We start from the raw sequence: 115,343 nt of genomic DNA, 5'->3' as shown, positions 1-115,343 counted from the left end.
TCCAGGGCTGCCAGAACGGTGCCACAGACAACAGCGATAGAAGAAGTGGTAAATGGAACGATGGTTAAGCGTGTTTGGAGGGAGTTAATGAGGCAGCTTCCTGCTCCATAGCCTACAGCAGAAAACCAGGCTAAACCAATGCCGGAGCTGCCACCGCAGATAGAGACCAGCAGCAGTAATTCAACGGGTGTGGTCTATGTATCAGGCTTCGGCTAGATAGAAAGCCGATTCCCCAACTAGGTAGAATACGATAAGGATATGTATGAGAACGGAAAGAAAATTGGAATTATGGGCTGACGCAGCGAATGCGCCGCATAAACAAAGAAATAATCGCAGGAGTATCAAGGAGCATTCCTATATGGAAAAGTGCTCAACAATTTTACGACTTATCTCAAACAGTCACTCCAATTTCGCATAAAGTTGCGAAATTCTCTTGAAAATAGCCAGATACTAGTAGTAAAATATAAGTTAAAGTGTCGTATTATACATTTTTGAGAAATGCCTTACAAAATACATTTGCTGCTTGAAAAAAGGAGAGAATGCATGGCTCTATCTTATAACCGTATGTGGAAATTGCTTGTAGACAAGAAAATGAGCAAAGCAGATTTGAGAAAGGCCGCAGATATTGCGCCGAATACGATGACAAAGTTAAGGCGAAATGAAGCGGTAAATCTCGCTATTTTAGGTCGTATATGTGAGACCCTCGATTGTGATTTTGGCGATATTATGGAATATGTAAAAGAACCAAAATAAAGCAATGCAATTAAGAAATTCGAACATCTTCAAGGGAGTAGTTATGTATGGTAGAGAGGCAACCGTCCTGGGATAAATATGAAGCAGTCATCCTATTAGAAGGGCTTCTTGCCTCTATGAAAGGCGAACTCACACGTTCGGACGCAATTAAGGCAGTATCTCGTGACTTGAGGGCAATGGCACTTCATCGAGGTATGGAAGTTGATGAAGTGTATCGCAATACAAATGGTATTTCATTTCAAATGAAAAGCATGGAGTCAGCGTATCTCGGTCGCACAGTTTTCAAACCAGCCACCAAACTTTTTGCAGATGTTGCAGGTTTGTATCACGAATCCTATGATGAGTACCAAAAATTACTGAAGGAGGCAAGGGCAATGATAAGCAATAGAAAAATCGTTGAAGACGACTTCATGCGGTATCTTGCTGAACGAGTGTCTCCTGCACAGCTTTCGGAGCTTTATAGATGTTATTCTGAAATAGAAACTTTTTGTCTGAGAATAAAAGTCCTACAGAATCCACTGTTCGAGACAACAGATTTTGAAACCATAAAAAAAGTGCAACGCACCATTGAACAGAACAAAATCTTCAGAATAACCCGTAGACGGCAAATAAATAAGATTGTTGATGCGGGTCGGTATTACTATAACTACATAAAAGAAGGCCTTTACGCTCGCATTACTGATGGAAAGGCCGTTGAAGATCGTAGCACCATCGATCATGAAATGTCGAATCAAAGCCCGTCCGATATAGAGATGGCCGAGGCAGAATCACCTACTACTGCATACACAAAAACCGAGCAAGACGAAAGGCTGTTGCAAAAACACCCTGCTGTATATAATCAAATTTATAATGTACTGAAAGCTTCTCACGAAAGTCAGAAAGTCACAATTCGAGAGATATGTGAGGCCATTAACCATACTGTTCGTCCCGCTGTTGTTGAGGAGATTCTCGATAATGTGAGCTGGGCATCAAATATTGGAGATTCCTACATCTTTTCAGAAAACACTCCTGCAATCGAATCAGATACCTCCAATACGGAGAGTTCACATAGTCAGGATACAACTTTTGAAATTGATTTTTATGCGGACTTTGACTTGGCATACACTAAGCCAGAGCGGTTCAGTTACTTTGGTGAGAGAAAAGCGTGTGGTGATTCGTGGACAGCTCTCTATGTTACTGTGATGGCTTCTGTGATGGAAGATTATCCGCACATATTCAAGCCAGGAATGTCTTTTGCGCAAAAATCTGGCCGAATCGAGCTTGCGAGTGATGATAATTACAGTTTTATGATTGCTCCTAAACCTATACCGGGAACCGCATATATGCTGGAAACCAATTTGAGTGCAAACGATATTGCGGCAAAAATTCGCTATGTCTTGGACTTGTGTAGTGTAGACTACGAAAATATTGTTATCACATATAGAAAAAAAGAGAAGGAAACTTTTGAACAAGTCAATCAAAGAAAGTCGTTTGAAAAGGCTGCGATTTGTGAGATAAATAGCAGAAGCTTCTCTCGCTATCTATCTGAAACACTGAATATGGCTGATGCCACCTGCCGGAGTTATGCTTCTGCGATAAACAATTGTGAAGCATTTGCCCAAGAACACCAGCTGGCCTCCTGGCAGCTTTACGCAACGGACAAACAAACGGCGCAGGAGACAATTCAGTTGCTCTTAAGCAATGCGGATTTTCTTTCCTATAATGCAAGGCAGCACAACCGTTTCCGTGCAGCTATACAGAAATTTCTCGGATTTATTGGCTCGGACCTGATTTGGACTGCACCTACAAAGGACGATTCGGAACCGGCAGAAACCTACAGAGATGAAGGCTATGAGGAGGTCCTTAGGCAATACTTTAAAAAGGGATTCCGCATGGATTCGCCACTTGAGATACGCAAATTCAAGAGATATTACACGGCAACCCATGATAGAGAGCTAACTGATCCTGATGATGACATTAGCAAAAAAATCAAGCAGCTCTGCATTATTTACGAGGGAAAAGCATTTCTCCCGGATGTCATGCTGAGCGAAGAACTAAAGGACGAATTGCTAAATTACATCGAGTCCGCTTTTGCGGACGGTAAAGTCGCTATCTACTATCAAGCGATTTTTTCCCAATTTTCCGATGCTTTCTTGGACTACCATATCCACGATGCCGATATGCTGAAGTCGTACCTGACTTTTATAGGAAACGGTAGATTCTTTATCAATAGGAGTTTTATATCAAAGACGCCAAATGTCAGTATGGACCCGTTACCTGAAGTTCGTTCTTGCTTGCAAGATTATGGCAAACCAGTGACCTATGATGAGCTTTTCACTGCTCTGCCTCATCTCCCGCAAAGTAAAATAAAGTTTATTCTTGCCAGCAATGTTGAATTCGTTAACAACGGCCACAGCGAATACTTTCACGAAAGTATTGTCCATTTGTCCGATGAAGAACTGGACGGAATTGCCCAAATTATCCAGAGAACCATTGACGAGAAGGAATTTATTGGCGGAAATGAGCTCTATGACGCAATCCGTGTGAAATACCCCTATATTATAGAGGAGAATCACACCCTCTCTGTGTATGGATTCCGGGATGCGCTAAAGGCAAAATTAGGCGATAAATTTTCCTTTAAGGGAAATATTATCAGCCGCTCAGGGCAGGAACTTTCAATGGCAGATGTGTTTGCAAAATATGCGAGAAGTCATGATACTTTCACGCTGTCCGAGCTTCAGAGTTTGGCAAGTAACCTCGCAACTCCCATATATTTTGAGGCGATTTACGAAAATAGCCTGCGAATCAGCCGAGATCAGTTTGTAACAAAAACTGCCGCTCATTTTCCCGTTGGAGCAATGGATGAGGCTTTGGATCGTATCTGCATGGGAAAGTATATTTCTCTGCTGGAAGCGACGAACTTCGGCGCATTCCCCTATGCCGGATTCCCTTGGAACATCTTTTTGTTAGAGCATTATGTGGCGAGCTACAGTCAAAAATATATGCTTCTGCACAGCAGCTTTAATGGGACCGAATGTGCTGGCGCAATCGTCAAGCGTTCTGCAGGCATTGACAGCTTCGATGACTTAATCGTTGACTTATTGGCAAACAATCAAATAGAGATGAAAAAAGCCCCCGTGCTTCAGTTTTTGAGTGATAAAGGGTATCTTGCCCGCCGTAGATACTCAGAAATAGAATCGCTTATTATCAAGGCGAACGCACAAAGGCAAAGGAAGGACACCGACTAATATGTACTCATACACTTGGGATGCCGAGACGGGTGGATTGCTGCTAAACAGTTCCCCACTTTCCTTTAGCAAGGAACCCCGTCCGGTGTATTATAAAGAACTGGATATTCTGGGATTTGACCGGTATTGGAATTATGCAAAGAATGACTCTTACCCATATATGTGGGCGGAGGCCAACAATTATTTCTACCGGGGCCGGCAGGTTGCCAAGACAAAAGGCGGGAGTCTTTACACGGCACCCGAAATCGTCATTTTGGATGACCCAGAACCAAATGGACAACCTCTCCGCTTTGTTGACATCCCTGCAATGGTTGAAAAGAACCGGGATCTGTTGGAGAAACTGGCCGCAGAAACAATTAAAAAAATATACAACACTTATGTAGACTACATGGATCGAGTCGATGTCTTCTATGTGGCGTTCAGTGGTGGTAAGGATAGTGTAGTAGCCCTCGATCTGGTGCAGCGGGCTTTGCCGCACAATAAGTTTGAAGTTCTCTTTGGCGACACCGATATGGAGTTTCCCACAACTAAAAGCCTTGTTACTCAAATTGAGAGCTTCTGCCAAGAGCGAGACATCGCTTTCTTCACTGCCAAGGCCACTATGTCGGCTTCGGATTCGTGGGATTTATTCGGCCCGCCAGCCCGCCGTTTAAGATGGTGCTGCACTGTGCATAAGACTGCTCCAGTCATAAATAAACTGTGCGAAATTCATAATATCAACCGGATTCATTCCATGATGATAACTGGTGTTCGTGGAGACGAGAGTGCATCCCGTGCAGAATATGATGAATTAAGCTTAGGAAAGAAAATGCCAGGACAGCATAGTTTTCATCCTCTGCTTGAATGGTCGTCCGCAGAAGTATTTCTCTATATCTATTCGCAAGAACTGCCATTGAATACGGCCTATAAATATGGTTTCAATCGTGTCGGATGCATCATGTGTCCGAATTCATCCGAAAAGCATGAGTACATTAAGAAGCAATGCTTCCCAGAGACGGTTGATTTCTTTTGCAATAAGATTATTGAAAACAGTCAAAAAGACTTATCCGGAGATAATGCAGCTCGTTTTCTTGAAAGTGGCGGATGGAAAACTCGGTTAAGTGGTAGAGAACTTAAATTTTCTCAGGAAGAGTTGTTTGAATTTGATGAAGAAAAAGGCCTTTTAAAGTTTACCGCTAAAAACCTCAGACCTGAATGGAAAATATGGTATAAGACTTTAGGAGACATCCATGAGTGTTCCGAAAGCGAATATCATCTTGAATACGATGGCGTTGTTCGGAAGTGCGTTTTGCATACCAATGGCGATAAAACTATCTTTGAAATCGAGACATCAGGAAGATCAAAGAACTCGATAGAGTTTGTTTATTACTTCAAAAGTATCCTTGCGAAAACACAGTATTGTATCCAATGCATGACTTGTGTTGCAGAGTGCCCAAGCAGGAATATTCAAATGAAGGACGGAGAACTAACCATTTTAGACACCTGTGTACGCTGTCGTGCTTGCTTGAAAATCTTAAGTGGTTGCCTTTATTATAATTCAGTGAAAGGAAGTAAAGCTATGAAGTCGTTAAAAGGAATCAATCGCTATTTGAGCGTTGGCGTCGATGCAATGTGGATTAAGGAATTTTTGAAAGACCAGTCATTTGAACCCGGAAATCGCAAAACAGATGTTATGTTTGGCATGATGAACGATGCGGGTATGACTGCCAGCAAAAAATTGACTGCTTTTGGAATGTTTATTCAGAACCAAGATATGGAAGCGGCATATACATGGGCGCTTATTCTGTGCAATCTTGCTTATACTCCCGCTTTTGGATGGTATATCCGAAACATTCCTTTTTCCCACAGATACATTGAATCGAATCTGCTGCTTGATATGGGAGAAGATAGCAGCAAGAAAGATGGCGGTAAAAAGGCCAGAGGAGAATTCTGGAATGGCTTCAAAACAATATTGGATACAAACGGAGCATTCAAAGAAATTGGTTTTGGTATCCCTGAAATCGAATCCAAGGAAAACAAAAACGGAGAAATTAAAAAAAGCATGATTTCTATCATGAGAATGCCCTGGCAAAATCCGAATCCGCTTGTCATCCTTTACAGCTTATACAAATTTGCCGAGGCTTGTGGCGATTATTACCAATTTACCCTGTCCCGGCTCTTGAATCACGATATTGATAGTGACGGTATCAGCCCTACTGAGATTTTTGGGCTGGATCGCAATCAGATGGAAAAGATTCTTAACGGCCTGACTATCAACTATCCAGACTTTATCAATGCCAGCTTTACACTTGATCTGGATAACATCACACTCAACAGCGAAAAGACATCCCAGGATGTGCTGAGTCTGTTCTAAGGAGGAAGAAGCAATGCCGATGTTGGAAAAATACCGTCATTATTTCGATATTGACCCAGATTATTTTCCTGCCGTAAATGAAGCGGTCATTACGAAGAATCCAGAAGTGTGGAAAAAATTCTTCCCCCACGAGACCTTTGTGAAACTTCTGAAGAATACAATCAGTGTCCTTGAGCGTAAGCAGAAACTCTGCCTGTGGGTGGAGGGAGCCTACGGTACAGGCAAATCTCACGCTGTCCATACTCTCAAGAAGTTACTGGACTCCAGTGAGGAAGAAACTCGTGAATACTTCCAAAGGCACAAGTTGGATAATGATCTATGCAACCGCTTCCAGGCTGTGAAATCCAGTGGTCGCATTTTAACCGTGCATCGCTACGGCTCTGCCACTATTCGCAGCGACCACAACCTTGTTTTTGCTGTCCAGGAGAGTATAGAAAAGGCACTTGTCGATGCCGGAATTGAAAACAAGGGTGGGAACGCGCTAAAAGAGGCCACTATCGCTTGGCTTTCTGACAAGGACAACAAAAATTATTTTAATGGCTTGATTACGGGTACATACTCTAACCTGTTTGGTGGAGATGACGCCGATACCGTAATTGAAAAGTTGCGCACATTTTCTGGCGATGCGCTGGCAAAGGTTATGGACAATATCTTTAAGGTGGCCGATGAGCGTCAGGTAAAAGCTCTCTCGTTGAGTGTAACCGATTTGAGCAACTGGATTCGTGAAGTGATTCAGGCAAACAGCTTGAAAGCTATTGTCTTTATGTGGGATGAGTTTACTGAATACTTTTACAACAATGCTCGCAATCTCACCGGATTCCAGGAGCTTTGCGAAATCAGCGAAACCGATCCTTTCTATTTCCTACTGGTTACCCATGTTACCCAAGGTTTGTTCCATGAGCGTGACCAAGATTTCATTAAGCTGAACGGACGCTTTGTTAGTCCGCATAGCTTAATCAGTCTGCCCGAAAATATCGCATTCCAGCTCATGGGCGCAGCTATGGAGAAAAACCCGGATGAAGCCGTACTCGAAGATTGGGAGCTTGCTCTCGGAGACCTTACCGCCAGAACACAGGAATCCCGCAAGCTGGTGAAGTCGGTAGCCCGCATTACCGACAAAGAGATGGTGGATATCCTCCCGATACACCCCTATGCTGCCCTGCTCTTGAAACATATTTCCTCTGCGTTTGATTCCAACCAGCGCAGTATGTTTGACTTTATCAAGAATGACCGTGGCGATGAAATCAAGGGCTTCCAATGGTTTATTGACAATTTCGGGCCGGAGGATGATAACCCGCTACTCTCTGTTGATATGCTTTGGGAATTCTTCTATGACAAAGGCAAGGAATATCTGGCACATGATATTCGCTCCATTCTCGACTACTATAACCGTGCCGGAAATCAGCGACTTGATTCTGACCAAAAACGAGTTTTGAAAACGGTTCTTCTGTTGCAGGCAATTTCCCAATACGCCGGCGACTCTGTTGAACTGTTTATTCCCAATGAAAAAAATCTCGACAATGCGTTTGAAGGGACCGATATGGAAGGCTCTGCAGCGAGATGTGCTGAGCAGCTTGTTCGAGAGAAAGTGCTGTTCTCCAAGTCCCTCGGCGGTGGAAAATCGCAGTATGCAGCCTACAACCATGAGGATGAAATTGATGTAACGCCTTTTGAAAAGCAAATTGACCAAAAAAGCACTTCTGCTTTTATTACGGAGGAACTCGCTGATAGGACTCGAATCGTTGACGCTATTACCCTTGGAGGTGCCCTGAAGCTTCGCTATGAGCTGCGCTTTGTTTCTGCTTCCGACTTCGATTCTACGATCAAGCAACTTCGCAACACGGAAGAAAAGTATGAAAACAAAATTGTTGCCGTAGTGTGTTTTGCAAAAGATGATGCCGAAAGCGTTGTCCTGGGTAAGAAAATCCATGATGCCCTTTCTACTGGAACCTACAACATGATTTTCATTGATGCCAGCCGAACCCCGTTCGGAGCGGATGGCTATGGCGTTTACCGTCACGATATGGCACTGTCTATGTCCCAGCAGGGCAAGGATAATACATTGGCAACTCAATACGCCAACAATGCGAAGGATTCTTTGAAAAAATGGAAAACCCGCATTGTTGCTGGTGAGTTTATGGTTCACACCGCCGATAAGCCGGATGGTGAGCGGGCCACTACGCTTGACGCTCTGTATGGGCTTCTCGCAGAAATCAACAAGAAAAAATTTGTGTCCTGTCTTGAGGGTTCTTACAATGTAATCGCCAATATGTATACACCAAGCAACCTGAAGCAAGGTGTTGAGTGTGCTTTCAACGAGAAAACTGCCGGAACTTTCCAGTCTGGCAATCCTACCACAAAGTTGGAAATCGCTCTTGATGGTGCATGGAAGGTGCCTGAATACTGGATTTCCAACCCTCATCTTTTGATTTCCAAAATCAAGTTGTGCGTTGATGGAATCATAAATGATGGCTTCCAAAACGGCGGTGGCCGTGTATCAATTAAGAAAATTTATGATGTTTTGAAGGCTGCACCCTACGGTTTTATGCCATGTAATCTGTCTGCATTTATTTTGGGCTTTGTACTTAAAGAGTACGCTTCCGGAACATATAGCTGGAGCGATACACTTACCAACGATGTTTTGAATGTCAACAAGCTCAAGGAAATGATTGATGAGGTCATTCGTCTCGAAATTACACCAAATCCTCGTTACAAGGACAAGTATATTGTTGCGATTACCCCGGCAGAGAAGGCTTTCAATGAAATTACTTCTGTAGCATTTGGTATTCCGCTCAATATGTGTACCTCTGTTCCGAACACAAGAGAACGCATCCGCAGTAAGATGAAGGAGTTCTCGTTCCCGATTTGGACCTTGAAGTACATTCTTGAGAAAGAGACGCTTCAAACAGAAACCGCTGTGCTGTCTGAAATCATCGATTCTTTCTGCGGGATTGCCAACAGTAATAACATGGGAGCCGGGACGACGGACAGCGATATTGCCACGGCAATCGGAAATCTTGCCCTCACCAATGGAAATGCTGCAAATGATTTGCAAAGCATTTTGACCAAAGAGAAGTGTACCCAAGGCATGGCTGCCTACCTTGAAATTTTTGAAAATGGTACTCTTGTCTCCCTTGCTCAAACGGTCGGCGATGGAGGTCAATACATCAATGTCCTTCGCAAAAAGTTTGATGCAGATGCAGCAAACTGGGTGTGGAATGTCGAAACCGCACAACAGAAAATCCGTGAGGTTATTCTGGAGTATCAAATTATTGTAGAAAGCAATAAGATTATCTCTAAAAGCATCTCTTATGATGCGACCATACGGGAATGGTGTGACAAGTGTGGATATATTCGCATCTCCTATGCGGCTGCAAAAAACTATCTCGATGAGTTGGGGTCATTCCTTGGGATGCTCTATACCCTGAAAAAAGCCGGGACTCTGTTGGATTCCCAGAAGCAAACCTTCTTGGAACTCGTTCAGACTAATGAAAGCACATTCCGCAATTTCTATAATAACCAGGTTGATTTGTTTAAGCGTGTATGCGGATACTATCTTGATGATCTGTCGGACGATGAAATTAAGGAAGTATTTGCCACAATGCCTGCCGGCTCGTTCACCTACGAAAAAGCGGACTATTTGAACCAGGTCGAGGCCAAAGTTGCCGCCTACAAAGAGGGACAGAAGAATACGCAGTTAAAGAAGCTGTGGAGAGAGAAAACCCGAACAGAGTCTCCCCGGGATTGGTCGAAAAAACATAAGATGCCCATTTTGTGTCTTGTTCCAGACAGCGAGGTAGCGAAAGCAAAAGCCGCATTCGGCGCTGTCAATCGTCCAAAGGCTGATGAGCAGTCAATTGACCGTGCAATGGAGTACTTTGATTCTGCAAAATTCTTTGATTTGCTGGATGATGCCGCAGCTTTGGATAAAGCGTTCCAGGGCAGCATTATTGGAAGTTATTCTGTCATGCTGACGGATATTCAGGAAGTGAAAGATTATCTTGACTCTCACATCACAGCAGAGCCGTTTGATTGGTTTGGCCTTCCTGAGATTGAAAAGAAGCTTCGTCAGATGGCGGAAGCAAAATACAATCAGGGCGGTTGTGACCGTGCCCTTGCCAAGATTGATGAAATGGATATTGCTGATGTGAAGAAGTATCTAAAGGACCTCATTCGGGATAACATGGTTGTTGGCATGGAGATCATCAAAGGGAATTAAGGAGGTGCAAAATGACCATTCAGGAAGTCATTAAAAAAATTGACCGTTATCTGAAGAAGGATAATGTCGAACCTCTTATTGTCGATGTTCAAAACAAGGTGGATTTGGACGCTATCATACTCCATTACAAATTGCCACAGAATGTCTTTTTGTGTGCTTCCGACACGGAGTTTTGTAAAGCAGACGAATTTCCTATAATCTCAAATATTCTTGAGCGTCTTGCCAATGAAAACAACAGTTTTTTCATCAGTGAAGTTTCGAGTTTCTTCATGTTGAAAGGCGAAAAGGCATTGGTGCAAGAATTAAAAGAACTTCTATCCATGAGTATTGCAGGTCATGCGGTTATTCTCACTTTTCAGTGCGCTGAATACCTGCGTATCCTTATCAATAATGACCGGCGTCTTGACGGAAAAGTTTGTATTTTGGGTGGCGAAAAATCTGTTCGGCCAAGACTTGTTTTTACTGAAGAAGGCATCAAACTTACGGATAAAAGTGCAACGGTAAAAGGGCTTCGAGGCATAGCAAAGGCAGTGGAATCAACTACTGCAGAAGTGCTATACATCGAAACCCACAAAAGCAAAGACAGTTATCCATTTTCTCTCTATACAATCTCAGACCTGAAGAATCCTTATGAGGTTTTGTGCCACCTGGATGGAATGACAGCTGGATTGGCAGAAGGTTATGGCAGCAAAGAAGAGTGGCAGTATGCCCTGACAGAATTTCAAGTACACCCTTCGTGGCAACAACTCATTTCTGCAAAAATAGGGAGTATTTACAATCTGGATATTGTTATCTCCACCTACCAGCAGAAGAGTGCAGACAAAAAGTGGCTTTGGTTGTACTTTATTGGGCTTAAACTGTTCCATGCGGGCAACGATTCGTACTTAAACAAGGTAGTAGAGGCAGCTTCTTCCCCTGTGGGGCTCGTACACAATTTGTATCGCACTATTTTAGAAGTCGAGCCAACAGATAGTATATTTGCGTCCATATACGATCGCAGAAAAGCACATTTGAATGCCATTGGCAACCCACTCGATGAAGTTAATAATTTCTGTAAGATTGTCCAAAGCAAGGGAAAGTATGCGCTCTACTATCTAACAGACAATACCATTCAGGAAAAAGAGCTTATTTTCAAGTTGCTGGATAGGTACAGTGAAGACTTTGAAAGAGCTGAACTTTTTAGTATATTGGGGCACGTCTATCCTGACCTTCGAGCTTACCTGACACCATACCGTTTCAAAAACGAATTGCTTGATAACTATTTCCAAGAGTATAAATATCAAAAGGTTGTCAACAAGATTTTTCCGAACTTTATGGAGGTCGTTGAAAAGCAGGCAGTCGATAGAGATTATAATATCATTCTTCAGCCCCGGAGTTCTGTAATTGAAGGAATTGATGTAACAAATGCTCAGACCTATTTCACTGATGCAATGGGTGTTGAATATCTTGGTTACATTCTGTCCAGATGTCACACCCTTGAATTGATGGCGAAAGTTACAGTGTGCAGATGTGAACTTCCCTCCATTACGAGCCGGAATAAAGAATTTTGGGATGTGTTATCCACAGAACAGTTCCCGATTATTACTGTTGATAAAATAGATAAAATCAAGCATCACGGTGAAGAAGGATATGATTATAGTCGTGAGGATAGAAAGCTCCCCATTCATTTGATTCGTGAACTGGAGCTGATTGATGAACTTCTAAAGAAAATCAAAACAAACCTCACAAACGGAGACTACCAAAAGGCCATCTTAATTGCAGACCATGGTTCCAGTAGACTTGCAGTCATTCATGAGACTGAAAATCTGTGGGAAATGGAATCAAACGGAAAGCACTCTGGAAGATGCTGCCCTAAAAGCGAGGTTGATGAAAGACCAGCTAGTGCTACTGATGCGGAAGATTTCTGGGCACTTGCTAATTATGACCGCTTCAAAGGAAGCCGGAAAGCCAATGTTGAGGCTCATGGTGGAGCAACATTGGAGGAAATTGCTGTTCCAATTATTGAGATTTCGTATCTTAACACCGCTATTGAAGTGAAAATAATGCCGATTGATTCTACGGCGCTGTTTATTGGTATCCCCGAAATCACTGTCAGCTTCCGCAAGAGAGCTGCAATTAAAGTATTCTCTACTGAAAAGTTAGTAGATGTCAGTGTTGTAATAGATGGTCATGTCTATGAAGCAAAGCCAATTGATGATAATTTCTATGTTGTAGAAGAGATGACCGAAATCCGCCGTGCCAAAACATACAGCGTAGATGTACTTGCTGGTGGAATGCCTGTGGCCACTGCCCTGCCTCTAAAAGTAAAGAAGGAAAGCGGCAGCGAAAAGAACATTCTGTAAGGAGGGATACTCGTGACAGAAAAACTTAGAGATTGTTTCGATGAAATGGTTGTCTACAAGGATTTGAAGAAAAGCAACTTCTTTTCTGCGTTGGGTTTGCCATCGTTTTTGAGAGACTGGCTGCTTAAAAAGTTTGCAGATGATGAAGGGAATCTGGATATAGACGAGCTCACGGATTTCATCCACACCTATCTTCCAAATAAAGAAGAATGGATCAGGATTAAAGATAGAATCATTAACGACAATGAGCGTGTCAAAATTCTCACGAAAATTTCTGTGGATATTAGCATCAAAACAGGAGAAATAACATTTTCGTTGCCTGACTTTGGGTTAACAAACAAGGAAACCATGATTGATGTGTCCGTATGGGACCAATACCGTGGAGAACTGGTCAGCGGACAGGAGGTTTGGGGTGTAGTCGAACTTGGCTATCGTCCTCCTGATGACACTGTGAAGCCTAAAATTCCAGGGAAAATTCGTCTTACGGGGTTTACAAATTTCTGCCCTTATACCATCGATCTTGATTACTATAAGGATGTGCGAAATGAATTTACAACTTCCGAATGGATAGATGTACTGTTGGGGGCAATTGACTACAATGCCGGTGGATACGAAAGTGAAGAACAAAAACTTTCGATGCTAACTCGCATTCTGCCTTTTGTAGAAAAGCGTCTTAATCTAATTGAGCTGGCTCCGAAAGGAACTGGTAAGTCCTATGTATTTGGTCATGTGAGTAAATATGGTCTTTTAACAGATGGCGGAAAGGTAACTCGGGCAAAAATGTTTTATGATACCGCTCGGAAGACTCCTGGCTTTGTCACCGGACATGACTTTATTGCAATCGATGAGGTAAAGTTGGTACAGTTCGGCGATGTAAATGAAATGCGATCCATTATGCAGGGATATATGGAGTATGGACAGTTTAACATTGGCGGTTACGAGGGGAAATCTGATGCGGGCATCATCTTCCTGGGTAACATCGCACAGAATAATATGGATGAGTGGCAGAATATGTTCTCCGAGCTGCCCTCACTATTTCAAGAAAGTGCATTGGTAGACCGAATCCATGGTTTCATCAAGGGTTGGGATATACCGAGAATGAATGATGATTTGAAACTGTCCGGCTGGGCGTTGAATTCAGAATACTTCTGCACCATTTTGCACGAGCTTCGCAATGATGTCAGCTACAGAGCTATCGTAGATCAAATCGTTGATGTTCCAGATAGGGCAGACACTCGTGACACAGAAGCCGTAAAGCGGATTGCTACAGCATATCTGAAGCTTTTGTTCCCGAATGTGCGTAGCGCACAGGATATTAACCCCAAGAGATTCCAACAGTATTGCCTCCGGCCTGCTGTTCGTATGCGGAAAATCATTAAACGGCAACTTGGGATTCTTGATGTAGAGTTCAAGGGTAAGGATGTGCCTTCCTTCTCGCTGAAGGAGATTTCATATGAGAACTGATTGCATTATTTGTGGACAAAGGGACCTCAGCAAAAATACCGTTGGCATCAACAAAAAACTTTTGGGTGAAGATATAGAGAATTTCTACTGTATGGATTGCCTTGCTGAGTATCTGGGATGTACTGTCGAGGAGCTCCTTGAGAAAATTGAGGAGTTCAAAGAAGAAGGATGTAAATTGTTTGAGTGAGGTGGGATTGTGAAGCGATTCATTTATGCTGACAATGCAGCTACAACACAATTGGATATGGATGCTTTTGAGGCAATGAAGCCATATCTTTTAGGAGAGTATGGTAATGCTTCACAACCTTACTCATTTGCGAGAACGGCGAAAAAAGCACTAAAGAACTCGAGAGAAACAATTGCTCAATGTATCGGCGCTGAACCCGAAGAAATATTTTTCACCTCGGGTGGTACAGAGAGCAACAACTGGGCCATAAAAGGAACCGCATTTTCGGGCTCTACCAAACACGCTTTCATAACTTCAGTCATTGAACATCACGCAATTCTGCGTCCGTGTACTGATATAGAAAGTATGGGGTATCCTGTATCCTATCTCCCTGTTGATTGTACTGGCACAGTGAATGTCGGAACTCTGTCAGAATATATCAATTCTGACACTCGATTGGTGTCCATCATGACAGCAAACAACGAGATTGGCTCTATTCAGGATATTTCTGCTTTAGCCACTGTTGCACATTCCTATGGTGCCATATTTCATACAGACGCTGTTCAGGCAGTTGGGCATATTGAAATAGATGTGAATTTGCTTGGTGTAGATATGCTTTCCGCTTCTGCTCATAAGTTTAATGGCCCAAAAGGGATAGGTTTCCTGTATGTTCGAAAAGGGACGCCATTGATGCCATACGCAAGCGGAGGTGGCCAGGAACACCACATGAGAGCCGGAACGGAGAATGTTGCATCTATAGTTGGTATGGCCACTGCACTAAAAAAGAATGTGGCTGCAATGAAAGATATAGCGTCACATTTAGCTTTGCTGGAAAACAGATTGCTTGTAGGGTTATCTAATGCAAATATACGATTCTCCCGAAATGGGAGCGAGGCACATATCCCCGGAAATCTAAGCCTTTCGTTCCCTGGCTATAGCGGTGAAGCCCTTTTGCATAGATTAGATTTAATGGGAATTTGTGTTTCTACCGGCTCTGCCTGTAATAGCCAAGAAACTCAGATATCTCATGTATTACAGGCTATTGGACTGAATGAGGAGAAGGCAAAAGGAACAATAAGGTTGTCGTTTGGAAAAAATAATTCCGAGAATGATATTGATGTAATCATTGATGTGCTGCGAAAAATATTGGAAAACTCAGTTACCAGATTCTAAAGTTGAAGAAAAGTTCACCTCCTTTTATGTAAAAAAGTTCGTTGTATTCATCTTTGCATAATGAGATTTAATTATGTGAATACAGCAAAAGAAATAGTTCGGAATGAAATCTTCAAGAACTAAAAGTATACCAGAGAAATAATAAGATTCTGTAGTTCGGAAACAGCTGACCTGGGAGGAAAAGCAGGAGATCGAGCGGATCTGCGATGAAAAATTGGAGAAGTACTATGGACGCTTAAATTGATGACCCAAGAACATGGAGCTATGAGGAATCACGCAGCTATGGAATATACAGAATTTCAGGGCAAGGACCAATATGCTCAGAAAGCAACTGCATTGTTTGCCGACTGGAAGCGGCAACACGGCCATATTTCCGAAAGCAGCGAGTACAGCACGGTCCCGATTGAGATTAACCACCGCTCAAATATATTCATTCGCGATGGAGTTATCTGCCCGGAGCAGTGATTTTCCCCGTCACAAAAAGTCCGCCCGCTTTTTCTACTGAAGGAGGCATATGGTGGTGACAAGGACTGGGATCTGGTACAAGATTATCTGATGAGCCGGGAGAAAATCACAAAGATGTGGAGCCGCATCTCACATTGGACTTGCGGATTAACGGCTACTACGGCAGATTGCATTGCGTCCTATATTCCAGACTTGCCAGTCGACAGCTTTGGAAACATATATTTGCGCCAGGCTGCAGCAGTCAACATCCGAAAAAGCGGTGGTGGGAAAAACTCATCCATGGATGTGATCCGCAGCTATGCAGCCTTTGATGCAAAGCGGCTTTTGGAGCAACTGCAACTTTATAATCCTACGGTGATCGTTTGCTGCTATACGGGTTCGGCTCTGGATATCATATGGAAAGAGGCAAACGGTAGTGTTGTGCGGACTCCGCACAACGAAAATCTCTACTATACCATTCGCCTGAACCATCGGCGGCGGTGCCTATCAGCAGATCACCCAGGAAGAGGCCAAAGAGATGATGGATATCCAGTAGGTTATCATCCTGGATGTACTGGAGCAGGACGAGTATGACAGTAGCCACATCCCCGGCGCCGTGCTGCTGCCGGTGGGCGCCATTAATCAGGATACCGCTGCCGAGGTGATCCCCGAGAAGGATTCCACGGTGCTGGTCTACTGTCGTAGCGGAAACCGCAGCAAAACCGCATCTTCCGCGCTGGCCGAACTGGGATACACCAACATCTACGAATTCGGCGGCATCAACACCTGGCCCTATGAGACGGAACCGTAAGGCCACTGTCCGACTCCAAGGAAAAATCCCGATATAGAAAGACGCCTTAAAAGGCTACACAGAACTCCCGAATAAATCGTATAGAATCTGCGCCGCATAAACAAAGAATACCCGCTGTGGCTTGGAAAGGAGGTCTCCTCATGGCAGACCGAAAAATTCGTGCCGGGTACTACCGCCGGTATGACGGGAAGGTGTTCTATCTGGTCACGACCGCCAAAGATCTGGAAACTGGTGAGGAGACAGTCATCCTGCGGCCATACGTCTACGGGGATGTGGCCCAGTACTATACCATGAGCAGAGAGGCCTTCTCCGGATATGTGGAGGTGGACGGCAAACGGAAGCTCAGATACAGGCGGCTTCTGAACATGATCATCAGCGAAGAGGTCATCGAAAATCTGGAAGAGGATGGCCTGCGGGGGCCGATCCGGAAAGAGAAGCGGGATCGGGACGTGGAGTATAGTTCCAGAGTGTATCAGAATGCCCCCACCTACTATGCGTACGCGAAAGATCTCTGCGAGAACTACCGCTTTGATCTGGGCAAGTACCGTTTTTGTATGAATGAGAATCGGTATGCTGCCATCAGCCGGGAGGATTTTGCCAAGCTGAAGGAAGATCTGATTTTCCTGAACAAGGCACTGAAAACAGTGCTGCGGGACTACAAGGATTATTTCCAGGAGAGATTTGTGCAGGGCCTGTCCATCCGAAAATATGCTGAGGCGCATCAGATAAACCGCGGAAGTGTGGATCATCAGCAGAAAAAATTTTTCAGCGTGCTGGCACAGCTGCTGAAAGAGCGGGACGAAGCGGAAGGAAAATGCCGTCTGCGTCCTCAAAACAATTGAATCTGTTTCCTCAGACCAAGAGCGTTTGCCTACGGGCAGGCGCTCTTATTTTATGTCAAAACTATGTCATACGGCTACAGTGCTTGGATGAGTAGTGAGGGGCTTTTTACGGACAGGTCCCGAAAAGCCCGGATCAGCAATATGAAAACCAGTGGAAAGCGGGAGGTGAGAGTCATGTGCAGGTAAAGATTTCTGCCAGGGAAGGCGGAAGAACAGAAAGGGAGTACCCGATTACTGCCGGACCTTTCCGGCGGCAATGCGGAAAGAAATTGATACATCAAACAGAAAAATTGTCAGGAGGTATTTTATGGGGTTTCAAAAGTGGCCGAAGCGGGAGCCGCTCAAAAACTTTTTTCCAGTTCCCAATGAAATTTTTATTCTGGGGCTGAGCCCTGGGGAGATCGCTGTCTACTGCTACCTGCTGCGTACAGAGGACCGGCAGACCTTCCAGTGCTACCCCAGCTACGAGGCCATCGGCAAAGCGGTGGGGGTGAGCAAGAACACCGTCGCCAAATATGTCCGCAGCCTGGAGGAGAAGGGGCTCATCCGTACCCAGCGCACAAAGGTGCTCAGCCGGGACGGTAAAACCCTCAACGGCAATCTCCTCTTCACCATCTGTCCCATCCAGGCTGCTGTCCAGGCCTTTTATGAGCGGCAGCTGAGGATGGCAGATCTGGAGATGGAGCGGTATCAGGCGCGGCAGCGAATGGATCATCTGCATAAGGAAGAAGGTGAAACGGTATGCTGAAAAATCTGATGGAAGAGGTGATCCGGCAGGACCTGCTGCTGTCGTCCATGCGCGCGGTGGATACCAGGCGGTACATCGTCAGCAGCTGGAACCGTACCCATCAGGAGCCCATCGATGAAAATGCTGTGGCACTTTTCCTCTGCGATGAGAACCAGGGAGGTCTCACCGATGAGCAGAAAGCCTTTGCCAGGGAGCGCCGGGGAGAGATGTCCGCCTGTTATGAGAGGGTGGTGTTCCGAATCCTGCTGTGGGGAGAGATGACCCGCTTGGGGGTAGTGTCCGGGTTGGATGAGTACTGCCGGCTGTTTCTGCCGCAGGGCGGGACCCTTCGACAAAGGGAGAATCGCCCCGCATAACGGCCTGTGAGGGGCTGTGTGCCCTCCTTGGGGGCGGGGCAGAGTCCCTGGTCCCGCCTGGGCTTTCCGGACGGATTTGGGCCAATTCTGGCCAGCAATTCAGGTTGAAGTGGTCGGAAAAACGAGAAGCAGGAGAAAGCCCTGACGCTGTTATGCGTCAGGGCGGGCACAACCTCCCGCGGTGCGGGCGGTTTTCGGGGATCGGGACTGACGCTTTTTCCCTGCTCCAAAGGGAGCCTTGACGCTGATATTGGGAAAAAGCCCCTAAATACGGCTGTTTGGCCGGGATGGGGCGACGCTGTTTTGAGAAAGGAGGAGTTTTGAAAGATGAAAGGAGAGAAGAACCGGCACACCGTCTGGCTGACGGATGCTGCCTGGGAACTGGTGGAGGAGCGGTATCAGAAGGACAACTGCTCCACCAAAAATGAATACATCGAAAAGGCCATCCGATTCTATTCCGGCTATCTGGACGCAGAGAGGGCGGACGAATATCTGCCCCGGGTACTGGCTCAGGTGCTGGAGGGAAAACTGGATGCCTTCGGGAAACGGATCGGCCGCCAGCTGTTCAAACAGGCGGTGGACGAAAACCTGATGGCAAATCTGGTAGCTTTCTATTTCGAGATGGACGAGGATATGCTGCAGAAACTGCGGGTCAAGTGCGTGAAAAATGTGAAGGAAACCAACGGGGAGATTGACTTCCTGGATGCGCTCCGGTATCAGAAGGGGGCGAGAGAATGAAGGGCCTGATTCAAAAGTCCGGCTACATCCAGCCGGGCAGCGGCGGCGAACAGTATGTACGGTACATCGCTACCCGGGATGGTGTGGAGCGGATCGAGCCCGGGGCGGGAAGCGGCTATCTGGAATACATGGCGGAGCGTCCCCGTTCCCATGGATTGTTTTCCGCGGATGGCACCGCGGACCTGGCGGAGATGATGAAAGAGATCAGCAGTCACAACGCTCCGGTGTGGACCTTCATCTACTCGCTGAGACGGGAGGACGCCGTCCGACTGGGATACGATACCGGCGAGAGCTGGCGCAGGCTGCTGCTGGCTCACCAGACAGAACTGGCGGCGGCGATGAAGATCTCACCCGGGGACTTCCGTTGGTGCGCCGCCTTCCATGACGAGAAGCACCACCCCCACATCCACATGATGGTCTGGTCCAGGGACCCGAAGCAGGGGTACCTGACCGGGAAGGGAATCGAGAAGATGCGCTCGGAGCTGTCAGAGGCCATCTTTCAGGACGAGCTGCTCTCCCTCTATCGGGAGAAGGACCTCTCCTATCAGCAGGTGCGGGATACAGCCATGGAGGCCATGAGCCGTCTCATCGGGGAGATGAAAACGGGGCTCTGCGACAGTCCGGTGATTGCGGAGCAGATGGACAGGCTGTCCCAAATGCTGGGGGATACCAAAGGGAAAAAGATCTATGGGTATCTGAAGAAACCGGTGAAGACACAGGTGGACGCCATCGTGGATGAGCTGGCAAAGCTGCCGGAGGTGGTGGCCTGCTATGAGGAGTGGAACCGGCTCCGGGACGAGGTGGAACGGTACTACAAGGATACACCTCGGGAGCACCAGCCCCTCTCCCGGCAGAAGGAGTTCCGTGCCGTCAAGAACTTGGTAATCCGGGAGGCGGAGAATCTGCGGTTGGAGGTGTTCACCTTCGAGGACGAAGACAGGACAGAGGAGATGGACGGGGAACAGGAAGCGGCACTCCGGGAGGAGGACTCCTGGCAGGAGATGTGGGAAGTCTACCGGAACGCCAGGGAAGTCCTGTCACGGTGGGACAGCGCAGAAACCGAAAAAGCAAAACAGGTGCGGGCATTGGAACAGATCTGGGAAGATGGCTTCCCGGCGGCTGCTCACCAGCTTGGAAAGTGCTGGCGGGACGGGCTGGGGGTGTTTCCAGACGATGAACAGGCGGAACTGTGGTTTCGCCGGGGTGCCGAAGCCGGTTATGATTTCTCCCAGTATGCTCTGGGAAGGCTGCTGGAAACGCAGAAGCGGATGGTGGAGGCAGTCACCTGGTACGAAAAAGCGGCAGCTCAGGGGAATCCGGCTGCCGCCTATCGGTTGGGAAAACTGTATCTTCAGGGAGAGCTGGTTTCCAAAGATGTGCCGAAAGCGCTGGGGTACCTGACCGTCTCTGCTAAACAGGGCAGCTCGTTCGCTCAGTACATTCTGGGCAAGCTGTATCTCATGGGAAAAGATGTGGAGCAAGACCGGGAAAAGGCATACCGCTGGTTTGAGATGGCGGCAGAACAGGGAAATCCGTATGCCCGGTTCTTCCTGGAACACGCCGGTGAATCCCAAAGCCCTCACCTTCTGCTGACCGCCACCAGGCTGCTCCATCAGCTGGGGCAGATCTTCCAGGACAACTCGGTACCCCCTGTCCCGCCGGGCAGCCAGCGGACCGACCGGAAGCTGCGCCAGAAAATCCGTCAGAAGAAGATCGCCCTGGGCCAAAAGCCGGACGATCCGGGAGAACAGGGTCCCGCTCAAACTCTGTAAGCAGTGCAGTAAATGAGCCGCATAAACAAAGAATAAGCCCTTCCCACTGGGAAGGCAGAAAGGAGTTCCATGAAGCGATCCAAATATCACTCTTTTGAGGAGCTGCCCCTGATGCTGACCGTGCAGGATGTGGCTGATGTGCTGGGCATCGGGCTGGCCCACGCCTACGAGGTGGCCCACCGGCAGGATTTCCCCACCATCACCCTGGGCAGCCGGATCATCGTCCCCCGTGATAAGTTCATGGCGTGGATCGATGAGCAGGCGGCTAAAAAGACTGAAATATTTTAGTGGCTATTTCAAAGATTCTGTGGTATTTGTTTGTGTTGCCAAAGGAGGGATGAACAATGGCAAAGAAACGAGCAAACGGCGAGGGCAGCATCCGCAGAAAGCCCAACGGCCGCTGGGAGGGCAGATACACTCAGGGCATCGATCCCAACACCGGCCGCGCCATTCAGAAAAGCGTGTCCGCCAGGACACAGGCCGAGTGCAAGGAAAAGCTGGCGAAAGCCATCCGGGACAACCGGGGCATCCCGGTGAACCACAACGAGGACTACACGGTAGCGGAGTGGTGCCGGCTGTGGTTTGAAACCTACAGCAAGCCGGTGATCCGGCCCAATACCGCAAAGACCTATGAGAACATGATCGAAAACCACATCGTACCGGCTATCGGAGGAGTAAAACTCAAACGGCTCACCGCCATCCAGATCCAGAAGATGTACAACGATTCCAAGACAAAAGGGCGGGTGCAGCGGTTCGAGAAAAAGACCGACACGGCCCTGTCTGGAAGCACAGTGCGGCGCATCCATATGGTGCTCTCCTCGGCGCTCAAGCAGGCGGTCAAGGAGCGAATCATTCCCTACAATCTCTGCGACAACTGCCGCATCCCGCCCAAGGAGAAAAAGGAGATGACCATCATCCCGCCGGAGAAACTGGGGGTATATCTCAGCGAGGCGGAGAAGTACGGTGTCCTGCCCATGTTCTACCTGGAACTGTCCAGCGGCCTGCGGCGGGGGGAATTGCTGGCGCTCCGGTGGGACGACCTGAATGTGAAAGATCGTATCCTCTCAGTGAGCAAGCAGGTTACCCGCATCGGCGGGGAGCTGGTGGTGACAGAGCCAAAAACCAAGAACTCCGTCCGCAAGGTGGCACTGTCCCAGCAGGCGGTGGCCTTGCTGGTGCGGGAGCATGAACAGCACCCCGACAATCCCATCCTGTTCCCGTCGCCCCGCACCGGCGGCTACTGGAGTCCGGACGCGGTGTCCAGGATCAACCGGAAACTGCTGGCGAAGGCGGGCATTGAGGAGCATGTTCGCTTCCACGATCTGCGTCACACCTTCGCCACCATGGCCCTCTCCAGCGGCGTGGATGTGAAGACGCTGTCCAGCATGCTTGGCCACTACAGCGCCGGATTTACCCTCGACACCTATACACACATCACCAATGATATGCAAAGAGGTGCAGCGGAGAAAATCGGCGGCTTCATGGAAACGGCCACGGCCAAGCCAGAACCGGAGCCTCCCGAACCTCCGGAGGAGAGCCGGTGCAAGGTGATACCGTTCGAGAGGGTGGGATAAGAAACAAGCATAGCGCCAAAGGAGGTATTACCATTCCTTGGCGCTATGCTTTGTTTTAGGGTTGAATATTCCAAAGTGTTTCTGCTATCTCATGTAGCCACTTAGCTCTGGCATCAATTTTTTCCTCTGTCCATTCGTCTTCCAATAAAACGGCATTTAAGGTAACCAGTCCCTTGGCGCAGGCTTCAAGCCCTGGCTTATTTGCACCTTTTCCAGACTTTTTTGTAGTCCAATCACTATCTCGTATTGACGCATTTAGCGCTTGAGGAATGATCGCAAGATTTCCTAATGTCAGTAGCTTTGAATCTCTTTGCTTTGCAATTTCATCTGAGGCGCAGGCGGACCAGTTGTTTCTCCATTTCTTTGGCATGAGATGTTCCAAGCTATACCCATCAAAACCAAGAAGCAAAGTTGCACTATTTGCAGGGCGGATATAGCTTTCGATGAGGTAAAGAATACCTCTGGTTTGCAGGTTGGTCAGCTTAGATTTTTGGAACCCGTCCAATAACTCCTCATTAGTAGGAATATATGTTGTTGCGTCATTTCCGCTGTGGAGCTTGGCTACCAAAGAGGCGGAATCCAAAACCTCATTACGAATCAGAGAAGTGAACAGGTTGTTATAGTTTTTTGTTAGTGAATGAACGACCATTCTGCGCATGATGTAGCTTTCCAGAATGCCATACATGGCATTTCGTTCATCCTCACTATACACATTCTTGGCAATATACAGTGTGTAGGGAATGAGCGTAGATGTCTTTAACCCAAAGATTATTATATTTAAACGCTCAATACCAAATGTGCCCGGAACACTTACCCCACAGGTGTCTGGATTAAATATGGTTCTAAAACAGAGGGCATAATCCTTCATTTGGCTAAGTATAACGCTTTTGTCTCCACCGCAATAATGGTCGATAAAATGTTGATAGGATTGTGCCAAACTATCAACTCTGGCATACATGATCTTATCGTCATTGCTGATATTGTATCGCTTGTCCTGAATAAAAATCTGGAAAAAAGAGTCAAAAAAGATGTCAATGATGGCACGCTTCATTCGACCAGTTTCAATCTCTGTATCCCAATAGGATTTTGCATCGTCATCTTTTTCAAAAACAGAGGCCCATTTTGCCTCATATTCGCTAATGGTATCTCTGCTGAAAAAGTAGTTTTTCAGCAGCTCCGAGGTTGTTAAATTAACGCCAAGAGAATTGATTGTGTTAAAAATTTGCTGTTCGTCTTCGTCTGCATTCAAATCAATTCGCACGAATTGGGCATTCATCATGACCATCATAATGTTGAGCTTATTCTCATCAATATGGTCAACAAAGTAATTATACGCTTCAATAATTCTGGACTGAGGCGCAGGGTTGTCTATTTTATCTGCGGATGTAGAAGCCATAACTCTTTCGAAAGCTTCAATATCATTTCTCCCGTGGCGCAAAGCAATTGACTGCCCCATAATTCTAAACTGGCAATCAAAAGTCGTAGATTGGCCGAGTTTCAAACACAGAACTTTCATAAAAAGAAGAAAGGTTGTCAGTCGTTGCTGCCCATCTACAATCGTTCTGCAGTCAGTAAAATTTTCGCCAGGATGTGGTCTGCGGCCTTCCTTCAGAATGATAGATCCAAAGAAGTGAGGCTTATTTGTCTTGACGATATACTCCATATCTTCAATCATCCGTGCCCAAAGATCCGCTTTCCAAACATAGGATCGCTGGAAGAAGGGTACTTCTATAAGCGTAGAGTTATTGAAAATATTTGTGATAATTGCTTTATGTGCATCCATAGCGAAACTCCTTGCAAAACAATCCTAATAGTCTATGCGAAAGACAATGCTGTACAGACTATCGGCATAATGTGACAATCTTGCCTTTATGCTATCATGTAACTAATATGAAAGCAATATGATGATCGATTGTTATACGCCTCAAAAGTACGATATTTAGCCGTTAGGGATGGGTTAGGGATTTGGCTGTTCCAGTCGCTCGTACCCCAACCACTTTTTCGTCTCAAAACCACCACGAAACAGCAATCGTCCAAACCGCAAAAAGTGAACTAAAAACGAAGAAAAACCGCCTATTTAGACGGTTTTTCTAAGAAAGGTGGTCCGAGTGACAGGATTCGAACCTGCGGCATCCTGCTCCCAAAGCAGGCGCGCTACCAACTGCGCTACACCCGGATATGAAGTTGTGGGGTGGCCTGGGCGTATTCTCCCAAAGCACGCGCGCTACCAACTGCGCTACACCCGGCAATATCATCTTTTCGCCTTTAAGGCGCTCAAATATTATACAATATTTAAAATTTCATGTCAACGAAACAAAATGTCCGTCCGCCGCGCTGGCAAGTTTTGCAGCGGCCTGTTTCCTGATAATTTGCAGGAGCCTCGGAAAAACTATTCTAGACCAAATTCTAAAACAGGAAGTGGGGCATTTTCATGAAACTGACTCCCAAGGACTATCAGGGTATGGCCGACAAGGCCGCCCCGTCCACCAAAAGTTATATTACCATCCCCAGCGCCTTCGTGATCGGCGGCGCCATCTGTATGCTGGGGCAGGCGATCCAGACCCTTTACATCACCATGGGTCTCGAGCGGGACATCGCTTCCTCCTCCACCTCGGTTACGCTCATCCTGCTCTCCGCCCTGCTCACCGGGCTGCAGGTCTATGATAAGATTGCCCGCTACGGCGGGGCCGGCACCCTGGTGCCGATCACCGGCTTTGCCAACGCCATGGTCTCCCCGGCGCTCGAATTCAAGAGCGAGGGCCTCGTGCTGGGGTTGGGCGTCAAGCTGTTCACCATCGCGGGACCGGTGATCGTCTATGGCACCGCGGCCGGGTTCGTATATGGATTAATCATCTTTTTCTTTAGGCTTTACTGAGCGGGAGGGGAAAACTATGCCTACTAAAATCGGGAAATACACCACCCGCCTGGACACCAGCCCGAGCCTGGTCTCCTTTGCATCGGTGGTTTCAAAAAAAGAAGGGGAGGGGCCTCTGGCGCCCTACTTTGACATGATCTGCGACGACACCTCGTTCGGCGAGCAGACCTGGGAGAAGGCCGAAAGCCGCATGCAGAAGGACGCCGTCTCCAAGGCGCTGCAAAAGGCCAACCTCTCTTCCTCCAACATCGACTACATCTTTGCCGGGGATCTGCTCAACCAGTGTATCAGCTCCTCCTACGGGCTGCGCGACCTCGGCGTCCCCTTCTTCGGACTATACGGGGCCTGTTCCACCATGGCCGAGAGCCTGTCGCTGGCGTCCCTCTTTGTCGAGGCGTCGCTTTGTAACACCGCCGTCGCGGTGACCTCTTCCCACTTCTGCTCGGCCGAGCGGCAGTTCCGCTTCCCGCTGGAATACGGCGGCTCGCGCGCGCCCACCTCCCAATGGACGGTGACCGGCTCGGGCGCGGCTGTGGTGGGCAAACAAGTCTCGCCGCCCTATGTCAAGCATGTCTGCGTGGGCACCATCGAGGACATGGGGATCAAGGACATCAACAATATGGGCGCCGCGATGGCGCCCGCTGCCGCCGCCACCCTCTCCCGCTTCTTCGAGGACACCGTCACCGGGCCGGACAACTACGACCTTGTGCTCACCGGGGATCTCGGGCAGGTCGGCTCCCAGCTCTTGGACGAGCTGTTGGAGCGCGAGGGATATACCCTGGGCAAGAAGCATAACGACTGTGGGCTGATGATCTACGACCGCGAGACCCAGGACGTGGCCGCCGGCGGCTCGGGCTGCGGATGCAGCGCCTCGGTGCTCTGCTCGTATATCTGCCAGGCGATCCAGGCCGGACGGCTGCGGGACGTACTCTTCGTCGCCACCGGAGCGCTGATGAGCACCACCAGCGTGCAGCAGGGGGAGTCCATCCCCGGGATTGCCCATCTGGTCCACCTCTCATCCACACCGCACAAAGGAGGAAAATAACCGTGGAAATCTTTCTGGAATATCTCAAGACCTTCTTGGTGGGCGGCGCCATCTGCGCCGTGGGGCAGGTGCTGATCGACTACACCAAGCTGACCCCGGCGCGGATCCTGGTGATCTTTGTGGTCGCAGGGGTGGTGCTCGGCGGGCTGGGGCTCTACCAGCCGCTGATCGACTTCGCGGGGGCGGGGGCTACCGTGCCGCTGACCGGCTTCGGCGCGCTGATCGCCAAAGGGACCATGGCCGCGGTGCGCACCGACGGGCTGATCGGCGCCATCTCGGGCGGGATCTGCGCGGCGGGCGCCGGGATCGGCGCCGCCATCATCTTCGGGCTGATCGTGGCGCTGATCTTTAAACCCGGCGACAAGATGTAAATGCGCTTGCACGGCAACCCGTACAAGCGCAAACAAAAAGCAGTCCCACTTCCACTCTCATGGATGGGGCTGCTGTTTTGACGAAAGTATTCTGCCGCTTTAGCCGACGGCATTCAGCTTGCGGGCGAGGCTGGACTTTCTTCTGGACGCGGTATTTGCATGAAGAACGCCTTTCGCGCAGGCCTGATCGATCGTTTTGATCGCGACGCGCACGACCTCCTGCTTGTCGGCAGCATTGTTTTCAACCGCAGCGTTCGCCTTCTTGATCGCGGTCTTGAGGTCGCTCTTTACCGCCTTGTTCGCCATCGTTTTCGTAGCGATAACCTTGACTCTCTTCTTCGCAGATTTCACGTTTGCCATTGTGCCACCTCCTTGCCTACATGACAGTACAAGTTATAATAGCATTTTTTATGGGAAATTGCAAGTGTTTTTTCATCTGTACAACAAATTCTCCGAAAGGAAGCACAGCCATGAATTTTCGCAGCGACCTCGCACTGGAGGAAACCGAGTCCCTCGGCCGTGACAACCTGCCGCAGGGGGTGAAGGTTGACGCGCTCCAATACGATAGTATAACCGTCAACATCGTCGATATTACCAGCGAGCAGGGGTCTAAGGCCCTCGGCAAGCCGGTGGGGCGGTACCTCACCGTCGAGCTTCCGCCCTTCTACTCCTCCAACCAGTCCACTGAAAAGGAGATCGAGGCCCTTGCCCGGGAAATCCAGAAGCTGGTCCCGGAGCAGGGGACGGTGCTGGTGGTGGGGCTGGGAAACATCCACATCACCCCGGACGCGCTCGGCCCGCGCACCTGCGACCTCTGCCTCGCCACCCGCCACATTTCGGGAGAGCTCGCCAAGTCCGCGGGGCTTGGAAACCTGCGTCCGGTCGCGGCGCTGGCCCCCGGCGTGCTGGGCCAGACCGGGATCGAGTCGGGGGAGATCATCCGCTCGATCGTTAAGGACCTGCGCCCCTGCGCGGTGATCGCGGTGGACGCCCTGGCCGCGCGCAGCCTGGAGCGCCTGGGGTGCACCATCCAGGTTTCCAACTCGGGAATTTCCCCCGGCTCGGGGGTGATGAACCGCCGCTTCGAGCTCTCCAAGGCGACCCTCGGGGTAGAGGTCGTCTCGATCGGCGTGCCCACCGTGGTGGACGCCGCCACCATGGTCTATGAGCTGGCGGGGCAGGAGCCCTCCCTGGCGCAGCAGGACAAGGCGCGCATGATGATGGTCACCCCCCGCGAGGTCGACCTGCTCATCGAGCGGGCGGCCAAGGTGCTGTCCCTGGCCATCAACCATGCGTTGCAGCCCCACATCTCGGTGGAGGACATCGGATACCTGGTCAGCTGACTGTTTCAAACATATCTCTTTTATGAAAACCTTCATGTATACTCCCGCCCGGGCGTGAATATACATGGATTGGTGCTCAACTAAAAAGATAAAGGTATGTTTGAAATTGAGAAGATATCGTAACCCCAAAAAGTTCATTCTGCTCTTTTTCACCATCGCGGTGGCTGCGCTCAGCTTTCCCCTGATCAAATCCGGACTGTATCATTCCATGCCGTTTATACAGTCGGTAGGGGAGCGTCTGGCGCTTTTTTCCGCGTTTTCGGATATGCCGGCCCAGAGCCTGGATCTGCTCGAGCAGCGCTTCAACTCGGAAATTTTTTACGGCGATGAGGAGATTGACGCGCCCGAGCCCAACCCAAACCCGGTTCCCTCCCCGCAGCCCAAGCCGCAGGAGGAGTCCTCCTCCGTCCCGGAACAGGGCGGGGAGGCCTCGAGCTCGGGGCCCGGCGAGGAGTGGGAGGCAGACGAAGGGGACGAGGAGACCCAAAGCAAGGAAGCCCCGCCCGAGATCCCGGCCCAGTACCGGGGCGACATGATCGAGGAGGATTTGTCCGGCTACGACTCGTCGAGCTATTATCATCTCGAACCGGGATACCTGCGCAACTACACCAAGCTGGATTTTGACGACATCGAAGAAATCCTCGAGGACGCCCCGGCCTTGGGGCTGGGCGGCAACGGCGAGCCCCAGGTGCTGATCATGCACACCCACGCCACCGAAGCCTTTGAGCGGTATGACAATATCTTCTACGACACGCGGAATACCTGGCGCAGCACCGACAATAATATGAACATGGTGGCGGTGGGGGAGGAGCTGGCAAAAACCCTGCGTGAAAACGGGGTCAACGTCCTGCACGACAGCACCCAGCACGACTACCCCTCCTACAACGGCTCCTATGAGCGCAGCGCCGAGACGGTCAAAGGGTACCTCGAGGAATATCCCTCGATCAAGATCGTGCTGGACGTCCACCGGGACGCCATCGACCGAAACGGCACCCTGGTGCGGCCCATCACCACCATCGACGGAAAAAAGGCCGCCCAGCTGATGATCATCGCGGGCAGCGACGACGGCACCATGAACATGCCCAACTGGCGGGACAATCTGCGCTTTGCCGCAGCCATCCAGCGCCAGGCGGAGGGCGACTTCGAGCATCTCATGCGGCCGATCTTCTTCTGCTACCGCAAATATAACCAGGACCTGACCCGGGGCTCGCTGCTGCTGGAATTCGGCTCGCACGGAAACACCCTGGAGGAGTGCCTCTACACCGCTCGTCTGGCCGGACAGTCGATCGCACAGGCGATCAAGGACCTGGAGGAATAGCCGAAAGGACGTAAAACCACAATATGAAGTTTAACGTACGGTCGTTTTTTATTGGATTTCTACTTTCTGTAATTTTCACCATCCTGATGCTGGGCCTGGCGTTCGTCAATTACCATGCCTACCAGACCGGGACGCCGGACTATGCGCCCATCGTTTCGTTGGAAGAAGCGCAGAGCGTCTATACAATCAGTATTGTTGGCAAGGAAATATACTTCGATCAGGGGCTGGTGCAGGATATGGAACCTACTTTGCAGAAGCTGTCCGTCTTCCTGCCGACGGATTTGCGGATGCTTGCCGCCGGATACCGCAGTCTGGGAGAGGCGGTAAGGGAATATCTGCCGCACTTATGGTGGAAATCGTGAGCGCCGCCAGGTACGGATCGTTTTGCGCGACTATTTTTGAAAACATTGCGGGCCTGTTGCCTGCAATGTTTTTTTTGTGGTATAATTTCTACAGTAGAATTAATTTTGACTTCATTTTAATAGACCGGAGGTACCCCGACCTATGCAGGACCACGCTCATATTCGCAACTTCTGCATCATCGCACACATCGACCACGGCAAGTCCACCCTGGCCGACCGCATCCTCGAGCTCACCCAGGCGGTCAGCGCCCGGGAGGCCCAGGACCAGCTGCTGGACAATATGGACCTCGAGCGCGAGCGCGGCATCACCATCAAGGCGCGGGCGGTCAGCCTGCGCTACCATGCCGACAACGGGGAGGACTACCTCTTCAACCTGATCGACACCCCCGGACACGTGGACTTCAACTACGAGGTTTCCCGGTCCCTTGCCGCCTGCGAGGGGGCGGTGCTGGTGGTGGATGCCTCACAGGGCATCGAGGCGCAGACGCTGGCCAACACCTATCTGGCGGTGGACCACGATTTGGAGATCGTCCCGGTGGTCAACAAGATCGACCTGCCCAGCGCCGACCCCGAACGCGTCTGCCACGAGATCGAGGACATCATCGGCATCCCGGCGATGGACGCGCCGCAGATTTCGGCCAAGACCGGGGTGAACATCCGCGCGGTGCTCGAACAGGTGGTGGCGCTGGTGCCCCCGCCGAAAGGGGAACGCGACAAGCCGCTGTGCGCCCTGATCTTCGACAGCTATTACGACTCCTATAAGGGGGTCATCGTCTATATCCGGGTGATGGACGGGGCGCTGCGCGCGGGGGAGCGGATCAAAATGATGGCGACCGGCGCCGAATTCGACGTGGTGGAGGTCGGCTTCATGGGCGCGACCTCGCTTCAGCCGCAGGACGAACTCTGCGCGGGGGAGGTCGGGTATCTGACCGCGAGCATCAAGACGGTGGCCGACACCCGGGTGGGCGACACGGTCACCCTCGCCCGGGACCCGGCCGCCCAGCCGCTGCCGGGCTACCGCAAGGTAAACCCCATGGTCTACTCGGGGATCTACCCGGTGGACGGGGCCCGCTACCCGGATTTACGGGACGCGCTCGAGAAGCTGCAGCTCAACGACGCTTCCCTCTCCTTTGAGCCCGAGACCTCGGCCGCGCTGGGCTTCGGCTTCCGCTGCGGCTTTCTGGGCCTGCTGCACATGGAAATCATCCAAGAAAGGATCGAGCGGGAGTTTTCCCTGGAGATCATCACCACCGCGCCGAGCGTGGTCTATCAGCTCACCCTCACCGGCGGGGAGGAGCTGCAGATCGACAACCCGACCAATTACCCCGATCCCGCCACCATTGAGAGCGCCCGGGAGCCGTTCGTCAAGTCGAGCATCCTCACGCCCACCCAGTATATCGGCACCATCATGGAGCTCTGCCAGGAGCGGCGGGGGGAATACAAGGATACCAAGTATCTCGACGATACCCGGGCCGAGCTGCACTACGAGCTGCCGCTCAACGAGATCATCTATGATTTCTTCGACGCGCTCAAGAGCCGCACCAAGGGCTATGCCTCCTTCGACTATGAGCTGTGCGGATACCGGGATTCCAAGCTGTGCAAGCTGGATATCCTGTTAAATAGCGAGGTCGTGGACGCTTTTTCGCTGATCGTCCATGCGGACAGGGCCTATCCGCGCGCGCGCCGGATGGCCGAAAAACTCAAGGAGACCATCCCGCGCCAGCTCTTCGAGATTCCCATCCAGGCCGCGGTGGGGGGTAAGGTGATCGCCCGCGAGACGGTCAAGGCCCTGCGCAAGGACGTGCTGGCCAAGTGTTACGGGGGAGACATCACCCGCAAAAAGAAGCTGCTCGAAAAGCAGAAGGAAGGAAAAAAGCGGATGCGCCAGTTCGGCTCGGTCGAAGTGCCGCAGGAGGCTTTCATGGCAGTCCTCAAACTGGACTGATGGCAGGGGACGGCCGCGCTGCAGAAGCATGGTACTATCACACAGGGAAAGAATTGCGGGCTGTAGGATCTACAGCCCGCAAGCTGAATCAGGACAGGGCCGGGCGCAAAGTGTTTTGCTCAAATAGTATAAATATTTAATTATAATACAAATAGTAAACAGCATGTTGGGAGGTGCCGTTATGCCGAAACCGGAAGGCCTTTATATCCATGTGCCCTTCTGCCGCAAGAAATGCGGATACTGTGACTTTTATTCCGTACCCGGGACGCAGGAGGACTACGACCGCTATACCGACCAGGTCTGCCAAATGCTTTTGGATTGCCCCTTTGGCAGCCGTGTCTTTGACACGGTGTATTTCGGCGGCGGCACGCCCTCGCTGCTGGGCGCGCGCAACATCGACCGGATCCTCCAGGCCGCCGCCTCCCGCCACACCCTGACCGGGAGGGAGATCACCCTGGAGGCCAATCCCAACACGGTGGACGGAGCGTTCTTTGGGGATATCCACCGCAGCGGCGTCAACCGGGTTTCGATGGGGCTGCAGGCGGCGCAGCCGCTGCTGCTGCACACCCTGGGGCGTTCCCACACGCCCGGGGACGTAACAAGGGCGGTCGAGCTGGCGCGGGGGGCGGGGATCGAAAACATCTCGCTCGACGTCATGCTCTCACTGCCCGGACAGACGCTGGAGGACATCCTGCAAACCCTGCAGTTTTGCATCGAGCTGGAGGTGCCGCACATCTCTGCCTACCTGCTCAAGATCGAGGAGGGGACGCCCTTTGACTGCCAGGACGTGCGCGGCCTCTGCCCAGACGAGGATCTGCAATCCGAGCATTACTACCGCATGGTTTGTTTTCTCGAGCACCACGGCCTGCTGCAATATGAAATTTCAAACTTCTCTAGGCCCGGCTTCGAGAGCCAGCACAATCTGGGCTACTGGAAGCTGGTGCCCTACCTTGGGCTGGGCCCGGCGGCGCACTCCTTCCTGGACGGGAAGCGGTTCCATTTCGAGCGCGACCTGCCTGCCTTCCTGGCGGCAAAGGACCCCTGGTCGCTGAGGCAGGACGACGGGCCGGGCGGGGATTTCACCGAGTTTGCCATGCTGCGCCTGCGGCTGCGCGAGGGGCTCAACCTCGACGAGGCGCAGGCCTATTACGGGGTGGACAAGGAGCAATTTCTCTTTCGGGCCCAACGGTTCATCCCGCTGGGACTGGTCCAGCAAAGCGGCTCAAGCCTGCGCCTGACCCCGCGCGGCTTCCTGCTCTCCAATCCGCTCATTGCCCGGCTGCTGGGCGACTGACCGTCCTTTTCAAAGAATAGTCCCATAAAGCGACACAGCAGAAGAAGCCACCAGCCTTTGATTTCCAAAAAATGTAATAACTTTGATAAAAACGAATTCCTCCCTCAGCCTCCTTCACCGCAAAGGCCGATGTTTGCGCAGGATCGGCAGGGGAGACCATCGCTTTCCATCGTACTTTGGTTTGTTTTGATGCCGTGGAAGTCAATCATCCATTTTTATAGCCGGCCATTCGTTTTGGAAAGCCTTGCGCACGGGGCGGGGGCGGGGTATAATAGAGGTATCGATTTTTGTCGCCAAAGGAGGAGATTTCCCCCGTGTCCAAGATAAATGTCTGTTTTTCTTACCCCTTTGTCAAGCCAAAGGAGCCGGCCAACCTTGTCATCTTCTGCGAGGGGAACGCCGCTGTCCCCGAGCGGGAGCTGCCGCGCTACCTCAAGCAGGCGATGGATTATGCGAAGGCTTACCAGGTTTATCTGGTGCCGGGGCGGTTTGTGCTCAAGGGCCGGCTCTGTATGACCCTGCTCTCTCCGGCGGGGAAGCCGGTGGCGCTGCAGAAGGCCTGTCACCTCAACCTCCTCCATCACGCCTCCCTCGAGCCGGGCAGCGCGATCGAAGTGTTCGATACCGAGCTGGGGGCCATCTGCCTCATCGCGGACGTGGACATTTACCACCCCGAGGTGCTGCGCTCGGCGGCCATGCTCGGGGCCGAGACGGCGATCGTATCCCAATATTTTGACCTATACGATGTGAATGTGACCCGGATCATGAGCGGCTGCTGGGACATGGCGCAGCAAAACCAGATGTATGTCCTCGGCGCCCACAACGCGGGCTGCTGTGTCTGCGCGCCCTGCGCGCTCACCGAGGACGAGAGCGGCTTCCTCTTAAAGCCGCAGGCCGAGTTCCCCGCCCTGGCGACGGTTTATCCCCACAAGCTGCAGAAGCTGAGGGAGCAGCAAAACCTGCTCTCGATGATCAACCCGGATTTCTGCGCCGCCAGCGCGTCCCTGCTCGACCGCTGAGCCCATCTTGAAAAGGAGATACGCGCATGCTGTCACTCAAGACCATTGCGGCATCCTACACGCTGTCGGCCAAGCTCGACCCGGAAAAATGCGAAAAGCTGATCGAAGCCCTCGGAATCCGCCGCAGCACCATCCTGGACTACGTCTATCCCAACAACATCAAGCTCTCCGCCGCCCATCTGCGGCTGACGCCATATAAGGACATCAAATCCTTCATCGAGGACTGCTGCCGGTTGATCGACATGGCCATCCAGTCCGGCTCCCAGCTTTTGCTGCTGCCCCACCTGCTGGGCCTGGTGCCGCTGAGCGTGGACAAGCCCTCGATGTCGCTGGCAACCTCCCTCATCGAGGACCTCTGCAAGGGGCAGACGCCGCCCGCTAACCTGCGCGCGCGGTTCGGGTCGGTCATGGACAAGCTCTCCGACTTTTTATTCGATTGCTACTACAACATTTTCCTGCTGCTCGCCCACAAATATAACATCTATATCGCCGCGGGGAGCACCTACGTCGCCACCTCGCAGGGAATTTTTTGCCGCTCCTATCTCTTTAGCCCGGACAGTGATGAGGCCTTTTTTCAGGATAAGATTACCCTCAGCCCGACCGAACGGGCCCTTGGCATCCAGCCGGGAAACGAACTGAAAATTTTCGATTCCAAAATCGGCAAGCTCGCCATCCTGGCCGACACCGACGGCTCGTTCTACGAGTGCTACAAGGCAGCCAAGGCCCTCGGCGCGCAGCTGGTGCTCACCCCGGCGCTGAGCAGCGAACAGTTTTCCCACAATCCGCGCTACAACGCTTCGCTGATGAATGCGCAGCATTATAACCTCTATACGGTGCGCTCCTCCTTCTATTCCACCGGCGAAACATTGCCCGCCTTCCGGGGGGCCAGCGGGATCTATGCGCCGCTTCTGATGACCCGGGATCTCAACGGGGTGGTGGTGCACAACCACGAGAGCGATGAAACCGGTGGGGTTCTCTCCTCCCGGATCGATCCGCCGCGGCTACTGGATAATATGGACGTCTATTCCCACCACCGCAACCCGCTCTTCTACGAACGGATGATGAAGGAGACCTATCCCGGCTTCTTTAAGGGCACTCTGCCCTCGCCCACGGTGGTGCCCTCCTATGTGCCGCAGGAGAAGCCGGAAGAGGCAGGGGCCGCGCCGCAGGAGACTGCAAACGAGCCCGAGGCTTCCGAGGAAAACGCCGCTCAGGTTTAAATTGAAGGCAGACAAAAGGGGTTCCCGGCCAATGAAAGGCCGGGAACCCCTTTTCCTGTCGCTTTTTATTCCAGGGTCAATAGCGCTTCAAAGCAGCAGAGCGTTTCCTTCTCTCCCCGCAGATACCAGCTTCCCTCAGGAGTTTTGCCGCGCAACAGGGAAATACGCTCGCCCTCGCGCACCTCGTTTTGGTAATGGAGGTAAAGCTCCTTCGCTTCCCGCTCCAGCTCCCCAAAGGGAAGGGCATCGCAGATTACATCCGCATAGCCGGCATTGTTCATATGCCGGTTGATGTCCAGATCGGAATAGCGAACCTCCCGCACGCCGGCAGGCTCCAGCCCCTCGGGGGGGAGGGGGCGGTACCGCGTCAGGGTGGTCGGTTCGAGGTCCTCGGTCATCGGCAGCACGCCGGTGAATTCCTTCGGACGCAGAATCCTCCTGCTCTGCGGGTCGACCAGCAGCCAGGTGGTATCCGCAACCGCAAGGCGTTCGCCAGCTTCCGAAAATATCTCGTTGGTACGGATAAACTGCGCCTTGATGGGCAGCTTGGGCGTGGTGAGCAGCCGCAGCCGCTCCCGACAGCGGGGGAGACGTTCGATCTTCAGGCAAAGTTTGGCCAGAAGAAATACCTGTCCCAGCTCGGCCAGCCGCTCATAGGGGAGGCCCAGCTCGTCGAGATGCTCTCCGCTGATTTCCTGCATATGCCGCAGAAGGTAGGAGAGCTTGATCCGGTTTAATATGTCGCATTCATAGCTCTGTACCTGGATGTTCTTTTCATATTGCTTGTTGTCATTGATCAGGGGCATGTTCTTATCCTTTTCTCCGTTTGTTCCATGTGAAACAGTCAGTAGGAAATCTTCTGTCCGCTCAGCCGCTCGGCGATGTCGCACAGATCCTGCTGGCTGAGGAAGTCCAGCTCGATCGAACCGTGCTCGCCCGCCGTATGGCGGATGGTCACCTTACGCCCGAGCTCCTGGCGCAGCGCAAGCTCCAGTTCCCGGTAGAAGCTCTCCTCGCCAAAGGCAGGCTCCTTCTTTTTTGGGGAGGTCTTCTGCCTTTTGCACTTCTTTGCCAGCTGCTCGAGCTCCCGCACGGTGATCCGGTCGGCCAGCACCTTTTGTACGTTTTCCTCGATCAATCCGCTGTCTTCCAGCGCCAGCAGGGCGCGGGCATGGCCCGCCGAAACCTGTCCCCGCCGCACCAGGTCGAGCACCGGGTCAGGGAGGTTTAAAAGCCGCAGGGCGTTGGCCACCGCCGGCCGGGACTTGCCGACCGAGCTGGCCACCTTCTCCTGGGTCATCCCGTAGCTCTCCATCAGCTGCCGGTAGCCCAAGGCCTCCTCGATCGGATTGAGGTCCTCGCGCTGGAGATTTTCGATGAGCGCCAGCTCCATCGCTTCAAGGTCGGTCATTTCCCGGACGACCACCGGCACCTCGGAGAGCCCGGCCATCCGCGAGGCACGCCAGCGGCGCTCCCCGGCGATCAGCTGATAGCGCCCGCTGGGGAGAGGGCGCACCAGCAACGGCTGGAGCACCCCATGTTCCCGGATGGAATCGGCCAGCTCGGCCAGCGACTCCTCGTCGAACTGCTTGCGGGGCTGGTCGCGGTTGGGTTCAATCTCGTTGATGGGCAGCGCCGCGGCGCTGCTGCCCGTGCTGTTATCCGCAAAGAGGGCGTCCAGGCCCTTGCCCAGCCCCCCCAGTCTTGCCTTCGCGATGACGTCCGCCTCCTATCACATATGATACATGCCGATGATTTCCTGCGCAAGCTCGTTATAGGCCTGGGCCCCCTTGGATACCCGGTCGAAATAGATGATCGGCTGGCCAAAGCTCGGCGCCTCGGAAAGGCGCACATTTCGGGGGATCACCGTCTTAAACACCTTGTTGGGAAAATATTTTTTGACCTCCGCCACCACCTGCAAGGTCAGATTGAGGCGGGAATCGTACATGGTGAGCAGCACCCCCAAAATCTCGATCGTGGGGTTATACAGCCGTTTGACCTGACGCACCGTGGTGATAAGCTGGGACAGCCCCTCAAGCGCATAATATTCGCACTGGATCGGTACCAGCAGGTAATCGCTGGCTGCCAGGGCGTTGAGGGTGATCAGCCCGAGGGAAGGGGGGCAGTCGATCAGCACAAAATCATAATTCAGCTTCAAAGGGGTCAGCAGCTTCTTGAGGCGCATGGTCCGGTCCTCGAGCTCGATGAGCTCGATCTCCGCCCCCGCCAGCTCGATGCTCGCGGGCAGGATATCCACATTCTTGAACTTGGTGTGGACCAGCGCCTTGGCCGCCGGCTGGGTGCCGATGATCAAATCATAGGTGGAGGCCTCGCAGGTCCGCTTGTTAATCCCAAATCCGCTGGTAGAATTCCCCTGCGGATCCATATCCACCATCAGAACGCGCTTCCCGGCAAAGCCGAGCGCCGCCGCTAGATTGACCGCGGTGGTCGTCTTTCCAACGCCGCCCTTCTGGTTGGCGATCGCAATAACCTTTCCCAACGCTTCTCCTCCTACGCCTTTACTCACACACAAGGAATTATAACATAAAACCGACGGTTTTCATAGCTGTTTCACATGAAACTAGGGCAAAAACCATCAAAAAACGGGCCAAAGGTCAAAAAACCTCGGACCCGCTTATCAAAATACCAAAAGGGCCGCGGCAAAACGGCCCTTTCGGTAATCAGCCAGGGAATGTGAGTTATGCTAAAACCGGTTCGGTTATAGCCAAGTTTCAGGCCGAGGTACGGCTGCGCTGGGCATGCTTTTTGGGGATGCGCACCGTCAGGTTGATATACTCGTCATCCTCGCTCTGCTGGGTTACAGCGGGAATCCCGGCGAGCTTCATCGTCTCGACCGCCTTGTTGATGGTGTTCAGAAAAATCCGCACATCCTTGAGGATAAAGATGCGGGTGGGCTTGGGGCCGTGGCTTTCGAGTAGGGAAGCGATATACCGCTCGGTCTGGGCCACGTTGAGCTGGCGCTGGGCAATTACTGCAATCACCTCGAGCTGCCGCCGCTCCCCGGAAATCTGGAGCAGGCAGCGCGCGTGCCGCTCGGTGAGGCCGTTTTCCTGAATTTTGCGCCGCACCAGCGGCGCAAAGCGCAGAAGCCGCAGCTTGTTGGCCACGGTGGACTGCGCCATCCCAAGCCGCTCGGCCAGCTGCGCCTGGGAGAGCCCATGCTCCTGCAGCAGGGAGGCCATCGCCTCGGCCTGCTCAAAAAAGTTGAGGTCGGCCCGTTGGAGGTTTTCGATCAGCGCCAGCGTCTTGCTGGCGTAGTCGTCCATCTCCTCCACAATGGCCGGGATCACGCTGTAGCCCAGCTTGCGGAAAGCGCGAAGCCGCCGTTCGCCGGCGATCAGCTGATATTCTCCCGGCGCCCGCTCCCGCACGCTGATCGGCTGGAGCAGGCCGTTTTGCGCGATGCTTTGGGCCAACTCGAGCAGCGCCTGCTCGCCAAACACCCGGCGGGGCTGGTCGGGGTTGGGAACGATGTGCTCCACTGGAAGAAGCACCACATTGTTGACCACCCTGCCGTCCGGAATCTGTTGCATCCGCCCGCCTCCAATCTGCCGGTTATAAGATATCATTCTCTTACAACAAAAAATCCTATTGCTTGTCCACAATAGGATTGTAACAGATTATTCCATTTATTTCCATTCTTTTTGATCGCAAAATTCTGCTTGTTGCGCTGCAATCTGTTTTTTCACAGCGGCTTTTTTGCAATTTTGGCGGCGGGCCGGGGATATTTTGCCGAAGTCTGCGATATTTTCTTGATCAGTATGATGTTTCGCTCGCTCCCGTCCGGCAGGGTGAAGTGCTCGATCCCCTCCAGCTTGCCGCCCAGCAGGCGGATCGCGTTTCCCGCCGCCCCGGCCTCCTCTTCTGCACCCTTGGACTTTAAAGCGGCGAATATGCCGCCCACTCTGACGAAGGGGAGGCAGTATTCGCAGAGGTTGCTGAGATTCGCTACCGCCCGCGCTGTGGCCAGGTCGAAGCGTTCACGCAGCTCAGGGTTCTGGCCGCCCTCCTCCGCCCGCGCATGGATACAGTCCGCCTGGAGTCCCAAGCGCTCGCAGAGCTGGTTTAAAAAGGTGATCCGCTTGCCCAAGCTGTCCAGCAAAGTGAGGGAAATGTCCTCCCGCGCCAGGCGCACCGGTACCCCGGGAAACCCCGCGCCGGTGCCGACGTCGATCAGGCTGCCGCCCTTAGGAAGGTTCGCCGCCTTTAAAAGCAGCAGGCTGTCCAGGAAATGCTTGCAGGCGATCTCCTGCGGCTCGGTGATGGCCGTAAGGTTGACCTTCTCATTGTACTCCACCAAAAACTCGGCGTACCGGTCCAGCCTGTCAATCGCGCCCTGCGGCAGCTCGATCCCATATTCCCGGCACCAGCCGAGCAGAAGTTCATTCGGAATCATCGCGGGATTCCCCCTTCCTACGTTTGCTCTCCAGATAGATAATTAAAATAGAGACGTCCGCCGGGCTGACCCCGGAAATACGGCTCGCCTGTCCCAGGCTGCGCGGCCGGATCTTTTGCAGCTTTTCGGCGGCCTCCAGCCGCAGGCCGGAAACCTCGCTGTAGTCGATCCCCTCGGGCAGCAGCCTGCTTTCCAACCGCCGGGCCTGCTCCACCTGGGCGAGCTGCTTTTTGATATACCCCTCGTATTTGATCTCGACCTCCACCTGCTCGATCACCGCGTCCGGCAGGGAAGGGGCTTCACCATCAAAGGGGAGAATATCCCGGTAGCTGATCTGCGGACGGCGCAGCAAGGCCGACATGGTGGTGCCGGTGGAAATCGGGGCTGTTTCATGTGAAACAAGCATCTCATTGAGGCGATCATCCGGCGCCAGTACCCGCCTTTTCAGGCGTTCCAGCTCCTGGTCGCGCGCGGCCACCTTCTCCAAAAACTCCCCGTAGCGCTCCGCACTGATCAGCCCAACCGCATGCCCGAGCGGGGTGAGCCGGATGTCCGCATTGTCCTGCCGCAGCAGCAGCCGGTACTCCGAGCGGGAGGTCATCATCCGGTAGGGGTCCTGGCAGCCCTTGGTCACCAGGTCGTCGATCAAGGTGCCGATATAGGAGGAGGCGCGTTCCAGCACGAGCGCTTCCTTTCCCTGCACCTGGCGCGCCGCATTGATCCCGGCGATCAGGCCCTGAGCGGCCGCCTCCTCGTAGCCCGAGGTGCCGTTAAACTGCCCCGCGCCGTAGAGCCCCCGCACCGGAAGAAACTCCAGGGTGGGCCGCAGCTGCAGCGGGTCCACGCAGTCGTACTCGATCGCGTAAGCGTCCCGCATAATTTCAACCTGTTCCAGCCCTTCAATGGTCCGATAGAGCGCGACCTGCACCTCCTCGGGCAGGGAAGAGGAGAGCCCCTGCAGGTACATCTCCTCGGTATCCTCGCCCATCGGCTCGACAAAGAACTGGTGGCGGGGCTTGTCTGAAAAACGGACCACCTTGTCCTCGATGCTCGGGCAGTACCGCGGCCCGATCCCCTCAATCTTTCCACCGTAGAGCGGAGAACGGTGGAGATTTTCTCGGATCACTTCGTGGGTTCTCCCGTTGGTGTACCCGATGTGGCAGAGCACCTTGTTGTGCAGCTCTCCCTTGGTGGTGAAGGAGAAGGGGACCACCGGTTCGTCGCCCGGCTGCTCCTGAAGCTGTGTAAAATCGATGCTCCTGCGATGCACCCGCGCGGGGGTCCCGGTCTTGAAGCGACGCAGCCGCAGCCCCAACCTTTCGAGCGAGGCGCTCAGGGTATTGCAGGGATGCATCCCGTCCGGGCCGCTGGCGGCGGTATACTCCCCCACAAAGATTTTTCCCCGCAGGTAGGTCCCCGAACAGACGATGGCCGCCTTCACCCGGTAGACGGCTCCCATCGCAGTCACCACTTCCTGCACCCGCCCATCTTCGGCACGGATATCCACAATCTCGGCCTGGCGCAGGTCCAAGCCCGGCTGGGATTCGACCGCCTGCTTCATATAGGCGTGATAGGCCCGCCGGTCGGACTGGACCCGCAGGCTGTGCACCGCCGGCCCCTTTCCGCGGTTGAGCATCCGGCTCTGCAAAAAGGTGGCGTCCGCCGCCTTTCCCATCTCGCCGCCCAACGCATCGATCTCCCGCACCAGATGGCCCTTGGCCGTCCCGCCGATTGAGGGATTACAGGGCATGTTGGCGATCGCGTCCAGCGACATGGTGAAGAGCACGGTGCTGGCGCCCAGCCGCGCGGCGGCAAGCGCGGCCTCCACCCCCGCGTGGCCCGCGCCGATCACCGCAACATCATAATTTCCCGCCTGATATTCCAAAACGATTCCTCCGTTTTACTTTCCCACACAGAATTTGGAGAACACCTCGTCCACCACCGCCTCGCTCGCCCGCTGGCCGGTGAGCACCAGCAGCTCGTCCAGCGCACAGTCCAGGCAGACGTTGATGGCATCGAAGGTCATCCCGTTTTCCAGCGCTTCCAGCGCCTCGGCCAGCTGGTCGTGCGCCGCCTGCGCGCAGAGAAGCTGCCGCTCGCTGATCAGGAGATCCTGTCCCGGTGTGAGCTGATCGAGCTCCATCACCCGCAGCACCGCCTCCTCGAGCTGCTGTACCCCATCCCCGCTCTGGGCGGACATCGCCACCGTCTCCCGCACATAGGGAAAAACTTCCTGCGGCGCAATGTTCTGCCCGGCGTCGGTCTTGTTGATGACCGCGATGGCCGGTTTTCCGGACAATTCTTCCAGTATTTTCCTATCTTCATCCTGTAGCCGGTCAGTGCTGTCCAGCACCACCAGGACCAGCTGGGCCGTTCTTGCCGTGCTGCGCGCGAGATCCACCCCCGCGGCCTCCACCGGGTCGTCGGTCTCCCGGATTCCGGCGGTGTCGGCCAGCTCGAGCAGGATGTCCCCGAGCATCACCCGGCTCTCCACCACATCCCGGGTGGTGCCGGGAATGGCGGTCACGATGCTCTTCTGCCGCCCGGAAAGGAGGTTCATCAAAGTGGACTTCCCTACATTCGGCTTGCCGACAATGGCGGTGACGATCCCGTCCCGGAAAAGCCGGCCTCTTTTATAGCCTTCCAAAAGGCCATGCAGCTCCTGTTGCTCCTGCCGCATCTGGGCGGCCAACCGCTCTCCAAAGACGGCGTCCTGCTCCTCGTCGGGATAGTCGATCCAGGCCGCAAGCGAAGCGCTCAGATGGACAAGATTCTGTGCGATCCGCTCAATCCTTTGCTGAAGCGCACCGTCGCGCGCCGCCAGCGCCGCCGCGGCCGACTGGCTCCCCTGTGCGGCGATCAATCCGGCAACCGCCTCCGCCTGGGTAAGGGAGAGCTTGCCGTTTAAAAAGGCACGCTTGGTAAACTCCCCCGGACCCGCGGGAGAAGCCCCCAGCTGAAAACAGCGGCTGAGGGTCCGTCTGAGCAGATAGGCACCGCCATGGCAGCAGACCTCGGCCACGTCCTCGCCGGTATAGCTCTTGGGCGCGCGGTAGACGAAAACCACCGCCTCGTCAAACTCCCCGTCCTGGTCGTAAACCCGGCCATACAGCCCGCTGTAACCCGGCAGGGAGGCGGGGGAGCGCTTCGGATCGGCCGGGCGGACGAGCCTCTGTGCAATATCCAGTGCGTGTGGGCCGGACAGGCGCACCATCCCGATCCCGGCGGGGGAGAGGGGGGTCGAAATCGCCGCAATGGTAGTCTGTGAATCCATGGTACACCTCCAATAAGAAAACGGAAGCTTCTCTTACAAGAAACTTCCGTTGCCAAAACTTGTTCCCTGCAGGGAAACTGATTATTCTGGTAAATCGATCTGGGAGTAGAGGGGCATCTGCGGCTCCTCCTCCACGGCCGGGGCCTGTACCTGCGGCTTCTCGGTCTTCGGTGCGGGCGGGGGATTGAGCCTTGCCAGCTCCTCTGCCGTGATCTGATCGTCGATCCGCGCTCCCGGTATCACCGGCTGCGCATTCCCTTGGCGCCCCTCGCGTTCCTGCCGCTCGCGTGGCTCCCGGTTTTCCCGCGGGCCGCGGGAGCGGCTGCGCTCCCCGCCGCGGCGGCTGCCGCCGGCAGAACGGCCCTCCTTCGGCGCATCGGTGCGCTTACGGGGGTTCTTCGAGGAGATGACCACCCGGCGGTTGGGCTCTTCGCCGATCGACGAGGAGGTAGCGCCCTCCACCTTGGAAACCGCCGCATGGATGATCCTGCGCTCATAGGGGTTCATCGGCTCGAGCTTGGTGGAGCGTCCGGTCTTGACCGCATTCCTGGCAAGCTTGGTGGCCAGACGCTCCAGCGTCTCGGCGCGCTTTTTCCGGTAATCACCCGAATCGATCGAGATGCGCATATAGTCGCCGCCCATCCGGTTGGCAACCAGGGAGGTCAAATACTGGACCGCATCCAGCGTCTCGCCGCGGCGGCCGATGATTACGCCCAAGCCGTCCCCTTCGAGGCGGATTTCAATGCTTTCCCTGGTCTGACGGGGGGTCACCACCGCGTTCTTCACGCCCATCTGCTCAAGGATTTCACCCACATACTGGGCGGCGACCTTCGCCTTTTCGCTGAGCTCCAGCTCCTCGAGGGGCTCCTCGGCCGCGGCAGGCTCCGCTTTGGGCGTGGGAGCCTCTTTTTGCTGCACGGGAGCCGCCTTCTTCGGCGGACGGGGCTGCGACTCCTTTTTCTCCCGCTTGGGCGCTTCCTTTTGGGGTGCCGGTTTCGGGCTCTCCTTCACCGGCTTTGCCGGCTCCTCGGCCTCGAGGCGGTAGACGCGCACCTTGGCAGGTATGTTGCGCAGGCCGAGAAATCCCTTTTTCGGCATCTGCAAAATTTCAAAGCTGGTCTCGTCACTGGTGGCGCCCATCTCTTCATAGGCGCGCTCGAGCGCTTCGTCCACCGTTTTGGCCGTCATAATGATCTCGTTTTGCACCGCTTTTCCACCTCTTTCTATTTCAGGTCCTCATCCGTGACTTCCACGTATTCCTCGCCGTACCGTTCGGCGTCGCGGCGCCTGGCCTCGGCCAGCTTGCGGCGGTTGATCTCCTTTTGAGAAAGGGCCTCTTCAACTTCCTTCTCCTCGACCTTGCCTTCCTTGAGCTTTTTCTTGGCCTCGATCTTCTGCTGACGGGCTTCCTCCCGCTTTCTCTCCGCCTCAGCGGCGGCCGCTTCGGCCATCTCCTTGGGGTTATAGAACTTGTTGAGCAGCACGGTCTGCACAAAGGAGAAGAGGTTGGTCAAAATCCAGTACATACCCACGCCCGCCGGAACCTGGAATGCGATGAACAGAGACATCAGCGGCATGGCCCACATCATGGCGTTGGTCATCCCGCTGCCCGCGGCGTTCTCGCCCATGGTGGCCTTGCTCTGCCGGATGGAGGCCATCGAAAGCATCACCGAGGTGACGCCCGACAGGATCGGGATAAGGATGAGCAGGTTTAACGTAAAGGTCGGCACCTGCGACAGGTCGATCCCGAGGAACACAAAGTTGAAGTCCTGGATCTTGCTGACAAAATCCGAACCCATCGAGGAGAAGGCGCCGGGGTTCTGCTGCACCGCGTTGATGACGCTGATTTCCGAGCTGTAGGGGTTGACCGTCAGCCCGAGGTTGTTAACGATATCGGTCGCCTGGGTGATCATCTCGCCCGAAAAGCGCATGATGTGCTTAAGGGGATGATAGATGACGTCGATCAAACCGAAGAGGATGGGGAACTGGATGAGCATGGGGAGGCACCCGGACATCGGGTTGAAGCCCTCTTCCTCATACAGCTTCATCATCTCTTCGTTCATTTTCTCTTTATTGTTTTTGTACTTGTTCTGGATCTCTTCCATCCGCGGACGGAAGGCGGCCTGCTTGGCCATCGATTTTTGCTGCTTGATCATCAGCGGGACCATGGCCAGCTTGGTGATCAAGGTGAAGAGGATCAGCGCAAGCCCGTAGATCGGCACGACCTTGTAGAGCAGCCACATGATCCAACCGAGCGGGTAGCCGAATATCGCATTGATAAAACTCATGTTGACCTCCGTCTTTGCCCGCCGCCCGGCACTCAGGCAGAAGACAAGTTTGGTATGGAGCAAAGCCAATGATAGCCGCCTATTGTTGCGGCTGTTTCTTCCTGTTTTTCTGCTCCTGCTTTGGCGGCACCGGATCATAGCCGCCTTTAAAGAGAGGATTGCAGCGCAGGATCCGTTTCATCGAAAGAAACCCGCCCCTGATTGCTCCGTATTCAGATACCGCTTGCAGAGCATATGAGGAACAGGTTGGATAGAACCTGCAGCAGGCAGGCTTATAAGGAGAAATGTGCTTTCGATAAAATTGGATGAGCGCCAGCAACAGCTTTTTCATAACGTTCTTTCATCCGCCATCCTTGCGGCGGCCTGCGGCAGCAGCTCGCCGAGCTGCCGTTTCATGACCGGGACGATCCTGGTCGATTTGCTGTACACCGTCTTGACCCGGCAGACAAAGACCACGTCCCAACCGGCCGGGATTTCACCGCACTCCCGCAACGCGGCGCGCACCACGCGGCGCGCACGGTTGCGGCTGACGGCCTTGCCGATCTTCTTCGAGGACACCACCCCGACCCGGGCGATGCCAAGGCGGTTTTTCATGGCATAGGTAACAAGCAGAGCGTGCACTCTGCTTTTCCCCTTTGCATAGATCCGCTTAAAATCCCGATTTTCACTCAGTGTTACGGTCTGCGGCATAGCAAAGCCCCTTATTTGCGCGCCGTTTTCGGCACGCCAGCTTGTCCCACAACGGGACCCCTTTTACTGCGCCATCCGTTTTTTTACGAAAGAACGCAATAAAATGAAAGACCACAATGTCTGTGGTCAGGTCATTAGTAGCTCAGACGGGCTCTTCCCTTTGAACGTCTGCGGGCGAGTACCTTGCGGCCGTTCTTGGTAGCCATTCTCTTGCGGAAGCCATGCTCTTTTTTACGATGGATCTTCTTGGGCTGATACGTTCTAAGCATCCTGTTCCCCTCCCTTCGAGGCAAAACCTTGCAAGGTAATATTATATCCGAACCATTCCCCTCTGTCAAGCCGTTTGCGCGGGATTTTTGGAAAAGTGCTTTAGTATAATAAAGTTTCTACATTATTTATATATATAGCAAATTACCCCGTTGAAAAACTTGAACGCCCGTCCCTTTTATGATAAAATAAAGAGGTTGAAAAACGGTTGACTTTTCTTTTTCCACCGTGATTTCACCCCTTTTTCGCAGTCTTTCCCCAACTTAAATTTTGTTTTTCATCCTTTGGAGGGTCATATTAGAATGGAATCCTTTCACGAAGTTTTCGAGCTGGTCAGCGAATACTGCAAGGGCGAGATCAGCGAGGTTGCCCACAAGGTCTGGATCAAGGACATTGAGCCGCTCAAGCTCGAAGGGTCCACCGCATATCTCGGTGTCAAGACCGATTTCAAAAAGAAAATTCTCGAAGAGCGGTATCTGGGGCTTCTGGCCACCGCCTTTGAAAATGTGCTTGGCTTTGAAGTAAAGGTTGAGATCGTCTGCCAGCCCGATCTTTCTCCCGCCCCCGAGCCGGAGGCGCCCTTCCTGTCCAAGCCCTCCGGGAATGGGGACTATGAGTACACCTTCTCCACCTTCATCATCGGCCCGTCCAACAAATTCGCCCACGCGGCCTCCCTGGCGGTGGCGGCCAACCCGGCGAGCACCTATAATCCCCTGTTCATTTACGGCGCCTCGGGGCTTGGCAAAACCCATCTGCTCTACGCCATCTGCAATGAAATTCAAAAGAATTCCCCCCAGAAAAAAATCATCTACGCCAAGGGTGAGGAATTCACCAACGAGCTGATCAACGCCATCGCCACCCAAACGACCAAGGAGTTCCATGACAAGTACCGGATGGCCGACGTGCTTCTGGTGGACGATATCCAATTTATCGGCGGCAAGGAAAGCACCCAGGAGGAATTCTTCCATACCTTCAATACCCTCTACCAAGCCGGCAAGCAGATCGTCCTGACCTCGGACCGGCCGCCCAAGGAGATCAAAACCCTGGAAGACCGGCTGCGCACCCGCTTTGAATGGGGGCTTTTGGCGGATATCCAGCCGCCCGATTTCGAGACGCGCATCGCCATCATCCGGCGCAAGGCACAACTGCTGGGCTCCACCATGCCGGACGAGGTGGCCGAATACATAGCAAACCGCCTCAAGAACAATATCCGCCAGCTCGAGGGCGCGGTCAAAAAGATCATCGCCTATGAGGAGCTGGCCCATACCCCGCCCTCCATCCTGATCGCCCAGAACGCCATCCGGGACATCCTCAACGACAACCAGCCCATCCCGGTCACCGTCGAGCGGATCATCTCGGAGGTCAGCCGCACCTATTCGGTCTCCGCGCAGGACATCCGCTCCAACAAGCGCTCAGCTCAAATATCCAGTGCAAGGCAGATCGCCATTTACATCGTGCGGGAGATCACTCAGATGTCGATGTCGGCCATCGGGGAGGAATTCGGCGGGCGGGACCACTCCACCATCGTTTACGCCATCCAGCAGGTGGAAAAAAACATGCAGCACGATTCAGTCTATAAGGAAACCATTGAGGACATCATCAAAAACATCCGCAACAATTGAGTTTCCACTATTTTTGTTTTTCACCTTTCCACCATCAGGTTCTTTTGTGAAGAATTTACTGCTCTTTTTTGGTTTTGCCCATTCTTTTCCACAAATTATCCCTCTTTAAAGGCTCTTTTCCACTGCCCTGTCAATTTTTAAAATCTCTTTCAACCTCTAAACAAATTATCCCTTCCCGTTTCAAGATACTCTTATTGCCTCAAAACGGCACATTCAAGCCATTTCAGGGCTCTCATCCACTTTTGCGCGGCCCCTACTATTACTACTAAAATATATTCTTTTCTTTTCTCGCGGTTTTCCCCGCTTCCTTTGCTGTTAAAAACTTCGGTCTCTCTTTGAGGGAACAGAAAGAAGGTAACATATGAAAGTCATCTGCAATAAAGATAAGCTCTGTGACGCGGTCACCAACGTCTCACGGGCGGTATCCTCCAAATCGACCATCCTGGCGCTGGAAGGCATCCTGCTGCAGGCCAAGGGGGATTCCCTCTCCCTGACCGGGTACGACCTGGAGCTTGGGATCACCACCACCATCGATGCCAAGGTCGAGAGCGAGGGTGAAATCATCCTCTCGGCGCGGCTGCTTTCGGACATGATCCGCCGCATGCCCTACGAGGTGATCGAGATCTCCAGCGACGAAAAGCTGTTGACCCAGATCGTCAGCGGCGCGGCCGAATACACCATTTTGGGGCTGGATCCGCAGGAGTTTCCCGAGCTGCCCACCGTCAGCGGCGAGCCGCTGCTTGAAATGGAGGCGGGCGCGCTCAAGTCGATGATCGACCAGACCCTCTTTGCGGTGGCGGTCAGCGACGCCAAGCCGGTTCACAAGGGCTCCCTTTTTGATATCAAGGAGAGCGTGCTCACCGTCGTCTCGGTCGACGGCTACCGCCTTGCCCTGCGCCGGGAGCCGGTCAAGGTCGGGGAGGATGTCAGCTTCGTGGTGCCGGGCAAGACCCTGTCCGAGGTTTCCAAGCTCCTGGGCGATCCGGAAAAGCAGATCTCTCTCACCATTTCCAAAAAGCATATTATCTTCCATATTGAAGGGTATTTTGTCATCTCCCGGCTGCTGGAAGGAGAGTTTCTCGATTATAAGGCGGCCATCCCGGCCGACCAGACCACCGAGATTCTGATTTCCACCAGGGCCTTTATCGACAGCATCGAGCGCATCTCGCTGCTGATCTCGGATAAGCTGCGCTCTCCGCTCAAGGTAAGCTTCCTCGACGAGGTGATTAAATCCTCCTGCTCCACCACCATCGGCAAGGCGCACGATGAAATTGCCTGTAAAAAGACCGGCGACGACGTGGATATGGGTTTTAACAGCAAATATCTGCTGGATGCGCTGCGCGCTTGCAGCAGCGACGAGGTCCTGCTCCAGGTCAACGGCCCGCTCTCCCCGATGAAGGTGGTGCCCAAAGAATCGGACGGCTTCCTCTTCCTGGTGCTGCCGGTCAGGCTGAAGAGCGAATAAAGGAGACCATATGCAAAAAATCAAGGTGCCCATCCGAACCGAATACATTAAAATGGATTCCCTTTTAAAATTTGCCGGGGTGGCGGATACCGGCGGGATGGCCAAGGAAATCATCGAGCAGGGAGAAGTAACCCTTGATGGGGAGACCGTCGTCCAGCGGGGCAAAAAGGTGCGCCCCGGCATGACGGTCCAGGTGGGGCTGGATGTGCTCATCGAGGTCACCTCGGCGTGAGGATCAAGAGGATCGCGCTGCAAAACTTCCGCAACATCGAGCAACTCGAGCTTCGGCCCGGCGAGGGGATCAACCTCATTCACGGCGAGAACGCCCAAGGAAAGACCAATCTGATCGAGGCGGTTTGGCTGTTCAGCGGAATGAAGAGCTTTCGCGGCGCGCGGGAGAGCGAGATGGTCCGCTTCGGACAGGAGAATGCGCGCCTTACGGTCGAGTTTTTCAGCGAAGGGCGCGATCAGAGCGCAAGCCTTACGTTGGGCGGAAAACGGGGCGTATGGGTCAACGAGATCAAACGGGATGCGGTGTCCGACCTGTGCGGTGTCCTGCCTGCGGTGGTATTTTCTCCGGTCCATCTCTCCTTGGTCAAGGACGGACCGTCCGAGCGGCGGCGCTTTCTTGATACGGCGATCGGCCAACTGCTGCCCTCCTATAACAGCGCGCTTTCCTATTATCAAAAGGCTCTGTTTCAGCGTAATGCGCTGCTGCGGGACGTGCAGTACCACAGCGAGCTGCTGGATACCCTGGAAATCTGGGATCAGAACCTGGTGCGCGCAGGCGCGCAGGTCATGCTTTTGCGCCAGCGGTATATCGCGCGGATCGGGCAGGCTGCCAAAGAGGTATACGAGGGGATTTCCAAGGGCCGCGAGGAAATGAACGTTTTCTACCAGTGCTCGGTCGAAGGATACGACCCTGACTGGGACTTGCCGAAGCTGCGCGGGGAGCTTGAAAAGGCTCTGCGCGCGCACCGCGCGGAGGACATTCGCCAGGGGGTCACCTCGGTGGGGATTCACCGGGACGACCTGGCGATCACGTTGGGAGGGCTCAGCGCCCGGCTTTACGGCTCCCAGGGCCAGCAGCGCAGCTGTGTGCTGGCATTAAAATTGGCAGAATGTGGCATAATAGAGGAAAGTATGGGAAAGGTACCGGTCATCCTGCTCGACGATGTGATGAGCGAGCTGGACCACAGCCGCCGGGATTACCTGCTCAATCGGATCGGCGAGCGCCAGGTGTTTATCACCTGCTGCGAGGAGGATATTTTCCATGTCCTGCAAAGCGGGCGCTCTTTCCTGATCGAAAACGGCGCCATCAAAGGCGGGGAGGCATAGCATATGTACCTTCATCTGGGGCAGGAGATTGTGATCCGGCTCTGCGATATCATCGGCATCTTTGACATTGAAAACTCCACCGTCAAAAAATCCTCAAAGGATTTCTTAACCACCGCGCAGCAGCAGGGAAGGGTGGTCAACGTATCCAGCGAGCTGCCCAAATCTTTTGTGGTCTGCCAGGAGGACGAGGAGACGGTTGTGTATATTTCTCAGATTTCAAGCGCGACTCTGCGCAAGCGGACCGGTTTTTTAAAGGACTTTTCCTGTTTCTAAACTGTTAAGACCTTTACCCTGGCTGAATATCAACATCTCGGGAAAGAGATTTTGTATCCTAGAAAAGAGACGGAGGAACGAAACGTGGCGAATACTCCCAACAACGAAGAATACGGCGGCGGACAAATCCAGGTCCTGGAGGGGCTGGAGGCGGTCAGAAAACGCCCGGGCATGTACATCGGCTCGACCGGGCCGAGAGGGCTGCATCACCTGGTCTACGAGGTGGTGGACAACTCGATCGACGAGGCGCTCGCCGGCTACTGTACCCACATCGAGGTGGACATTCTGCCGGGGAACATCATCAAGGTCTCGGATGACGGGCGGGGCATCCCGGTCGGCATCCAGCCGAAGCTCGGCATTCCAGCGGTGACGGTCGTTTTCACCGTGCTGCACGCGGGCGGCAAGTTCGGCGGCGGCGGATACAAGGTATCGGGCGGCCTGCACGGCGTTGGCGCCTCGGTGGTCAACGCCCTGTCCGAGTGGCTGGAGGTCGAGGTCTGCGACGGGAAGCATCGCTACTACCAGCGCTTCGAGCGGGGTAAGGCGGTGGACGACCTGAAAATTGTGGGAGACACCGACAAGACCGGAACCAACGTCGCCTTCAAGGCGGACAGCGAAATCTTCGAGACCACCGACTATGAATTCGACGTGCTCGAGACCCGTCTGCGGGAGCAGGCCTTCTTAAACGCGGGGATCAGGATCACCCTGACCGATCAGCGCCAGAGCGAGCCGGTGCGGGAGAGCATGCAGTACGAGGGCGGTATTAAGAGTTTTGTCGAGCATATTCATAAGCGCCGCAGCCTCGAGGTACTGCACGATGAGGTGATATACTTCGGCGTGGAGAAGGAGGATTGCACCGCCGAGGTGGCGCTGCAATACAACGACAGCTACAATGAAAATATCCTCTCGTTCGCCAACAACATCCACACTCCCGAGGGAGGCACCCATGAGGACGGCTTCAAGCGGTCCCTCACCCGGGTCTTCAACGACTATGCCAGAAAGAACAACATCCTCAAGGAGAAGGACAAGAACCTCTCGGGCGAGGATGTGCGCGAGGGGCTGACCGCCATCATCTCGGTCAAGCTCACGGATGCGCAGTTCGAGGGCCAAACCAAGAGTAAGCTCGGCAACACCGAGATGCGCGGGGTGGTAGACTCGATGGTCTACGACAAGCTCTCCACCTTCTTTGAGGAGAACCCGGCGGTGGCCAGGACCATCCTCGACAAGGCCCTCACCGCCTCGCGGGCGCGCGAGGCCGCCAAGAAGGCGCGCGAGGCGACCCGGCGCAAGTCGGCGCTCGACGGGATGAGCCTGCCGGGGAAGCTCTCCGACTGCTCGGAAAAGAATCCTGAGAGCACCGAGCTTTTCATTGTGGAGGGAGATTCGGCCGGAGGCAGCGCGAAGGAAGGGCGGGACAGCAAGATCCAGGCCATCCTTCCGCTCTGGGGCAAGATGCTCAACGTGGAGCGCGCGCGCATTGACAAGGTCTACGGCAACGACAAGCTCATGCCGGTGGTCACCGCGCTCGGCTGCGGGATCGGGGACGAATTCGATCTCACCAAGCTGCGCTACGGCAAGGTGGTCATCATGGCGGATGCCGATGTCGACGGCTCGCACATCCGCACCCTGCTGCTGACCTTCTTCTTCCGCTACATGCGCCCGCTGATCGAGGGGGGGCACGTCTATATCGCGCAGCCCCCGCTCTATAAGGTTTCGCGCGGCAAGAAAATCCGCTACGCCTTCGACGAGGACCAGCGCGACGAATACGTCAGGGAGCTGTATCCCGACCGGACCGATGCGACCAACGTGCCGATCCAGCGGTACAAGGGCCTTGGTGAAATGAACCCCCAGCAGCTGTGGGAGACCACCATGGATCCCAGCAACCGCACCATGCTCAAGGTGGAGATGGAGGACGCCATGGCGGCCGACGAGATCTTCACCATCCTGATGGGGGACAAGGTGCAGCCCAGGCGCGAATTTATCGAGACCAACGCCAAGTATGTCGTCAATCTCGATATCTGACCCGGACAGGAGGAGGATGCCGGATGGACGATCAAAAGAAGAATCCCGCACCGCAAAACGACTACGCAAACGACGCGCCGCTCCAAAAGCCGAAGAAGCTGCCCTGGACGGGGGACCTGTCTTTACGGTTTCCTCTGGAGGAGGGCCAGCTGATCGGGTGGCTGAACCTGTCCGACCGGCACAACGGCTCCTATAACCGGCATGTCATTTTCATCTGCCTGCTGGTGCTGCTGGCGGTTAACTACGCGTTGACCATCCCGCGCGCGGAGAGCAAGCTCGGCCCGGTGCTGATGACGATTCTCTGCGCGGTGATGATCGGGATGATCGGCTACAACACCGCGACCGGAAACCGGCGCGCCGCGCGGCAGATATTGGCCGACGGGACCGCGTTCGGCTTCACCTTCCAGGAGGAGGGCTTCGTCATCGATTTCCCCAACGAGACCCGGCGGGTGGAGTGGCACGAAAAGGTGACCGTCCACGAATTTGAGGACTTTTATTCCATCCGCTACCGGGACAGCCGGGCCTTTGCGGTGCCCAAGGAGACGCTCAGCGAGGAACAGCAGGTGCAGATCGGCACCCTTCTGCGCGAGCGGCTTGGGAAGGATTACAAGTATTGCGCATAAAGTCAGCCTGCGAAAGGAATGAATCCAGAAAATGAGCAACGAGATAAACGACAACGAGCTCTCCCGCGATCCAATGGAGGAAGAAGGCGGGGATGGCGGGGACGGCGGCACCAAGGTCATTCCCGTAGAAATCCGCAAGGAGATGAAAAAGTCCTTCATCGACTATTCGATGTCGGTCATCACCTCCCGCGCCCTGCCGGATGTGCGCGATGGGCTCAAGCCGGTGCACCGGCGCATCCTCTACACCATGTACGACGAGGGGATCACCCCGGAGAAGGCCTACCGCAAGTCGGCTTACACCGTGGGCGCCGTGCTCGGTAGCTATCACCCTCACGGCGACGCTTCCGTTTACGACGCGCTGGTGCGCCTGGCGCAGACCTTCTCGATGCGCTATCCGCTGGTGGACGGCCAGGGTAACTTCGGCTCGATGGACGGGGACCCGCCGGCTGCCCAGCGTTATACCGAGGCCAAGATGAGCAAGGTCGCGGTGCATATGCTGACCGACATCGAAAAGGATACGGTGGACTTCGTGCCCAACTACGACGACTCGACCACCGAGCCGTCGGTGCTGCCGGCGCGCTTCCCGAACCTGCTGGTCAACGGCTCGGCGGGCATCGCGGTCGGTATGGCCACCAACATCCCGCCCCACAACCTGGGCGAGGTGATCGACGCCACCATCCACCTGATCGACAACCCGGACGCCGAGCTTGCCGAGCTCATGGAGTTCGTCCAGGGCCCGGACTTTCCGACCGGCGGCCAGATCATGGGGCGCAGCGGGATCCGCGCGGCCTATGCGACCGGGCGGGGGAAGATCATCCTGCGCGGCAAGGCCGACATTGAGGAGATGAAAAACGGCAAGCAGCGCATCGTGATCACCGAGACCCCCTATATGGTCACCCGAAATAGGATCGTCACCGCCATCGCCGATCTGGTCAAGGACAAGCGGGTGGAGAACATCACCGCGCTGCGGGACGAGAGCAACCTCAACGGCACCAAGATCGTGGTCGAGCTGCGGCGGGATGCCAACGCACAGGTGATCTTAAACCAGCTCTATACCTTCACCCCGCTGCAGGATACGGTGGGGGTCATCATGCTCGCCCTGGTGGACGGGCAGCCGAGGATCCTGACCCTCAAGGCCATGCTCACCGAGTACTTAAAGCATCAAAAAGAGGTCATCATCCGGCGCACGCGGTTCGACCTCAGGAAGGCGCAGGACCGCGCCCACATCCTCGAAGGCCTCAAGAAGGCGATCGACTTTATCGACGAGGTGATCCGCATCATCCGCGGCGCGCCCGATATCCCCGGCGCCAAGGCCGCGCTGATCGAGCGCTTTGCGTTTTCCGATCTGCAGGCGGCCGCCATCGTGGCGATGCGCGTCGGGCAGCTTTCCGGACTGGAGCGCAAGAAGATCGAGGACGAGCTGGGAAACCTGCAAATCCTGATCCAGGAGTTGACCGAAATCCTTGGGGACGAGGGAAAGGTCTACGACATCATCCGCAAGGAGCTGCTGGAGGTCAAAAACAAATTCAACAATCCCCGCCGCAGCGAGATCCTCGCGATCAGCGGGGAGATGGACATCGAGGACCTCATCCCGGTCGAGGACTGCGTGATCACCCTGACCCACTACGGTTACATCAAGCGCCAGGTGATGGACGTTTACCGCACCCAGCGCCGCGGCGGCCGCGGGGTGTCCGGGATGACGCGGCGGGAGGAGGACTTCGTGGAGGAGCTGTTTATCTGCTCCACCCATGACTATATCATGTTCTTCACCAGCAAGGGCCGGGTCTTCCGCCTCAAGGGCTATGAGATCGCCGAGGGTTCCCGTGCCAGCCGGGGCACCAATATTGTCAATCTCCTCCAGCTCGACGAGGGGGAAAAGGTGTCGGCAATGATCCAGGTGGACGACATCGAGCAGGACAAGTATTTGACTATGGTGACCAAGCGGGGGATCATCAAGCGCACGGCGCTCAGCGCGTTCAAGAACGTGCGCAAGATCGGGCTGATCGCCATCAGCCTGGATGAGGACGACGAGCTGGCTTGGGTGCGCCTGACCGGCGGCGAGGACGAGCTGGTGGTGGCGACCCGCAAGGGAATGGCCATCCGCTTTAATGAAAGCGACGCCCGCCCGCTCGGACGTACCGCGCGCGGCGTAAAGGCCTTAAACCTCGGAGACGAGGACGAGGTCGTGGGGATGGAGCAGGTGCGCGAGGATGCGACGCTGCTGACCATTGCGGAAAACGGGCTCGGGCGGCGCACGCCGATCGAGGATTACCGGCTGCAGAGCCGCGGCGGCAAGGGCATCACCAACTACAAGGCCGAGAAGAAGGAGACCGCGGTCGCGGGGATTAAGATGGTGGACGAGGACGACGATTTGATCCTGATCACCGACGACGGGGTTATCATCCGGGTACCGGTGGAGCAGATCACGGTGCAGTCGCGGTACGGCGGCGGTGTAAAGACGATGCGGATCGGTCCGGACTCCAAGGTGGTCTCCCTGGCGCGCGCCCCGCACGAGGAAGAAGATGAGGGTGGCGAAGAAGAGACTGGCGAGCCGCAGGGCGAAGAACCCGGCGGAGAGCCGCAAAGCCCCCAGGAGGGTGCGGACGGCACAGGCGGCGAGCCGCCGCTCCCGATTCGCGAAACGCCTAACGTACAAGAATAGACATGCTCAGCCCGCGTCCTGAATGCGAGCGGCGAAAAACGAACAAAAAACGCAGCGGGAAATTCCCGCTGCGTTTTTGCGCAGTCCGAATTCTAGGGTTCCAAGGGGTCAATGACCCTTTGGCGGGGCGTGGGGCAGCGCCCCACGGTCTTAAAGCGCAGCGAAGCGCGGGGCGGCGAGCCGCCGCTCCCAATTCGCGTAAGTACTTTTGTGCTCCCGGAAACGCTCAGCCCGCGTTTTCAAAGACTTCTAAGCGCGGGGAGGGGGAATCGAGCCTCCAGTGGCCATGTCCCAAGCAGAGCTTGGGACAGTGGGGAAACTCCAAGAGGGGGTTCCCCTCGTTTCCGGAAAAGATCACTCTGCCGGTGGCAGGTATTCCAATATATCCGAAACTGCGCAGCCAAGGACCCGGCAGAGGCGCGCAAGGATGGCGAGGTCTATCCGTTGAAGGCTTCCCGCTGGAACTATAAAAAAATTTTTCAAAAAACCCTTGACAAAACTAAAATCTAATTGTACTATTGTATTACGCTATTAATACAATAGTACAAAGGAGGCGGACCTATGAATTGGGAACTAAAGTCCGACCGACCCATCTACGTACAGCTTATCGAGCAGATTCAGCTCAGGATCGTGTCGGGCCTGTATCCGGCAGGGTCGCGATTGCCGGCCGTGCGGGATATGGCGGCCGAGGCGTCGGTCAACCCGAACACCATGCAGAAATCATTGGCAGAGCTGGAGCGCAGCGGCTTGGTTTACACCCAGCGCACCAGCGGAAGATTCGTTACGGAGGACAGGGCTATGATACAATCTGTAAAAGAGTTGCTGGCTAGGGATCAGCTCAAGGAGTTTTTCATCAAGATGGGCCAGATCGGCTTCACGAGGGAGGAAACCATCACCCTGGTGGAGCAGGCGAGGGAAGGAGAGGATAGACATGACACCGATCTTGCAGTGTAAGGTACTCGGCAAACGCTACGGCGCGAAGGAAGCGCTTTCCTCGGTGGACCTTCAGCTCGGGCGGGGGCGGATCGTCGGCCTGCTCGGGCCGAACGGAAGCGGCAAAACAACCATGATCAAGCTCGCCAGCGGGATCTTGACCCCGACGAGCGGCGAAATTTTAATCGATGGGAAGGCCCCGGGCATCGAAAGCAAAAGCCTGGTCAGCTACCTGCCCGAACGCACCTATCTGGCTGATTGGATGCGGGTGAGCGACCTGCTGGGCTTCTTCGGGGATTTTTATCAGAACTTTAATCAGGAAAAGGCCAAGGAGATGCTCGAAAGGCTGGATATCAATCCCAACGACCGGCTCAAGACCATGAGCAAGGGCACCAAGGAAAAGGTCCAGCTCATCCTGGTGATGAGCCGGGAAGCCGGACTCTACCTGCTCGACGAGCCGATCGGCGGCGTGGACCCGGCGGCGCGGGACTACATCCTCAACACCATCATCACCAACTACAGCGAGAACGCCACGGTGATCATCTCCACCCACCTGATCGCGGACGTGGAGCGGGTGCTGGACGATGTGATCTTTATTGCAAGCGGCAAGATCGTGATGACCTCGTCGGTGGATGAGATCCGCGAGGAGCAGGGCAAGAGCGTCGACGAGCTCTTCCGGGAGGTGTTCAAATGTTAGGCAAGCTGCTAAAATATGAAACCAAGGCCACGGCGCGCATCTTCCTGCCGCTCTACGGCGCGCTGGTGCTGCTGGCGGTCATCAACCGCTTTTTCATGGCCATCCGCCCGGAGGGCCACTCCAACCTGGCTTTCAGCATGACGTTGGGAACCACGGCGACCGTCTATGGAATTTTGATCTTCGCGATCTTCATCCTGACCTTCTTCGTAATGATCCAGCGCTTCTATAAAAATTTGCTGGGGGACGAGGGGTATCTGATGTTTACCCTGCCGGTGCAGCCCTGGAAGCACATCGTCTCCAAGATGGTCGTATCCGCCCTCTGGATGGTCGCGAGCGTGATCGTGACGATGATCACCGTCTTCATCATGGCGCTGGATTGGGAGGACCTGCGGATGTTCGCCGAAATTCCCCGGGCGCTGGCCGTGCTTTATCAGCAGATGGGGGTACACGGCTACCTGTACATCCTGGAGTTCTGCACCCTGTGCGCGGCGGGGCTCGCGATGGGAATCCTCAACATCTACTTTTCGATCAGCGTGGGCCAGCTCTTTAACAAGCACCGGGTGCTGGCGGCCTTCGGGGCGTTCATCGCCACCGACATCGTGACCAACATCATCACCACCATCGGCATCTGGCTGATCGGGCACGTTCTGGACGGGATGCCCATCCAGGTCGGGATGATCGGATCTGCCCACCTGATCATGTGTACGCTGATCCTTTACTGCCTCTTCTACGGCGCGGCCTATTTTGTCGGGACCAATTACATCCTCTCCCGCAGGCTGAACCTGGAATAGGCCCTTAAATCTGATTGCTTCTAAAACCCATAAACCAAACCGGAAAGGGGCGCCGCGAATTTTCGCGGCGCCCCTTTCTATGTATTATTTTTAGTTGATCTTCTCGCCGTGGCCGAAGGCCCCGGAGACGAAGCAGTTGCGGATGGCGATCAGGTTGCCCACGCTCATCGAATATTCGATGAGGGATTCCTCGTAGTCGAGACGGTCGGCCTCGGTGGTGTACTTCTGGGGCTCGCCCTTGACCATCGCCTCGAAGATGCGCTGGCCGTCGAAGTAGGTGGTCATAAACCCGGTCAGGAAGCTGTCGCCCGCGCCCATGGTGTCGGTGACCTTACCCTCGAGGTTATAGGGGGGCTTGATGAAGAACTTGTGGCCGTTGTAGATAAAGGCGCCCCGCTTGCCGATGGTGCACATCGCCAGGCGGCAGCCGAGCTCGTCGACACACTTTTTGAGATAGCCCTTGATTTCCTCGTCCGGGAGCTTCTTGCCCGAGAAGAACGCGACGTCGATGTTCGGGCAGACGCGCTCGAAGTCCTTTTCCTCCCAACCGTCCGAGAAGTCGTAGACGATGGGCACGCCGGTGGACTTGATCTTGCAAAGTTGGTCCTCGATGAAGCTGTAGCAGCTGGAATGCACCACGTCGAAGCCCTTGATGTATTCAAGCATTTCATCGGTGATCTGCAGGGGGTTCGACTTGCAGAGCCCCAGGTCGTTGTCGTCCCCGATCACCCGGTCGCCCTCAACCAGGTTGGTGCTGCAGCGACCGGTCTCGCCGTGCATGGTCGGGCACATCGAGAAATCGACGCCCATGTCGGTCAGGGCGCGGCGCAGCACGTCGGCCTGGCGGTCGTCGGCCAGGACGCCCAGATAAGCCGACTGGTGGCCCAGCTGGCGGCTGAAAGCGGCGATGTTCACGCAGTTACCGCCGGGATACATGGTGTTCTGATGGATGTAGCAATCCACTACGTTGTCGCCAACGCCGATTACCTTTATCATGGGAGACCCCCTGCCGCTGCCGCTGCGGCGTTGTTTGCGCCGGACCGTCATGCGGCTGTATTTTAACGATCCTACTACCCTCTATTCTACCCGGTAGCGGGGAATTTTTCAAGTCCCCGCCTCCCTACTCAGCAGCTCGGCCAACCGCGGGGGAAGGGAATGCCGCCCGCCTGGCCGCCACATCCCGGAGCCCGCGGCCGCCGGGGGCCAGGCCTCCTCGGGAAGGAGCAGAAGCGCCGCGAAGAGGTCGGCCTCCCGCTCGTACCGCCCGGGCACGCAGCAGGTGCACTCGCGCAGGAAATAGGAGTTGTGGCGCGGATGCAGGCGCAGATGCCCCAGCTCGTGCGCGCAGGTGGCCTCCAGCTCTTCCTCCAGCCGTTCGTTGAGAAAGATCTGCGCCTCTTCCCCATAGCGCAGCGAGAAGCCCGCCACCCGCCCGGGCAGGGGGTAGCAAATTACCCGCACGCCCAGTGCATCGCAGAGCTCGAAGGGGTCGCGGGTGCCATATTCGTTTACCAAGGAGCGCACCTCGTCCTTGATCCAGTCGCCGATCATGCTGTCACTTCCTGTTGTCGTCCTTTCGTTTTTCCCGCCGCCGCTCAAAGGCAAGCCTTGCCCCGAAGCGGATCGCCTGGGTAATCTCCTCGATGTCCCCCTCGTCCAGCGTTTCGCCGCAGAACATCAGGGTGTCCGCGCCCCGCAGCTCGTCGTGCAGGCGGGAGAGGATGTCGTCCAGCTCGTGCAGCGGCCCGTAGTCCTTTCCCAGGAAATAATCCGCGCTCACCCCCAGAAGTTGGCAGAGCTGCGCCAGCCGCTCGGGGGTGGGGCGGCGCCGGTCCTGCTCATACATCCCCACAGCGCTGGGGCTCACCCCCAGCCGCGCGGCCAGTTCGGCCTGGGACAGCCCCTCGCGCCTGCGCAGGACCTTCAGTTTTTCTCCCAGCGTCAAGCCGGACACCTCCTTGGACCAATGATCTCTTTGTGAATATGATAACACAAATTGTGTGAAATAACAACTATATTTGGTAATTATTCCTTGACAACACACAATACGTGTGATATAATCATAATTGCAGGAGATGATCCTGCTTTTTCATTCCATTATATAGAACATACGTTCTTTTGTCAAGAGGAGGGGTTTGTCAAGATCAATCAGAAGAAAAACAGCAAACCGGGCAGCGCCGCCTATCCGCCCGCGCGGGAGCTGCCACACGTTTTGGGCGGAGAAAAGGAGGGGCAAATGGAACGGTTGGCGGATGAATACCGCCTGGGCGCGGACCGGCTCTCCGAGCGGCTGGTCCTCCTGCGCCGGGAGCTGCGCACCGCGCGGGGAGAGACGGCCTTCCTGCTCGAGCGCAGGATCGAAACCATGCGCCGGGAGCTGGGGGACCTGCGCAGGATCGGAGGGTACCTGGCGGGCTATTACCGGCAGGCGGACGGCAGCGGCAGGCGGGAGGTGTAGGCATGCCGCTCAATCTTTGGAGCAAAAAGCAGATCAAGGTGGACAACTTCGACCTGTTTTCCCTGCGCCGCTTTAACCAGGAGGGGGAGGACAACCGCGCGGCGCGCCAGAAGTATAAAACCCTGCTTTCTCTGATCCTGCGCGACTATGTCACCGAGCGGCAGCGGCAGGTGGTGCTCTGCTATTACCTGGACGGGATGAAGGTCAAGGAGATCGCCAGGATGCTGGGGGTCAGTCCCCCCAGTGTCTCCCGCACCCTGGCGCGGGCGCGGGGCAAGATGCAGCAGGTGGCGAAGGGGCTGATGGATTCGGGAATTCTTAACTGAAAACAGGCGCATCGGTGGAAAACGGGGAGCGGCGAAGCCGCTCCCCGTTTTAATGTTACCGTAATTCGTTACCGCACCCGGCAGCCGGAATAGTAATGCCGCAGGATGTCGCGGTAGCTGTCACCGTCCTCGGCCATCTCCTGCGCGCCCATCTGGCTCATGCCCACGCCGTGACCGTTGCCGTAGCAGGTGAACTCGAACACCTTGTCCGAGCTGTCGTAATACACCTCGAAGGCGGTGGACGGGATCTTCATGCTCAGCAGGGTTTCACGCACCCAACGCCCGGTCTTCTTCTTTCCGCAGACCTTGAGGGTGTCGACGTAGAGGTCGTTGTCGCACATCTTGAAATCGTCGAACCACTCGTCCTCGTCGTCCATCTTCTTGGTGCTGATCCCCTGCTTGTCCAACAGCTCCCTCATGGTGGTGCGCTTGATCCGCACGATCTTCTCGGGCACGTCCTCGTCGCTGTCCACGCTCTTGAGGTATTCCACCTCCGAGCCCCAGACGTCCTCGGCGTTGTTGGTCGCCCCCGCCGAGGAGGCGAAGTAGACCGCGTTGATCGGCTTGCCGTCGTAGAGGATCTGCTCCCCGATGACCTCCTCGACCGCATTCTTGATCTTGGAGGGGATGCTGGCGTTCTTGTCCAGCGTCACCGACGCTTTCTGCCCGCGGGAGCCGTAGTAGTTGATGTAGGTGAAGGCCGCGACCGCCTGGGCCTTGAGCGCCTCGGTGTCGAAGCTCTTGCCCATCTCGGCCAGGACGATCCGCCCGATCACCTCTTCGGCCGGGGCCTTGTAGTCCTTGCCGTTCACCTGCACGGTGATGTCGTCGTCCGCATCGTAGGTGTAGACGTCGAAATCGTCCCACCACTTGTCTTCATCGTCATCCTCATCATCCTCGTTGTCGTCCCACCAGTTGTCCTCGTCCTCGTCGTCCTCATCCTCCGACGACGAGCTCTTGCCGGCGCTGGTGCCCTTCACGTTGAGACGCGGGGTCACGCCGCTGCTGCTGGATTCGTCCTCATCATCCTTGGAGGAGGACGAATTGCTGAGCTTAAGGTCGGGGGTCGAGGAACTCTGTGCCTTGGACGAACTGCTGGCCTTGGAGGAGCTGCTCACCGCCGAGGAGGAGCTCTGTGCCTTGGAGGAACTGCTCACCGCCGAGGAGGAGCTTTCTGCCTTGGAGGAGCTGCTGGCGGCCGAGGAGGAGCTCTCTTCCTTGGAGGAACTCGACTCCTCCTTGGAGGAGCTGGATTCCTCCTCCTCATCCTTGGACGAGGAGCTCGGGTCCTGCGCGGCCACCGGCCCGGCGGGCCCGGCCGCGCCGCCCTCGGTGCCGCTGATCACCCCGCCGCTGGTGGGGGTGGTGCGGGATTTGCTGTTCGAGGGAGCCCAGGCGCCCATCCCCTCATATTTGGCGGGCTTCTGGCTCTTGGTGACTTCGTAGTACACGTCGGGCATCAACGGCTCGGGATTGACCTCGATCTTGGAGGTGTCCACCTCGCTGTCCTCGTCGTCGCGCACCTTGCGTCCGACCACCACGAAGCGGGCCTCCCAGAATTCGTAGGAACAGGTGGAAAGGGTCAAGAGCTTGTCGCCCTCTTCAATATCCACCCCGGTGTTGATCATCGAGCGCATTTGGATCTGGTCGACGAAGTCCATGAATTCCTCGTCGCTCGCCGCGTTGACGAACTGCTCATAGCGGAATTTCGGCCCGTGGTCCTGCTCGGTGCTGGCCAGGAAGACCGCCGCCACCTTATAATCGGCGTTTTCGTAAACGTTGTCGAAGTGGATGATGGGATGCTCCTTGAGGTACTCCACATCCTTATAGCCCAGCAGCTCGCCGAACATCTGGCCGTCCTTCATGTTGTGGCCGTAGATGATCGCGTTGTCGCTCTGCGGATCGAGCTCGACCTCATAGTCGAGGAAGGGCACGCCGTGCTGGTTGTCCTTGCGCTCGAAGTCGCGGCGCAGGTAATAGTCGTTGTCGGCGGCCTGGACCACCGGGTAGTTGACCTGGGTGCCGTCGATCGAAAGCCATCCTTTAAAATCGCGGTTCTGCTCCCAGTAGGCGGCGAATTTCGGCTGGTACTCCTCGGGATAGCCGTCCACGTCGCCGGGGTCCTTGCCGCTGTCGATCAGGTCGGCCAGGGACTGGTAGAGGCTCTTGGTGGCAAAGCGCTCGTAGTAGTAGCTGCCGATATAGATGCTCGAGCCCACGAACACTCCCAAAAAGACGATCACGAGCAGCTTGCGGATCACGTCGAAGGCGCCGTCCCCCTTGCAGGGGAGGATGACATGGTACCAGCGGCGCCGTCCCGGTCCTGCCGCCTTTCTGGCGCCCTTGGCGCGCCGCCCCGCCTCGGGGATGACGGCCGCGGCGGCTCCTGCCGCCTCGTCGCAGAGCTCGGCCTTGCCCTTGAGCGCCGCGCCCAGCGGGACCGCCCCGGGATAGGGCTCGGGGTCGTAGTCGAGGATCAGGCGCACCAGGTTGAGCGCGTGCATGGCCGCCTGCTCCTGCAGCTCGGCCGGGCTGCGCTCAGGCGAAAGGCTCAGCTTGCGCACTACCACGCTGTCCTTGTTGCAGACCGCGATGTAGACGAGCCCGACCGGGCGCTCCCCATCGGCCTGCGGGCCCATCACCCCGGTGACCGCCACGCCGATGTCGGCGCTGCCCGCGTCCATCGCGCCGCAGGCCATATGTACCGCCACCTGGTCGCTGACCGCGCCGAACTTCTTGATCAGCTTTTCCGGGACTTTAAGCACCTCGTGCTTGACCCGGTTGGCATAGGCCGAAACGCCGAACTCGAAGACCGCGCCGGCACCCGGCACCATATTCAGCTTCTGGGTCAGCGGCGTGCCCGAGCAGGCCTCGGCCACCGCAATGTGAAGCCCCTTCTGCTTTAAGTGGGTGACGACCGCCTGCTGCAGAGAGGAGATGTCGATCCCGTAGACATAGTCGCCCAGACGGTTCACGACCTCCTTGAGCAGCGGGGTGCACATGTTGGCCGCCTGGGCCTTGGTATTGGCCCGCGCCGAAACGTGCACCAGCACCTCGCCGCAGCACTGGTAAACCACCGCCACGGGATTGCGGCTGCCCATCAGGTCGCCGAGCATCTGCTCCACCTGGTGGTCGGGCAGCCCGAAGATGCGCGCCGTGCGGCTGACCACCACCGCCTGGGTGAAGCCCGCGAGATAGGCGTAGACGTAGTCGAGAAACATCGGGACGATCTCGTCCGGAGGTCCGGGCAGCATGATGATACACTGGTCCCCCGCCGAGATGGCGCACCCTGGCGCCAGGCCGGTGTTGTTGGGGAAGACAACGCTCCCCTGGGGCAGATTGGCCTGCTCCTGCGCCTCGGGCGGCATGGGACACCCCGCCGCCTCGTAGTAGGCGCGCACCCGCGCGAAGGATTCCGGGTGCAGCTCGAGCGGGATCCCCAGCCCCTTACAGATGGTTTTCTTGGTAAAATCGGTGGGCTCCATACCGAGCCCGCCGGTCGTGATGATCACGTCGCTGCGCCGCAGCGCCTCGGCCATCGCCTGCTGCAGCCCCTGCTTGCTCGCGCCAACCGCGCTTTGATAACGCACCTCGATCCCGAGCAGCGAGAGCTCCCGGGACAGCATCTGCGAATCCGCGTTGACGATGTCGCGCAGCATGGGGCCTGTGCCCACACCGATAATTTCAGCGATCATTGCGCCATGCACCTCCTCGTGAATGTGGAGTAACTTCCCTTAAACTTTTTTATCTATCTGTCTGTGCCATGGTGTCTTATAGTTCCCGTATCCAGACCGTTTCGGTGGCGGCGAAGGCCTCCTCGACGAGCGCCCCGCCCTGCAGCGCCTGCTCGGCCTGCTCGACCATCTCCAGCTTCGGCCTCGTGCGCGGATGCCGCGGGGTGAAGACGGTGCAGCAGTCCTCGTACGGCAAAATCGAGGTCTCGAAGGTGTCGATTTTGCGGGCGATGGCGACGATCTCGTTTTTGTCCATCCCGATGACCGGCCGGAAGATGGGCAGGTCGGTCACGGCGCCGGTGCAGGCCATGGCGAGCATGGTCTGGCTGGCCACCTGCCCCAGGCTCTCGCCGGTGACCAGGGCCGAGAGGCCGCCCTCCTTGGCGATCCGGTCGGACAGGCGCATCATATACCGGCGCATGATGATGGTGAACAGGTCCTCGGGGCAGTTTTTGCGGATCTCCTCCTGGATTTTGGTGAAGGGCACCACATAGCACTTGATCCGCCCGCAGTAGGGCACCAGCTTTTGCAGCAGGGCCATCACCTTTTCCCGGGCCCGCTCGCTGGTGTAGGGCGGGCTTTCAAAGTGGATGGCCGAAAGCTCCAAGCCCCGCTTGGCCATCATGTAGCCAGCGACCGGGGAATCGATCCCGCCCGAGATGAGCAGCCCGGCACGCCCCGAGCTCCCGACCGGGATCCCTCCCGCCCCCGGCAGCTGTCCGGCGTGCAGGTAGGCCCCCCGCTCGCGGATTTCCGCGATCACCACCACGTCGGGGTTCTGCACATCCACCCGAAGATGCGGGAAGCTCTCCAGCAGAAAGCCGCCCAGCTCCCGGCAGATTTCAGGCGAGCGCATGGGGAAGCTTTTGTCCGAGCGCTTGGCCTCGACCTTGAAGGTCTTGACCGCGCGCAGGGCGGGGGCCAGATACTCCCGCGCCGCTTCGCAGATGGCTCCGTAGTCCTTTTCGACGACGCAGGCGCGGCAGTAGGCCGCCACGCCGAACACCCTGCCCGCTACCTCGAAGGCCTCGTCCATGTCGATCCCGTCGTCCTCGGGGGTGACGTAGATGGTGGACTGGGCCTTGAAATAGGAAAAGGGCCCGAGCGCGCGCAGCCGCCGCTTGGCGTTTTTGATCAGCAGGTCCTCGAACGAGGACCGGTTCTGTCCCTTGAGGGCGATCTCGCCCTCCTTGAGCAGCAATATTTCTTTCAAAGGGGTTCCTCCTGCCCGGTTGATTTCATAAATCGACTGGCGCCGTCAGGCCCGCGCCAGGGAGCTTGCCCCCTCGCAGAGGGCGGCAATGGTCAAGTCGAGGTCCTCCTCGGTGATGTCGGGAGAAAAGCTCAGGCGCAGCGCGCTGTCGACGAGGCGGTCGGGCAGCCCCATGGCGGCGAGCACATGGCTTTTGGCCCCCTTGGTGCAGGCCGAGGCGCTCGAAACGTAGATTCCGCGCCCCTCCAAAAAATGGAGCATGGTCTCGCTGCGGATTCCCGGCACCGAGAGGTTTACAATATTAGGTGCGCATTTTAAGGGGGAATTGCTGCAAAGCTGCGGGGTTTCCGCGATTTTTTTCAGCAAATGATCATGCAGGCGTTCCATCTGCGCCAGGCGGGCGGAAAATTCCTGCCGCGCCAGCTCGCAGGCCAGCCCCATCCCGGCGATATAGGCGGTGTTCTCAGTCCCCGGGCGAAGGCCGCCCTGCTGCTTGCCGCCGTAAAGCAGGGGCAGCAGGCGCACCCCCTTCTTTACCACCAGCGCCCCGATTCCCTTGGGAGCGAAGAGCTTGTGGCCGCTGAAGCTCATCAAATCCACCGGCAGCTTCTTAAAGGAAAAGGGTACCTTGCCCAGCGCCTGCACCCCGTCGCAGTGGAAGAGCAGCTGGGGGTTTTTGGCCTTGCAGCGGCCCGCGATGTCCGCAACGTCGCACAGCGCCCCGGTCTCGTTGTTGACCAGCATGCAGGATGCGAGCACGGTCCCTTCGTCCACCGCTTCGGCGAAGGCCTCGGGGTCCACCGTGCCGTCGGAACGGGGCGGTATTTTGACGATATCAAAGCCGTCGGCGGCGAGCGAGTCCAGCGCAGAGAGGACCGAGGCGTGCTCAATTTGTGAGGTGACGATCCGACGCCCCCGCCGCGCCTTGGCGCGCGCGGCGCCGATCAGGGCGAGGTTGTTCGCCTCGGTCGCGCCGGAGGTGAAATAGACCTCCTCCTCCCTGCAGCCGGCGAGGGAGGCAACCTGCCGCCGCGCCGCCGCCACCCGCCGCTCGGCGCGCAGGCCCATATTGTGCAGCGAGGAAGGGTTGCCGTATTCCTCGCAGAGCATTTCATGGATCAGGCTTGCGACCCGCCCATCGGTGCAAGTGGTCGCGGCGTTGTCCAGATAGATGGTGCGGGCCGCCTCTTTTGGGGCCGCGCGGGAGGGCTGCATGGCGAACAACTCCTTTGATATTACAGAAAGGCAATTTTAATATTAAAATTACTTTTAGTTAATTTATGCTATACTATCCTATTATAATCGTGCTTATTATACCGCATCCCGGTGGATTTTTCAAACCTCGACCCGATAATATTTACATAAATTTTGTTTTTGGGGGGAATCCTAACCACATCCAGATGAACCGGCTCATACGGCCGGTGGGACATTGGTTGAAAGGACGGACCTTTATGAGCGAGCTTTCCAAAAGAAACAGTGTGCGGCTGGCGTCGTTTATTTCGGCGGCCGCGGTGGTTCTGGTCGCCTTTGCGGCCAACGCCAGCTACGAGCGCGACCTCTACCGCCGCCAGTTGGAATACACCTATATGCGTTCCCTGCAGGACGCGGCAGACTTCGTATCGAACATTTCGGTCTCTTTAGACAAGGGGATGTATGCCGGGACCCCGGCGCAGATGACGGGACTTTCCGCCACGCTGTGGAAGGATTCCAGCGCGGCCAAGGCCTCCCTCTCCTCGCTGCCGGTCTCGCAGTTTGAGCTGGGCAACACCTACAAGTTCCTCGCCCAGGTGGGGGACTACTCGATGGCCCTGACCCGCAAGGTGCAGCAGAACCAGCAGATCACCGATGAGGAAAAGGAAAATTTCAAAAAGCTGCGGGACTACGCCTACACGCTGAATGACCAGCTCGCCGGGATCGAGCGGCAGCTGCGCCAGGGCCAGCTGACGCTCGAGCAGATCCAGGCCGAGGCGCAGCAGGTGGGCAACGGGGCGGATCAGCCCGCCGAGGGCGAGGACGATCCGGCGGCGCAGGTGGAGACCGCCGGCTTTAAGGAGATGTCCGACGAGTTTTCCGGGTACCCGAAGCTGATCTACGACGGGCCTTTCTCCGACCATATCCTCGAGCGGGAGCCCGAGCTGACAAAGCATAAGGCGATGGTCACCCGCGAGCAGGCCCGCTCCCTGGCGGCCAAGGCGGCCGGGGTCGCGGCAGATACGCTGGAGGACATGGCGGACGAGGCTTCCAAGATGCCCTGCTACAACTTCCAGTCGGGCCAGAAGTCGGTCTCGGTCACCAAGAACGGCGGGCTGCTCAACTATATGGTGGACGGGCGGATCCCAGGGGAAGTGAAGATCGAAGACGATAAGGCCCTGCAAAGCGCGGCGGCCTACCTCGACAAGCTGGGGCTGAAGTCACTTCGCAAGACCTATTATGAGAAGTCCAACAACATCATGACCATCAATTTTGCCTATTACCAAGACGGCGTGACCTGCTACACCGACCTCGTCAAGGTGGGGGTGGCGCTGGACGACGGCTCGGTGGTCTCCTTCGACGCGCGCGGCTATATCACCAACCACCGCGAGCGGGAACTGGGAACCCCGAAGCTCAGCGCCGAGGAGGCGCAGAAGTCGGTCAGCCAGAACCTCACCGTGCGCCAGAACAAGCTGGCGCTGATCCCCACCTCGGGGCTCCATGAGGTGCTGGCCTACGAGTTTTACGGCACCGGGAGCGGTGGGGACGAGATGCTCGTCTACGTCAATGCCGACACCGGCGCCGAGGAACAGATCCTCAAGCTGATCAAAAGCGATACCGGCACCCTGACCAAATAGCGGGGCCGCGAGAAGATTAGGGGCCGCGGTGGGAATCTTATCCCACCGCGGCCCTTGACGCTGTGCGGGTTTGCGGGAGGGGGAATTTGCGGGCTTTTGTTGACTATTGTGGGAAACGCACCTATAATAATAGGTATTGACCGGGCGCTAGCCCGGGCCCGAAGCGGGAAAAATACGCCGCGCTGCGGGCTTGCTTTGTGATCGCCGGCCTGCGCCCGGTGAGAAATGGAGGTTTGCATGAAGCACATCGGTACCCTGCTCTTTAGCCTTGCGCTCGCCCTTGCGCTCACCCTCGGCGCCGGCGCCGAGGCGGCGCCGGAGGAAAACAGCGTCACCCCGGACATGGCGGCGCCTGGGGACTACGCGGTCTATGAGGCCCCGCCCACCGGCCTTGGGGAGCTCTATGGGCTCGATGAGGGCTTCAGCGAGCCGATCCTGGCGAAGGTGGTTTCGATCGTGGAGGACGACGGGATCGCCGCCGACCTCTTCCCGCAGAAGAGCGAAGAGACCCGGGTGTTCGAGGCCAGGCTCCTGCGTGGGCCGTATGCCGGCACCAGTGTGCTCTGCACCCAAACGATGGGCCCGACGACCGCCCGGTTCCTGCGTCCGGTGGCGGTGGAGGACCGGGTCTTTTTGACCCTTTACCGGGACGACGCGGGCGCGATCCGGGCGAGCTTCAGCGACTTTTACCGCACGCCGGTGCTGCTGATCGCGGGCGTGCTGGCCGCGGCGGCGTTGATCGTGGTCTGCAAGCGAAAAGCCGGGCTTAAGCTGGTCTTTGCGGTGGGGCTCTCGCTGTGTACGGTGCTCTTCGTTCTGGTGCCGCTGTTGCTGGGCGGTATGCAGCCGCTGCTGGCTGGGGCGCTTTGCTGTGCGCTGATCCTGATTTTGTGTGTCTGGATCCTCTATGGGATCAAATATCATACCCTGGCTGCGCTCCTGGGCGCGCTTTGCGCGCTGCTTGCGGCGGGCGCGCTGGTGGGCCTTACCGACTGGCTGCTGCGCCTGTCGGGGATCGCAAGCCTCGATATGCTGCGCCGCTACTACAGCGGTGGGGCGGCAATCGACCTTGGCGGGGCGCTCTGCACGCTGGTCATGCTCTCCTCGGTCGGGGCCATTCTGGTGGTCTGCCGCACCGCCGCGCTGGGGGCCGAGCCGCGGGAAGGGCAGCCGCGCGACTTTAAGAGCGTGTTCGGCGCCGGGATGCGCGCCGGAGGCGGCGCCATCTCCCCGGTGGTGACCACCCTCGCCTTCTCCTCGATCGGCTGGGCGGCCGGGTTCATCCTGCTGCTGCGCATGGGCGGCATGCCCTATGAGCGGATCATCAGCGACGAAAGGGTTTCCACCGAGCTGCTGCGCCTCTTCGCGGGGCTGTGCGGGCTGCTGCTGTGCGTGCCGCTGACCAGCTTCTTCGCCGCGCTCCTTATGCGCGTGCGCCAAAAGGAGGACGGCTCGCTGTGCGAGTTCAGGGTCAAGGAAGCCCTGATCGAGCGAGAACATCAGATTTTCGGCAGGATCGCCGAGCGGCTGGACCGCTCCGCAAAAGCGATGACCAAGGCCGCTACGCCGGAGCCCCGCGCCGCACAAGCGCAGAATGAGGGAGCGAATGAGCCCGCAGGGGAGGAAGAGCCGGCGGCTGCCGCGGCCGGAGACGGACAGTCGGATGGTGCGCATGAGCAGGCGCCGCAGGAGGCGGCTATGCAGGAGGGCGGCGCGCGGCCAAACGAAGGGAAGGGCGAAAAGCCCGCCAAGCGGCATAAAAAATAGGATTTTTCTGAGGTATATCCCGCCCAGGACCGGGGTATACCTCGGTTTTGTTTTGCAATTGCCCATAAAATGTGTATAATAGTACTGTTGCGCCTGTTTGGACAGGGCCGAGAAAAGAGACGAGAGCATGTACCGGATCATCGACGCACATACGCATATCTACCCCGACAAGATCGCGCAAAAAGCCCTGCGCCAGATCGCGACCTTCTATCGGATGGACGACCGCATCGCCCAGCCCGGGGAGGCCGGCACGGTGGGCTACCTGCTGCGGCTGCAGGAGGAGCTCGGGATCGAGCGTTCACTGGTCTGTTCGGCGGCCTATGAGCCGCGGCTGGTGCCGGCGCTCAACCGCTTCCTCACCGAGAGCTGCAAGGCGGCGGGGGAGCGCTTTTGGGGCTTTTGCGCCATCCATGCCGGGTGCAAGGACATCCCCGCCATACTGGCGCAGTGCCAAAAGGATGGGCTGCATGGGGTGAAGATCCACCCCGACTACCAGAAGTTCAATATGGACGATCCCCGGCTCGACCCGCTTTATGAGTACTGCACCGGGCATCATTTCCCGGTGCTGATCCACTGCGGGGACGAGCGGCTGGACCACTCTTCCCCTGCGCGGCTGCAGCGGGTGCTGGACCGGTTTCCCCGCTGCCCCATCATCGCGGCCCACCTGGGCGGCTACCGGCGCTGGGACGAATCCATCATGCTGCGTCCGAGCGAGGGGCTCTGCTTCGACACCAGCTCCGCCCTCTTCGCGCTGCCGCGGGAGCGTGTGATCGCCTTTTTTGAGCGCTTCGGCTACGAGCGGTTCCTCTTTGGCAGCGACTATCCGCTCTTCGACCCGCGCGAGGAGCTGCGGCGCTTTCTGGCGCTGGGGCTTTCCGAGGGTCAAAACCGGCTGATCCTCGGGGAAAACTTTCTGCGGCTCTTCGGCGCAGGTGGGCAAAACCCACAACCGGCCCCCGCGCGGATTGGATAACCTACACGAATTGTAAATTTTGGCGCCTCATTTTCTTTATTTTTTTTAAGGTTTGGTAACAAATCACTGGAAAGCATTTGCTATCATTTGTATGGTTGGTTTATGGATTTGGTAGAATCCATTATAAAATATACAGACTGTATATTTGTAGGAGGTAAAACAAGAATGCTAGAGGTCAAAAACCTCACCAAGGCATATGGCGAGAAGCGTGCTGTCGACGACATCACCTTCACCGTCAACCGCGGTGAAATCCTCGGATTCCTGGGCCCGAACGGCGCGGGGAAATCCACGACCATGAACATCATCACCGGGTACCTCTCCTCGAGCGAGGGGACGGTCACGGTGGACGGGCATGACATACTGGGCGACCCGATCAAGGCCAAGGCCAAGATCGGCTACCTGCCCGAGCATCCGCCGCTCTATCTGGACATGACAGTGCGGGAATACCTGGATTTCATGTTCGACCTCAAGAAGTGCAAGCTCCCCAAGAAGGCGCACATCGCCGAAATCTGCGAGCTGGTCAAGATCACCGACGTGTACCAGAGGATCATCAAGAACCTCTCCAAGGGCTACCGTCAGCGCGTGGGCCTGGCGCAGGCACTGCTCGGAAACCCCGACCTGCTGATCCTGGACGAGCCCACCGTGGGGCTCGACCCCAAGCAGATCATCGAGATCCGCGGGCTGATCAAGAAGCTGGGGGAGAAGCACACCGTCATCCTTTCCTCCCACATCCTGCCCGAGGTGCAGGCGGTCTGCGAGCGGGTCATCGTGATCAATAAGGGCAAGCTGGTCGCGGACGACACCCCGGACAACCTCTCCCATGCCATGAGCACCGACCACAAGCTCACCGTGCGCGTAGACGGGCCGGAGGACGGCGTTTACCAGCTGCTGCGCGGCCTGCCCTCGATGGTCGAGGTGCAGAAGCTCGGCGTGCGCGAGGGCAGCGCCTATGAATATTCCCTCGAGGCCGAGCCCGAGGCCGACGTGCGCCGCGAGATGTTTAAGAGGCTCGCGGACCGCGGCTGGCCGATCCTGGCGCTGCGCTCGAGCGAGCTGTCGCTCGAGGACATCTTCCTCTCGCTGACCTCGGACGACAAGCCGGGTATCGCGCTGCAGGACGAGGCGGGGCAGGAGGAGCTCTCTAAGAGCGCGCACGAGCTGGCGGACTCCCTCGACGGGGACGCGGGCGCAGAAGAAAACGGAGGTGAAGCGTAATGTTCGCAATTTTCCGCCGGGAGCTGAGAAGCTATTTCACCTCCCCGATCGCTTATATCTACATCGCGGTGTTCTACGCGCTGGCGAGCTTTTACTTCTTCGGCACCGCGCTGCTCTCCAACAGCACCAACCTTTCCTACGTGTTCAGCTACCTGTTCACCATTTCGATGTTCCTGATCCCGATCCTCACCATGCGCCTGCTCAGTGAGGACAAGAAATACAAGACCGACCAAGCGCTGCTCACCGCGCCCATCAGCCTGCTTTCGCTGGTGCTGGGCAAGTACCTGGCGGCCCTGTTCGTCTACTTCATCGGGATCGCCATCACCCTGGTCTTCGGGGTCATCATCGCGGCCTTCACCCCGCCGGATTGGGCGGTCATCTTCGGGCACTTCATCGGCCTGCTGCTGCTGGGCGCCGCGCTGATCGCCATCGGCACCTTCATCTCCTCGCTGACCGAGAACCAGGTCATCGCGGCGGTGGGCGGCTTTGCGGTGGGGTTTGCCCTGATGCTCGTCGAGGCGCTGACCTCGGTGGTGCAAAGCCCGCTGCTGCAGAGCGTTATCTCGGGGATATCCTTCACCAGCCGTTACCAGAGCTTTACGGTCGGGGTGCTCAATTTTGCCGATGTCATCTTCTTTTTGAGTGTGTGCGTCGTGTTTATCTTTTTCACGGTGCGCGTGTTTGAAAAAAGAAGATGGAGCTGAGGAAGGGGTGGATGAATATGGATATGAAAAAAGCATTTACGTCCAAGCGCTTTAAATACGGAACCGTCTCTACCCTGATCTCGGTGATTTTCCTGGCGGCCGTCATTATCGTCAACGTGCTGGCCTCGGTGCTGGTGGACAAGTTCCCGATGAACATCGACCTGACCCAAAACCACGCCTTCGAGCTCTCCGAGGCGAGCGCCAATTTTGTCAAGGAGATCGAGAAGCCGATCACCATCACCGTGCTGGCCAACGAGAAGCAGCTTGAGAGCGGGGGGGACATCTATTCCTCCCAGGTCAAGAACGTGATCGACCAGTACGCCAAGTACAACAAGAACATCACGATCAAGTATGTGGACATCGTGTCCGACCCGACCTTCGCGGCCAGCTATCCGGACCTGACGCTCAACTACAACGACATCGTGGTGGATTGCGGCGGAAAAACCCGCAAGATCTCGATGTACGACATGTTCAACATCAACTATAACCAGTATACCGGCCAGCAAACCATCCAGTCCTCCAAGGCCGAGCAGATGATGACCTCGGCCATCATGGGGGTCACCAGCGATGCGCTGGTAAGGGTGAGCATCCTCACCGGCCACGACGAGACCGAGCTGCCGGCCCTGCAGGAGCTGCTGGAGCAGAACAACTTCGAGGTCGTCACCCAGAACCTCTCCACCGAGGACGTGGACCCGACGGCCGACGTCGCCTTCCTGCTGGCGCCCGGCCGCGACCCGGACGCCGAGATGCTCGACAAGCTGGATAAGTGGCTGGAAAATAACCAGGAGTACGGAAAATCCCTGATCTACGCCGCCGACGCCCAGAAGCCGGTGGAGACCCCGAACCTCGACGCGTTCCTCGCGGACTGGGGCATTGGGGCCGGCATGGGCGCAGTGCTCGAGACCGACCAGAACAAGGTCTTCAATTACAACCCCTTCTTCTGCACCGTGGAATATGTCGCGGACGAATACCAGGACGACATCACGGGCGGCGTCAAGGTGTCCATGCCCTTCGGCCGTCCACTCGAGGCGCTGTACGAGACCCAGAGCGGGCGCAAGGTGACCACCCTGCTGCAATACTCCGAGAGCGCCTGCGTGCGCCCGGTGGACGCGGCCGAGGACTGGCAGCCCGCGCAGGGCGACCTCGGCGCGGTTCCCGCGCTGCTGCGCTCGACCTATACCCGCTATGAGGGGAACGAGCCGCTTTCCTCCAACGTCTTTGCCTTCTCGGCGGTTTCGGCGTTCGAGAGCGTGGTCTTAAACAGCAAATCGGTCGCCAATGCCGAATACGCCATGAACATGCTCAACACCTTAACCGAGCGCTCCGACGTGATCACTGTGGCGCCCAAGGAGCTGGGCGGCAGCGAGCTTGGGATCAATCAGCTGCAGGCCAATATCATCTCGGCGGTGCTCGTCTACGTCATTCCGATCCTGATCATCGTCGCCGGCCTCGTCATCTGGCTGCGCCGCCGCCATAAATAACGGAGGGGCCCATGAAAAAACAAATTATCATTCTCGTTGTCTGTATCGTATTCGCCGCCGTGCTCGGCGGGGCGCTCTACTTCCTCATGCAGTATGAGCCCGAGGGGGAGGAGAGCTCCTCGAGCGAGTCCACCGCGGTGGCCCTCGTGGAAAAAACCGAATACGATGTGGACACCGTCACCATCGAAAACGGGGAGGGCAGCTTCACCATCAAAAACCTCGGGGACAGCCAGTACGAAATCCCCGAGGTCCAGGAAGCCCCCCTTAACACCCTGGCGGGCACCGCCCTGAAGCGGATGGCCACCTTGAGCGCCACTTCCACCGTCAGCGAGTCGCCCGAGGACCTCGGCACCTACGGGCTGCAAAGCCCCTCGGCCACGGTCAGCGCCAAGTACACCGACGGCAGCAGCTTCACCCTGCTGCTGGGCGACGACGCGCCGGGGAACAACGGCACCTACGGCAAGACCCCGGACAACGACACCGTTTACCTGTTTTCCACCTCCGAGGTGCAGAACTTCAAGAAGAGCGTCTTCGAGTTCGTGGACAAGACGGTGACCAACCAGCCGGACGAAAACTACCAGCAGACCGGCAACATCGTCTATCCCGACAAGGTGACGCTGGGAGGGAGCTTTCGCAGCGAGCCGGTGGTCATGCAGATTGTCGACGCTGAGGAGGGGGCCGAGAGCGAGCTGGCCAATTACGGCCTGACCATGTACACCATGACCTCGCCCAAGGTGCGCCCGGTCGATTCGGACAAGGGGACCGACGCGCTCACCAACCTGATGACCATCACCGCCGACGCCATCGTGGCCTATGAGCCGACGCCTGAGCAGATGAAGGAGTACGGCCTCGACGAACCCTACTCCACCGCCGAATTCACCTATAAGGATTTGGAGGAGAGCGAGCACAAGGTGAACCTGCGCCTGAGCGCGCCGGACGCCGAGGGGAACGCCTACCTGCTCAAGGAGGGCACCCCGCTCGTCTACAAGATTGCGGTTTCCGGCCTGCCGTGGTATGAGATGAGCTATGGCGATTTCATCTCGACGCTGCTGTTCACCCCCTTCATCGACGACATCAAAACCCTCACCGTCTCCACCCCGACGAGCTCCTACGTCTACGAGATGAGCGGCGAGGGGGATGAGCTCAAGGTCACCTGCAACGGGCAGGAGGTGGACACCAAGCTCTTCCGCTCCCTCTATCAGACCCTGATCGGGATCCCGGCGGAGGAGTACACCGAGGAGAAGCCGGCACAGGATGCGGCCATCCTGCTGGCCATCGAATACGCCTACCGCGACGCCAGCCGGGAGCACAACACCGTGCAGCTGATCGCGGGCCCGACCCGCAAGGCCTTCCTCTTCAACGACGGGGACGGAGAATTCTTCACCAAGGCGGGCTATGCGGACACCATCCTGCAAAACTGCCAGAACCTGCTCGAGGGGAAGGACATTAAACCGCTTTACTAAGGAATCTGTTTTTCGGGGCGGCCTGTCAAGTCTTTTGACAGGCCGCCTCAGTTTGTCGACAGAGGAAAGGCGGGAGAACCCCTCTTGGGGTTCTCCCCTCAAACCGTCCACTGGACGCTTTGATTCCCCTCTCCTACGCTTTTTACGATTTATGAGGGCTCCTTGCCCTCAAACTCCCCGCCAGAGGGGTACGGCGCCATTGGCGCCGTTTGCCCCCTTGGCGCCGTTTGCCCCCTTGGGAGCCCTGTTTCTTGTTGAAAGTGCGCACCTTTCTGCAGGCGGCCTATCAAGTCTTTTGATAGGCCGCCCTTTGTGTTATAATAACAGGGTGTTACAAGGATAAGGTTTTCCACCGAGGTGGAACCGGAAAGAGGACATGTTCATGGATTTGATCGCACAGCTGTCTAGAGAGCTGCACCTGCGCGCACCCCAGGTCGAGGCCGCCGTCGGCCTGATCGATGCGGGGAACACCATCCCCTTCATCGCCCGCTACCGCAAGGAGGCCACCGGCTCGCTGGACGACGGGGCCCTGCGCGACCTGTACGAGCGGCTGCGCTATCTGCGGACACTGAGCGCACGCGCACAGGAGGTGCGCGAGAAAATCGAGGAGCAGGGCAAGCTGACCGGGGAGCTTTCGGCCGCCATCTCGGCGGCCGCGACCCTGGCCGAGCTCGATGATATTTACCGCCCCTACCGCCCCAAGCGCAAGACCCGCGCTTCGGTCGCTAGAGAGCGGGGGCTGGAACCCTTGGCGGACTTTTTGCAGGCGCAGCGCCCCGGCTGCCGGGACCCGAAGCAGGAGGCGCTGCGGTATGTGGACCCCGGGCGCGATCTGCCCGACGCCGGGGCGGCGCTGGCGGGGGCGATGGACATCCTCGCCGAGCAGGTGTCGGACGACGCGGCGGTGCGCGGCAGGCTGCGCCGGCTGCTGCAAACGAGAGGCAAGCTGCGCAGCGTGGGGGACAAAGAAAAGGAGAGCGTCTACGCCCTCTACTACGATTTCTGCGAGCCGATCCAGAAGCTGCCCTCCCACCGGGTGCTGGCGATTGACCGCGGGGAGAGGGAGGGTTTCCTAAAGGTCTCGCTTGAGCTCGAGGAAGAGCCGGCGCTGGACGTCCTCTACCGCGCGCTGATCAAGGGGCGTTCCCCCTGCGAGGAGTACTGCCGCGCCGCGGCGCAGGACGGCTACCGGCGGCTGCTCTTCCCCTCCCTGGAGCGGGAGGCACGCGCCCTGCTCACCGGGCAGGCGGCGGCTGAGGCGATCAAGGTATTTTCCAAGAATTTGCGCCAGCTGCTGCTGGGACCGCCCTTAAAGGGGAAGGTGGTGCTGGGGTTGGACCCGGCCTACCGTACGGGATGCAAGATCGCGGTGGTGGACGCCACCGGCAAGGTTCTGGATACGGCGGTGGTCTATCCCACCCCGCCGCAGAATAAAAAAGAAGAAGCGGCCAACATTCTAAAAGGGCTGATCGCGCGCCACGGGGTGCAGGTAATCTCGATCGGCAACGGTACCGCCACCGGCGAGGCCGAACAGTTTATCAGCGGGCTGATCGCCTCCCTGCCCGAACGTGCGCTCTCCTATGCGGTGGTCAGCGAGGCGGGCGCCTCGGTCTATTCCGCTTCCAAGCTCGCGGCCGAGGAATTCCCCCAGTACGACGTGTCGCTGCGCAGCGCCGTTTCGATCGCAAGGCGGTTACAGGACCCGCTGGCCGAGCTGGTCAAGATCGACCCCAAGGCCATCGGGGTGGGGCAGTACCAGCACGACATGCCGCAGCGTGAGCTCGCCGAGAGCCTGCACGGCGTGGTCGAGGACTGCGTCAACAGCGTGGGGGTGGACCTCAACACCGCCTCGCACTCCCTTCTGGGCTACGTCGCCGGGATCGGCGGAGCGCTTGCCAAAAACATTGTTTCCTACCGGGAGGAAAACGGCGGGTTTCACTCCCGGCGGCAGCTGCTCGCGGTGCCAAAGCTCGGGAAGAAGGCCTTCGAGCAGTGCGCGGGCTTTCTGCGCATCCCGGGGGGCGAGAACGTTTTGGACAACACCGCCGTCCACCCCGAGAGCTACGAGGCGGCGAAGGGGCTTTTGACCCTGTGCGGCTGCGGGGAGGACGACCTGCGCGCCGGGGGGCTTCCGGACCTTGCCGGGCGGGTGGAGCGCCTCGGAAGCGAAGAGCTCTGCCGCCGCCTTGGGGTGGGGGAGCCCACCCTGCGCGACATTGTGTCCGAGCTGCAAAAGCCGGGGCGGGACCTGCGCGAGAGCCTGCCGCCGCCGCTGCTTCGCACCGGTGTGATGGACATGAAGGACCTTTCCCCCGGCATGGTCCTCACCGGGACGGTGCGCAATGTCATCGACTTCGGCGCCTTTGTGGACATCGGGGTGCACCAGGATGGGCTGGTGCATGTCTCGCAGCTGAGCGAGCGGTACGTGCGGCACCCGCTGGACGTGGTGAGCGTCGGGGACGTGGTCAAGGTGCGGGTGCTCGAGGTGGACCAAAAGCGCGGGCGGATCAGCCTGACCATGAAACAGGTCGAAGAATAACCGGGTGAAAAGGAGGAAAAGCGGATGGAAAAGAAGATCGGTCGGCGCGCGCTGCTGCTGTGGCGGGTGCGCCTGTGCCTGTGCGCGCTGCCCTGCCCCTTCCTGGTCGCCCTCTTTTTCCCCGGCGCAAAGATATGGAGCGCGGCGCTCACCGTTTTGTGGGTGAGCGTCTTTCTGGGGCTGTTTTTGCTCTATTACCCCATCAAGTACCAGCGGTTGGGTTACCGGGTCCATGGGGGCAGCCTGGCGGTGCACTGCGGGGTGTTCTATAACCGGCTCAAGGCAATCGATCTTGGGAATGTCCAGCATGTCTCCTCGGTCGCCGGGCCGCTGCAGCGCCTGCTCGGGCTCGCCTCGGTCTATGTGGCCGGGGCGGGCGGGGTGATCGTCCTGCCCTGCCTGGAGGCGGCAAACGCGCGCGCCCTCTGCGAGCGGCTGCTGGAGGGGGAGAGGGGGGAGCGCCGGTGAGCGATACCCGCCACAGGCCCCACCCCTATATGGTGATCCACAACCTGCGCCGCTTCCTCGCGCTGCTGGTCATCCCGCTGGTGCGCGGCTTCGCCACCGCACTGGGCGGCGGCTTTGCCGCCTGGCTCGCCGGCGCCTGGGCGGACATCCTGGTCCTCTCGCTGATCCTGGGGCTCTCAACGCTGCAGTGGGTTTTCTGCTTTTATTCGTGTGATAAGAAGGGGCTCTACTTTGCACGCGGGGTGCTTTTTCGCAAGCGGATGTTCATCCCGATGGAAAAGATCTCCACCCTGTCGGTGGTCCGCCCGTTCTATCTGCGGTGGCTGCATGTGGTGCGGCTGCGCGCGGACACCCTGGCCGGACCGAGCGACCAGGAGGACTTCTCCCTCTTTGTGGGCCAGGGCGAGGCCGAGCGGATCCTCGGCGTGCGCAAAAAGGAGCTGGAGGAAGGCAGGCTCACCCGCCAGTACCGGCCCCGCAGCCTCTATGTGGCGGCGCTGGCCGCCTTTTCGTCGAGCTCGTTTGCCGGGGTGTTCTTCCTCTCCACCCTGATTTCCCAGACCGGACAGCTGTTGGGCAACGAATTTAGCGACCGGCTCTACGGTACCTTCGAGCACATCACCCAGCTGCTGGCCTTCGGCCTGCCGCCCGCGGCGGCGGCGCTGGGCTATCTGCTGCTCTTCGGCTGGCTGATCGCGTTCACCATCAACTTTATCCGGCATAAGAATTTTTGCCTGCGCCGCCGGGCGGACTGCGTGCAGGTCAGCGGCGGGATCTTCACCAACCGGGATTACTCGGTCTCGGTGGACCAGATCAACTACCTGGACATCCGCCAGAGTGTGCTCAGCTTCCTGCTGCGCTTTTGCTCGGTGCACATCAGCGCGGTGGGCTACGCCAAGCGCAAGGAGGATGTTTCGAGCGTTGTCCCCGCCGTGCGCACCCGGGACGTGGGCAAGACGCTGGGGATGTTCTTTCCCGAGTTCGTCGCACAGCCGCGCCAGGTCTGGCACAATCCCGGCGCCCTCTTCAAATTTATCGGCGACCCCTCCTGGGGCTGCGTGCTGATCCCGGGAGCGACATTGCTGCTGCGGTGGATCTTTCCGGATTGGGGTTCCTTCATCGGCTGGGTCGGATTCATGCTCTGCTTCCCGGCCTATTGGTTTTTGATCGTGCGCCTGATCGACTACTTTTCCGCCGGCATCGCCAGGGATGGGGAGCACTACACCCTGCACTACTCCGAGGGGTATTACCTGCATACCGTGGTCATCCCCCGCAGCCGGATCGCCTACGTCTGCCTGCGCCAAAGCCCCATCCAGTCGCTGGACAAAAAGTGCGACCTGCTGATCTACTCCTATTCCGAAAAGAAGCACCGGCACCATATCCGCAACCTGGACCGGCAGGCGGCGATCGAGCTGTTCGATTTGAGTCCGGAAAACTGAGGCTGAAAAAATTGCCCACCCAGAAAACTGCGGCCCAAAACGGGATTCGCAAGGGGCCTTGCCCCTTGCGTGGAGGTTTGGAGGCAAAGCCTCCGAGGTCTTTTGCTTTCAAAAAAGGGGAAAGGGTGAATCGCGCGCAGCGCGAGGGGGAAAACCCCGAGATGGGTTTTCCCCACTCTTCATATAATTTTTCAGTATTTTTTTAAAAAAGGTATTGTGTATTGCAAAGTAGTGTGCTATGATAGGGACACAGAAGGTTCCACGTCTCCCCGGGAGACGCTAACCCATGGCAGAATGGAGGGAGCTGTTTGAACACCCAGTTTCGCAAGGGCGTGATCGAGATGTGCATCCTGGCGCTGATTGACCGGCGGGACATGTACGGCTATGAAATTGTGCAGTCCATCGCCCGGTACACCGAGATCGGCGAGGGAACGGTCTATCCGATCCTGCGCAGGCTGACGAGCGAAAATTATTTTCGCACCTATCTGCGGGAGAGCTCGAGCGGGCCCGCCAGAAAGTATTATGCCATCACCGACCAAGGGCGAGAGTTTTTGCAGGCGCTGAAAAAGGATTGGTTCGAGTTTTCAGAGATCGTGGGAATATTATTGAGGGGTGAAGATTTATGAACAGAGCGGAATATATCAGCCAGCTGGAGTTTTCCCTGAAGGGGAAGCTGCCGCCGCGTGAGATAAACGAGATCCTTCGCGACTATTCCGAGTACTTCGAGGCCGGAAAGAGCGAAGGGAAGACGGAGGAGGAGATTTCGGTCAACCTGGGGATCCCCTCCATGGTGGCCGAGCAGATCCTCAGTGAAAACGAGGAGGAGGCGCCGCAGGAGCGGCATGGCCTGCGCTATTACTGGAACCGGCTGATCGAGAAGATCAAGTCCTTTTTGGAGAAGCCTATGGAGCCGGACGGGTACGCCGCACCACAGCCGGCGCCCGAAGGGGAAGAGCCCCCGAAAAAAGTGGAGAAGGCGAGCGCACAGCGCGCCTCGGACATCAGTATTATCAAGACCCTGCTGATCATCCTGCTCTGCCTTTTGGCCCTGCCGGTGTGCGCCCTGCTCATCCCCGCCGGGCTCGCCCTGATCGCCGGGCTTGTCGCCGCAGTGCTCGGGATTGGGGTGGCGCTGGTGATGGTGTTCGGCGCGCTGGTGTTCGGCGCGGTGGCCGCGGCGTTCATGCTGGCCTCCCTGGCGGTGGGCACGGTTTCCCTTCCCGGCAGCTTCGTGGCGCTGGGGGTCTTCGGGATCCTGCTTTGCCTGGCGGGGGCGGTGCTTTCGATCTGCCTCATCATCTACCTGATCCGCTGGATCGTGCGGCTGGTGCGCAGCTGCTTCGGGCGGCAAAGGAACCCGAACTCCGCGCGCAATCCCGCTTATCAGGCCCGCAACAGCGCCGCGCGCAAAGAGGGCGGCGGCTACGGCTACGGCGGCCTACCCTATGGGGAGGAGCCCTCGGTGCAGGGGGACGAGGAGGACTATGAAGAGGAGGAACAGGCCGATGCTTAAAAAGGTAACAATTATATCCGTCTTTGTCCTGATCGCCAGCATGTTGGTCTGTGTGGTGGCGGCCCCGCTGGCCGTCAAGGATTTCCTGACGAACGGGGACAAGATATTCAGCCAATTTTTCAATGCCAGCGAGGTTTATTCCTTCGAGGAGGCCGATGCGATCCGGGTCGACTTCCCGGGCGACTACTATCAAATTCTCGTCGAGCAGTCGGAGGACGACAACAGCTACCTGCGTGTTGAGGGCGTGATGGCGAAGGAGTACACCATCACGCCCCGCGAGGAGACCATCGGCAGCTCGCAGGTGGTCACGGTGCGCATCGGGGACGACTCCTTCTTTGACCCGGACACCTCCTCCTACCTGCTGCGGCGCAGCCTGCGCAGAATGGCGCAGACCACCGTTATTTTGCGGGTGCCCGAGCGCGTGGCGGTCGAGACCACCGGGAGGCCCTACTATGTCTACTACAATGACAGCGTACGGTTTGCCAACCGCTCCTACTACGACGACCGGGAGTGGGAGGAGAACACCGAATATGAGTCCGGGGGCGACCGCTCCGAGAGCCGCCAGGCGCTCTATCAGAAGTACGACGCCGGAATCGCCGCCTTCGGCTCCGAGCTGGAGACGGCCAGCGCGCGGATGATGACCCAGGTGGACGTTTACCCGACCGAGAACTTCTACCAGGAGGTCGACGGGATCGTGGAGCGGTACCAGCAGAAGCTGCGCGGGCAGCTCTTCCCGCTGCATTCCGAAATATTCGACATAGACACCCTGTCCTCCCTGCTGAACAACTATCTGGAGCTGGTTGGGCAGGAGGAAAAGTACCGCACGGTGATCGACCTCGACCGGGGCGACGAGAGCACCGAGGAGCAGTATGACAAGGTCAGCGAGCTGGCCGGGAACGCCAGGGAGCGCTTCGAGGAGATGTACGAGCGCTATCTCGACGACGCGGCGCCCGCCGAGGAGGGCGAGGACTTCGCTTCCTCCGAGGCCGAGCCGGCCGGCATGATCGTGCAGAGCGAGGCGGCCGAGGCCTCCTCCGGGGAGATGATCCCCCTCTCCTCCTCGAGCATCCCCGGTTGACACAATTCAAAAGGGCGGGACCGAAGGATATCCCTTCGGTCCCGCCCCTTTTTTTGAATCCAATTATTCGCGCGGCGCTTGCGGCCGCTCGGCGGACGCCTGCCGCTCCTCGCGGGGCGGGCGCTCCCTGCGGGGCCTGCCGCCCCTGGGCGGCCTCTCCCGCGCCTCGCCCTCCCGGACGGGCTTGTCCTCTCCGGCGGGCTTATCCTCCCGGGGAGCTTTGTCCTCCCTCTGCCTGCCCTCGCGGGGCGGGCGGCCTTCCTTTTGCTCTTTCTCCTTTGGCCGCTCCTTGCCTTCATTCCCCGGCCGGGGGCCGAGCACCCGCACATCCTTGCGGTTAAAGGGCACCGGCACATGGTCGGCGTTTTTGTCCAGCATCACCTTGAGCTCGCCGGTCAGAAGGCTCACCTCGCTGACCACGCCGCGTCCGTCCTTGGTGGAAACCACGCTCCCCACCTTCGGGGTGATCCTCAATAGGTCCTCATAGGCCTCCTGCTCGTATTTGAGGCAGCACATCAGCCGCCCGCAGGTGCCGGAAATCTTGGTGGGGTTTAAGGAAAGGCCCTGCTCCTTGGCCATCTTGATCGAGACCGGCTGGAACTCGCCCAAAAAGCTGTTGCAGCAGAACGGCCGCCCGCAGATCCCCAGACCCCCGAGCATCTTGGCCTCGTCCCGCACGCCGATCTGCCGCAGCTCGATCCGGGTGCGGAAGACCGAGGCCAGGTCCTTGACCAGCTCCCGGAAGTCGACCCGCCCGTCGGCGGTGAAATAGAAAAGGATTTTGTTGTTGTCGAAGGTGTACTCCACGTCCACCAGCTTCATGTCGAGCTTGTGCTTCTGGATTTTCTCCAGCGCGACCTTGGCCGCCTTCTCTTCGTTTTGGCGGTTCTGCTCAACCCGCTTGAGATCCTCCTCGTTGGCCGCGCGGATCAGCGGCTTTAGGGGCTTGACGATCTTCTCGTCCGGGATCTCCCGGATGCTCATCGCCACCTGGCCGCACTCCACCCCGCGGGCGGTCTCCACGATCACGTAGCCGCCCAGCGGCACGTCGTAGTGCAGCGGATCGAAATAATATACCTTGCCGACGCTTTTAAAGCGTACGCCGATTACCTTTGCCATCTTGTTCTCCTAACTTTACTACCGGTGCCCTCAGCCGAGGACCGCTCCGGTGAGCCGCGCGCCCAGCCGGGTGAGGGTGAGCGGGAGGTTGAGGTTAAACTGCCCCGTGCGGCTCATGTCATCTATTATATCAAGGATTTTGATCCCCTGCAATGCCGTAAGACGCTGGGAAAGAGCGGACAGCTCTTCATCCTGCGGCTGGTATTTTTGCTCCACGAGCTGGGAAAAGATCACCCGCAGATCGCAAAGCAGCTCGCGGTAGCCGGCGCGGTCCCGCTCATAGCGCTGCAAAAGCCGCAGCACCTGGTAGCGCTCATGCCCGATGAGGGCTTTGGAAAGCGCGAGCGCGTCGGCCATCACCCTGGCTTCGGGCGTGTCGGAGAGGAGCTGCGCCGTGCGCCCGATGTTCCCGCCGCAGAGCCGCGCCATACGAAGCGCTTCCTGAGCGCCCACACCGCCCTCCAGCAGCTCCTGGACCCGTCCCGCACATTCCTCGGGCGATGGGAGCTCCATGCGCAGCAGCAGGCAGCGCGAAAGGATGGTGGGCAGCAGGTTCTCCCGGTTGTCCACCGTGATGATGAACATCAGGTATTCGGGCGGCTCCTCGATCACCTTGAGCAGGGTGTTGAGGGTGCGCGCCTGGGCGATGTCCTGGATGTCCCGCAGGATGACCACCCGCCGCCGGCCCTGGTTGGGCGGGGTGGCGACCGACTGGTTGATGGTGCGCAGGCTCTTGATGGTCAGCGTCCCCTGCCCGCCGCTCTTCGCGAAGACCTCGACGTCCGGGTGCTGCCCCTCGAGCGCCATTTTGCAGTCGGGACATTCCCCGCAGCCCGCGCCGCTGCGGCGGCAGACCGCCATGGCCGAAATCAGCCGTGCCAGGGTGAAGCGGCCGCTGCCGCGTTCCCCCTCCAGGATGATGGCATGCGGCAAGCGCCCGTCCGCGCCGAGCCGGACGAGCGCCGCCTTGTTTTGTTCATTGGAAAGGAGGGCGTCAAGCAGCATGGGTTACAGCTTTTCGAACTGCTCGACGTTGATGACGAAGATGGTCGCGCCGCCGACGGTGACTTCCACCGGGTAGGAGGCGTACATCCCCACGCCGTAGGAGGCGGAGGAGGGGATCATCTGGGTGCGCTTCTTGGAGTGCTTGCCGATGATCTCGATGACCTCCTGCACCTTTTCATCGTCGGTACCGATGATGAAGGTGGTGTTGCCCGAGAGCAGGAAGCCGCCGGTGGTGGCCAGCTTGGTGACCGAAAACTTCGCCTTGGTGAGCGCGGAGGATACCTTTGCGCTGTCGTCGTTGGAAACGATCGCGAATATCAGTTTCATAACAAAACCTCCCGTTTGTCGAAAATCAAGTCCGTACAAAGAGGCAATCCCCTCTGTATGGCTTTATTTTACCACATTGACCGCCGTTATGCCATAGCTTTTTAGCAGGAAAATCGCCTCGTCATCCAAAATTTCCCCGGGCATGACGACCGGGATGCCCGGCGGGCAGGGGGTGACCATCGCCGCGGCCACCCGCCCGGCGGCGCTTTCAGGCGGCAGCGCTTCGCTCTCCTTCAGCATGGCCTCCCGGATGGAGAGGCGGCGCGGCGGCGCATGGAAGGCCAAAGGCGCCTCTTCGGCCTCCCCGTCCTCCCCGGCGGGCAGCGCGCCGAGCAGGCATTGCAGCCGCTGCCAGTCCTCCCCGGCGGTGTCGGCCCCGGCCAGCAGCACCGCGCCGAGGGGGGAACAGAGCTCGGGCTCGATCTTCTGAGCGTAGAGCAGGCCGAGCATCTCCCCCGCCGCCATCCCGAGCGGGCGCAGCGGCAGGGTCAGGCGCAGCGGGTCGCACCCCGCTCCCCCGATAAACGGGACCCCGCGCGCCGCGCCCGTTTGCATTAGATCCGCGAGCCGCCCGGCCGCCGCTTGCAGCCGCCGGGGGAGCTCCCCTTCCAGCTGGCCGCAGCATAGGTCCATCGAGAGCAGGATCAGATAGCTCGGCGAGGTCGAGCCGAACCAGGACATGCGCACCTTTGCCTGACGAAAGAAGCGCTCCTCCCGCAGGTGGAGCAGTGCCGCCCCGGTCAGGGCGGGGAGCATCTTGTGTAAGCTGTCGCAGCAAAGGTCCGCCCCCTGCGCAATGGGGTGGAGGGCCTGTCCCATAAAGGGCAGGTGCGCGCCGTGCGCGCCGTCCACCAGCAATGGCTTCTGATGGCGGTGGCAGACCTCTGCAATCCCCGCAATGTCCGCCAGGAACCCGTAATAGGTCGGGGAGGTGATGTAGACGGCCTGCACCTGCGGGTGCGCGCAAAGCCCCGCCTCGACCTGCGCCGGGGTGAGAGGCAGCGGGATGCCGTACCGGGTATGGTCTGGGAAGAGCCAGTGCGGCCCGATCCCCAAAAGCCCCATGGCGCTGACCGCGCTGGTGTGCACCCCCCGCTCGCAGAGGAGCTCCCCGCCCGCGGCGGCGAGGGAGAGCATGGTCTGGATGCAAAGGGTGCTCCCCCCGGCCGAGAGGAGGCTGTGCGCCGTACCGTAGAGGCGGGAAAAGCGCTCCTCCAGCTCGCGCAGCGCCCCGTCGGCTTCATAGAGGCTGTCGGTCAGGGGGACCTCGGTGAAGTCGTAGGGCGCGCAGCGCTCCAGCGGGGCGGGGAGCACCCCCTTGTGCCCCGGCATGTGAAAACGGGAGCGCCCGGTGGCCATCTGCTCACCGAGCGCCTGATAAAGGGGAGTATTCATAGCGGTCAGTCCTTTTTTTCTGTCAGCTTGTTTTTGAGCTTCACCGCGGCGCTGCGCGCCTCGATGGCCTTATCCACCATCGCCTTGACGGCAGGATGGTACACATAGTCGAATTCGCCAGCCAGCTCGTCGAGCTGGCCGTTAAAGCCCCGCTTGAAGCGGTAGAGCCCGTAGAGATGGTCCTCCTCGTCCAGCACGCCGGACACCCCCTGGAAGTCGTAGACCGTGCAGCCGGTCTCGATCGCCCAGCGGATCATCTCCCACTGGATGAGGTAGTTTGGCATCACATTGCGGTAGACGTTGTCCGACGCGCCGTAGACGTAGCAGGTCTTGCCGGCATAGTTGGTGGTGATCGCCCCGGAAATCGGCTGTCCCTCATAGAAGGCCATGTAGAGGCGCACGTTTTCCCCCAGCGCGTCGAGCATCCGTTCAAAGTATTCCTTCGGGCGGGTGGAAAAGCCGTCCCGCTCGCCGGTGGTGCGCATGATCCGCATAAAGTCGTCCATCAGCGCCGGAAGCTCTTCCTTTTCGACCACCCGGATCACGACCCCCTTCTTCCGGGCCAGGCGCACGTTGTAGCGGGTCTTCTGGGTCAGGTTCATGAAGAGCTCCTCTTCGCTGCGCCCCTGCAGATAGAGCCGGTAGTTGAAGCGGCACTGGATGGTCTCGAAGCCGGTGGGCCCGGCCAGGCGGGAAAAGCCCAGCTCCCGCATGGCCGAGAGGAATCCTTCGTCCGAAGCGAGGACGTCCGGGTCCCATTTAAAGGTGTGGGCGTGGTAGCGCCCGGCCAGCGCGTCGGCCCCTTCCTTGAGGTCGCGCAGCGTTTCGGTATCGTGGGGATCGCACACCGGGCCGCGCGGGGCGTAGAGAAAGCTGGTGTGCAGCGCCGGAATCTGCTGCACCAGCACCCCGCAGGCGCCTTTGACCGAACCGTCGGGCGCGCGGGAGACGATCCCCTCCCATCCCCAGTTGTTTTTGACCAGCCGCCAGCGGGGGGACTGGGTAAAGCCGCCCTGGGAATGGCGGCTGACAAATTCCTCGAATTCGGGGTACTGCTCGGCTTTGATGATTTCCAACTTGTCGTCTCCTTTATCGGTGGGCGTCAGGCGCCGCTGAATGTTCGATCAGGCCCAGGTTTCGCCGCAAAACCGCCTGGCCCTTGTAGGCGTAGGCGCGGTCGGCGATCATCGCGTCAAGGTTAGTATCGCGCACCACGGCGCAGATATTCCGGTAGAAATCCGGGATGCCGCTGTAGGCCTTCCCCCGGTTCATCGGGCAGCAGTCGGTGCAGATGTCGCACCCCCAGGCCATCCCGCCCGCCGAGATTTGCGCCCTCTCTTCGGGGTCCGTGAGCTTCTTTTTCTGGGTCAGGTGGGAGCGGCAGCGCCCGCGCACAAGGCCCCGATCATTCAGCGCCCCGGTGGGGCAGGCGGCAAGGCAGCGCCCGCAGCGCAGGCAGCCGCCCTCCTTCGGGCGGGACGGGGGAAAGCGCACTGTGGAGACGATCGCTCCGATAAAAATATATGACCCGTAGGTTTCGTTTATGAGCTGGCCGTGCAGCCCGCGCACCCCCAGCCCCGCCCGCCTGCCGGCCTCGACCTCGTCGATGGGGGAGGCGTCCACCAGTGCCAGGAACTGCTCCCCGGGGAAGGCCTCGCGCAGCCGCAGAGATACCCTTTCGAGCAGCGCGCCGCTCACCGTGTGGTAGTCCTGCACCATCGCGTAGCGGGAAACGTTGCGGTGGGGGAAGCGCCCCACATAGTAGGGGACGGCCGCCATCACCAGGGAGCGGGCCCCCGGCGGCAGCCGCTTGCGGGAGGGCAGGCGGCAAAGGGCGGGGTCGAAGTCGCACGTCCCGTACTCGCTGAGCCCCGCCTCCTGGAACAGGGCGCGCAGCAGTTCTCCGGTCGGCTCCATCGGCACTCCACCCCTTTTCACACACTCTGACTTCTTATTAATTTACCATGTTTTGCGCGCTTATTCAACCGCCCCGCCCCGCCTGCGGGTTTCGGACAAAAAGAAGGGTGCAAAAATTCATGGGTTTGTCAATGTTTTGACAACCTCACGTCTTGTAAATTGGGCCCCCGCATATTATAATAGCCTTGTACAATGGATTTCCCGCGTCGGTCGGGTAGGACATTTGTTGAAAGGAGCCAGAAGGAATATGAACTATTCTCACGAAGTTGAGAGCATGTGCACTCTCACCAAGGGCCCGCACCACGGACCCGCTCCCATCCCCGAAGAGGGCAGATGGGTCAAGGCATACCAGATCAGCGACATTTCCGGCCTCTCGCACGGCATCGGCTGGTGCGCACCGCAGCAGGGCGCTTGCAAGCTGACCCTGAACGTGAAAAACGGCATCATCGAGGAGGCGCTCGTCGAGACCCTCGGCTGCTCGGGCATGACCCATTCGGCGGCGATGGCGGGCGAGATCCTCCCCGGCAAGACCCTGCTCGAGGCGCTCAATACCGACCTGGTCTGCGACGCGATCAACGTTGCCATGCGCGAGATCTTCAAGCAGCTCGTTTACGGGCGCAGCCAGACCGCCTTCTCCGAGGACGGCCTTCCCATCGGCGCCTCGCTCGAGGACCTGGGCAAGGGCCTGCGCTCCCAGGTGGGCACCATCTTCTCCACCGGGCTCAAGGGCGTGCGCTACCTGGAGCTGGCCGAGGGCTACATCCTGAGCGTGGCGGTGGACGAGAACGGCGAGGCCATCGGCTACAAGTTCGTAAAAGTCGGAAAGATGTTGGAGGATATGAGACACGGCGTTGACCCGAAGACTGCGTTCGAGAAGAACGTCGGTACATACGGCCGTTACGAGAATGCTCCTAAGTACATCGACCCGCGTGAAGAATAAGAGAAAGGGAGGGATTTCGCAATGGCACAGTTTGAAGGTAAAGAGAGAAGAATGCCTAAAATCGAGGCATGCTTAAAAGAATACGGCCTGGAGTCGCTCGAGGCGGCGCGGGACCTCTGCAAATCCAAGGGGATCGACGTGGAGACCATCGTCAAGGGCGTGCAGCCCATCGCGTTTGAGAACGCGGTCTGGGCCTATACCCTGGGCACCGCGGTCGCCCTCAAGAAGGGGGCCTCGAAAGCCGCCGACGCCGCCGAGGCGATCGGAATCGGCCTGCAGGCGTTCTGTATCCCCGGCTCGGTCGCCGAGCAGCGGGACGTGGGCAAGGGCCACGGGAACCTGGGCGCCATGCTGCTCAGAGATGAGACCAAGTGCTTCTGCTTCCTGGCCGGGCACGAGTCCTTCGCCGCGGCCGAGGGTGCGATCGGCATCGCCCGCAACGCGAACAAGGCCCGCAAGGAGCCGCTGCGCGTCATCTTAAACGGTCTGGGCAAGGACGCCGCTTACATCATCTCCCGCATCAACGGCTTCACCTATGTCGAGACCGACTACGACTTCAAGACCGGCGAGATCAAGATCGTGCGCGAGGTCGCGTTCTCGGACGGCGAGAAGGCCAAGGTGCGCGTCTACGGCGCGAACGACGTGCTCGAGGGCGTGGCGATCATGAAGCTCGAGAAAGTCGACGTTTCGATCACCGGCAACTCCACCAACCCGACCCGCTTCCAGCACCTGGTCGCGGGCACCTATAAGAAGTGGTCCTACGAGAACGGCGTCAAGTACTTCTCGGTGGCCTCGGGCGGCGGCACCGGGCGCACCCTGCACCCGGACAACATGGGCGCCGGCCCGGCTTCCTACGGCCTGACCGACTCGATGGGCCGCATGCACGGCGACGCGCAGTTTGCCGGCTCCTCCTCCGTCCCGGCGCACGTCGAGATGATGGGCCTGATCGGGATGGGCAACAACCCGATGGTCGGCGCCACCGTCGCCTGCGCGGTTGCGGTCGAAGAGGCCTGCAAATAAGAAAATAGCGTATTTATGGAAAACCCGGCGGGCCGCAGATTGATCTGCGGCCCGCCGGGTTCTTTCGTGCGGGAGGGCTTGCGGGCCCGCCGGTGTGCGCACCGCGGCCTCAGCGCAGGAAGACGCGCAGCTGCGGGGCCTTGCCCGCCTCGAACTGCCAAACGCCGGTGTCCCAGCCGGGAAAAGGTACGCCGCTCTCAAAGTCGGAGAGGGAAGCGAGGCGGTAGTTCCCGCTTGGGGTCACGCCACCCGACCCCTCTGCGTAAAGGGGCCCGGCCAGCCAGTAGCAGCCGTCCATGGTGTAGGAAAGGCCCGTGTTCAGGCGGGCCACGATGCCGCCGGTAAAACGGGTGCTCTGAAGCGTGGCAAGGGAATAGCAGTTGCGGATGGTATTTGTGCCGCCCCAAAATGCCCCGGCAATTCCGCCGGAGGCAACGGAGCTCGAAATGTTGCCCCGGCCGCAGCAGTTCTCGATCGTCGAGTCATAGAGTGTGCTTACTACGGGACCGCCCATCGGGTCGCTTGTGCTGCCCGTGATGTTCACATCGGCGTAGCAGCAGGCGATGTGCGAGTTGATGGCCGTCCCCACCACGCCCCCGATGTCGCTGTCGGTGAGGATCTCCCCGCTGACCACCCCGAGATTTTCGATGGTGCTGCTTTGAATTGCCCCAAACAACCCGGCGGTGTTCTCATCCAGGGTCAGATGAAAGGACATATTTTGCACCAGATGCCCGTTCCCGTCGTAGTGGCCGATGAAGATGCCGGGGTAGTCGGGATAGGTCGTGTAGCCGATCGGCCTCCAGTTGCCGTTGGCGGGGTCCCCGTCGCTGTCGTAACCACGAAGGTCGATGTCGCAGGTCTGGAGGAAATACTGCCCCTGCTGGAGGTGCCGGCCATTGTTCAGGTGCTGGAGCTGCTGCGGCGTGCTCACCAAAAAGGGGTTCCTTTCGGTGCCGTCGCCGTAGTAGAAGGGTTGTTCGTAGGTTGACAGCCCGGTGCAGCCGCAGCCGCCCGAAAGGGTGATTTTCTGCTCCCGCATGCCGGGGGTATCCAGTCCCTGACGGCGCGGGTCCACGCTGGCGCTCACCCGCAGCCAGAGGACGGTCCCGGGAATCGAGGGGTCGAAGCCGTAGGCCTCCAGGAACACCGGAGAGGCGGTGACGCCCTCCTTCCTGTCCAGCAGGTTTTCGGGCAGCGCGTCGGCGGCCGAGGAGCCGAGATAGAGCTCGAAGGTGTAGTCCGCCCGGCTGTCCGGGGTGAAGGGCACGCTGATCCCCCAGCCGGCGCCGTTTGGATTGCGCTCAAAGGCGGCTCCCTGCGCGTTGGCGCTCAACGCGAGCGCACAGGCCAACAGGACCATAGCGGGGAGCGCGGTGCGAAGTTTTTTCATCTGTTCTGTCCTCCTTCGGAAATAGGTACGGAAAAAACCGTTAGTAACCTTGTCTGCCGGTCAACGGGGAGGGAGCAGCCCCGGCAGAAATGTGGTTTTCTCTTGCAGAAAGCGGAAAAACAGGATATAATTAGGAAAAATAAACGGGTAGAAAGAAGCCCGTTCTAATTGAAACGTGGTTTTTCACATGGAAATGACCGCCAGACAAGGTTACTACGGGTCTTTTTTTGATTCGCCGCGTGCGTGTCCTGCCTGGAAAAACGGTATGCAGCAGAAGCCGCGGCTGAGAAAAAGCCTTTTAAAAAAGTGGATTAGGACGTGGGAAACCGGGGTAAACTTTCTGTAAAGGATGGGCAATACCACTTGATTTTTCGGGATGTTATGGTAAAATGACTGTAGTATTTTTAATGGAGGTGTATCACCAATGGCATATAAAATTTCTGACGAGTGCATCAGCTGCGGCGCCTGCGAGCCCGAGTGCCCGGTTAACGCGATTTCCGAGGGCGATGGCAAGTATGTGATCGATGCGGAGACCTGCATTTCCTGCGGCGCTTGCGCCGGGGTCTGCCCGGTCGGCGCTCCGAAAGAGGACTAATCCTGTCCCGGACAAGCTGAATAATGAACAAAAAAGGAACGCTGCAAGGCTTTGCAGCGTTCCTTTTTTGCTCTTTTGCGCGGGGGAATAAAAATGGGGCCTGCCTGTAGGGCGGTGCGCGGAACCTGCCCTCGCGCCCCTGGGCAGATTGTATGGATTTTTTGTCGGGGAAATGGTGAAAATGTGTGAGAATGTCATTGACAAAACAGTATTGACTGAGTAATAATATTATACAGCTTATAATATAGATAAAATGATAGGATCAAGAAGGGGGCGGGATTTTGCAGCTAATAGGGTCCATGATGCTGGAGGCCTGCGTGCTGGCGATTCTGGCGCGGCAGGACAGCTACGGCTATGAGCTGACCAACGGGATCAAGGCGCTGATGGAGATTTCCGAATCGACGCTCTATCCGATCCTGCGGCGCCTGCGCCGGGAGGGGCTGCTGGAGACCTATGACATGGCCTGCCAGGGGCGAAACCGGCGCTATTACCGGCTGACCGAGGCGGGGCGAAGCCGCAACGAACTGTATTTAAGCAAGTGGCGGTATTACCGCACGCTGCTCGACCAGATTCTCGAAGGGCAGCCGGCCGTGGTCATCGGCAGACAGGATACCGAAAAGTGAAGTTTTTAAATTGTTCACGGTTCCATCACGAATTTCCCATATTCGTTTTTTATTGTTAGAAGGCCCGCCTTTTTATATGCACAGGGCCTTTACCGGGTGGAATGACGGCAAAGACGCAGTTTTCGCAACAGATTATGAATTTAGCTAAAAGGGGTACATAACGGTGAAAAAGAACAAGAAAAAGATTTTGATTGTCCTTGGCTGCGCCGCAGTGGTGATCCTCGCGGCAATCGGCGTGGGGATGATGGGAAGCAAGGCCCCGGCCGTGCCGGCGCAGGCCGAGGCCGAGGATGAGATCCGCGTCAGCGCGCTGAACCCGCAGGTGGGCGATCTGGAGGTCACCACCGAATTTATCGGGAAGGTCCAGCCCGACGAGTCGGTCAACATCTTCCCCAAGATGGCCGGCACGGTGCTGACCACCTACTTCAAGGTGGGCGACACCGTCAGAAAGGGCGACCTGCTCTACGAGATCGACCCGTCCGATGTGCAGACCCAGGTGCAGACCGCCCAGGCGGCCTATAATCTGCAGGTCGCCCAGGCCGAGAGCACCAAGGGCAGCGGGATCGCCAGCCAGAAGCTGCAGAGCTCCTCGAGCTTCTCCCAGGCCAAGAACGGCTATAAGACGGCGCTGGACAACCTGGATACCTACAATGAGGACACCAGCCTCGACAAGCTGGAGGATGATATGGACGATCTGCAGGACGAGGTCGACGAGATGGAGGATTACGTCGCCCGGCTGCAGGCGGCCGTCAAGCAGGCGGCGACCGTGGGCAGCAGCAAGGAGCTGCAGAGCCTCAAGGAACAGCTCGCCTCGGCCCAGACCGACTACGCCAAGCTGAAATCCACCTATGAGACGGTCAAGGCCCAGTGGCGGGCGACCAAGGATGGGGACGACCCGACGCTCAAGAACCTGCGCACCGCCCTGCGCAACGCGGCCACCGCCATGGAGACCGCCGAGGAATCGGCGCGCATCACCGAGGAGCTGGCCATTCCCGAGACCGAGAACATCGTGGACGCCACTTTGGCCAGCGCCAAGGCGGGGCTGGATGCGGCCATGAAGCAGATGGAGTATACCAAGGTGACCTCCCCCATCGACGGGGTGATCGAGCTGAAAAGCGTGGAGGACCACGGACAGACCGCCCCCACCAGCCCGGCCTACGTGGTTTCCAACAAGGAGATCATGGTGGTCAAGTTCGGCGTGCCCGCCAGCGCCCTGGAGCACATGGCGGTCGGCGACCAGGTAACGATTGAGAACGGCGGCAGGACCTATACCGGCTCGGTGGTCGAGGTGGGCTCCCGCCTCGACGAGCAGAGCGGCCTGTTCCCCTGCAAGGCGCGTATCGATGCCGACCCGGGCGAGCTCTACAGCGGCATTTCGGTCAAGGTGACCGCGCCCACCGCCAAGGCCAAGGAGGCGGTGCTCCTGCCGGTGGACTGCATCTATCACGACGGCGGGGAGACCTTCGTCTATGTGCTGACCGCCGAAGGGACCGCCAGGAAGACCCCGGTGGAGACCGGGATCACCAACGACGAAACCATTGAGGTGCTCTCGGGGATCAGCACCGAGGACCTGGTGATCGACAGCTGGAATGCCACTCTGGTCGACGGGACCAAGGTGAAACAAGTCGGGTCCGAGGGCGCAGACAGCCCCCAGGGGCCGGCGGCCCCGCAGGGGGAGGCCCAGAGCGAAGCCGGGGAGAGCTCCTCCCAGGCCGGGGAAGCCCCGGGTCAGGAGGGTTAACCTCGTATGCGTAATTTGACAAAGATTGCATTAAAACGTCCTGTTTCAATTTTGGTTTGTATCATCACCCTGGTGGTGTTCGGCGTATCCTCCTTGATCGGCACGCCGCTCGAGCTGACGCCGAACATGGAGATGCCGATGTTCATCGTCACCACCATCTACCCCGGCGCGGGCCCGGAGGAGGTCCAGGACCTGGTGACCAAGGAGCTGGAAAGCTCGGTCTCCACCCTGTCAGGGCTCAAGAACGTCGATTCCCGCTCAATGGAGAATATGTCCCTGCTGATCCTGGAGATGGAGTACGGCACCGATATGGACGTGGCCCACACCGACCTGCAGAAGAAGCTGGACATGGCGGAAAACGGCCTGCCCGACGAGGTGACCACCGCCCCGACCATCATCGAGATGACCATGGATTCCATGCCGGTCATCCAGCTGGCGGTCGAGCAGACGGGGGACGTCGACCTGCTCAACTACCTGAACGACAACATCGTGCCCGACTTTGAGAAGATCACCGGCGTGGCCGAGGTAAACGTCTACGGCGGGCAGGAGAGCTACGTGCAGGTCCGGCTCGACGAGCAGAAGCTGCGGCAGTACGGACTGGATATGTCCACGGTTTGCAGCATGGTGGCCAGCTCCGACTTCTCGCTGCCGGTCGGCTCGGCCGACCAGGGCAGCCTGTCGCTGAGCCTGCGCGGCGGGGTGAGCTATCCGAGCCCCGAGGCGCTCGCAAAGCTGCCTCTGACCCTGAAAAGCGGGGACATCATCCACCTTTCGGACATCGCCACCGTCAGCCAGACGCAGAAGAAGTCGGACAGCGTCAGCCGCTACAACGGCCGGGATGCGGTGAGCATGAGCCTGACCAAGCGCGCGAGCGCGTCCACCAACGCGGTCACCGGCGCGGTGATCCGCCAGGTTGAGCAGATCAACCAGAAGGACAAGGCGATCCAGCTCGACGTCATCTTCAACCAGAGCGACGAGATCTGGAACTCCCTGTGGGGGGTCATCGAGTCGATGATCCTGGCCATCGCGATCTCGATGGTGGTGCTCTACCTCTTCCTGGGCGACATCAAGGCGTCGCTGATCGTCGGCACCTCGATGCCGACCTCGGTGCTGGTCACCCTGATCATCATGTCCTTCTCGGGCATGACCTTCAACATGCTCTCCCTGGGAGGGCTCACCATCGGCGTCGGCATGATGGTGGACAACGCGATCGTCGTGCTGGACAGCTGCTTTAAAAAGCGCGACGAGCACCGCACCTTCAAGGACGCGGCGCTCGAGGGCGCGGGGATCGTGGCCAGCGCGGTCACGGCCTCCACCCTGACCACCGTCGTGGTCTTCCTGCCCATCGCGCTCATGCAGGGCATGTCCGGCCAGCTCTTCAAGGACGTCGGTTTCACCATCGTCTTTGCGCTGACCGCCTCGCTGATTTCGGCGCTGACTTTGGTGCCGCTGCTCTTCTTAAAGTTTAAACCTGTGGAAAAGAAGGACGCACTGGTCAACCGCGCGCTACGCAAGGTTGAGCAGAAGTACGCCGTCCTCATCAAGAAATCCCTCGGGCACAAGAAGCTGGTCGTGCTCGTGGCGGTCGTGCTGCTGGTGGTCTCCTTCATGCTGGTGCCCTTTATCGGTGTGGAGCTCATGCCCAGCACCGACAGCGGTCAGATCAGTATCAGCATCTCCACCCGTCCCGGCCTCAAGCTCGAGGAGACCAGCAAGATTATCAGCCGGGTCGAGGGCCTCATCGGGCAGTACCCCGACGTGGACCGGTATATGGTCTCCGGTTCGGACGGCGGCGGCGAAGGCGCGGCCTCCTTCTCGATTTATCTGAAGGACGAGCGCAAGATGTCCACCTATGACATCGTCGACGAGCTGCGCCAAGAAACCAAGGACTATCTCAACTGCGACGTGCAGGTCTCGGCCGCCAGCATGATGTCCATGGGCGGGACCGACACGGTGGTGGTCAACCTGATCGGCAACGACCGCGACAAGCTTCAGGATGCGGCCGGCCAGGTCAAGGAGCTGATGTACCAGAACCCGGGCGTTGTGACCGTCACCTCCAGCCTCTCGGACGGCAGCCCGCAGGCCGAGATCGTGGTCGATCCGGTCAAATCCGGCGCGGTCGGCCTCACCCCGGTCCAGGTCATGGGAACCCTAAACAGCATGATCAGCGGCAAGAACGTCACCAACATCCGCATGGGCGACCACGACTATGACATCTGGGTCGAGTTCCCCGAGGACACCTACCAGACGGTCGGGGACCTTGGGGCGATCAACCTGACTGCCCCTTCGGGCGCGCAGGTGCCGCTGCTGGACATCGCCACCATCGAGTATTCCAACAGCCCGCAGATGATCACCCGGCACAACAACCAGTACACCGTGTCGATCACCGCGCAGACCACCACCAAGAACGCGGCCAAGATCAACAACGAGGTGACCACCGCGGCCATGGGCATGCAGCTGCCCGAGGGCGTGGACCACTACATGGGCGGCCAGAACGAGCAGATGGCCGAGGAGTTTTCAGCCATCTTCGCGGCGCTCGGCACGGCGATCTTCCTGGTCTTCGTGGTCATGGCGATCCAGTTCGAGTCGATGCGCTTCTCTCTGATGGTTATGATTTCGGTGCCCTTCTCGCTGATCGGCGCCTTCCTGGGATTGCTGCTGACCCGGACCACCATCAGCATGACCAGCCTGATGGGCTTCATCATGCTCGTGGGCATCGTGGTCAACAACGCCATCGTGCTCATCGATTATACCAACCAGCTGCGCGAGGGCGGCATGAAGGTGCGCAACGCCCTGATCAAGGCGGGACGCTCCCGTCTGCGCCCGATCCTGATGACCACCCTGACCACCGTGCTCGGCATGGTGCCGCTGGCGGTCGGACTCGGGAGCAACGGCGAGATGATGCGCGGCATGGCGATGGTGGTCATCGGGGGCCTGAGCGCCTCGACCATCCTCACGCTGGTGCTGATCCCGACCTTCTACCTGATCCTGTCCAAGCGGGACGAGAAGAACCCGAACCTGCGCGGGGACGACGACTTCGACCCCGAAAAACCCAAGATCGAGTATCACCAGGAGCTGCCCGACGACCTCAACCAGTCGGACGACTTCCCGGAGATCCAGCCGATCTGACGGGCAAACAGATAAAAGAGGCCCGGCGCAGAATCTCTGCGCCGGGCTTTTTACAGGTTTTCTTCGATGAAGTGCTCCGGGTACTGCTCCCAGTATTTTCGGTAGACCCGCCCCTCCCGCCCGTCCAGGTTGAGCTGGTACATCCGGAAGGTCACGGGGAAGTTTTTGGGCTGCCACTGCTCCACATAGGAATAGCGGTAGGTCATGCCGAGCTTTCGCATGATGGCGCCGCTGCGGGGATTGTTGACGTCGTGGGTCGCCGTGATGTAGGGGAGGTCCGTGCACTTTAGCATCTCCACCACCGCGCGGCAGGCCTCGGTCATGATCCCGCGGTGCCAGTAGTCCTTATGCAGCCCGTAACCGAGGTCGTGGCTGTCCTGCCCGCTCACATGCAGGTAGCCGACCGGCGCGCCCTCCTCCCGCAGGCAGACGGCGTAGTGCCAGCCGTCCGGGTTGCCCAGGTAATGCTCTTTTAGGTATGCTTTTGCCTGCGGGAGACTTGCGAGCGGGAACATCGGCAAAAACCGGTTGACCTGCACGTCGCTCAAAATCTCGAACAGGGCCTGCGCGTCGTCTTCATGGAATTCGCGCAGCAGCAGGCGCTGTGTTTTTAAAACAGGGAATCTTTCCATTTGTAAGTTCCTTTCCATGGTGCCGCGCCCATTTTACTCTGTTGCGGGGAAAATGGCAATGCCCCCGCATTCGGCACAAGGGGCTTGCGCTGTCCGGATTTTTTTTGTATAATAGAAAGGTATCAGCCGGTATGGCGGAATTGGCAGACGCACGGGACTCAAAATCCCGCGGTAGCGATACCGTGTCGGTTCGACCCCGACTACCGGCACCAGCGGCGGGCCGCCGCACCCGATTCGCGCTCCTCACGAAAATGGGGGGCGCGATTTGCTTTGCCCGCGCCGAAAGTTTTATTAAGATATAAAAAATAGGTATTGACTTTTATCCGTACATAAACTGTTGTAAATGTACGGCAATAAGTGAGGTGATGACTTGAGCCCGAGAATAGGACGACCTCCCAGTGCTAACCCAAAGCAAGAAAGAACGGAAATCCGTCTAACAAAAGAGGACAAGGAGATTCTAGAGTATTGCTGCAAGGTGACTGGAAAGTCGAAGTCTGACATTGTTCGAGAGGGCATATACGAAGTATATGCAAAGTTGGACAAGTCGGATAAAAAATGAAGGAAGCGGCGCTCTCCCACAAAGACAACACCGCTTCCTACACACAAACCGGCACCGCCCAAAGGCAGATACAGCGTAAATATTATACCACGCTTGCCCACCTAAAACAAGCGTGCATGCGCTGCAAAACCGCTTGTGCCGTGCCGGGTGACAGAATGAAAGGGAGTATTTGTTGTGGTCATCCGTGGAATCAGGAAAAATTTATATGAGCCGCTGTGCAAGGCCTTGCTGGAGCGCGCGCAGCTCGAACCGCTCAGCGCCAGCTTTACCGTTACCATGCAGATCGACGGCGAGGAACTCGTGCTGCGCCTGCAGCCGGATAGCCATCACCGCCTGGTCATTTTGCAGGCGCTGCTCATCGAGCGCCAGGGCGGCGCGCCCCGCGTCACCCTGATCACCGACGGGCCTTCGCTCAGCGCCTATCTGGGGATCCTGCTCGAGCAGACGCTGCGGCGCTGCAGGGCTTCATAAGCTGATCTGAACAATGTCCCCATCCCGGCTGGTCACGTCCACCAGATCGAGGTGGGGATATTTTTTCTTGAGCCGCAGGATTTCGCCGATCAGCCGGTCCAGGTCCTGGGCGCCGATGGCGCCGAGATTGGTTTTGGTTTCCCGCTCGATCTGCTGGATCAGCAGCCTCGCCAAGGGCCGGTTGACGAGCATCCGGGTGGGAAAGCGCAGGTGGATGGGCGGGGCGCCCTTATGGCGGATCAGAATTTTCATAATGACACTTTCCTCTCTGGACGTTTCGTTCCGGTTTCGCTTTGCGAAATTGCCGCCGTTGGCGGCAAAGGAGTGAAACTCCCTGTTTGAAAGCTTGCTTTCAAACTTTCCTCTCTGGACGTTTCGTTCCGGTTTCGCCTTGCGAAATTGCCGCCGATGGCGGCAAAGGAGCGAAACTACTCCACCACGATCTCGACCAGGTCCCCGTTGGCGGCCTCCACCTCGACCAGTTTGCCGATGACCCCTTTTTCGACCATCAGGAGCAGCTGTCCGATGTCCAGCGAGCGCAGCGCCTCGCTGCCCGCGAACTGCGGAATCTGGGTGCCCATCTCCAGCGCGATCTTGATCAGCGGCAGGGGCAGGTTGACCCGCACATGGTCCCCGGCGACGGTGTTCACCACCACCTTGAAGAGCATGTCGTCCAGGTTTTTGCGCCCCTCGGCGGGCTGCAGGCTGGTCTCGGGCTTGGGCGCGGTGTGCAGCAGGTCGTCCACCGTGGTGTCGAACAGCTCGGCGAGCTTGGGCAGCAGCAGGATGTCCGGACAGGAGAGGTCGTTCTCCCACTTGGAGACCGCCTGGGCCGAAACGCCCAGCAGCTCGGCCAGCTCGTCCTGGGTCAGGCCCTTGTCCTTGCGGTATTGTGCGATCTTCTTTCCAATGGTATATTCCATGGTCAATGTCTCCTCCAAATCTAATTGGCGCCAAACGGCGCGGTAGGTTTCTCATGTTCCAACAAGTTGCGCTTCCTGTTGTCCTTAGTTTAACGCAAACAATCCGCCCGGGGAATGGATCAAAGGTTGTATCGGCGCCGATTTTTGAAACCATCGGTTGAGAATTCCATCAACCACCGGTTGAATCGCGGGGGACAGAGGAAATTCCTTGTACCATCATACCGCATAATCTTGCGCGTTGCCAGCGAAAACCATCGCTTTTGCCGCTGTTTTATGATAGGATAAAGAAAAAGGAGGCGGCAGTCATGCAAAAGGCTTGGACTTATCAGACGGAACTTGGCGAACTCACCCTGGCCGAAAATGGGGAGGCGCTCACCCGCCTCTCATTCGGCGGCGGCCTGCCGCAGGGTGCCGCGCGGGAGGAAACGCCCCTGCTGCAAAAGGCGCACGGCCAGCTCACCGAGTACCTGGCGGGGGAGCGCCGCCGCTTCGAGCTGCCGCTCGCGCCGGAGGGCACCCCCTTCGAGCAGGCGGTCTGGGCACAGCTTTTAAAGATCCCCTACGGCGAGACCTGCACCTATGGCGGGATCGCCGCGCGCCTGGGCAAGCCGGGCGCCTCGCGGGCGGTCGGGATGGCCAACCACCGCAACCCCATCGGGATCATTATCCCCTGCCACCGGGTGATCGGGAAGGACGGGAGCCTGACCGGCTATGCCGGCGGCCTGGGGATCAAGGAGCGGCTCTTAATATTGGAGGGGGCGCTGCCGCAGCGGCTGACGGTTTAGCGGCCCGGGTGCTGGGGACGCCGGTCCTCGATGTTCAGCGTGAGAGTGCCGGGCAGATGAAAGATTTCCTCCTTGATGAATTCGGGGTAGAGGCAGCAATCCCTCAGCTGCTGGAACGGCAGCCAGGAAAAGGCGAACCGGTGCGCGCCCCCCTCGGTCGTGACGAAGCGCTCCCCCCGGTCGAGCAGCCCGGTGCCGGAAACGTCCACCAGGAAGTACAGGCACAGCTCATGGTAGCGCTCGCCGCTGACCTCCTCGGTGAAGAAGGCCTCGTTGATCCAAAGCGGGCGGACGATATGCGCAGTGACCATAAGCTCCTCGCGCAGCTCCCGCAGCAGGGCGACCTGCGCCTGTTCGTGCAGGGCGACCCGCCCGCCCGGGAGGTAGGAATAGGGACTGGTTTCGTCCTTCATCACCAGCAGCCGCCCGTCCTGCGGGATGACCGCGCAGACCCGGTAATTGAACCGGCCCTCCGGCGTCGGAAAGGATATATCCATACTTCTCTCTTCTTTCCTGCTTTTTGGCTTGAGTGTACCATATCCCGCCGGCGCGCACAAGGCGGGGAGTCCGGCCGGCAAAAATCAGGCGGGAAGACGATAGCTTTTTATTTCGCCCTGTAGTATAATGACAGAAAGCAGAGCAGGGAGGTGAGCGGGATGAAACGTCTGCGTCTGCGGCGGGTGGATTTGCAGGTCACCTTCTTCACGGCGGCGATCGTGCTGGTTTCCAGCATGCTCATTTCCTTTTTTTATTACCGCTTCGCCTACGACGATATGATCGGCACCCTGAACGAGCGGGTGGAGTCGATCTACGGCTATCTGGACCAGACGCTGGACAAGTCCACCTTCACCGAGATCAACACGCGAGAGGACCAGCAGAAGCCCTCCTACCAGCAGACCAAGCAGCTGTTGGCCGACCTGCGGGCGACCACCGGGGTGCGTTACCTCTATACCGCCAAGCAGAACGAGGCGGGCGAGTTCATCTATGTGGTGGACGGGCTGCCCTCGGATGCGGAGGATTTCCGCTTTGCCGGCGACCCGATCGAGCCGGAGATCAAGGGGGACATGCAGCGCGCGCTGGACGGCGAGGTGGTCCTCCCGGACAATATCAAGAAGACCGACTGGGGGAAGATTTTCATCACCTACGTCCCGATCCATGACGGGGAGCGGGTGGTCGGGGTGCTGGGGATCGAGTTCGAGGCCGAGCACCAGTATAACACCTACCGCAATCTCCGGCTGGCCACCCCGCTGATCGTGCTGTTTGCCTGCTTGGTTTCGGCGGGGCTAGCGCTGGTGTTCTTCCGGCGGGTCTCCAACCCCACCTTCCAGGACATGGCCAATACCGACCAGCTCACCCAGCTGAAGAACCGCAACGCCTACGACGTGGACATCGAAAACATGATTGCCCGGGGCGAGGGGAGCGGCTACGGCGTGGTTGTGATGGATCTCAACGGGCTAAAGTCGGTCAACGACACGCTGGGCCACCATGCGGGGGACCTCTATATCCAGGCGGCGGCCGGCGCTCTGCGGCGCGCCGCACAGGGCGGGGAGGTGCTCTACCGGATCGGCGGGGACGAATTCGTGGTTCTGATCAAGGACGCCACCCGCGAGCGGCTGGACTTCTTTATGGAACGGGTGCGCCAGGAATTCGAGCGTTCCCGGAAGGACTGTGTGAGCGAGCTGTCGGCGGCGATGGGCTGCGCGCTGCACGATGAAACGCAGGGCGAGACGATCTATGCGACCTACTGCCGGGCGGACAGTGAGATGTATCGGGACAAGCGGGTTTTCCACCGCGCATCCGGAATGCCCCTCTGACCGGGAGAATCCATACCGGCCCGGGCTGCCCATGGACGGCCCCGGAACCGGCTGTATGTGTGTTTGCGGCGGCTTGCCGCTAAAAAATTTTGATCAGGCGAAATTGCGCCGCCCTCTCAAAAACCGGGAGGGCGGCGCTGCTTTTTCGTTTTTTTGCATGCACTGCAATAAAATACCGGCTGCCGGCCCGCCTTGCGGACAAGGCAACAGCCTTTCCCATGCGTCATAGGATAGACCGGAGCCTCGACCGGGCTCCGGTCAGGAATACATATCGTAGCGGGCGAAGCCCGCCGAAAAGGGTGAGGAAACATGCCATACGATACCCGGGAGCTGTTTGCCCGGCTGCTGCAGTGCGAGGCGGGCGGCGAAGGGGATAACGGTATGGCGGCGGTGGCGGCGGTGGTAATGAACCGCGCCACCGTGCCGTACGGAGAATTTTTCAGGATCAGCCAGGGCGGAAACGTCCGCAATATTATCGAACAGCAGGGACAGTTCAATTGTATGAAGGATGTGCTCGCGGGGCGTTACAATTCGCAGAACGTCTGGAACATGGACCCGCAGGAAATCCATTACGCGATCGCCGACTGGGCGCTGGGCGGCAACACTATGCAGGGGGTCGACAATTCCCTCTTCTTTTATAACCCCTACAGCCCCCGGTGCGCAAACTATTTCCCGCCCGGCGGGGCCGGGGTGATCCACAACCGGATCAACCAGCACTGTTTTTACGTTCCAACAGAAAAATATGCCAGCACCTGACGGTGCCTATTTCGGCGGGCCGCCCGCCGTCAAGAGGCGGCGGCTGCGGCGGCATGCGTTACATAAGGCCGCGGCCGATGGAGAATAAGATGGACCAAACTACCTCTATGCCACAGCAAACCTTTACCGGATACCCCATTACGCCCTGCGTCACGCCCGAGTGTGTGCGCGCGCTTAACCTCCCGCCGCTGGCGGGCGATACCTATGCCGGCGCGGCGCCGGTACCCTCGACCTCGAACATCGGCGCCTTCCAGGGAATGGCGGGCGGGCAAACCCTGGCGCAGGGCGGGATGGTTCCCCAGTCCACCGCCATGCAGCAGAGCAGCACGCCCATCACCCCGATGAACCAGCCCATGCCGCTGACGGTGGAGAACCTGATGTATCTCAACGGCTATCTGCGCACCCAGATCGGGCGCAAGGTGACGGTGGAATTTTTAGTGGGAACCAGTACCATTGTGGATCGTACGGGTATCTTGCTCGAGGTCGGGGCAAACTATATCCTGATCAACGAAACCGAAACCGACGACATCCTCGCGTGCGATTTCTACAACATCAAATTTGTCCGCTTCTATTATTGATGGCCGCCTCCCGGCCCGCCGGCCGGCGGGCCGGGAGAGGACCTGTCATACCGAGAAAAACAGGGAAGAAAATAGAAGAATTTGTATTGACTTATTTTTTTGTGTATGCTATCATATTATACGTCGCTGGACGGAGATTGACCTTCTGCGGCGATGAAACCATGATATGCTGGTGTAGCTCAGTTGGTAGAGCAGCTGATTTGTAATCAGCAGGTCGGGGGTTCAAGTCCGTCCACCAGCTCCACTTTCTGGCTGGACAGGCCGTCCAATTGAATATGGGAGAGTTCCCGAGTGGCCAAAGGGGGCAGACTGTAAATCTGTTGTCATCGACTTCGATGGTTCGAATCCATCCTCTCCCACCAACAAAATCTTCATTTGTCCCTTTGTGGGGTGGATGAGGATTTTTTCTTTCCCCCGTTTACACGCGAAAGTTTACGGGTATTTCGACATGGGCGATTGACAAAAATACTCTCTGGCTATAATATTAGCAGGTGTTGTCCAGACGACGAATTTCTTCTAGCGAAAATTGATTCATCGGCCTGAATGGCTAGAGTCGAACAATGCGCTAATTATCCTCCCTTGTGCCACGCGTCTGGCAGACGGCAATAGAAAAAACACCCGTGGAAGGGCGGCCAGAAACTGTTCCGTGCCCTTTATCGTTTACAGGCAGCAGATTCTATCTGCTGCCTGTAAACTTTTTTATGTACTCCTCGAACGACGGTGCTTTTTCGCGCTCTCAAAAAATTTTAGCTCGCCTGATACTGCTCCATCTTCACACGAAGGCAGCGGCGGATGTCAGTCAGGCTCTGGCGGTCGAGCTGATAATAGTCCATGATCTCCGCATCGGTGTACCGGTTGATATAGGCCCAGGCGACCCGCTTTTCCCGGAAACCCAGGTGGGAGAGATAGTCGCGCAGCATGACGGAATTTACAAAGTCCCCCTGTACGGCGGCCAGCCGCCCGATGGCCGGCTCATCCCGGTCCGGCGGAATATAATCCAAAGAAAAACCGCTTTCGGGGCGCTTGCAGCGGTTGTATTCCCGTTTGGCCAACAGGACATGGTCGCGCACACAGAAGAAGGCGTATTCCCAGAATTCGTAACTCCCCTCATGGGCGGGGTAGGAGTGGAAAGCAAAGACAAAGCCTTTCCAGCCCTCCATCAGACAGTCCTCCCATTCCAGGCAGCCGCCGTAGAGCCGGCAGACCCCTTCGACAAAATGCATTCCCTCCTGTACGAGGCCGGACGGTATGTGCTTTCTCTGTTTCATTTGGCCTCCTTTTTGCGTCCCTTGTCCAGCTTCTGAGCCAGCTCAACGGGATTCGGGGCCTTGAGCGGGCGTTGCCGGGTGCCTACCCAGAGCTGGTTCTTTTCGCTCCATACGACCTGGTAACGCGCGGGCAGAGAAATCCCCCGCTCGACCAGACCACGGGTAAAATCGACCGCTTTCACCGAGCCGTCCTTGGGGAAGCGGAAGGTTGCCTCTCCCTGCTCGTCCAAGAGGATCGTTTCTTTGTCCCTGCTGACGAGGACGCGCAGCTCCCGGGTATGTAGGCATGCCATCAGCTTGGCGTTGAGCGAGATGTGCCCGCTTGAGTTGATGTTGATGCAAGGTCCGATGCCGGGGGCCCTCGGCTGGGTGAGGACCTCGAAGTCGTCTAAATTTAATTTGACGTCCTGTGTTGACAAAACATCACGTCCTTTCGTCCCTCTTTGATCCTAGCATAGCTGGAATACCCGGCAAATACAATTCGTATTTTGAATGAGATAACGGGCAAATGATTGTCTGCTTTTCCACTGGTATTCGACTTTCCGGAAGTGGTACAGTAAAATGTTGACGGCATGCGAATAATATCGTGACAGCGCTGTGATCACTGTTATGGACGGCGTCCGGTTGTGCTATAATGGTATAAAAGAATGCAGATCAAAAAGGCGGTGAAGCGATGAAACAGCAATCCTTATTTGAATCCCCGGCGGCGAGCCCCCTGGCCAGCCGGCTGCGTCCGCGCAATCTCGAGGAGTTCGTCGGGCAGCGGCACCTGCTTGGGGAAGGAAAGGTGCTGCGCCAGCTGATCGAGGGGGACATGGTCTCTTCAATGATCTTCTGGGGGCCGCCCGGGGTGGGGAAGACCACCCTTGCGCGGATCATCGCCAACAAAACCAAGGCGCAGTTCATCGACTTCAGCGCGGTCACCAGCGGGATCAAGGAGATCCGGGAGGTGATGAACCAAGCGGAGAAGAGCCGGATGCTGGGGGAGAAGACGATTCTCTTCGTGGACGAGATCCACCGCTTCAACAAGGCCCAGCAGGACGCCTTCCTGCCCTTCGTGGAAAAGGGATCGATCGTCCTGATCGGCGCTACCACCGAGAATCCGTCCTTCGAGATCAACTCGGCGCTGCTCTCCCGCTGCAAGGTGTTCGTGTTGCAGGCGCTGAGCGGCGAGGAGCTCACCGAGCTGCTGCAAAACGCCCTGCGGGACGAGCGCGGCTTCGGCAAGCAACAGATCGAAATTGCGCCCGAGCTGCTTTCCATGATCGCCGTCTTTGCCAACGGGGATGCGCGGGTTGCGCTGAGCACCCTGGAGATGGTGGTCCTTAACGGCGAGCGGGAGGGCGAACGCACCGTGGTAAAGCGCGAAACGCTCGAGCAGTGCACCAGCAAAAAATCCCTTCTTTACGACAAGAACGGGGAGGAGCACTACAACCTCATTTCGGCGCTGCACAAGTCAATGCGCAACTCCGACCCGGACGCGGCCATCTACTGGCTGGCGCGCATGCTCGAGGCGGGGGAGGACCCGCTCTACGTGGCGCGGCGGCTGGTGCGCTTTGCGAGCGAGGACGTGGGGATGGCGGACAGCCGCGCGCTGCAGCTGGCGGTATCCGCCTACCAGGCCTGCCACTTCATCGGCATGCCCGAGTGCGACGTGATCCTGACCCATATTGTGACCTACCTCTCGCTGGCGCCCAAGTCCAATTCCCTCTATGTCGCCTATGGAAAGGCCAAGGGGGATGCGGCCAAGATGCTCGCCGAGCCGGTGCCGCTGCAGATCCGCAACGCGCCCACGCGGCTGATGAAGGAGCTGCACTACGGCGAAGGGTACCAGTACGCACACGACACCGAGGACAAGCTGACCGACATGCAGTGCCTGCCGGACAGCCTGCAGGGGCGCAAGTACTACCAGCCCACCGAGCAGGGGAGCGAAGCGCGGGTAAAGGAGCGCCTGCGTCAGATCGAGGCTTGGCGGCAGCAGCGGCAGCGGGGCGCTGCTGCCGATTCGCGCAAGGAGTAGGGCACAAGGCGGCCATGCTCAGCCCGCGGCAGCGGGCCGCTGCTCCCTATTCACGAAGGGGCTTGCCATGCGCGGCGCTCTGAACGAGGGGGTTCCAAGGGGGCAAACGGCGCCGATGGCGCCGTACCCTTCTGGCGGGTGTCCAGCGGGCGGAGCCTGCTGGGCGCTCCCCGCAGGGAGCGAAACTCTTTAGCGCCAGTGAAGCGCGGGGAGGGGGAACCCCCAAGAGGGGGTTCCCCAAAAAACATGACGCTTGGCTTTTGGGCTGAGAGGGCGAGGAGCGCTAATCGCGCTCCTCGCCCTCTTCTGGTTTCCGTTTGTTTTATCGCAGCACAGAGAGTGTGATTTGCATATGCTCAATAAATTGACCATATGGTGCCTTAATTCGCAAACTTTTTGTAAACATCTTCCTACCCCTTTAAAAATATGACAAAATACGCTAGAATAAGAGGGTACGTACGCCCAGCAACCAAACCCAAAAAGGAGTACCATGATGGCACAGATGAAACACCGCATCCTCTCTTTCGTGATGAGCGCCGCGGCGGCCCTTTCCCTGATGGCGCCCCTGACAACGACGGCCTATGCACTCAATGTCAACGACCCCAAGCCGGGCCAGCAGACATTCAATGTGCGCGACAAAAATTCCTCCTCGTCCGAGCCCAAAATCAATATCAAGAACGGCTCGTCGAGCTCCAAGAAGGTCCAGATCAAGGACAGCGGCTCGTCGAGCAGCGCGTCGCCCAAAATCAACGTCAAGTCCTCCGGGAACGCCGGTTCCGGCGGCCGGGACGGCGACACCTTCTCGGTGGCGAAGATCAAGGAATACGCCAAGGAGATCGACAACGTATCCGATGACTTCCTCAAGGTCATCCGCAACAAGTCCACCATCTCCCTGTCGCAGTTTGAGGACTATGCGGTCAAGTACAAGCTGCCCATCGAGCTGATCCAGCGCTTCTACGACGACCGGTTCGTCTTTAAGAGCGGGAACAAGTTCCAGTTCATCTCCCTCGACCCGAACCTTTCGCGCAACGTCTACGACTGGGACAACCTGGTTTATAAGGACAACAACGAGGTCAAGTACGTGCGCGACGGCGCTTCCCGCGCGCTCAAGGGGATCGACGTTTCGACCCACCAGGGGACCATCGACTGGAAGAAGGTCAAAAACGACGGGGTCAAGTTCGCCATGATCCGGGTGGGCTACCGCGGCTACGGCACCGGAAAGATCATGCTCGACGATCAGTTTAAGCGCAACATCAAGAACGCCACCGCCAACGGGATCAAGGTTGGGGTCTATTTCTACTCCCAGGCCATCACCACCAAGGAAGCGGTGGAGGAGGCCGAGTTCGTGCTCGACAACATCAAGGGCTACGACATCGACTATCCGGTGGTCTTCGACATCGAGGACGCCCCCTCCGCCAGCGCGCGTACCCGCAGTCTGACCGCCTCCAAGGCGACCCAGGTCGCCAAGGCATTCTGCGAGCGGATCGAGCAGGGCGGCTACCGGCCGATGATTTACACCTATACCAAATATTTCGTCACCGAGATCAACATGGGCAGCCTGACCAAATATGACAAGTGGGTGGCCCAGTATTACAAGCGTCCCTTCTTCCCCTATAAGTTCCAGATGCTGCAATACACCAGCAAGGGCAAGGTGGACGGGATCAAGGGGAATGTGGACATGAACCTCTGCTTTACGAGCTATCCCAAGTAAAATTTCCCCCAAAGATGAATAACCCGGCCCCGGTTTGGATAAACCTACCATAAGGAAGGAAGTGCCGCCCATGAAATGGCTGTACAAGCTGGAGCGCAAATACGGCAGGTTTTGCATCCCGAACCTGATGCTCTATGTGGTGCTGACCATGCTCTGCGTCTATGCCATGACATATATCTTCGGGGTGCCGCTCGTGTCCTATCTGGGGCTATCCCTGCCCACGCTGCTCAGCGGGCAGGTCTGGCGGCTGGTGACCTTTATTTTCATCCCGCCGGCGACCTCGGTCATCGGCCTGGCGTTCACCCTGTATTTTTACTATTTTGTGGGCAGCGCGCTGGAAAACGAATGGGGCTCGTTCGAGTTCAACGTCTACTACCTGTTTGGGATGGTCGGGGCGATCATTGCGGCGCTGCTCAGCGGCTACGCGGACAACACCTATCTCAACCTGTCGTTGTTTTTGGCCTTTGCGCAGCTTTTCCCGGAGGAGCGGCTGATGCTCTTTTACCTGATCCCGGTGAAGGTCAAGTGGCTGGCCTATGTGGATTGGGTGCTGTTCGGGCTGGCGTTGGTTTTCGGGAACTGGAGCACCCGTGCGGCGGCGCTCGCTTCGCTGATCAATTTCTTCATTTTCTTCGGGCCCGGCTTCATCCAGCGGATGAAGCAGAACCGGCAGTACGCCGCGACCCGGAAAAACTGGAAGCGCCAGATGAACCAAAACGACCGGTTCCGGCACTACTAAGGAATGAATCAAAAACCGCTGCTGCCGATTCGCGAAAGAACTCGTTCGCAGGGCGGCAAAGCCCAGCCCGCGCTGTGAATGCGAGCGCGGCAAAGAACAAATAAAAAACGCGGTGGAGAAATCCACCGCGTTTTTCTGTTGTGTGTAAAACGGGTTTCCAAGCGGCGGGCCGCCGCTCCCTATACGCGAAAGGACTAGCGTGCAGGGCAGCAATGCTCAGCCCGCGTTCTGAATGAGAGGGTTCCAAGGGGGCAAACGGCGCCGATGGCGCCGTACCCTTCTGGCGGGTGTCCAGCGGGCGGAGCCTGCTGGGCGCTCCCCGCAGGGAGCGAAACTCCTTAGCGCCAGCGAAGCGCGGGGAGGGGGAATCGGGCCTCCAGTGGAGGGCCGAGGGGGAACCCCCAAGAGGGGGTTCCCCTAAAAAGCCTGCTCCCCGGCGGCGGAACCCTCTCCGGCAGCGGAACCCTCTCCGGCAGCGGAACCCTCCCCGGCAGCGGAATCCTCCCCGGCGGGCGGGAGGTAGTGGAAAATGTCGGTAAACTGACATTCCAGTGCGAAGCAGAGGCGTTCGGCCACATCGAGGGTCACGAATTTTATTTTGTTCTGGCGGTAACGGCGGAGCTGTTCGGGGCGGATTTGGGCGCGGCGGCAGAGCCCGGCATCGGTGAGGCCGCGTTTGCGCATGATCTCGTCGGGGTTAAAGACGATGCGTCCGCAATCGTCTCCCGGGTGGTAAGCACGCAAGGGGATACCTCCTTTTCAATCTGAATGGTACAGCCCCTGAGCAGGGCCAAGAGCTCGAGCAGGACGGCGACGTAGGAGCCATAGAGCCTAAAGGGTTTTCTTTTCATTCTGTCTTTTCTCCACTGCACGGATGTGCCGCATAAGAACAAAATTTATGTACTGCGAAAAGTTCCTTCCGTCCATACGGGCGTATTGGGTAATTTTATCTACAACATCGCTGTCCAATGTGATGCTGACTTTTTCTTTTAACGGGCTGGTAACCGGGCTCATCGTTTCCCCTCCTTGATGCCCCTATAATATCCTAAAAATATGAGAAGCGCATACAGAAAAAGATAAAGTAAGACGGGGTAGTGAAAAGTAGAATAATATACATTCTTCAATAGAAATTAGTATAAAGACTACCATTTTATTTTTTAAGGGGATATAATCCCCCCTTAAAAAATAAATACTGTGTTGGGGAACCCCCTCTTGGGGGTTCCCCGTCCGACCTTCCACTGGAAGCTCGGCCTCCCCTCCCCGCGCCTCGCTACGCTTTTAAGACCGTGGGGCGCCGCCCCACGCCCCGCCAAAGGGTCTTTGTCCCTTTGGAAACCCGTTTTATACGCAACAGAAAAACGCGGTGGATTTTCCACCGCGTTTTTTTATTTGTTCTTCTCTTTGCTCTCATTCAGAGCGCGGGCTGAGCATTTCCGCGTTGCAACCTAGTCCTTTCGCGAATCGGGGGCGGCAGCCTGCTGCAGAATTTCCAGCACCCGCAGCGTCTCCTCCCAGGGCAGGATGGGACTTTGCGTCAGACCCTGTTCAATGCATTCCTCCACATGCCGGGTTTCGTACTCGTACCCGTCGCACTCGAACTGCCGCTCGAATACCCGCACGCTGCCGTCCCGCAAATGCGCCGTCGCACGCCGGCAGTAAAAAAAGTTTTCCAGCTCCACATACCCCTTCGAGCCGTATAGGTATGCGTTGTCCGGGATTTCATGCACAATGCTCGCGTAAAGCAAAGCCTGCCTGCCGCCGGGATAGTCGAGGATCGCACTGGTATAGAGATCCACCCCGCGTTCGCTGAGCGTGCGGCTGCTCTGAACTCTCTGCGGGCTGCTGCCGAATAGCATGCAGGCGAGCGTCACCGGGTAAAAGCCCCCGTCCAGCAGCGCACCGCCCGCCAGGTCAGGGTCAAGCAGCCGGTGGTTGGGGTTTTGCAGCACGTCGTCAATCCCAAAGTCCGCTTTCATGGCCCCGACCTCGCCGATCAGCCCGCCGCGCACCGCATCGAGTACCTCCAGCAGCAGCGGGTGGAACCGGCACCATGCCGCTTCCATAATAAAACGGTTCGCCGCCCGCGCAGCCTCGAACACCGCGCGAGCCTCGGCGGTGGTCACCGTAAAAGGCTTTTCGCAGAGCACATGCTTGCCTTCTCCCAGGCAGAGCGCGCACATCCCGGCGTGCAGGTTGTGCGGCAGCGCGATGTAACAAATATCCACCTCACCGCTGCGCGCCACCTCCTCGTAGCTTTGGGCGGCATGGGGGATTCCGTATTTCTTCGCAAATTTCTTTGCCTTCTCCGGATTGCGCGAGGCTACCATCGTCACCGGGGCCCCGGTAAATTGCAGCGCCTCGGTCAGCTCGCCGGCTACCACCCCGGTCCCAAGGATTCCCCAGCGCAGGCGTTTTTCCATCTGTATCCCCTCCGTCATCAAGATAAAATTTTAGTAAGATTTTAGTTCGAGTTCATGGCCGGTCTTTTCCATACCGTACTATATTACCCTTGATATTGTCAAGTTTCTGATCGATTTGTCATAAAAAAGACAAATGAAAAAGAAAAAATCTATTGACATTTACGAGGTAAAATGATATTTTTTAGTAAACTAAAGCATAAATTTTACTAAAATTTTTAAAAGGAGGCGGAGGGATGGCCAGACTTAAGGATATTGCGCAGCAGGCTGGCGTATCGCTGGCGACCGTCTCACGGGTACTCAACCATGACGAGAGCTTTTCCATTTCCAACGCCACCAAGCAGAAGGTCCTCTCCGCGGCGCAGGAGCTGGAATATCACGTCTCCGAGCGCGCCAAGGAGCAGGAGAGCGAGCTGCGCCTGCAGGTGCTTTTGCTTTATGACGAGCTGCAGGAGATCGGGGACCCGTATTATCTCACCGTGCGCACCAACGTCAAGGACGAGGCGAAGAGCCGTGGCCTGCGGGTGAAGGAGTATTTCTGCCCGCCGGGGCAGGACCCGCCGAAAAAGCTGAGCGAATATGACGGGATCATCGTCATCGGCAGCACCGACAGCTGGAGCCGCGAGCTCGAGGAGCAGGTACAGATCAGCCGCCGTCCGGTGGTGTTTGTCGATTTCCTGCCCGACTTCCCCGGCGCGGACTATGTGGTGCCCGACTTCCGGGACCTGATGGAGCGCACGCTGGGCTACCTCTTCTCGCTGGGCTATGAGGAGGTCGGCTACATCGGCGGGACGGATTACGACAACCGCAACCGCTGCCCGATTCTGGACCTGCGTGAAAAGTATTTTGAGGAGATCATGAAGCTACGCGGGTGCTTCCATCCGGAATATATCTATGTGGACGGAAAGGTGGAGTGCTCCACCGGCCACGAGCTGATGGAGCGGGCCGTCGCCGCGGGGAAGCTGCCCAGAGCCTTCTTTGTGGAGAACGATTCGATGGCGATCGGGGCGATCAAGGCGCTGCGTGAGCATGGGATCAAGGTGCCGCAGCAGGTGGCGATCGTCGGCTGCAACGACAACCCCATGGCCCAGTTCATGACCCCGGCGCTGACCACCGCCAAGATCCACAACGACC

General features: G+C 57.4%; 106 protein-coding genes, 4 tRNA genes and 1 pseudogene (1 of these 111 running past the window's edge). 73 read left to right on the top strand and 38 right to left on the bottom strand.

Annotated features, from left to right (window positions below; translation table 11 throughout):
- The first annotated feature begins 543 nt into the window (after positions 1 to 543).
- The 18 genes from EDD78_RS01095 (at position 544) to EDD78_RS01015 (ending at position 22,982) form a co-directional block, all read left to right on the top strand.
- The gene (locus tag EDD78_RS01095) at positions 544 to 753 is read left to right on the top strand and encodes a helix-turn-helix domain-containing protein (protein ID WP_132083557.1); all 210 of its coding nucleotides are present in this window, start codon (positions 544 to 546) and stop codon (positions 751 to 753) included.
- Between the two features lie 47 nt (positions 754 to 800).
- Positions 801 to 3,980 (top strand): hypothetical protein, encoded by a 3,180-nt coding sequence (locus tag EDD78_RS01090; RefSeq protein ID WP_132083555.1) that lies wholly within the window; start codon positions 801 to 803, stop codon positions 3,978 to 3,980.
- Positions 3,981 to 4,065: 85 nt separating this feature from the next.
- Complete coding sequence (locus tag EDD78_RS01085) at positions 4,066 to 6,333, top strand: phosphoadenosine phosphosulfate reductase domain-containing protein (RefSeq protein WP_165873054.1); 2,268 nt, start codon at positions 4,066 to 4,068, stop codon at positions 6,331 to 6,333.
- 13 nt (positions 6,334 to 6,346) lie between these two features.
- Complete coding sequence (locus EDD78_RS01080; RefSeq protein WP_132083551.1) at positions 6,347 to 10,552, top strand: hypothetical protein; 4,206 nt, start codon at positions 6,347 to 6,349, stop codon at positions 10,550 to 10,552.
- Between the two features lie 11 nt (positions 10,553 to 10,563).
- On the top strand, positions 10,564 to 12,894 hold the full coding sequence (gene pglZ, locus EDD78_RS01075) for a BREX-4 system phosphatase PglZ (protein WP_132083549.1): 2,331 nt from the start codon (positions 10,564 to 10,566) through the stop codon (positions 12,892 to 12,894).
- Between the two features lie 12 nt (positions 12,895 to 12,906).
- A complete protein-coding gene (gene brxL / locus EDD78_RS01070; protein WP_132083546.1) occupies positions 12,907 to 14,358 on the top strand; it encodes a BREX system Lon protease-like protein BrxL in 1,452 nt (483 codons plus the stop codon).
- A complete protein-coding gene (locus EDD78_RS01065; protein ID WP_132083544.1) occupies positions 14,348 to 14,545 on the top strand; it encodes a hypothetical protein in 198 nt (65 codons plus the stop codon). Before brxL ends, EDD78_RS01065 begins: the two co-directional genes overlap by 11 nt.
- Positions 14,546 to 14,554: 9 nt before the next feature.
- Positions 14,555 to 15,697, top strand: coding sequence for a cysteine desulfurase family protein (locus EDD78_RS01060; RefSeq protein ID WP_286170654.1), 1,143 nt, complete (start codon positions 14,555 to 14,557; stop codon positions 15,695 to 15,697).
- 282 nt (positions 15,698 to 15,979) lie between these two features.
- Positions 15,980 to 16,162, top strand: a complete 183-nt coding sequence (locus EDD78_RS01055) for a hypothetical protein (protein WP_132083540.1) — start codon at positions 15,980 to 15,982, stop codon at positions 16,160 to 16,162.
- Between the two features lie 114 nt (positions 16,163 to 16,276).
- Entirely contained in the window at positions 16,277 to 16,735 is a 459-nt protein-coding gene (locus EDD78_RS13860) for a hypothetical protein (protein ID WP_165873039.1), read from the top strand.
- Positions 16,736 to 16,757: 22 nt separating this feature from the next.
- On the top strand, positions 16,758 to 16,952 hold the full coding sequence (locus EDD78_RS14135; protein ID WP_286170652.1) for a rhodanese-like domain-containing protein: 195 nt from the start codon (positions 16,758 to 16,760) through the stop codon (positions 16,950 to 16,952).
- A gap of 140 nt (positions 16,953 to 17,092) precedes the next feature.
- Entirely contained in the window at positions 17,093 to 17,794 is a 702-nt protein-coding gene (locus tag EDD78_RS01045; protein ID WP_132083538.1) for a hypothetical protein, read from the top strand.
- 307 nt (positions 17,795 to 18,101) lie between these two features.
- Positions 18,102 to 18,542, top strand: coding sequence for a helix-turn-helix domain-containing protein (locus EDD78_RS01040; RefSeq protein ID WP_132083537.1), 441 nt, complete (start codon positions 18,102 to 18,104; stop codon positions 18,540 to 18,542).
- Complete coding sequence (locus EDD78_RS01035; protein ID WP_132083535.1) at positions 18,536 to 18,898, top strand: hypothetical protein; 363 nt, start codon at positions 18,536 to 18,538, stop codon at positions 18,896 to 18,898. Before EDD78_RS01040 ends, EDD78_RS01035 begins: the two co-directional genes overlap by 7 nt.
- A 327-nt stretch (positions 18,899 to 19,225) precedes the next feature.
- Positions 19,226 to 19,636 (top strand): hypothetical protein, encoded by a 411-nt coding sequence (locus tag EDD78_RS01030; RefSeq protein ID WP_132083533.1) that lies wholly within the window; start codon positions 19,226 to 19,228, stop codon positions 19,634 to 19,636.
- The gene (gene mobP3 / locus EDD78_RS01025; RefSeq protein ID WP_132083531.1) at positions 19,633 to 21,408 is read left to right on the top strand and encodes a MobP3 family relaxase; all 1,776 of its coding nucleotides are present in this window, start codon (positions 19,633 to 19,635) and stop codon (positions 21,406 to 21,408) included. Before EDD78_RS01030 ends, mobP3 begins: the two co-directional genes overlap by 4 nt.
- A gap of 69 nt (positions 21,409 to 21,477) precedes the next feature.
- Entirely contained in the window at positions 21,478 to 21,696 is a 219-nt protein-coding gene (locus EDD78_RS01020) for a helix-turn-helix domain-containing protein (RefSeq protein ID WP_132083529.1), read from the top strand.
- 56 nt (positions 21,697 to 21,752) lie between these two features.
- Positions 21,753 to 22,982: a tyrosine-type recombinase/integrase gene (locus tag EDD78_RS01015; protein WP_132083527.1), complete on the top strand. Its 1,230-nt coding sequence runs from the start codon at positions 21,753 to 21,755 to the stop codon at positions 22,980 to 22,982.
- 55 nt (positions 22,983 to 23,037) lie between these two features.
- Here the strand turns inward: EDD78_RS01015 and EDD78_RS01010 are convergent, their stop codons facing one another.
- On the bottom strand, positions 23,038 to 24,765 hold the full coding sequence (locus tag EDD78_RS01010; RefSeq protein WP_132083525.1) for a DUF262 domain-containing protein: 1,728 nt from the start codon (positions 24,763 to 24,765) through the stop codon (positions 23,038 to 23,040).
- Positions 24,766 to 25,082: 317 nt separating this feature from the next.
- Positions 25,083 to 25,158: transfer RNA gene (locus EDD78_RS01005), tRNA-Pro, on the bottom strand.
- Positions 25,159 to 25,413: 255 nt separating this feature from the next.
- On the opposite strand from EDD78_RS01005, the gene spoVAC reads away from it, so the two are divergent.
- The 3 genes from spoVAC to spoVAE are packed head-to-tail and all read left to right on the top strand — an operon-like array spanning position 25,414 to position 27,273.
- Positions 25,414 to 25,857, top strand: coding sequence for a stage V sporulation protein AC (gene spoVAC, locus EDD78_RS01000; protein ID WP_079700319.1), 444 nt, complete (start codon positions 25,414 to 25,416; stop codon positions 25,855 to 25,857).
- A gap of 16 nt (positions 25,858 to 25,873) precedes the next feature.
- A complete protein-coding gene (spoVAD, locus tag EDD78_RS00995; RefSeq protein ID WP_132083523.1) occupies positions 25,874 to 26,902 on the top strand; it encodes a stage V sporulation protein AD in 1,029 nt (342 codons plus the stop codon).
- A 14-nt stretch (positions 26,903 to 26,916) separates the two neighbouring features.
- Positions 26,917 to 27,273, top strand: coding sequence for a stage V sporulation protein AE (gene spoVAE, locus EDD78_RS00990; RefSeq protein WP_079700512.1), 357 nt, complete (start codon positions 26,917 to 26,919; stop codon positions 27,271 to 27,273).
- Between the two features lie 99 nt (positions 27,274 to 27,372).
- Here spoVAE and rpsT read toward each other — a convergent pair whose 3' ends face one another.
- Entirely contained in the window at positions 27,373 to 27,633 is a 261-nt protein-coding gene (gene rpsT, locus EDD78_RS00985) for a 30S ribosomal protein S20 (protein ID WP_079700317.1), read from the bottom strand.
- 110 nt (positions 27,634 to 27,743) lie between these two features.
- On the opposite strand from rpsT, the gene gpr reads away from it, so the two are divergent.
- The 7 genes from gpr to EDD78_RS00950 all read left to right on the top strand — a co-directional run bounded on the left by gpr (position 27,744) and on the right by EDD78_RS00950 (position 35,774).
- Entirely contained in the window at positions 27,744 to 28,616 is an 873-nt protein-coding gene (gene gpr, locus EDD78_RS00980; protein WP_132083521.1) for a GPR endopeptidase, read from the top strand.
- Positions 28,617 to 28,722: 106 nt separating this feature from the next.
- Positions 28,723 to 29,934 (top strand): stage II sporulation protein P, encoded by a 1,212-nt coding sequence (gene spoIIP, locus EDD78_RS00975; protein WP_165873053.1) that lies wholly within the window; start codon positions 28,723 to 28,725, stop codon positions 29,932 to 29,934.
- A 23-nt stretch (positions 29,935 to 29,957) separates the two neighbouring features.
- On the top strand, positions 29,958 to 30,296 hold the full coding sequence (locus EDD78_RS00970; RefSeq protein ID WP_079700314.1) for a hypothetical protein: 339 nt from the start codon (positions 29,958 to 29,960) through the stop codon (positions 30,294 to 30,296).
- 142 nt (positions 30,297 to 30,438) lie between these two features.
- A complete protein-coding gene (gene lepA, locus EDD78_RS00965; RefSeq protein ID WP_079700313.1) occupies positions 30,439 to 32,241 on the top strand; it encodes a translation elongation factor 4 in 1,803 nt (600 codons plus the stop codon).
- Between the two features lie 181 nt (positions 32,242 to 32,422).
- Positions 32,423 to 33,535 (top strand): radical SAM family heme chaperone HemW, encoded by a 1,113-nt coding sequence (gene hemW / locus EDD78_RS00960; RefSeq protein WP_117507670.1) that lies wholly within the window; start codon positions 32,423 to 32,425, stop codon positions 33,533 to 33,535.
- Positions 33,536 to 33,849: 314 nt separating this feature from the next.
- Positions 33,850 to 34,554, top strand: a complete 705-nt coding sequence (locus tag EDD78_RS00955; protein ID WP_132083515.1) for a carbon-nitrogen hydrolase family protein — start codon at positions 33,850 to 33,852, stop codon at positions 34,552 to 34,554.
- A gap of 26 nt (positions 34,555 to 34,580) precedes the next feature.
- A complete protein-coding gene (locus tag EDD78_RS00950) occupies positions 34,581 to 35,774 on the top strand; it encodes a nitrilase-related carbon-nitrogen hydrolase (protein ID WP_132083513.1) in 1,194 nt (397 codons plus the stop codon).
- 65 nt (positions 35,775 to 35,839) lie between these two features.
- Here EDD78_RS00950 and EDD78_RS00945 read toward each other — a convergent pair whose 3' ends face one another.
- From EDD78_RS00945 to rpmH, 12 genes are all read right to left on the bottom strand, one after another.
- The gene (locus EDD78_RS00945; protein ID WP_132083511.1) at positions 35,840 to 36,580 is read right to left on the bottom strand and encodes an acyl-[acyl-carrier-protein] thioesterase; all 741 of its coding nucleotides are present in this window, start codon (positions 36,578 to 36,580) and stop codon (positions 35,840 to 35,842) included.
- A gap of 38 nt (positions 36,581 to 36,618) precedes the next feature.
- A complete protein-coding gene (locus EDD78_RS00940) occupies positions 36,619 to 37,455 on the bottom strand; it encodes a ParB/RepB/Spo0J family partition protein (RefSeq protein WP_423241254.1) in 837 nt (278 codons plus the stop codon).
- Positions 37,456 to 37,506: 51 nt separating this feature from the next.
- On the bottom strand, positions 37,507 to 38,274 hold the full coding sequence (locus tag EDD78_RS00935; RefSeq protein WP_079700307.1) for a ParA family protein: 768 nt from the start codon (positions 38,272 to 38,274) through the stop codon (positions 37,507 to 37,509).
- Positions 38,275 to 38,506: 232 nt separating this feature from the next.
- Entirely contained in the window at positions 38,507 to 39,328 is an 822-nt protein-coding gene (locus EDD78_RS00930) for a ParB/RepB/Spo0J family partition protein (protein ID WP_079700306.1), read from the bottom strand.
- Positions 39,329 to 39,480: 152 nt separating this feature from the next.
- On the bottom strand, positions 39,481 to 40,191 hold the full coding sequence (gene rsmG / locus EDD78_RS00925) for a 16S rRNA (guanine(527)-N(7))-methyltransferase RsmG (RefSeq protein ID WP_132083509.1): 711 nt from the start codon (positions 40,189 to 40,191) through the stop codon (positions 39,481 to 39,483).
- On the bottom strand, positions 40,178 to 42,076 hold the full coding sequence (mnmG, locus tag EDD78_RS00920; protein ID WP_132083507.1) for a tRNA uridine-5-carboxymethylaminomethyl(34) synthesis enzyme MnmG: 1,899 nt from the start codon (positions 42,074 to 42,076) through the stop codon (positions 40,178 to 40,180). The genes rsmG and mnmG overlap by 14 nt, the downstream gene beginning before the upstream one ends.
- 15 nt (positions 42,077 to 42,091) lie before the next feature.
- The gene (gene mnmE, locus EDD78_RS00915; RefSeq protein WP_132083505.1) at positions 42,092 to 43,465 is read right to left on the bottom strand and encodes a tRNA uridine-5-carboxymethylaminomethyl(34) synthesis GTPase MnmE; all 1,374 of its coding nucleotides are present in this window, start codon (positions 43,463 to 43,465) and stop codon (positions 42,092 to 42,094) included.
- An 81-nt stretch (positions 43,466 to 43,546) separates the two neighbouring features.
- Positions 43,547 to 44,671 carry an RNA-binding cell elongation regulator Jag/EloR gene (jag, locus tag EDD78_RS00910; RefSeq protein WP_132083503.1) on the bottom strand — a complete coding sequence of 375 codons (1,125 nt, stop codon included), beginning with the start codon at positions 44,669 to 44,671 and terminating at the stop codon, positions 43,547 to 43,549.
- A gap of 17 nt (positions 44,672 to 44,688) precedes the next feature.
- Complete coding sequence (locus EDD78_RS00905; protein ID WP_159449073.1) at positions 44,689 to 45,753, bottom strand: YidC/Oxa1 family membrane protein insertase; 1,065 nt, start codon at positions 45,751 to 45,753, stop codon at positions 44,689 to 44,691.
- 79 nt (positions 45,754 to 45,832) lie between these two features.
- Positions 45,833 to 46,084, bottom strand: coding sequence for a membrane protein insertion efficiency factor YidD (gene yidD, locus EDD78_RS00900; protein ID WP_079700300.1), 252 nt, complete (start codon positions 46,082 to 46,084; stop codon positions 45,833 to 45,835).
- Entirely contained in the window at positions 46,081 to 46,443 is a 363-nt protein-coding gene (gene rnpA, locus EDD78_RS00895; RefSeq protein ID WP_079700299.1) for a ribonuclease P protein component, read from the bottom strand. The genes yidD and rnpA overlap by 4 nt, the downstream gene beginning before the upstream one ends.
- A 134-nt stretch (positions 46,444 to 46,577) precedes the next feature.
- On the bottom strand, positions 46,578 to 46,712 hold the full coding sequence (rpmH, locus tag EDD78_RS00890) for a 50S ribosomal protein L34 (RefSeq protein ID WP_079700298.1): 135 nt from the start codon (positions 46,710 to 46,712) through the stop codon (positions 46,578 to 46,580).
- A gap of 300 nt (positions 46,713 to 47,012) precedes the next feature.
- Here rpmH and dnaA point away from each other — a divergent pair, with 300 nt between their 5' ends.
- The 8 genes from dnaA (at position 47,013) to gyrA (ending at position 56,715) form a co-directional block, all read left to right on the top strand.
- A complete protein-coding gene (gene dnaA / locus EDD78_RS00885; RefSeq protein ID WP_079700297.1) occupies positions 47,013 to 48,332 on the top strand; it encodes a chromosomal replication initiator protein DnaA in 1,320 nt (439 codons plus the stop codon).
- A gap of 361 nt (positions 48,333 to 48,693) precedes the next feature.
- Positions 48,694 to 49,797, top strand: a complete 1,104-nt coding sequence (dnaN, locus tag EDD78_RS00880) for a DNA polymerase III subunit beta (protein ID WP_079700296.1) — start codon at positions 48,694 to 48,696, stop codon at positions 49,795 to 49,797.
- A gap of 10 nt (positions 49,798 to 49,807) precedes the next feature.
- A complete protein-coding gene (locus EDD78_RS00875; RefSeq protein ID WP_132083501.1) occupies positions 49,808 to 50,029 on the top strand; it encodes an RNA-binding S4 domain-containing protein in 222 nt (73 codons plus the stop codon).
- The gene (gene recF, locus EDD78_RS00870) at positions 50,026 to 51,135 is read left to right on the top strand and encodes a DNA replication/repair protein RecF (RefSeq protein ID WP_132083499.1); all 1,110 of its coding nucleotides are present in this window, start codon (positions 50,026 to 50,028) and stop codon (positions 51,133 to 51,135) included. Before EDD78_RS00875 ends, recF begins: the two co-directional genes overlap by 4 nt.
- Before the next feature lie 3 nt (positions 51,136 to 51,138).
- Positions 51,139 to 51,408, top strand: a complete 270-nt coding sequence (remB, locus tag EDD78_RS00865) for an extracellular matrix regulator RemB (protein WP_079700293.1) — start codon at positions 51,139 to 51,141, stop codon at positions 51,406 to 51,408.
- An 84-nt stretch (positions 51,409 to 51,492) separates the two neighbouring features.
- Positions 51,493 to 53,430 carry a DNA topoisomerase (ATP-hydrolyzing) subunit B gene (gene gyrB / locus EDD78_RS00860; RefSeq protein ID WP_117507676.1) on the top strand — a complete coding sequence of 646 codons (1,938 nt, stop codon included), beginning with the start codon at positions 51,493 to 51,495 and terminating at the stop codon, positions 53,428 to 53,430.
- 23 nt (positions 53,431 to 53,453) lie between these two features.
- Complete coding sequence (locus EDD78_RS00855; protein WP_079700291.1) at positions 53,454 to 54,053, top strand: YcxB family protein; 600 nt, start codon at positions 53,454 to 53,456, stop codon at positions 54,051 to 54,053.
- Between the two features lie 73 nt (positions 54,054 to 54,126).
- Positions 54,127 to 56,715, top strand: a complete 2,589-nt coding sequence (gene gyrA / locus EDD78_RS00850; protein ID WP_286170673.1) for a DNA gyrase subunit A — start codon at positions 54,127 to 54,129, stop codon at positions 56,713 to 56,715.
- A gap of 354 nt (positions 56,716 to 57,069) precedes the next feature.
- Here gyrA and EDD78_RS14240 read toward each other — a convergent pair whose 3' ends face one another.
- Positions 57,070 to 57,198 (bottom strand): helix-turn-helix domain-containing protein, encoded by a 129-nt coding sequence (locus tag EDD78_RS14240; protein ID WP_159449072.1) that lies wholly within the window; start codon positions 57,196 to 57,198, stop codon positions 57,070 to 57,072.
- Positions 57,199 to 57,276: 78 nt separating this feature from the next.
- Between EDD78_RS14240 and EDD78_RS00840 the strand changes: the two genes are divergently transcribed.
- Genes EDD78_RS00840 through EDD78_RS00830 form a run of 3 tightly spaced genes read left to right on the top strand, consistent with a single transcriptional unit; the run spans position 57,277 to position 59,136 of the window.
- Positions 57,277 to 57,669 carry a GntR family transcriptional regulator gene (locus EDD78_RS00840; RefSeq protein ID WP_079700289.1) on the top strand — a complete coding sequence of 131 codons (393 nt, stop codon included), beginning with the start codon at positions 57,277 to 57,279 and terminating at the stop codon, positions 57,667 to 57,669.
- Positions 57,647 to 58,345, top strand: coding sequence for an ABC transporter ATP-binding protein (locus EDD78_RS00835; RefSeq protein WP_079700288.1), 699 nt, complete (start codon positions 57,647 to 57,649; stop codon positions 58,343 to 58,345). The genes EDD78_RS00840 and EDD78_RS00835 overlap by 23 nt, the downstream gene beginning before the upstream one ends.
- Positions 58,339 to 59,136: a hypothetical protein gene (locus EDD78_RS00830; RefSeq protein WP_079700287.1), complete on the top strand. Its 798-nt coding sequence runs from the start codon at positions 58,339 to 58,341 to the stop codon at positions 59,134 to 59,136. The genes EDD78_RS00835 and EDD78_RS00830 overlap by 7 nt, the downstream gene beginning before the upstream one ends.
- A gap of 90 nt (positions 59,137 to 59,226) precedes the next feature.
- Here EDD78_RS00830 and EDD78_RS00825 read toward each other — a convergent pair whose 3' ends face one another.
- The 3 genes from EDD78_RS00825 to EDD78_RS00815 form a co-directional block, all read right to left on the bottom strand.
- Complete coding sequence (locus EDD78_RS00825) at positions 59,227 to 60,132, bottom strand: PfkB family carbohydrate kinase (protein WP_165873052.1); 906 nt, start codon at positions 60,130 to 60,132, stop codon at positions 59,227 to 59,229.
- A 108-nt stretch (positions 60,133 to 60,240) separates the two neighbouring features.
- Positions 60,241 to 60,687: an ImmA/IrrE family metallo-endopeptidase gene (locus EDD78_RS00820; protein WP_079700285.1), complete on the bottom strand. Its 447-nt coding sequence runs from the start codon at positions 60,685 to 60,687 to the stop codon at positions 60,241 to 60,243.
- A 4-nt stretch (positions 60,688 to 60,691) separates the two neighbouring features.
- The gene (locus EDD78_RS00815; RefSeq protein WP_159449070.1) at positions 60,692 to 61,081 is read right to left on the bottom strand and encodes a helix-turn-helix domain-containing protein; all 390 of its coding nucleotides are present in this window, start codon (positions 61,079 to 61,081) and stop codon (positions 60,692 to 60,694) included.
- A gap of 291 nt (positions 61,082 to 61,372) precedes the next feature.
- Here EDD78_RS00815 and EDD78_RS00810 point away from each other — a divergent pair, with 291 nt between their 5' ends.
- Complete coding sequence (locus tag EDD78_RS00810; RefSeq protein WP_079700283.1) at positions 61,373 to 61,594, top strand: hypothetical protein; 222 nt, start codon at positions 61,373 to 61,375, stop codon at positions 61,592 to 61,594.
- A gap of 2 nt (positions 61,595 to 61,596) precedes the next feature.
- Complete coding sequence (locus EDD78_RS00805) at positions 61,597 to 61,920, top strand: sigma-70 family RNA polymerase sigma factor (RefSeq protein WP_079700282.1); 324 nt, start codon at positions 61,597 to 61,599, stop codon at positions 61,918 to 61,920.
- Positions 61,921 to 61,988: 68 nt separating this feature from the next.
- Here EDD78_RS00805 and srtB read toward each other — a convergent pair whose 3' ends face one another.
- The 3 genes from srtB to EDD78_RS00790 all read right to left on the bottom strand — a co-directional run bounded on the left by srtB (position 61,989) and on the right by EDD78_RS00790 (position 68,082).
- Positions 61,989 to 65,615 (bottom strand): class B sortase, encoded by a 3,627-nt coding sequence (srtB, locus tag EDD78_RS00800; RefSeq protein ID WP_132083495.1) that lies wholly within the window; start codon positions 65,613 to 65,615, stop codon positions 61,989 to 61,991.
- Positions 65,616 to 65,691: 76 nt separating this feature from the next.
- Entirely contained in the window at positions 65,692 to 66,867 is a 1,176-nt protein-coding gene (gene thiI / locus EDD78_RS00795) for a tRNA uracil 4-sulfurtransferase ThiI (protein ID WP_079700280.1), read from the bottom strand.
- A 45-nt stretch (positions 66,868 to 66,912) separates the two neighbouring features.
- On the bottom strand, positions 66,913 to 68,082 hold the full coding sequence (locus EDD78_RS00790; protein ID WP_132083493.1) for a cysteine desulfurase family protein: 1,170 nt from the start codon (positions 68,080 to 68,082) through the stop codon (positions 66,913 to 66,915).
- Between the two features lie 236 nt (positions 68,083 to 68,318).
- On the opposite strand from EDD78_RS00790, the gene ypeB reads away from it, so the two are divergent.
- From ypeB to EDD78_RS00725, 13 genes are all read left to right on the top strand, one after another.
- Positions 68,319 to 69,695, top strand: a complete 1,377-nt coding sequence (gene ypeB / locus EDD78_RS00785) for a germination protein YpeB (RefSeq protein ID WP_165873051.1) — start codon at positions 68,319 to 68,321, stop codon at positions 69,693 to 69,695.
- Positions 69,696 to 69,932: 237 nt separating this feature from the next.
- A complete protein-coding gene (locus tag EDD78_RS00780; protein WP_165873050.1) occupies positions 69,933 to 71,462 on the top strand; it encodes a YibE/F family protein in 1,530 nt (509 codons plus the stop codon).
- 127 nt (positions 71,463 to 71,589) lie between these two features.
- Entirely contained in the window at positions 71,590 to 72,435 is an 846-nt protein-coding gene (locus EDD78_RS00775; RefSeq protein ID WP_132083487.1) for an amidohydrolase family protein, read from the top strand.
- 165 nt (positions 72,436 to 72,600) lie between these two features.
- Complete coding sequence (locus EDD78_RS00770) at positions 72,601 to 73,650, top strand: ATP-binding cassette domain-containing protein (protein WP_132083484.1); 1,050 nt, start codon at positions 72,601 to 72,603, stop codon at positions 73,648 to 73,650.
- The gene (locus EDD78_RS00765; RefSeq protein ID WP_079700274.1) at positions 73,650 to 74,354 is read left to right on the top strand and encodes an ABC transporter permease; all 705 of its coding nucleotides are present in this window, start codon (positions 73,650 to 73,652) and stop codon (positions 74,352 to 74,354) included. The genes EDD78_RS00770 and EDD78_RS00765 overlap by 1 nt, the downstream gene beginning before the upstream one ends.
- 23 nt (positions 74,355 to 74,377) lie before the next feature.
- A complete protein-coding gene (locus tag EDD78_RS00760; protein WP_165873049.1) occupies positions 74,378 to 75,835 on the top strand; it encodes a GldG family protein in 1,458 nt (485 codons plus the stop codon).
- 11 nt (positions 75,836 to 75,846) lie between these two features.
- Positions 75,847 to 77,298 (top strand): DUF4340 domain-containing protein, encoded by a 1,452-nt coding sequence (locus tag EDD78_RS00755; RefSeq protein WP_132083480.1) that lies wholly within the window; start codon positions 75,847 to 75,849, stop codon positions 77,296 to 77,298.
- A gap of 382 nt (positions 77,299 to 77,680) precedes the next feature.
- Positions 77,681 to 79,837, top strand: coding sequence for a Tex family protein (locus EDD78_RS00750; protein WP_132083478.1), 2,157 nt, complete (start codon positions 77,681 to 77,683; stop codon positions 79,835 to 79,837).
- A 24-nt stretch (positions 79,838 to 79,861) separates the two neighbouring features.
- Positions 79,862 to 80,305 (top strand): PH domain-containing protein, encoded by a 444-nt coding sequence (locus tag EDD78_RS00745; protein ID WP_079700270.1) that lies wholly within the window; start codon positions 79,862 to 79,864, stop codon positions 80,303 to 80,305.
- On the top strand, positions 80,302 to 81,744 hold the full coding sequence (locus tag EDD78_RS00740; protein WP_079700269.1) for a PH domain-containing protein: 1,443 nt from the start codon (positions 80,302 to 80,304) through the stop codon (positions 81,742 to 81,744). Before EDD78_RS00745 ends, EDD78_RS00740 begins: the two co-directional genes overlap by 4 nt.
- A 308-nt stretch (positions 81,745 to 82,052) precedes the next feature.
- On the top strand, positions 82,053 to 82,370 hold the full coding sequence (locus tag EDD78_RS00735; RefSeq protein WP_079700268.1) for a PadR family transcriptional regulator: 318 nt from the start codon (positions 82,053 to 82,055) through the stop codon (positions 82,368 to 82,370).
- The gene (locus EDD78_RS00730) at positions 82,367 to 83,257 is read left to right on the top strand and encodes a DUF1700 domain-containing protein (RefSeq protein WP_132083476.1); all 891 of its coding nucleotides are present in this window, start codon (positions 82,367 to 82,369) and stop codon (positions 83,255 to 83,257) included. The genes EDD78_RS00735 and EDD78_RS00730 overlap by 4 nt, the downstream gene beginning before the upstream one ends.
- Positions 83,250 to 84,335, top strand: a complete 1,086-nt coding sequence (locus EDD78_RS00725; protein ID WP_132083474.1) for a hypothetical protein — start codon at positions 83,250 to 83,252, stop codon at positions 84,333 to 84,335. Before EDD78_RS00730 ends, EDD78_RS00725 begins: the two co-directional genes overlap by 8 nt.
- 267 nt (positions 84,336 to 84,602) lie before the next feature.
- On the opposite strand, the pseudogene EDD78_RS00720 reads toward EDD78_RS00725, so the two are convergent.
- From EDD78_RS00720 to EDD78_RS00695, 6 genes and pseudogenes are all read right to left on the bottom strand, one after another.
- A pseudogene (locus tag EDD78_RS00720) lies at positions 84,603 to 85,454 on the bottom strand (PSP1 domain-containing protein); the annotation flags it as partial.
- Positions 85,455 to 85,484: 30 nt separating this feature from the next.
- The gene (locus EDD78_RS00715; RefSeq protein ID WP_132083472.1) at positions 85,485 to 86,459 is read right to left on the bottom strand and encodes a DNA polymerase III subunit; all 975 of its coding nucleotides are present in this window, start codon (positions 86,457 to 86,459) and stop codon (positions 85,485 to 85,487) included.
- A 3-nt stretch (positions 86,460 to 86,462) separates the two neighbouring features.
- Positions 86,463 to 86,786: a cyclic-di-AMP receptor gene (locus EDD78_RS00710; RefSeq protein WP_079700263.1), complete on the bottom strand. Its 324-nt coding sequence runs from the start codon at positions 86,784 to 86,786 to the stop codon at positions 86,463 to 86,465.
- 63 nt (positions 86,787 to 86,849) lie between these two features.
- Positions 86,850 to 88,181, bottom strand: coding sequence for an Orn/Lys/Arg family decarboxylase (locus EDD78_RS00705; protein WP_132083470.1), 1,332 nt, complete (start codon positions 88,179 to 88,181; stop codon positions 86,850 to 86,852).
- 5 nt (positions 88,182 to 88,186) lie between these two features.
- A complete protein-coding gene (locus EDD78_RS00700; RefSeq protein ID WP_132083468.1) occupies positions 88,187 to 89,257 on the bottom strand; it encodes a lipid II:glycine glycyltransferase FemX in 1,071 nt (356 codons plus the stop codon).
- A gap of 13 nt (positions 89,258 to 89,270) precedes the next feature.
- Positions 89,271 to 90,119, bottom strand: coding sequence for an epoxyqueuosine reductase (locus EDD78_RS00695; RefSeq protein ID WP_132083465.1), 849 nt, complete (start codon positions 90,117 to 90,119; stop codon positions 89,271 to 89,273).
- A gap of 226 nt (positions 90,120 to 90,345) precedes the next feature.
- On the opposite strand from EDD78_RS00695, the gene EDD78_RS00690 reads away from it, so the two are divergent.
- A complete protein-coding gene (locus EDD78_RS00690; protein ID WP_079700259.1) occupies positions 90,346 to 91,038 on the top strand; it encodes an iron-sulfur cluster assembly scaffold protein in 693 nt (230 codons plus the stop codon).
- Positions 91,039 to 91,059: 21 nt separating this feature from the next.
- Positions 91,060 to 92,058, top strand: coding sequence for a GGGtGRT protein (locus EDD78_RS00685; RefSeq protein ID WP_132083463.1), 999 nt, complete (start codon positions 91,060 to 91,062; stop codon positions 92,056 to 92,058).
- Positions 92,059 to 92,167: 109 nt separating this feature from the next.
- Here the strand turns inward: EDD78_RS00685 and EDD78_RS00680 are convergent, their stop codons facing one another.
- A complete protein-coding gene (locus EDD78_RS00680) occupies positions 92,168 to 93,448 on the bottom strand; it encodes a hypothetical protein (protein WP_132083461.1) in 1,281 nt (426 codons plus the stop codon).
- A 424-nt stretch (positions 93,449 to 93,872) separates the two neighbouring features.
- Here EDD78_RS00680 and fdxA point away from each other — a divergent pair, with 424 nt between their 5' ends.
- The 4 genes from fdxA (at position 93,873) to EDD78_RS00660 (ending at position 99,536) form a co-directional block, all read left to right on the top strand.
- Complete coding sequence (gene fdxA, locus EDD78_RS00675) at positions 93,873 to 94,043, top strand: 4Fe-4S ferredoxin (protein WP_079700256.1); 171 nt, start codon at positions 93,873 to 93,875, stop codon at positions 94,041 to 94,043.
- Between the two features lie 281 nt (positions 94,044 to 94,324).
- Positions 94,325 to 94,666: a PadR family transcriptional regulator gene (locus EDD78_RS00670; RefSeq protein WP_242942210.1), complete on the top strand. Its 342-nt coding sequence runs from the start codon at positions 94,325 to 94,327 to the stop codon at positions 94,664 to 94,666.
- Between the two features lie 163 nt (positions 94,667 to 94,829).
- A complete protein-coding gene (locus EDD78_RS00665) occupies positions 94,830 to 96,407 on the top strand; it encodes an efflux RND transporter periplasmic adaptor subunit (protein ID WP_132083459.1) in 1,578 nt (525 codons plus the stop codon).
- A gap of 6 nt (positions 96,408 to 96,413) precedes the next feature.
- The gene (locus EDD78_RS00660; RefSeq protein ID WP_079700253.1) at positions 96,414 to 99,536 is read left to right on the top strand and encodes an efflux RND transporter permease subunit; all 3,123 of its coding nucleotides are present in this window, start codon (positions 96,414 to 96,416) and stop codon (positions 99,534 to 99,536) included.
- 50 nt (positions 99,537 to 99,586) lie between these two features.
- Here the strand turns inward: EDD78_RS00660 and EDD78_RS00655 are convergent, their stop codons facing one another.
- The gene (locus EDD78_RS00655) at positions 99,587 to 100,168 is read right to left on the bottom strand and encodes a GNAT family N-acetyltransferase (RefSeq protein ID WP_079700252.1); all 582 of its coding nucleotides are present in this window, start codon (positions 100,166 to 100,168) and stop codon (positions 99,587 to 99,589) included.
- A gap of 125 nt (positions 100,169 to 100,293) precedes the next feature.
- Between EDD78_RS00655 and EDD78_RS00650 the strand changes: the two genes are divergently transcribed.
- The 3 genes from EDD78_RS00650 to EDD78_RS00640 all read left to right on the top strand — a co-directional run bounded on the left by EDD78_RS00650 (position 100,294) and on the right by EDD78_RS00640 (position 101,198).
- Positions 100,294 to 100,380 (top strand) — tRNA-Leu (locus EDD78_RS00650).
- Positions 100,381 to 100,538: 158 nt separating this feature from the next.
- A complete protein-coding gene (locus EDD78_RS00645; protein ID WP_079700251.1) occupies positions 100,539 to 100,727 on the top strand; it encodes a ribbon-helix-helix protein, CopG family in 189 nt (62 codons plus the stop codon).
- A gap of 174 nt (positions 100,728 to 100,901) precedes the next feature.
- A complete protein-coding gene (locus EDD78_RS00640; RefSeq protein ID WP_132083457.1) occupies positions 100,902 to 101,198 on the top strand; it encodes a hypothetical protein in 297 nt (98 codons plus the stop codon).
- On the opposite strand, the gene EDD78_RS00635 is transcribed toward EDD78_RS00640, so the two are convergent.
- Entirely contained in the window at positions 101,193 to 101,450 is a 258-nt protein-coding gene (locus EDD78_RS00635) for a hypothetical protein (RefSeq protein WP_132083455.1), read from the bottom strand. The two genes, EDD78_RS00640 and EDD78_RS00635, sit on opposite strands and share 6 nt — an antisense overlap.
- Before the next feature lie 176 nt (positions 101,451 to 101,626).
- Entirely contained in the window at positions 101,627 to 102,121 is a 495-nt protein-coding gene (locus tag EDD78_RS00630) for a helix-turn-helix transcriptional regulator (protein ID WP_132083453.1), read from the bottom strand.
- A gap of 305 nt (positions 102,122 to 102,426) precedes the next feature.
- Between EDD78_RS00630 and EDD78_RS00625 the strand changes: the two genes are divergently transcribed.
- Positions 102,427 to 102,906 (top strand): methylated-DNA--[protein]-cysteine S-methyltransferase, encoded by a 480-nt coding sequence (locus EDD78_RS00625; protein WP_132083451.1) that lies wholly within the window; start codon positions 102,427 to 102,429, stop codon positions 102,904 to 102,906.
- On the opposite strand, the gene EDD78_RS00620 is transcribed toward EDD78_RS00625, so the two are convergent.
- Positions 102,903 to 103,403 carry an NUDIX hydrolase gene (locus tag EDD78_RS00620; protein ID WP_132083449.1) on the bottom strand — a complete coding sequence of 167 codons (501 nt, stop codon included), beginning with the start codon at positions 103,401 to 103,403 and terminating at the stop codon, positions 102,903 to 102,905. The genes EDD78_RS00625 and EDD78_RS00620 overlap by 4 nt on opposite strands.
- Positions 103,404 to 103,562: 159 nt before the next feature.
- On the opposite strand from EDD78_RS00620, the gene EDD78_RS00615 reads away from it, so the two are divergent.
- The 5 genes from EDD78_RS00615 (at position 103,563) to EDD78_RS00595 (ending at position 106,416) form a co-directional block, all read left to right on the top strand.
- Positions 103,563 to 104,720, top strand: coding sequence for a GGDEF domain-containing protein (locus tag EDD78_RS00615; protein WP_079700246.1), 1,158 nt, complete (start codon positions 103,563 to 103,565; stop codon positions 104,718 to 104,720).
- A 309-nt stretch (positions 104,721 to 105,029) separates the two neighbouring features.
- Positions 105,030 to 105,476 carry a cell wall hydrolase gene (locus EDD78_RS00610; protein WP_079700245.1) on the top strand — a complete coding sequence of 149 codons (447 nt, stop codon included), beginning with the start codon at positions 105,030 to 105,032 and terminating at the stop codon, positions 105,474 to 105,476.
- A gap of 107 nt (positions 105,477 to 105,583) precedes the next feature.
- Positions 105,584 to 106,054: a hypothetical protein gene (locus EDD78_RS14130; RefSeq protein ID WP_286170647.1), complete on the top strand. Its 471-nt coding sequence runs from the start codon at positions 105,584 to 105,586 to the stop codon at positions 106,052 to 106,054.
- A gap of 168 nt (positions 106,055 to 106,222) precedes the next feature.
- Positions 106,223 to 106,298, top strand: a tRNA-Thr gene (locus EDD78_RS00600).
- Positions 106,299 to 106,331: 33 nt separating this feature from the next.
- Positions 106,332 to 106,416: transfer RNA gene (locus EDD78_RS00595), tRNA-Tyr, on the top strand.
- Positions 106,417 to 106,800: 384 nt separating this feature from the next.
- On the opposite strand, the gene EDD78_RS00590 is transcribed toward EDD78_RS00595, so the two are convergent.
- Both EDD78_RS00590 and EDD78_RS00585 read right to left on the bottom strand, forming a co-directional pair.
- A complete protein-coding gene (locus EDD78_RS00590; RefSeq protein WP_132083447.1) occupies positions 106,801 to 107,322 on the bottom strand; it encodes a hypothetical protein in 522 nt (173 codons plus the stop codon).
- Complete coding sequence (locus EDD78_RS00585) at positions 107,319 to 107,741, bottom strand: hypothetical protein (RefSeq protein WP_132083445.1); 423 nt, start codon at positions 107,739 to 107,741, stop codon at positions 107,319 to 107,321. Before EDD78_RS00585 ends, EDD78_RS00590 begins: the two co-directional genes overlap by 4 nt.
- A 254-nt stretch (positions 107,742 to 107,995) precedes the next feature.
- Here EDD78_RS00585 and EDD78_RS00580 point away from each other — a divergent pair, with 254 nt between their 5' ends.
- The 3 genes from EDD78_RS00580 (at position 107,996) to EDD78_RS00570 (ending at position 111,792) form a co-directional block, all read left to right on the top strand.
- On the top strand, positions 107,996 to 109,342 hold the full coding sequence (locus EDD78_RS00580; protein WP_132083443.1) for a replication-associated recombination protein A: 1,347 nt from the start codon (positions 107,996 to 107,998) through the stop codon (positions 109,340 to 109,342).
- 493 nt (positions 109,343 to 109,835) lie between these two features.
- On the top strand, positions 109,836 to 111,053 hold the full coding sequence (locus tag EDD78_RS00575; protein WP_159449065.1) for a glycoside hydrolase family 25 protein: 1,218 nt from the start codon (positions 109,836 to 109,838) through the stop codon (positions 111,051 to 111,053).
- Positions 111,054 to 111,123: 70 nt separating this feature from the next.
- On the top strand, positions 111,124 to 111,792 hold the full coding sequence (locus tag EDD78_RS00570) for a rhomboid family intramembrane serine protease (protein ID WP_079700240.1): 669 nt from the start codon (positions 111,124 to 111,126) through the stop codon (positions 111,790 to 111,792).
- Positions 111,793 to 112,209: 417 nt separating this feature from the next.
- Here EDD78_RS00570 and EDD78_RS00565 read toward each other — a convergent pair whose 3' ends face one another.
- From EDD78_RS00565 to EDD78_RS00555, 3 genes are all read right to left on the bottom strand, one after another.
- Entirely contained in the window at positions 112,210 to 112,536 is a 327-nt protein-coding gene (locus EDD78_RS00565) for a helix-turn-helix domain-containing protein (protein ID WP_132083441.1), read from the bottom strand.
- A gap of 87 nt (positions 112,537 to 112,623) precedes the next feature.
- A complete protein-coding gene (locus EDD78_RS00560; RefSeq protein WP_079700238.1) occupies positions 112,624 to 112,806 on the bottom strand; it encodes a hypothetical protein in 183 nt (60 codons plus the stop codon).
- A 431-nt stretch (positions 112,807 to 113,237) separates the two neighbouring features.
- Positions 113,238 to 114,212 carry a Gfo/Idh/MocA family protein gene (locus EDD78_RS00555; protein WP_165873048.1) on the bottom strand — a complete coding sequence of 325 codons (975 nt, stop codon included), beginning with the start codon at positions 114,210 to 114,212 and terminating at the stop codon, positions 113,238 to 113,240.
- 233 nt (positions 114,213 to 114,445) lie between these two features.
- Here EDD78_RS00555 and EDD78_RS00550 point away from each other — a divergent pair, with 233 nt between their 5' ends.
- Positions 114,446 to 115,343 carry the 5' portion of a LacI family DNA-binding transcriptional regulator gene (locus EDD78_RS00550; RefSeq protein ID WP_079700236.1) on the top strand. The gene runs 146 nt beyond the window's last position, so 898 of the gene's 1,044 nt are visible here — the first part of the coding sequence; it begins with the start codon at positions 114,446 to 114,448; the stop codon falls past the right edge of the window.

The sequence above is a fragment of the Harryflintia acetispora genome (assembly GCA_004340125.1).
Taxonomy (GTDB): Bacteria; Bacillota; Clostridia; order Oscillospirales; family Ruminococcaceae; genus Harryflintia; species Harryflintia acetispora.
The sequence above is the reverse complement of the archived record's forward strand: the minus strand, read 5'-3'. Positions and strand labels throughout refer to the sequence as shown.

What these genes read in the sequence shown, in the direction of transcription:
- EDD78_RS01015 (WP_132083527.1), top strand. Translation starts at nt 21,753, where the DNA reads ATGGCAAAGAAACGAGCAAACGGCGAGGGCAGCATCCGCAGAAAGCCC.
- EDD78_RS00875 (WP_132083501.1), top strand. Translation starts at nt 49,808, where the DNA reads ATGCAAAAAATCAAGGTGCCCATCCGAACCGAATACATTAAAATGGAT.
- EDD78_RS00835 (WP_079700288.1), top strand. Translation starts at nt 57,647, where the DNA reads ATGACACCGATCTTGCAGTGTAAGGTACTCGGCAAACGCTACGGCGCG.
- EDD78_RS00620 (WP_132083449.1), bottom strand. Translation starts at nt 103,403, where the DNA reads ATGGATATATCCTTTCCGACGCCGGAGGGCCGGTTCAATTACCGGGTC.
- yidD (WP_079700300.1), bottom strand. Translation starts at nt 46,084, where the DNA reads ATGAAAAAGCTGTTGCTGGCGCTCATCCAATTTTATCGAAAGCACATT.
- EDD78_RS00615 (WP_079700246.1), top strand. Translation starts at nt 103,563, where the DNA reads ATGAAACGTCTGCGTCTGCGGCGGGTGGATTTGCAGGTCACCTTCTTC.
- rnpA (WP_079700299.1), bottom strand. Translation starts at nt 46,443, where the DNA reads ATGCCGCAGACCGTAACACTGAGTGAAAATCGGGATTTTAAGCGGATC.
- EDD78_RS01095 (WP_132083557.1), top strand. Translation starts at nt 544, where the DNA reads ATGGCTCTATCTTATAACCGTATGTGGAAATTGCTTGTAGACAAGAAA.
- dnaN (WP_079700296.1), top strand. Translation starts at nt 48,694, where the DNA reads ATGAAAGTCATCTGCAATAAAGATAAGCTCTGTGACGCGGTCACCAAC.
- remB (WP_079700293.1), top strand. Translation starts at nt 51,139, where the DNA reads ATGTACCTTCATCTGGGGCAGGAGATTGTGATCCGGCTCTGCGATATC.
- EDD78_RS00710 (WP_079700263.1), bottom strand. Translation starts at nt 86,786, where the DNA reads ATGAAACTGATATTCGCGATCGTTTCCAACGACGACAGCGCAAAGGTA.
- mobP3 (WP_132083531.1), top strand. Translation starts at nt 19,633, where the DNA reads ATGAAGGGCCTGATTCAAAAGTCCGGCTACATCCAGCCGGGCAGCGGC.
- spoVAC (WP_079700319.1), top strand. Translation starts at nt 25,414, where the DNA reads ATGAAACTGACTCCCAAGGACTATCAGGGTATGGCCGACAAGGCCGCC.
- pglZ (WP_132083549.1), top strand. Translation starts at nt 10,564, where the DNA reads ATGACCATTCAGGAAGTCATTAAAAAAATTGACCGTTATCTGAAGAAG.
- EDD78_RS00635 (WP_132083455.1), bottom strand. Translation starts at nt 101,450, where the DNA reads ATGAAAATTCTGATCCGCCATAAGGGCGCCCCGCCCATCCACCTGCGC.
- lepA (WP_079700313.1), top strand. Translation starts at nt 30,439, where the DNA reads ATGCAGGACCACGCTCATATTCGCAACTTCTGCATCATCGCACACATC.
- EDD78_RS14130 (WP_286170647.1), top strand. Translation starts at nt 105,584, where the DNA reads ATGCCACAGCAAACCTTTACCGGATACCCCATTACGCCCTGCGTCACG.
- EDD78_RS00580 (WP_132083443.1), top strand. Translation starts at nt 107,996, where the DNA reads ATGAAACAGCAATCCTTATTTGAATCCCCGGCGGCGAGCCCCCTGGCC.
- EDD78_RS00825 (WP_165873052.1), bottom strand. Translation starts at nt 60,132, where the DNA reads ATGATAAAGGTAATCGGCGTTGGCGACAACGTAGTGGATTGCTACATC.
- EDD78_RS01035 (WP_132083535.1), top strand. Translation starts at nt 18,536, where the DNA reads ATGCTGAAAAATCTGATGGAAGAGGTGATCCGGCAGGACCTGCTGCTG.
- EDD78_RS00745 (WP_079700270.1), top strand. Translation starts at nt 79,862, where the DNA reads ATGGAAAAGAAGATCGGTCGGCGCGCGCTGCTGCTGTGGCGGGTGCGC.
- EDD78_RS00905 (WP_159449073.1), bottom strand. Translation starts at nt 45,753, where the DNA reads ATGAGTTTTATCAATGCGATATTCGGCTACCCGCTCGGTTGGATCATG.
- EDD78_RS00680 (WP_132083461.1), bottom strand. Translation starts at nt 93,448, where the DNA reads ATGAAAAAACTTCGCACCGCGCTCCCCGCTATGGTCCTGTTGGCCTGT.
- mnmE (WP_132083505.1), bottom strand. Translation starts at nt 43,465, where the DNA reads ATGGATTCACAGACTACCATTGCGGCGATTTCGACCCCCCTCTCCCCC.
- EDD78_RS01040 (WP_132083537.1), top strand. Translation starts at nt 18,102, where the DNA reads ATGGGGTTTCAAAAGTGGCCGAAGCGGGAGCCGCTCAAAAACTTTTTT.
- EDD78_RS00725 (WP_132083474.1), top strand. Translation starts at nt 83,250, where the DNA reads ATGCTTAAAAAGGTAACAATTATATCCGTCTTTGTCCTGATCGCCAGC.
- spoVAD (WP_132083523.1), top strand. Translation starts at nt 25,874, where the DNA reads ATGCCTACTAAAATCGGGAAATACACCACCCGCCTGGACACCAGCCCG.
- EDD78_RS00830 (WP_079700287.1), top strand. Translation starts at nt 58,339, where the DNA reads ATGTTAGGCAAGCTGCTAAAATATGAAACCAAGGCCACGGCGCGCATC.
- EDD78_RS00655 (WP_079700252.1), bottom strand. Translation starts at nt 100,168, where the DNA reads ATGGAAAGATTCCCTGTTTTAAAAACACAGCGCCTGCTGCTGCGCGAA.
- EDD78_RS00575 (WP_159449065.1), top strand. Translation starts at nt 109,836, where the DNA reads ATGGCACAGATGAAACACCGCATCCTCTCTTTCGTGATGAGCGCCGCG.
- hemW (WP_117507670.1), top strand. Translation starts at nt 32,423, where the DNA reads ATGCCGAAACCGGAAGGCCTTTATATCCATGTGCCCTTCTGCCGCAAG.
- EDD78_RS00715 (WP_132083472.1), bottom strand. Translation starts at nt 86,459, where the DNA reads ATGCTGCTTGACGCCCTCCTTTCCAATGAACAAAACAAGGCGGCGCTC.
- EDD78_RS00560 (WP_079700238.1), bottom strand. Translation starts at nt 112,806, where the DNA reads ATGAGCCCGGTTACCAGCCCGTTAAAAGAAAAAGTCAGCATCACATTG.
- ypeB (WP_165873051.1), top strand. Translation starts at nt 68,319, where the DNA reads ATGAGCGAGCTTTCCAAAAGAAACAGTGTGCGGCTGGCGTCGTTTATT.
- EDD78_RS00590 (WP_132083447.1), bottom strand. Translation starts at nt 107,322, where the DNA reads ATGAAACAGAGAAAGCACATACCGTCCGGCCTCGTACAGGAGGGAATG.
- gyrA (WP_286170673.1), top strand. Translation starts at nt 54,127, where the DNA reads ATGGAGGAAGAAGGCGGGGATGGCGGGGACGGCGGCACCAAGGTCATT.
- EDD78_RS00970 (WP_079700314.1), top strand. Translation starts at nt 29,958, where the DNA reads ATGAAGTTTAACGTACGGTCGTTTTTTATTGGATTTCTACTTTCTGTA.
- EDD78_RS00610 (WP_079700245.1), top strand. Translation starts at nt 105,030, where the DNA reads ATGCCATACGATACCCGGGAGCTGTTTGCCCGGCTGCTGCAGTGCGAG.
- EDD78_RS00555 (WP_165873048.1), bottom strand. Translation starts at nt 114,212, where the DNA reads ATGGAAAAACGCCTGCGCTGGGGAATCCTTGGGACCGGGGTGGTAGCC.
- EDD78_RS01065 (WP_132083544.1), top strand. Translation starts at nt 14,348, where the DNA reads ATGAGAACTGATTGCATTATTTGTGGACAAAGGGACCTCAGCAAAAAT.
- srtB (WP_132083495.1), bottom strand. Translation starts at nt 65,615, where the DNA reads ATGATCGCTGAAATTATCGGTGTGGGCACAGGCCCCATGCTGCGCGAC.
- EDD78_RS00690 (WP_079700259.1), top strand. Translation starts at nt 90,346, where the DNA reads ATGAACTATTCTCACGAAGTTGAGAGCATGTGCACTCTCACCAAGGGC.
- EDD78_RS01030 (WP_132083533.1), top strand. Translation starts at nt 19,226, where the DNA reads ATGAAAGGAGAGAAGAACCGGCACACCGTCTGGCTGACGGATGCTGCC.
- rpmH (WP_079700298.1), bottom strand. Translation starts at nt 46,712, where the DNA reads ATGCTTAGAACGTATCAGCCCAAGAAGATCCATCGTAAAAAAGAGCAT.
- EDD78_RS00730 (WP_132083476.1), top strand. Translation starts at nt 82,367, where the DNA reads ATGAACAGAGCGGAATATATCAGCCAGCTGGAGTTTTCCCTGAAGGGG.
- EDD78_RS00840 (WP_079700289.1), top strand. Translation starts at nt 57,277, where the DNA reads ATGAATTGGGAACTAAAGTCCGACCGACCCATCTACGTACAGCTTATC.
- EDD78_RS00760 (WP_165873049.1), top strand. Translation starts at nt 74,378, where the DNA reads ATGAAAAAAGCATTTACGTCCAAGCGCTTTAAATACGGAACCGTCTCT.
- rsmG (WP_132083509.1), bottom strand. Translation starts at nt 40,191, where the DNA reads ATGATTCCGAATGAACTTCTGCTCGGCTGGTGCCGGGAATATGGGATC.
- fdxA (WP_079700256.1), top strand. Translation starts at nt 93,873, where the DNA reads ATGGCATATAAAATTTCTGACGAGTGCATCAGCTGCGGCGCCTGCGAG.
- rpsT (WP_079700317.1), bottom strand. Translation starts at nt 27,633, where the DNA reads ATGGCAAACGTGAAATCTGCGAAGAAGAGAGTCAAGGTTATCGCTACG.
- EDD78_RS00770 (WP_132083484.1), top strand. Translation starts at nt 72,601, where the DNA reads ATGCTAGAGGTCAAAAACCTCACCAAGGCATATGGCGAGAAGCGTGCT.
- EDD78_RS00685 (WP_132083463.1), top strand. Translation starts at nt 91,060, where the DNA reads ATGGCACAGTTTGAAGGTAAAGAGAGAAGAATGCCTAAAATCGAGGCA.
- EDD78_RS01020 (WP_132083529.1), top strand. Translation starts at nt 21,478, where the DNA reads ATGAAGCGATCCAAATATCACTCTTTTGAGGAGCTGCCCCTGATGCTG.
- EDD78_RS13860 (WP_165873039.1), top strand. Translation starts at nt 16,277, where the DNA reads ATGTGGAGCCGCATCTCACATTGGACTTGCGGATTAACGGCTACTACG.
- EDD78_RS01010 (WP_132083525.1), bottom strand. Translation starts at nt 24,765, where the DNA reads ATGGATGCACATAAAGCAATTATCACAAATATTTTCAATAACTCTACG.
- EDD78_RS01080 (WP_132083551.1), top strand. Translation starts at nt 6,347, where the DNA reads ATGCCGATGTTGGAAAAATACCGTCATTATTTCGATATTGACCCAGAT.
- EDD78_RS00775 (WP_132083487.1), top strand. Translation starts at nt 71,590, where the DNA reads ATGTACCGGATCATCGACGCACATACGCATATCTACCCCGACAAGATC.
- EDD78_RS00660 (WP_079700253.1), top strand. Translation starts at nt 96,414, where the DNA reads ATGCGTAATTTGACAAAGATTGCATTAAAACGTCCTGTTTCAATTTTG.
- gpr (WP_132083521.1), top strand. Translation starts at nt 27,744, where the DNA reads ATGAATTTTCGCAGCGACCTCGCACTGGAGGAAACCGAGTCCCTCGGC.
- EDD78_RS00780 (WP_165873050.1), top strand. Translation starts at nt 69,933, where the DNA reads ATGAAGCACATCGGTACCCTGCTCTTTAGCCTTGCGCTCGCCCTTGCG.
- EDD78_RS01090 (WP_132083555.1), top strand. Translation starts at nt 801, where the DNA reads ATGGTAGAGAGGCAACCGTCCTGGGATAAATATGAAGCAGTCATCCTA.
- EDD78_RS01045 (WP_132083538.1), top strand. Translation starts at nt 17,093, where the DNA reads ATGGCAGACCGAAAAATTCGTGCCGGGTACTACCGCCGGTATGACGGG.
- EDD78_RS00765 (WP_079700274.1), top strand. Translation starts at nt 73,650, where the DNA reads ATGTTCGCAATTTTCCGCCGGGAGCTGAGAAGCTATTTCACCTCCCCG.
- EDD78_RS01055 (WP_132083540.1), top strand. Translation starts at nt 15,980, where the DNA reads ATGGAATATACAGAATTTCAGGGCAAGGACCAATATGCTCAGAAAGCA.
- EDD78_RS00790 (WP_132083493.1), bottom strand. Translation starts at nt 68,082, where the DNA reads ATGCAGCCCTCCCGCGCGGCCCCAAAAGAGGCGGCCCGCACCATCTAT.
- EDD78_RS00945 (WP_132083511.1), bottom strand. Translation starts at nt 36,580, where the DNA reads ATGCCCCTGATCAATGACAACAAGCAATATGAAAAGAACATCCAGGTA.
- EDD78_RS00705 (WP_132083470.1), bottom strand. Translation starts at nt 88,181, where the DNA reads ATGAATACTCCCCTTTATCAGGCGCTCGGTGAGCAGATGGCCACCGGG.
- EDD78_RS00570 (WP_079700240.1), top strand. Translation starts at nt 111,124, where the DNA reads ATGAAATGGCTGTACAAGCTGGAGCGCAAATACGGCAGGTTTTGCATC.
- EDD78_RS00625 (WP_132083451.1), top strand. Translation starts at nt 102,427, where the DNA reads ATGCAAAAGGCTTGGACTTATCAGACGGAACTTGGCGAACTCACCCTG.
- EDD78_RS00930 (WP_079700306.1), bottom strand. Translation starts at nt 39,328, where the DNA reads ATGCAACAGATTCCGGACGGCAGGGTGGTCAACAATGTGGTGCTTCTT.
- EDD78_RS00820 (WP_079700285.1), bottom strand. Translation starts at nt 60,687, where the DNA reads ATGATCGGCGACTGGATCAAGGACGAGGTGCGCTCCTTGGTAAACGAA.
- EDD78_RS00805 (WP_079700282.1), top strand. Translation starts at nt 61,597, where the DNA reads ATGCCGCTCAATCTTTGGAGCAAAAAGCAGATCAAGGTGGACAACTTC.
- EDD78_RS00755 (WP_132083480.1), top strand. Translation starts at nt 75,847, where the DNA reads ATGAAAAAACAAATTATCATTCTCGTTGTCTGTATCGTATTCGCCGCC.
- EDD78_RS00950 (WP_132083513.1), top strand. Translation starts at nt 34,581, where the DNA reads ATGCTGTCACTCAAGACCATTGCGGCATCCTACACGCTGTCGGCCAAG.
- EDD78_RS00810 (WP_079700283.1), top strand. Translation starts at nt 61,373, where the DNA reads ATGGAACGGTTGGCGGATGAATACCGCCTGGGCGCGGACCGGCTCTCC.
- EDD78_RS00855 (WP_079700291.1), top strand. Translation starts at nt 53,454, where the DNA reads ATGGACGATCAAAAGAAGAATCCCGCACCGCAAAACGACTACGCAAAC.
- EDD78_RS00750 (WP_132083478.1), top strand. Translation starts at nt 77,681, where the DNA reads ATGGATTTGATCGCACAGCTGTCTAGAGAGCTGCACCTGCGCGCACCC.
- dnaA (WP_079700297.1), top strand. Translation starts at nt 47,013, where the DNA reads ATGGAATCCTTTCACGAAGTTTTCGAGCTGGTCAGCGAATACTGCAAG.
- EDD78_RS00630 (WP_132083453.1), bottom strand. Translation starts at nt 102,121, where the DNA reads ATGGAATATACCATTGGAAAGAAGATCGCACAATACCGCAAGGACAAG.